We start from the raw sequence: 115,343 nt of genomic DNA on the forward strand, positions 1-115,343 counted from the left end.
TAATCATCAAATAAAATTATTAAACAGCAAATATGGAAGCGTTCAACATCAAGATTAATAGTGATATATACGGAGTAAGGCTTAAAAGTCAAAAACCTTTAAGGATTAATGTAATCCGTCAGCATGTCGGATACGAGATTGGCAGGGATTTCTTTGGTAAATGGTATGATAACTCACGCATGTCTGCTCTGGACGATGATATTATTGAAGAAATTGGTAATTCAGTAGAGGCCAGAGGTCTTTAGCAGCTTTTAGCTATTCCAGTCTTTTAAATATTCATCAACCATATAAGTATGATCGATAATAACAGAAAACTAAATAACTAATAAATATAGCATTCAATATTTTACATCTAATTATTTTAGCATTTGTGATTTTAATCTATATTTGCCTCAGACATTTATAATTTCATCGACATGTATAGAAGCATTGAAGATTTCATCAAGGACTGGACAGTAGAAGCGGAAGGAACTGCTAAAATTTTTTCCTCGATTACAGACAATACACTTAAAGAAAAGGTTCACCCTGATGTCCGTTCACTGGAACGTTTAGCCTGGCACCTGACTCAGACGATTACTGAAATGGGGCACCGCGCTGGCCTGTTTACATCAGATGAGCTGGAACATGTTCAGACACCTGATAATGCTTCGTCTTTGACAGATATCTACACAAAATATGCAAACCTGTTGGTTAAAGCTATTCGTTCAAAATACACAGACTCAGCACTATCAGACCAGGTTGAAATGTATGGAGAACAGTGGGAAAAAGGAAAAATATTGCGGGTTCTGATTGCGCATCAAACGCATCACCGCGGACAGATGACTGTAATTATGCGGATATTAGGTTTACCTGTTCAAGGCATTTATGGGCCATCGAAGGAAGAATGGTCGGAATTTGGAATGGTTGCTCCTGATTGAAAATGATGAACGAGTCAAACGAAACAATCACTCATCAGGGAAAAACATTTACTCAGATTGACTATTCAGAGAAGAAACTGCAAAATCGTGAATTCATAAACTGTGAATTTATTAACTGCAATTTTTCTAAAAGTGATTTGAGCTACAATGACTTTATGGATTGTCAATTCAAACAATGCAATTTTTCCTTAACCACTGTGGTAGGTACAGGCTTTAAAGACGCTACTTTTATCGGTTGCAAAATATTAGGTATTGATTTTTCAAAATGCAACAAGTTTTTGTTTTCCTTCCTTTTTGAACAAAGTCATCTGGATTATTCTACCTTTTTTGGTACAAAACTCAAAAAAACCAAGTTTATAGATTGCTCGCTCAAACAAACAGATTTTGAAGAAACTGATCTGACATCCAGTATATTTCATAATTGCGATCTTTCGGGGGCCAGTTTTGTTCGGTCCATTTTAGAAAAAGCAGATTTTCGAACTGCAAGAAATTTCAGTTTTGATCCGGCCGTGAATAAGGTTAAACAGGCAAAATTTTCAGCATTGAACCTTGCAGGATTACTATATCAGTTCAACCTTGATATTGATTATGATGGCTAATGATTATGCTATCCATAATAAAAAGCAATAGCTTTAAAAATAAAAAAGCAGAATAAACATGTTGTCTATTCTGCTTGCTTAAAGTACCCGAGAGCAGATTCGAACTGCCACGCCGTTGCCAGCACCAGCCCCTCAAGCTGGCGCGTCTACCAATTTCGCCACCCGGGTATATTAAGTGCAAATATAGATTTAATCTCTAAAGTTTATAATGATAATTTGAACTTTTACAACTTATTTTGTTCAAGCACCTATAAAGGATTCTGTACATAACAGATATTCAAGCCTATAACTGATCTCCGAATTTATAAGTATACAGTTAATCCATCATACGCCAGCCGGATGTTTTCTGGCAGAACTTTCTCTACTTCATTGTGCAGGCCGAGGTTATGACTGATATGTGTAAGGTAGGTTACTTCAGCATTAATCTTTTTCGCAAAAGTAACTGCTTCCTCCAGGTTAAAATGAGAAATATGATCTGCAATTTGCAAAGCATTAATCACCAGAATTTTTGTACCCTTAATTTTCTCTGCAGCTTCGTCAGAAATCGTTTTGGCATCGGTAATATAAGTGAAATCATTGATCCTGTAGCCTAGAATAGGAAGCTTATAATGCATAATTTCAATTGGTTCAATCAGGGTCTCTCCAATATTAAAGGAATGATCAGCAGAAATTTCATGTAAATTGATTTGCGGAAGTCCCGGGTACTGAATTTCAGAAAAAATATAGGAAAATTCCCGTCTTAATGCTTGTTCTACTCTGATCGTTGCATAAATGTCAATATTCTTTTTCAACAGGTAGTTAAAAGGCCTGATATCATCCAAACCAGCAATATGATCTTTATGCTCATGTGTATAAATGATTGCATCAAGATCCTTAACGCTAGCTCTGAGCATCTGATAACGAAAATCCGGACCACTGTCAATAACAATGGTTTTATCGTCTGTTTCCAGAAGAACAGAAGTTCTGAGGCGTTTATCCCTGTAGTCATCAGACAGGCAAACTTCACAGCCACAACTGATGACCGGAATTCCCTGTGAGGTACCTGTTCCTAAAAACGTTACCTTCATTATCTCAAATCAACTAACTCCACACCAGGATATTTTTTTGCATCAAAAATAAAGGTGCTTTCAGGCACTTTGACATTCGGCACAAAAGATTTAACGTTATAGGTATATTTATTTCCGTTCCTATCAAAAATTACCACATTAGAGATCTGTTTAGCCATTTTATCTATACTTAGCCTCACCTTAAAATAGGGCTTTTTAATATCGATTGGCGCCAGGTCAACCATTTGATAAACCTTCCCTCCCGATTTACTTTCGCCAGTATAAATAGATTTAAATCCTTTTTCGTACATCGTAAAAATACGGGCAGGATTGAGTGCATCACTTCCGTTATCTACATTAGAAACCTGCACCTCTTTATCTGCTTTAAGGTAACTCCACTGGCTTTTACCATCACTAATCAAATCTTTATCGTCCATGCTCATTTTATACTTATTTGCATTGGCCTTGACATATAGTGTACCTTTTTGGCTTTCTTTTACTTTAGCTTCAGGATTATCTATCGTAAAAACAAACTCTGCTTTTACTACGTCGTAGGATCTGTATTTTTTGCTTACTTCTGCTAAAATAGATTTAGCTTTGGCTTCTGGTTGCGCCTGTCCGGGAGTATAAATCCCCGAAATTAACATGAACAACAGGACTGTTATCTTTCTCATAAAAAAAATTTTACAGGCTTTGAACTACCTGATGAACTAATCGTTTAAGTTATTCAAGAATTGTTCCAAAGCATATTCATCGGGAATCAACACTTCCCTTGCTTTACTTCCTTCAAATGGACCAACCACTCCTGCTGCTTCGAGCTGATCTATAATCCGGCCAGCCCGGTTGTAACCAAGTTTCAGTTTACGTTGGATCAAAGAAGTAGAACCTTGCTGATGCATAACAATTAATCTGGCTGCATCTTCAAACATAGAGTCCCGGTCTGAAGCATCAAAATCCATTTTAGCGTTTTCAGCAGCTTCGTCTACATATTCCGGCAATTGGTATGCCTCTGGATAACCTCTTTGATTACCGATGAATTCAGAAATACGGTCTACTTCTGGTGTATCCACAAAAGCACATTGAAGCCTGATCAGATCGTTTCCTGTTGAAAGAAGCATATCCCCTCTACCAATCAGTTGATCTGCACCCCCGCTATCCAGAATCGTACGTGAATCGATTTTAGAAAGTACCCTAAAGGCAAGCCTCGCCGGGAAGTTGGCTTTAATAGTACCAGTTATAATATTAACTGACGGACGCTGCGTAGCCAAAACCAGGTGGATTCCCACCGCTCTCGCAAGCTGTGCCAATCTGGCAATCGGAGTTTCCACTTCTTTACCTGCGGTCATCATCAAATCCGCAAACTCATCCACAATCAATACAATGTATGGCAAGAATCTATGCAGGTTGTTTGGATTTAATTTGCGTTTAATAAATTTCTCGTTATACTCTTTCAAATTTCTAACCTGTGCATCTTTCAACAGGTCATACCGTTGATCCATTTCGATACAGAGAGAGTTCAGCGTATTAATTACTTTTTTAGTGTCTGTAATAATCGCATCAGCTTCACCTGGAAGTTTAGCCAAAAAGTGCCGTTCTATCTTATTAAACAGGGTTAACTCCACTTTCTTAGGGTCAACCAGTACAAACTTAAGCTGTGAAGGGTGCTTTTTATATAAAAGAGACACCAGAATGGAATTGATCCCTACAGATTTACCCTGACCAGTCGCCCCTGCAACAAGCAAGTGGGGCATTTTAGACAGATCACCTATATATACCTCATTTGAAATGGTTTTACCCATTGCTATCGGCAAATCCATAGTAGTTTGCTGGAACTTTTCTGTAGCCAGGATACTTCTCATAGAAACCATTTCAGGATGCATGTTTGGTACTTCAATACCAATAGTTCCCTTCCCGGGCATAGGCGCAATGATACGTATACCTAAGGCTGCAAGGCTTAAGGCGATGTCATCCTCCAGATTTTTAATTTTCGAAATCCTTACGCCTGGTGCAGGTATAATTTCGTAAAGTGTTACCGTTGGACCAATGGTTGCCTTGATCTTGTCAATCTCAATATTATAATGGTTCAGGGTTTCTACAATCTTGTTCTTATTCGCCTCCAGCTCTTCTGCATTAACGGAGATTTTATTGGAACCATAATTTTCCAGCAGATCCAGATGCGGATACTTATAACTGGCCAGATCCAATGTTGGGTCATAGTTACCAAACTGCTCCACCAATTCCTCAGATTTTTTCTCTTCTTCTGTTTTCTCTATAGTAAGCTCCGGCTCAGCTTTAGCCTCTTCTGCCACCACTTCCATTTCAAATAATTTATTGGGCTGTATAGCGGAAGGAGGTGATGTAGACGGGCTTGGAGAAAGTACGATTGGGGTATTAGATACCGGCAAGGCTACTGGAATAATTTCTTCTGGTTCCTCAGCCTTTCTTTCTTCAAACCGGTTTGGGTTTTGTACAATATTTTGTTCTTGTTTTTGCTGATTTGGAAAGCGGTCTCTTACCGGGAATTCAACTGGCTCAGATTTGATCTCATTTTCAAGCTCAACATGGTCCGGAACTTCAGGAACAAAATTCTTTTTCCGTTCCGGTAGTTTAAAGTCGATATTATAGGCAATAATAAGAATAGTTAAGGCCAGAAAGGCCACCAAACCACCTACTCCCGCCACTCCAATCTGTGCGACCAGCAATTTATTGGTCCAATAACCAAACTCACCTTCAATGTAGTGAGGAGCTTCTCCCATAAAGGAATGTGCAAAGCCCAGTGTTAAAGAGGTAAATAACAGGAAAAACAAGCTGTATCCAAGGGTTTTCTCCATTGGAAAAATCCTAACTTTGAACAGCAGTCGGTATCCAATTACAAAAAACACAAAAATGAACAGGAAAGAAGCCAATCCAAACCACTCATAAATAAACTGATGAGACAATAATGCTCCAAATTTACCCAACCAGTTTTGTACAACCGGGGTTACATTCAGGGCTTTGAGCTCATCAAAAGTTTTAAATAAATTATGCCATCCCCCATTCGCATCAATCACATAACTGTAATCGTCCTGCCATGTAAACAGGTAGGAAGTAAATGCGATAAGAAAATATAAAGACAGAATTACAAAGAATAATCCCAGAATTTTAATGACACGTTCATTATGAAAATCAAAACTGGGCATTCTTGTCTGAAATCGCTCCCTTTCCGGTTTGGCCGACCTTGCACCTTGTTTTTCCGCAGATTCGTTCTTGAATGAATTAGATTTAAATTGGTTTCCCCTTAGCGCCATTTTACTTTATTCGTATTAATCACCAGCAAATATAAAATATAAAAATTGTATGTATTGAGGATTGCAAGTACATCTATAATATATTTAAACATTACTGATCTGTTAGAGATTTTATACATCCCAGATTCTAAGTCTTATTTTTTTGATATAATGTCTTACATCCAGCACCAAGGCAGCAAGCACATAAAAGATGATTGGAAAACCTACCGCCAGAAAAGAGGAGTAGATAAAGAACAATCTGATCTTGCTGATGGATATATTCAGTTTATCGGCAAGGTAGGTACATACACCAAAACTTTGCTTTTCAAAAAAAGTAACCACTCGCTGAAACATGTCAATTCCTTTAGTTTTTATTCTGGTCATACAATTTAGACATTTTTTTTGATTGTGAGCGCTATTATTTAATCAAAAACGTATAAAAACCAGGAATCGGTATTGAATCAAAATATTTTATAAACTTCTGTAGCTTATACCAATCCGGCCTTCACAAGGATATCTTCCATTTCGCGTTGAAGTTTTTTTGCTTCCTCTCTTGCCTTTTCTGCAAAGTCCAGGCCCTTACCCGCATATATAATTCCGCGGGAGGAATTAACAAGTAGTCCACAAGTGGAATTTAATCCGAACTCACAAACGTCTGACAAACTTCCGCCTTGCGCACCCACTCCTGGAACCAGTAAAAAGTTATCTGGGGCAAGTCTTCTGATATTTTCGAATTCTTTTCCTCTGGTCGCACCAACTACATACATCAACTGTTCGGCATTTGCCCATTGTGAAGAAATCCGAATCACTTCTTCGTATAATTTCCCATCCGGTACTGGCTGGGTTTGGAAGTCACTATGAGATGGATTCGAAGTTAATGCCAGTAAGATCACCCATTTGTCCTGATATTCCAGAAAAGGGCCTACTGAATCTTTACCCATATAAGGCGCAACAGTAATCGAATCAAAGCTCATTCCTGATTTCTCCGCATTAAAAAAAGCATCTGCATACATTGCTGATGTATTTCCAATGTCTCCCCGTTTTGCATCAGCAATAGTAAAAATATTCTTCGGGATGTATTTCCAGGTCTCGATTAAACTTTCCCAACCCCTTAAACCCCGGGCCTCATAAAAAGCAGTATTGGGTTTATAAGCAACACAAAGATCTTGTGTTGCGTCAATGATCTGTTTGTTAAATTCCAGTACCGGGTCTTTATACTTAAGCAGATGTTCTGGAACTTGTTCAAGAACGGTATCTAGGCCTACACATAAAAAAGACCGTTTTTTCTGGATTTCCTCAAATAGCTGGGTTTTGTTCATCTGGTAAAATTTGTGCAAATATGTTAATTTTAAACAGGTATCAAGAAGGGATTTTTAAACTTTCTTGTAATTTATTTCTAAGATTTTCCTTTTTTTCTTGGAGATTAATTTACAAATACATACAATTGCAACATAATTCTCTAAAAGTTATCTGACCATTCCAGAAAATCTCAAACGTTTTGTTTCAAAATAACACTTACTCTTGCATTTTTTGCTTTGCTCAGTTGATAATTACTTTTAACAAAAATTCGCTACATACTACATAAATGTTTAACAAAACAGAATTAAATGAAAAACTCACCGCTGAATTGCGTGAGCTGGCAAAAGCTCAGGGCATCCTAAATGCTGATGAGTTACGTAAAGCCGAACTGGTAGAAATCATGGCTCAAATTACGAACCAGGATACTGCAACACTCTCACCTGGAACAGAAACCGTTCTGGAAAAAGTTGCTAAACCTAAACTAACTAAAGCTGCAGCAACTGGTGATAAACCAGTAAGAAAACGCACACGCATTCCAGCGAAGGATGAGAAAGATACGGCAGCTCCAAATAAAGCAACTTTATTTGACACACCCTCTGCAGAGCCATTGGAAAGTCTTCCTGAAGTACCTGCAGAAGAGCCAGCGGTAAAAATAACGGCACCTGCTGTACAGGCAACTGAAAACAAAAAAGTAACTGAAGCGCCAACTCCAGCTCCTGCTCCTGTACAAAACAATCCTGATCAGAAGAGGAACAAGCCTGACAACAGACCTAAAAACCCAAATGCCAACAATGCCAACAATGGCAATAGCGGGAACAATAACGGAAACAACAATAAACAACCGCAGAACGAAAACAGCTACTCGAATCTGGACTTCGATAATACCATTACCAATGAAGGTGTTCTTGAAATTATGCCCGATGGTTATGGCTTTCTAAGATCGGCTGATTACAACTACCTTTCTTCGCCTGATGATATTTATGTATCCCAGTCCCAGATCAAATTATTTGGATTAAAGACGGGAGATACTGTGAACGGAAGTATCCGTCCTCCTAAAGAAGGCGAGAAATATTTTCCGTTGGTTAAAGTAGAAACCATTAACGGTCGTTTACCGGCAGACGTGAGAGATCGTGTTCCATTTGATTACCTGACGCCGTTATTTCCTACAGAAAGATTAAATCTGTTTACAGAGACTAATAATTACTCTACGCGTATCATAGACTTGTTTACCCCAATTGGTAAAGGTCAGCGTGGTTTAATTGTGGCACAGCCTAAAACGGGTAAAACCAATTTACTGAAAGAAGTGGCCAACGCGATTGCGAAAAATCACCCCGAAGTTTATCTGATCATTCTTTTAATTGATGAACGCCCTGAAGAGGTTACAGATATGGCCAGAAGCGTAAGAGCAGAAGTTATTGCTTCTACTTTTGATGAGCCTGCAGAAAGACATGTTAAAATCGCCAACATTGTTTTAGACAAAGCTAAAAGATTGGTAGAATGTGGTCATGATGTAGTGATTCTGCTGGATTCAATTACCCGTCTGGCGAGAGCATACAATACAACAGCCCCTGCTTCAGGAAAGATTCTTTCCGGTGGTGTAGATGCTAATGCTTTACATAAACCAAAACGTTTCTTTGGTGCGGCGCGTAACATAGAAAAGGGTGGTTCATTGACGATACTTGCAACAGCTCTAACGGATACCGGTTCAAAAATGGATGAAGTGATCTTTGAAGAATTCAAAGGTACAGGTAATATGGAACTACAACTTGATCGTAAATTATCAAACAAACGTATATTCCCTGCAATTGATATTACAGCTTCAAGTACAAGAAGAGATGATCTGTTACATGACAGAGATACTCTGCAGCGTGTATGGATTTTAAGAAACCATTTGGCAGACATGAACTCTCAGGAAGCTATGGAATTTGTACAGGCACAAATAAAAGGCACAAAATCTAATGAAGAGTTTTTAATATCTATGAACAGCTAGATAATGAAGAAACACATTCCTAATGCGTTAACCTGCGCGAATCTTCTTTCCGGATGTATTGGGATTGTTTTTGCTTTTAAAGGCGAGTTTAACATCACGGCCTATGCGGTCTTAATGTCTGGAATTTTTGATTTCTTTGATGGGTTTTCTGCCAGGTTACTGCATGTAAAATCAAATATTGGTAAGGAACTGGACTCACTGGCTGATATGGTGAGTTTCGGTTTTCTTCCAGGAGTAGTCATGTTCCAGCTTTTAGCCCAGAGCGACTACTCTTCAACATATTTGCCTTATTTTGGTTTCATCATCACCATTTTTTCTGCGCTCAGGTTAGCAAAATTCAATATAGATACCAGACAAACGGAAGATTTTATTGGCTTAAACACACCAATGAATACTTTATTTATCGTTTCTCTTCCTTTTATTCAGAGAGACTATCCCGCATTGATCAATTCGACTTTGCTGCTTTTAGGTTTAACGCTACTCATGAGCGGCCTTCTGGTAAGTGAAATCAGGATTTTCTCCCTTAAATTTGGCTCACTGGACTGGGCAGGTAATAAAATAAAATTTATATTCCTGATCATTTCAGCAATCCTGATCGCATTTTTGAAATTTGCGGCTATACCGTTTGTACTCGTGCTGTATATTGCGACATCGATATTGCATTTTAAACGCAACAGTCCATCCGCAGAAAATCAAAGTTAAAGTCTTTTTTCCAATTCTGCCCTGGTCTGATCAAGCTGCCCATACAAAAGCTGAACAAATTCATTCACCTCATTAAACAGAGCGGGAATTTTATCCACCTCTTTTAGATCACGTGCACAATGTTCAATCATTTGCATGTGATCTTTTGCATCTTCCCGGCCCACATATACAAAAGTTGGTTTGATCTTGTGTGCAAATCCAGAAGCTTTTGTCCAATCCTCATCTCTCACTGCTTGCTCCAGATCTGCCATATATATGGGCGTTTGCTGCTTGAACATATCGATCATTTCGATCATAAATTCAGCACTGTCTCCAGACATGTCCTTCAGATAAGAAAGATCAAGCGGCAAGTTATTTTTTTCTAAGTCGATCATTAAACAAAACTAATAAATTATACTTTTATGACTGGCAGATTATCTGCCAAACTTTTTAATATCTCTGAAATTTCCACCCCTAAAACAGGATGCACTACATTTCCGGCTATTTCAGCCAGCGGCACCAACACAAATTTACGGTATTGCATTTGAGGGTGCGGAACCTGAAGCCGGTCGGGAATATCGATAATTTCATTGCCATACAGAATCAAGTCAATATCGATCAATCTTGCCCCCCATTTCTCATGCCTTATCCGCCCCAATTCTTTTTCAATTGACAGAATCTTTTCCAATACCTCCTCTGCAGAGAATCTGGTTTCTACTTCAACTGCAACATTTAGAAAAGAGGGTTGATCTTCTTTTCCCCAGGCTGCGGTTTCATAAAAAGAGGAAATCCCCTTTACTACTCCAACTTCTTTCTCAAGATAATCAATTGCATCCGTAATCAGCTGACGTCTCTCCCCTAAATTACTTCCGAGTAACAAATAAACAGTTCGTCTATCCAATAGCATATATGGCAACATTTTATAATACGCTCTAAAGTTAGGAAACATCTCGGAGCTTATTGCGTTTTGTAACCTGATGCTATTATAGGATTCCTATATTTACAAAATAATTGACCTTTAATATGAAAGATTTTTTCAAATATGTTTTTGCTACAGTTCTTGGTTTTGTGATTTCCATTGTCCTGATTAGCTTAGTTTTCGTGGCCATTGTAATAGGCATTGTCTCCTCGATAAGTGAAGACAAGAAGATTCCTGTAGAAAGCAATAGCGTTCTGTATTTAAATCTTGATCAAACCATTAAAGAACGTACCCTCAACAAACGTTTTGAATATCTTCCGGTAATTGGCTCTGGCGAAAAGAGCATTGGTTTCAATGATCTGATCAGAGGCATTAAAAAAGCAAAAACAGATGATAACATCAAATGCATTTATCTTAATGTAAGCGCTCCCGGAGCAGGAAAGGCTACACTTAAAGAGATTAGGGATGCACTGGTTGACTTCAAGTCCAGCAGAAAACAAATTATCGCCTACAGCGAAGTCTACTCACAGGACGCTTATTACCTTGCCTCCGCTGCCAGCAAAGTATATCTCAATCCTCAGGGGGCGCTGGAGTTTAAAGGTTTCAGTTCAGAACTGATGTTTTTTAAAGGTGCACTGGAGAAACTTGGTGTAGAGGCACAGATTATACGCGTTGGAAATTACAAAAGTGCTGTAGAGCCCTTTATTACAGATAAAATGAGTGATTACAACCGCCAGCAGGTTACGGCTTATGTAGGGGGCCTATACAACACCTTTCTGGAAGGAATAGCTCAAACCAGGAACATTCCAAAAGACAGTCTGTTTTCCTGGGCAAACAATTATAAGATCCAGCTTCCGCAGGATGCTTTAAATGCCAAAATGGTAGACGGATTGAAATACAAAGACGAAATCATTGCTGAACTTAAAACGCTGAGTGGAACAGAAAAAGGCAACAATATGCGTACGGTAACCATCAATGACTACGCAGAGAACCTAAGTCAGGATACACCTTCTGCCAAAGATAAAATTGCGGTTGTATATGCTAATGGGGATATCACCGGCGGTGAGGGCGACGACAATTCTATAGGCTCTGAAAGAATCTCAAGGGCCATCAGAAAAGCCAGAGAAGACAGCAGTATCAAGGCCATCGTTCTTAGAGTAAATTCGGGAGGAGGCAGTGCCCTCGCATCTGATGTGATCTGGAGAGAGATCATCCTTAGTAAAAAAGTAAAGCCTGTAATCGCTTCTTTTGGCGACGTTGCCGCTTCTGGGGGGTATTATATAGGTTGCGCGGCAGATTCAATCTTTGTCCAACCAAATACAATCACCGGCTCAATTGGTGTTTTTGGTATTATCCCTAATTTCCAAAATCTGTTGAACAATAAGCTGGGTATTACCTTTGATGGTGTTAAAACCGGAAAGTATGCAGATATTATGAGTGTAAATCGTCCTCTAACTTCAGGAGAACGTTTTATTATCCAAAATGATGTCAACCATGTCTACGACAGTTTCATTACCAGAGTAGCAGATGGACGTAAAAAGACAAAGGAATATATTAATTCTATTGGTGGCGGTCATGTCTGGGTTGGCACAGATGCTGTAAAAAACGGCCTTGCAGACAGGTTAGGAAGTTTTAACGACGCCCTTGTTGCCGCAGGAAAAAAAGCAAAATTAAAGGAATACCGCGTTGTTGAATATCCTGAAAAAATGGACCCTTTTAAATCACTGATTGAAAATACAACAGATAAGATCAAGGTTTATTATGCCAAACAGGAATTTGGAGACAATTACCTCCTATATCAGCAAATGAAAAAAGCCATCATCAATTCTGGCCTGCAGGCAAGAATGCCGTTTGAAATCAAAGTACAATAGTTCTTTTTGCTACTGTACTTTTCTCCATCCCGGATGGATAGTTAAATAAGTATTGCTTACAGATTCATTTTTAGGGTGAATGGTCATTGCTCTTGTAAAGTACTGGTCATTCGCCTTTTTTACATCAAAGGACAGGCCTTCCTCTTTGGAATCATATACATACAAGGTATCTTTCTTAGCGTCATCCACGTACATAGACACCTGCTTTAGGGAGGGTAATCCCTGAATAATATGTCCCAGATCTGCATTGTTCTGCAGACCATTCTTTGTTGCGTAACCTCCTGTATTAACCATTACCTGTTTCACGACCTTTGAAGACATTGCACTGTCTTTATAGGTAGAATAAATTGCCATTTCCCCATTGCCAGATCCGCTTTCACCATTTTTCAATTTCCAAATTGACCATGCCTTACCCATCGCGGCATCGCCATCATCTGGTTTACCAAGTAATTTAAACACTTCTTCCATATCTTGTCCGATACTTATTTTCCCCATCTGTCGCCCAGGCACAACCAATTGCAGGTCTCCTATCTTAGGTATCCCTGTTTCCTTTAATGCAGTTGTCGCCTGTTCCCTATCCGTTGAATCTTTCCGATCAACAGCTCTTTTATCAGAGTGGCTGCATCCCATATTCAGGGCAAGCAACCCGATACAAACCAGTTTTATGTTATTCATCAGCTTTATTTTTTTTTATAAGGAGAACAAAAAACTGTGCCACGATTGCTTAAACAAAAAACAAAGCTTTTTTTTAACTTAGCAGTCCATGGAAAACAAGACCATATCCCGTACTCTTCGTTTGCTTTCCCAACTGATGGAATTGCACAATGAGAACTCATTTAAGATCAAATCTGTAGCCAATGCTGCATTTAAAATAGATAAACTCCCTTTCGCAATCAAAGATAAAACCCTGGAAGAGATTGAAAAAATAGATGGTCTGGGCAAGAGCATTTCTTCGAAGGTCTGGGAACTGCTGAACAAAGGAACGATGACCGATTTGGACAATATTCTCCAGGAAACACCTGAAGGTATTGTTGATATGCTCGGTATTAAAGGCATCGGTCCAAAAAAAATTGTTGTAATCTGGAAAGATCTGGGCATAGAAACCATCGGAGAGCTGCATTACGCCTGCAACGAAAACCGTTTAATTGAAGCCAAAGGCTTCGGCTTAAAAACACAGGAAGAAATTAAAAAAGTGATTGAATTCAGCATGGCCGCACAGGGGAAATTCTTGTATGCGCGTGCCGAAGGATTGGTTAATAAGCTATTTGCTGATTTTGCGTTATGGTTGAACCAATTTAAGAATGAACCACTTCTGGGTATCGGAGGAGATTACCGCCGCTGCCTGGAGATTATAGAAGAGGTTCCCTTTTTGATTGGCTCAGATTCACCAGAAGAAGTTATAGATCAGCTGGTCAATTTTGACCCCCTGTCTTTTCTGGAGCAAACAGATGGTTCTTTTGTTGCAGATAGCCCTTTTGGTTTAAAGATAACGCTTAAGGTTACAGAAAGAGATTCATTCTACCTGGACTGGTTTATCTTAACCGGAAATGAGCAACATGTTACCGAAGTACTGAAACACGCAGGCCCGGGACCTTTTACCAGTGAACAATCTATTTATCAGAAAGCAGGATTAGCTTATGTAGAACCTGAACTGCGGGAAGGCTTAAATGAACTGGAACTGGCAAGAACAAATAAGCTGCCCCTCCTGCTCACAGGACAGGATCTTAAAGGAAGCCTGCACAACCACTCCACCTGGAGTGATGGTGTACATACACTGGAAGAAATGGCCTTGTTCTGCAAAGAAAACCTCAAACTGGAGTACCTGGGTATGTGCGACCATTCCAAATCGGCCTTTTATGCCAATGGACTAAATGAACAACGCGTTTATGCTCAACATCAGGAGATAGATGCCTTAAATCAAAAACTTGCCCCATTCAGAATATTCAAAGGTATCGAAAGTGACATCCTAAATGACGGCTCCCTGGACTACAGTGAAGAGATCCTTAAGACATTTGATTTTGTAGTGGCTTCCGTGCACAGCAATTTAAGAATGGATGAAGAGAAGGCTACAGCCAGATTAATCAAGGCTATTGAAAACCCGTACACGACAATCCTGGGACACCCAACCGGAAGGCTTCTTTTGAGTAGAAAAGGTTATCCTATAGATTATAAAAAAGTAATCGATGCCTGCGCCAATAATGGGGTAGTCATAGAAATCAACGCCAATCCGCTCCGTCTTGACCTGGACTGGCGCTGGCACAGGTATGCACTGGAAAGAGGCGTCTTGCTTTCCGTAAATCCAGATGCTCACCGCACAGAAGGTTTCCATGACATGCATTATGGTGTACTTGTTGGTAGAAAGGGTGGTTTAACTGCTGCTCAGTGCCTTAATGCCATGAGCCTTACAGAAATTTCAACTTTCTTTGAAACAAAGAAAAACAGCATATCCTCATCAAATCAGAAATAAAAGCGTTGAAAAAACCTGCAAAAATACTTGTGATCAGATTGAGTTCCATGGGAGACATCATATATACTACACCTGTAGTCCGATGTCTTAAAGAACAATTACCTGACTGTGAAGTTCATTTTCTGACTAAACCTGCTTTTCAGTACATCTATCAGAATAATCCATACCTCAGTAAACTCCATACATTAAAGCCAAAACTCTCCGATACGATTAAAGACATTAAAGCAGAAAAGTTTGACCTGATTGTAGACCTGCACAATAACCTCCGTACTTCTATAATCAAACTGTCTACCCATATCCCCTCCACAACATATAAGAAAGACAGGATCAACAAATGGCTTGCATTGAAATTCAAATGGAAGAAAATGATCTCCCAGAAACACCTGGTAGAGAGATATTTGGAGACCGTTAAATTTCTTGGTGTTCAAAACGACAACAAGCCCATTGATTACTACATATCCAAAGATTACCAGTTAAAAGATCTCCTTCCTCCATCTCATCAGGAAAAATATGTGGCCTTTGTAATCGGAGCAACCCACTTTACCAAACGTTTGCCAAATGATCAGATCATTAAAATCTGTGAAGGTATTGATTCACCCATTGTACTGCTTGGAGGACAGGATGTAAAAGAAAATGCAGACCTTATTCAAAATACTCTTGGAAATAAAATATACAATACCTGTGGACTAACCAATCTGGATCAATCTGTCTTTCTAGTGTCCAAGGCACATAAAGTCCTGGGGTTTGACACTGGTCTTACCCATATATCTGAAGCCTTTAACAAGCCCCTTGCCTCCATCTGGGGTGGTACGACCCCTGAACTTTTGGGTGTACAACCTTATAAAATCTCTGAGTCCTTTATTGCCGGAATTGAACTTTCCTGTAGACCCTGCTCAAAATTTGGTTTAGAAAAGTGCCCTCTCGGACATTTCAAATGTATGAAAGACCTGCCTGAAGCTCCAATTATTGACTTCATAAATAGTTAAACCTATGAACCTGACAAATAAAATAAACAGATGAAACAGCTTCTTTTAATAAGACACGGAAAATCAGACTGGAAAGACAGCCATATTACTTCAGATTTTGACCGGCCGCTCAATCATCGCGGACATAAAAATGCACCTGCAATGGCAGAAAAGATCCTAAAGAAAGGTCTGGTACCTCAACATCTGGTGAGCAGTCCGGCCATACGAGCATGGTCTACCGCAAAACACTTTGCAGAAGTATGGAATTTCAAAACTGAGGATCTTCAGACAGAAAGCTCTATATATGAAGCAAACCCAACTGCTTTACTGAAAATAGTGAATAGTTTTCCCAATGGTATTGACAGCATTGCAATGTTTGGACATAATCCGGGGTTTACAGATTTCGCAAATTATCTCGCTGATGCTGATCTGTACAATATTCCTACTGCTGGAGTTGTGGTACTCCGTTTCGATACCGACGACTGGGCAGAAATCGGATATCATACAGGCACCATGTTGTTATTTGATTTTCCTAAGAATACAGATGAACCGCATTGATAGTGGATCAAGAACAACATAGTATGCATGATTTAACAGCGGTTAAAACTTAAGATGTTTTACCGTTAGTCCATTATTAATCAATTGTTTTAGAGAATCAATTCCAATTTTCAAATGTGTTTCCACGTAATTTGAAGTAACTGAACTGTCACTCTCCGTTGTTTTAACTCCCTCAGGAATCATTGGCTGATCAGATACCAGCAGCAAAGCACCTGTAGGAATTTTGTTCGCAAAACCGGTTGTAAAAATAGTCGCTGTCTCCATATCTACAGCCATAGCGCGCAGGCTTTTCAAATATTTTTTGAAATTCTTATCATGCTCCCAAACTCTTCGGTTGGTGGTATAGCAGGTTCCTGTCCAATAATCACGTGAATGATCACGAATGGTCGTCGAAATTGCCTTCTGTAAAGCAAAAGAAGGAAGTGCGGGTACTTCGGCAGGTAAATAATCGTTAGAAGTCCCCTCTCCTCTTATCGCAGCAATTGGAAGGATAAGATCACCAAGTTGGTTTTTCTTCTTTAAACCGCCGCATTTACCTAAAAACAGAACTGCTTTAGGCATTATAGCTGTCAGCAGGTCCATCATAGTGGCTGCTAACGGACTTCCCATACCAAAATTGATAATGGTGATACCGTTTGCTGTAACACTTTGCATAGGTTTGTCCAGACCAACAATTGGGGCATTGTCATTCCACTCCGAAAACATCTGTAGGTATTTACTAAAATTGGTCAGTAGAATATACTGTCCAAATTCTTCCAATGGACGCCCGGTATATCTTGGAAGCCAGTTTCTCACAATGTCTTCTTTTGATTTTAAACCTGCTTTAACCGGAGATTCTACCTCTTTCGACTTTTTCACTTTTCCTGCAGCGTCGGCCGCTTTTTTTACATCTTTTTCTTCGTTCATATGTTTCTCCTTATTTATTAATTATTCCTATTATTCATAACACTATATCAAATCCGGGAGTCATTTCTGGAAATAACAAGTTAAAAAAAAATCCCCGTAAAAACGGGGATTAAATTCTTATGCAGCTTTTAACTTTTTAAAATCGGCTTTTTCAAATTTTTCCACCGCATAATCTAGTGTGATATTCAATTCCTTGACCCCTGGGTCAGAAGGAATATCAAACATAGCATCCAGCATAATGGCCTCGCAAATGGACCTTAATCCCCTAGCCCCCAACTTATATTCCATCGCCTTATCGACAATAAAATCCAAGACTTCATCTTCAAAAAGGAGTTTCACCCCTTCAAATTCAAACAACTTCACATATTGGCGAAGTAAAGAATTCTTAGGCTCTGTCAAGATATTTCTTAATGCTGCTTTATCCAGTGGATTTAAATGTGTTAAAACCGGTACACGCCCAATCAACTCAGGAATCAGACCAAAGGACTTCAAATCCTGAGGCGTAATGTACTTGTACAGATTTTTAAGGTCAAGATCTTCATCGTCCTTTTTCACCTTATATCCCACTGCCTGTGTGCGCAAACGATTGGCAATTTTACGTTCAATACCATCAAAAGCACCACCACAAATAAAAAGAATGTTATTCGTGTTCACCGGAATCATTTTCTGATCCGGGTGTTTACGTCCACCCTGAGGCGGCACATTCACAACAGTACCTTCCAGAATTTTAAGCAGGGCTTGCTGAACGCCCTCACCGGATACATCTCTGGTAATAGACGGATTATCGCTTTTACGGGCAACCTTATCCACCTCGTCAATGTAAACGATACCACGTTCTGCAGAAGCCACATCATAATCAGCAGCTTGCAACAAACGGGTCAGGATACTTTCGACATCTTCTCCAACATAACCGGCTTCTGTTAATACTGTAGCATCGCAAATGCAAAACGGCACATGCAATATTTTAGCTATAGTTTTTGCAAGTAAAGTTTTACCAGTACCAGTTTCGCCAACCAGCATGATATTTGATTTTTCAATCTCTACTTCATCCTCCTGGTTTACTTTCTGACTCAATCTTTTATAATGGTTATACACCGCTACAGAAAGCACCTTTTTTGCATCATCCTGACCAATTACATACTGATCAATATGTTGCTTAATTTCTAACGGCTTCAATAAGGTTACCGATGCATCCAGACCTTTTGATTTCTTACTGCCCAACTCCTGTACCAGCAACTGATTAGCCTGCGCCACACATTTATCACAGATAAAGGCATCGAGACCTTCAATAAGCATCAAAGTGTCCTGCTTGCCAGAACCACAAAAGGAGCAGCGGGATTCTTTATTTTGTTTAGCCATTTTATTATTTATTGTTTGAACCCAATACCTCATCAATCATTCCAAAGCTTTTCGCCTCTTCTGAAGTCATCCAGTAGTCACGATCTGAAGCTTTTTCCACCCACTCATAGCTTTGGCCAGAATGATTAGAGATAATATCATATAATTCTTTCTTCAATTTAAGCATTTCCCTCAGGTTGATCTCCATATCAGAAGCCACACCTTGCGCACCGCCTGACGGTTGGTGAATCATCACCCGGGAATGTTTCAATGCAGCACGCTTGCCTTTTGCACCAGCAACCAACAGAACTGCTCCCATAGAAGCCGCCATACCTGTACAAATTGTAGCCACATCCGGGGTAATGTATTGCATAGTATCATAGATACCTAAACCCGCATACACGGAACCACCTGGAGAGTTGATATAGATCTGTATATCTCTGTTACTGTCCGTAGACTGCAGGAACAACAGTTGTGCCTGAATAATATTTGCATTTCCATCATAGATGGCATCACCTAAAAAGATGATACGATCCATCATCAAGCGAGAAAAAACATCCATCTGAGCAACGTTTAACTGACGCTCCTCAATAATATAAGGTGTCATGCTCTTAGGAGAATTATTTGCCTGGCTGATGAAACGATCTACATTCAAACCGTTTATACGGTGATGTTTAACTGCGTATTTTCTAAATTCGTCTTTATCTATTTTCATGAGAATCTATTTTTTATCTTTTATATGCTTATCAATAGTAAACAAACTAATTTGCTAATTTATTATGGTATTGTAAAATTTGAACAGCTTTTATATACATAAGGCGGCCTTAAAAAAGCCGCCTTACGTTCATTTATAAAATTAGAGGATTCTCTTTCGAATTAAACCAACTCTACAAATTTATTATAAGCTATATCTTTTTGGTCTAAAGTAGCCGCAGATTTAATGTATTCAAATACTTTAATCGCTTTTACTTCTTCAAAGATGCGGTTCGCATTGTCTTTTTCCTTAAGGAAAGTCGCTGTATACTGAGCCAACTGATCTTCAGGCAGCGGACTTGGACTGTACATTCTGAACTGAGCATCTAAACGTTGTTTAGCTGTTTGGAAAACATCCTCGTATTTAATCTCAATGTTATTTTCCTTAATCAATTTGTTTTCAATTAAAGTCCATTTCAGATTTTTAGCAAAATCCTCATATCCTTCTGCCAACTCTTCGTCTGTCAATTTTTCGTTGGTTGCTTTCAACCATTTACGTAAAAATTCATCAGGCAATTCGATTTTAATGCTCTCGGTCAGTTTAGTATAGATATCATTTTGCAATTTGCGATCTGCATCTTGCTTAAACATACCTTCTACCTCTTCAGTAATCTTTGCAGTAAATCCAGCTTCGTCTGTTACCACACCTTCACCAAATATTTTATCAAAGAACTCTTGATTTAAATCTGCCTCCTCTAAACGGTTTACATTTTTAACCGTTGCTTTGAATTTAGAATTTAACTCTTTAGCATCCTCCTCGCTAATGTTTAATAATTTGGCAATTGCCCCATCATTCTTATCAAAAGCTTTCTGGATATCTAATTCAACAACATCATCCTTTTTCAGCCCGATTAAAGATTTATGAATCTTTTTATCTTTAACCAAATCCAAACGAATAGATCCTGTTGCGTTAATTCCACCTTCAAAAACTGAACCATCAGGAGAAAGTTGTGCTAATTCGGCATAAAGTACGTCATCATCTGCCGAAACTTCAGGGTTTGTCATTTTGCCATAGCTTCTGCGGATATTTTTTATACGTGAAGCCAGAGTTTCCTCATCTGCTTTTACATTGTATTCAGTAAACTTATCTTTAGAAGTAATGTTTACATCAACAGCAGGAGCAAGTCCCAGTTCATAATCAAATTCAAATTCGTCCGTATTGTCCCATTTGAATTCTTTAGTATCATCCATAACCGGCAAAGGCTGACCAAGGATCTCTACTTTGTTCTCTGTAAGATAATTATTTAAAGTTTCGCTTAGCAGATTATTGATTTCTTCAACAAGGATGCTTTTGCCATACATTTTTTTGATATGGGCTGCAGGCACCATTCCTTTACGGAAACCAGGAAGGTTTGCTTTCTTAGCCTGATCTTTGATGGCTTTATCAACCTTTTCAGTATAATCTTCAGGGGCAATCTTAATTTTTACGATTGCATTTAAATCGTTAATTTTTTCCTGTGTAATGTTCATTTTTCTGAATCAAATATTTTACCAATGTCCTTATATAAAAATTCCCCCGTGTTGCGGGGGAATTTCAATGTGCGGAAGAAGGGACTCGAACCCCCACGCCGTGAAGCGCCAGATCCTAAGTCTGGTGCGGCTACCAATTACGCCACTTCCGCAGTTAGGAGTTGTTTAGGACTGCAAAGATAGAGATTGTTTTTAAAAGTCAAAATGCTTTTTCAATTATTTTTAAAAAAACATCTGAGCTGGTTTAAATGCCCTAAAACACACTCCAGGCCGCAATAATATAGTCTTCTGACAAACAGATCAATACAAAAAAATCAAGTTAGATCCGAAGAAAAATTCCACCTTGGTGTTTTCCCGTAAATACTTTGGTAGATCTGTAATAATTTTGATTTTATATACTTAGGCCGGTCTTTAAACTTTCCATCATAAGTGACATACCAATGCACATGCAGCGCCTCAATGTCTTCTATCAGCATTTGTACCGGCCAGGAATTCTTCCTTCTGGTCTCATCAAAATGTAGTCCTTCCACCAAATTATCACGTAGACCATCACTGATGTGCTCTCCTCCTTCAACAGTGCCCAACAGATCAACCCCGCTTTTGCCAATATAAATCAGCTCAACCCGTCCCTTTTTTAAGGCATACACCAAAAAAACACCATACTGATCTGAAGGAGCATTACAGACCTCCTCAAGGCTATCCGTCACCTGATAAAAGAAATTACCCTGCTTTGTATATTTTTCTAATTCGTCGAACATTTTCCAAGCAAATAATCTCCAATATAATGATTCTGCTACAAAACAAAAAAATTCTAAAGCAAGTCATTAGCTAAATTGGCCAGCTCACTGCGTTCTCCTTTATCCAGGGCAATATGCGCATAGAGCGGATGTTCTTTAGCACTTTCAATCAGATAGGAAAGGCCATTGCTTTCTGCATCCAGATAAGGCGCATCAATTTGATATATATCTCCCGTAAACACAATTTTGGTATCCTCCCCTGCCCTGGAGATGATCGTTTTAATCTCATGTGGAGTTAAATTCTGGGCCTCATCTACAATGAAAAAGATTTTGGTCAATGTTCTCCCTCTGATATAAGCCAAGGGTGTAATTACTATTTTTTCAGTAGTTACAAATTCATCAATCCTGGCCTGCATTTTAGCGTCATCAGCATATTGCTCCTTTATAAACCTCAAACTATCCCATATAGGCGCCATATAAGGATCAATCTTTGATTTTGCATCGCCTGGCAAAAAGCCAATATCTTTATTACTTAGAGGTATAATTGGTCGGGTCACATAGATCTGCCTGTAATCTTTTCGCTGTTCCAATGCACATGCCATTGCAATCAATGTTTTACCTGTTCCTGCTTTCCCCTGCAGCGTCACTAATTTAACCTCGGGATCCAATAATGCATGCATTGCCAGAGCCTGTTCTTCATTCCTCGAAGAAATATTAAAGACCTTCCTTGAAGGAATAACAAAAAGCTGCTTCTTTGATGTTTGATAATAAGTCAGCAGTGTCTTTCTTTTATTTTTTAAGATATAAAAATGATTACCTCCGATAGCGGGTAAATCCAGGTCCTTGCCTTCCGCAGTTCCCGCAGACTTAAGTTGTGCAAAAAGATCATCAGGGAACCGGGTAATTGTAGTTTTCCCGGTGTATAATTCTTCCACATTTTTTATCTTTCCAGTTTCATAATCCTCAGCATTTAACGCAAGTGATTTAGCTTTAAGCCTAAGACAGATATCTTTAGAAACCAAAATCACCTTTTTGTCTGGAAATTCCTGCCGAAGCGCCAGCGCTGCATTCAATATCCGATGATCAAATTTACTCCCCCCAAATACCCTCTCGGCATCTATCTTCCCCACATGATGATCCATAACCACTTTAAAGCGCCCCCCTTTCCCGCCTTTTATTGCAATCCAATGGTTCATGATCTTATCACCTGAGGCCTGATCCATCAGCCGAATAAAACTTCTGGCCTCGGCATTCCTGGTTTCGTTACCATTTTTCATATTATCCAACTCCTCCAGTACCTGTATCGGGATAGCTACATCGTGTTCCTGAAAATTATTAAAGGCATTATGATCGTATAGGATAACAGAGGTATCCAGAACAAATATCTTTTTTTTTACTGGCGAAGAAGACTTGGGGATTTTACTCATAACTCCTAAAAATAAGGATTTTATGGCATTTCAGAAAAAAAAGAAACCGGAGTCCTCTTCGTTCGATTTGGGTTCTCCGGTTTCAGTCTTTAACAGCCTTAACTGTTAAAAACTTCAAATCTAAGTTACTCTTACTTTTCATGCTATATGGATTCTCACAAACCTTTTTTAACATGTCTATTGCTTTCTATGCTTACTCCTTAGAGTAGTTCATTTAAGCAACGTCCGTCTCTGATTCAGAATTTCACTATTATTTTTCAATTTTAGTTTCCTATCATCGTTTTCTCTGTCTCCTTTGAATTCGATAATTTCCGATCAATCGAAATGTCCAGAATCTTTTTGCCCGTAAGCTAAGTTTTTCTTTTTGGATCTATTTCTTCAGACAGTCAAAGTACTTCTTATTTGATATGATCTAATTTACAGCTATTTAGTATTAGAAGCAAGAAAAAACAATATATTTTATTCACAAGTTCTTAACAGAATTATCAACAAATGGAACATCTCTAATCTTCGTTGAACTCAATTAACATCCACTTTTTCAACAATTCAACACGTTGATGTCTGATCGTCATCCAAAAATAATAAGCCTATAGATGATGGAATTGCACCGGCGAAAAGAAAAAAGCAGGCTCAAAAAAACAGAGCCTGCCTCAAAATCTATATTTTTTAATCTTTACAATCTACCGGAGCAAAAACAAACCGGCCTTTATCGAAGTTAATTGGCTTTCCTTTAACAAAGTAAGATTTACCTAAACTGGTTTCGATCTGTCCTACCCCCATCACAAGTTTTCCGTCTTTTTTCAGGAAGGCCAATGGATTTTTATAGACCGTTGGATTACTTGTCCCAATTTTAAAAGTATAATCAACGAAAAGCGTATCTCCTTTAAAATTTCCTTCTACCAGACCATCATTTTTCCCCTTATCCAAATAATTGATCACCAGTTTACCAGCAATTTTTCCGGCACTTAGTGTCTTTATTTTTAAATCCGCTGTATCTTTTCCATCTATGGCCTGGAAGCAATCACTTTTTTTTAAGGAATCTGCTTTAGCAGCAGCATCCCCCTTTACTGAATTTTTAGTACCCTGGTTACAGCTAAACGCAAGAGGTACAGCGGCCAGCAACAACAGGTAATAAGCTGATTTTTTCATACATTGTTTGTTTAATAATGATCGGCACAATTGCCCATAAGTTCATTTATAAAAAGGATTACAAACTCACCTTATTTCCATAACAATTTAAAGTTAATTTTGTTAACAGCCCTACAAGACATTAAAGTATTGCTTTCAAGGTCAACGTTACTTCTGGTAACCAAGCCCCATATTATAGAGCAAAAAAGCCCATTTATCTGCTGTTTCTTCAATGGCTTTATCCGTTGGCTTACCAGCACCATGTCCCGCATTGGTCTGAATACTGATGAGTACCGGAGCATCCCCCCCTTGATCTTTTTGAATTGTGGCAGCAAACTTAAAAGAGTGTGCAGGCACCACCCTATCATCGTGATCGGCTGTACTAACCAATGTTGCAGGGTATTTTACCCCCGGTTTTAAAGCATGCACAGGAGAGTAGTGGTGTAAATATTCAAACATCTCTTTTGAATCCTCTGAAGTTCCATAATCAAAACTCCACCCGGCACCGGCGGTAAATTTATGATAACGCAACATGTCCATTACGCCAACCGCAGGAAGTGCAACTTTAAATAATTCAGGCCGTTGAGCCATGGTCGCACCAACCAGCAAACCCCCATTAGATCCGCCCATTATAGCCAGTTTATCTGATGAAGTATATTTACCTTTAATCAGATACTCGGCGGCCGCAATAAAATCATCAAACACATTTTGCTTCTGCATCTTTGTTCCTGCAAGATGCCATTTCTCTCCATACTCTCCACCGCCCCTGAGATTAGGAACTGCATAAACAGCACCTTGTTCCAGCAAAACCACCACGGATGTGCTGAATGCCGGTGTTAAACTGATATTGAAGCCCCCATAACCGTAAAGCAAAACTGGATTTTTCCCATTCAGGACCAATCCCCTTTTATACGTAATGATCATTGGAACCCTGGTGCCATCTTTAGAAGTAAAGAACACCTGTTTAGATTCATATTTTGAAGGATCAAAATCTACCCCTGGTTTCTTATAAACCTCAGATTTACCGGTAACTACCGAATATTTAAAAATAGTAGTCGGGTAAACATAGGAGGTAAACATATAGAACAATTCTTTTTCTTCCTTTTTACTACCAAAACCTGTTGCAGTACCGATTCCAGGCAGCTTGATCTCATGTTCAAGTCGACCATTCGCGTCATACTGTAATACCAGGGATACAGCATCTTTAATATAATTGGCAAATATTTTACCTCCTCCGGTAGAAGGATTCAATACATTTTCAGTCTCTTTGATTAAAGTTGCCCAATGCTCGGGTTTAGGATTCGACGCATCCACAGTAACGATTTTTCCATTTGGCGCATTTAAATTGGTATAGATATATAGTTTTGTTCCAATATTATCAATTATACTATGGTTCTGATCAAAGTTATCCACAACAGAAACAATTGGAGAATTCGGGACAGAAAGATCTCTGATATACAGTTCATTTCCAGAAGTTGAATTGGCCGCTGAAATGATTAGATAACGCTCATCCTCTGTTAAATCAGCACCAATATAACGTCTCGGGGTTTTATCACCCCCAAAAACCAGCTGATCTTGTTTTTGTGTTGTACCCAGCTGATGAAAATATAACTTATGATATTGGGTCAAACCAGACAATTGGCTGCCTTCCGCAGGCTTATCATAACTGCTATAGTAAAAACCATCGTTTCCTTGCCATGCAATACCAGAAAATTTCACATCAACCAGCGTATCCCCTACGATAGTTTTGTCAGATGCCTTCATGACTACCACTTTCGTCCAATCAGATCCACCTTCAGACAATTGATAAGCCAATAAACTCCCATCTTTGGAAAAACTAATACCAGCCAAAGAAGTAGTTGCATCTTTAGAGAAAGTATTTGGATCCAGAAAAACCTCTGCCTCCTCTCCCTCCTTTTGTCTGTAGAGAACGCTTTGATTCTGTAAACCACTATTTTTATAGAAGTAAGTATAAGCCCCCTTCTTAAACGGCTGGGAATACTTCTCATAATTCATGAGTTTGGTCAATCTTTGCTTGATATCATTTTTAAACGGAATCTGTGCCAGATAATCCCTGGTCACTTCGTTTTGAGCGGCTACCCAGGCTTTGGTCTCTGCAGACCGGTCATCTTCCAGCCAGCGGTACGGATCATCTACAACAGTTCCGAAATAAGTATCTTTTACATTATCTATCTTTGTCTCCGGGTATTTCATAAGGTTTTTTGAAGGCTTTTGCTGCGCCGTGGCAAAAATAGGAAATAGTATACTAAGAAGAAGGGCAGAATTTTGGAGTCGCTTCATCATGATTCAGTATTGGTTTTCCTAAGTTAAATAAAAAAGGCAACCCTTTTTCGGCTGCCTCTCTAATGCTTTTTAACAGATGATTTATTTTCCTCCTTCGTGAATATCTTGAAAATTGATCTTTTCCTTTCCATCTTCAAATCCGCAGAAGCGAACTTCTTTTTTAGGTTTAAGTACCAGATACAAACCCAAACCTATAAAAACAAAAGCTGTTGAATAAGAAGTCAGACTAACCATTATGATACTTTGCAGCGTATAAATGCCACCTATAATCACCAATACAACCCAACCACCAGCCCTGAAGTTTTTTCTATACCCGATCAGCAAACCTATCGCCAGCAGGATGGTATGCCAGCTCAACACCCAAAAAGGAATAGACACACCTATATTTCTGATCATATAGATTACGCCAATAATCAGCATGAATATCCCCAGGCCGAAATGACGATTTGTTTTGTTGTTGTTTATAGTTTCCATGATCTTTTTTTCTTCAAAACTACCCGAAAAAGTAAGGCCCATAAAGGTTAGACCAGTATACAAAGGGTAACTGTCGGTCAACGTCCAAAAACAAGCGGTAAACGATGACCTCTTTATTTCAGTGACTTTAGGTAGTTCATCATCAGCGGAACATCTGCCTCTGCCCAATCCTGCTCCGGCAGTTCTTCCGGCTTTAGCCAGTTGCAATTCTGGTGCACATTCATTTGAATTTCACCTCCGGTAATTGTACAAACAAAAGGAATTAGATGGATAGAAAAATCCGGATAACGATGTCGATGAGCCTCCATCCGTTTATGTATACAGATATCCAGATTTAATTCTTCTTTAATTTCCCTCACTAAACAATCTTCCGCACGCTCTCCGGCTTCAATTTTTCCACCAGGGAATTCAATCTTTAAAGGCAACAATTGATCTGCCGCCCGTTGGGCGACTAAGACACAGCCATCTTCTCTAACAATGATAGCACAACATACATCAATCATGTTGCAAGATAATGAACTCCATCTTTCCGCTAAGAAATTATTTGAACAAGACCACGTTTGTAAGCACTATGAACAATAATCTGTTGGATCCAATCGTACCTTGACATCTTAACTTTTCCTTCAAAGGGGCTATGAAACTGAAGCTCCTCTTTCAGTGATGCTTCTGGCAGGTCGCTTACGTAATGAAGCAGTGCCTCCGCCCGGGATACTAAGTTTGCAAAAATGGTTTCTGTATCTGTCAATTCCATTACAGAACCATCTGCAGAAACTATTTGTTGTATTCCCCTGTGAATGTCACTGAAATTGGAATTCAGTTTCTCCTTCCACAATTCGGCAGAAGTTTGATTTAAAGATTGAAGAAATTCCTGATTGGCCTTAACGTTAAAAGCACACAGTTCTTTGATTTGCATTTGTAGGTTCATAACAATAGCATTATTTGAAAACAAAGTAAAACAGACGAACTGACAACCCTATGTCAGGCTATTTTAAAAATGCAATAATTTGTTTTTATGTAGCAGACTACATATTATTGCAGGTAAATTATTCAACCCATGTCGTTACAAATTCAATCCCTTCGCAAAGACCACAATGCAGATCTTGCAAAGATCATCAGAACATCACTCGAAGAATTCAATGTCCCTAAAATAGGTACAGTATACTCAGATCCTACTACAGATGATCTATATTCGCTCTTCCAGCATAGTGGCTCTGCTTATTTTATTGCGGAAGAAAACGGCGTTCTGCTTGGTGGATGCGGGATTTATCCTACAGTGGGCTTACCAAAAGGATGTGCAGAACTGGTCAAATTGTATCTATCTTCTGCTTCCCGGGGCAAAGGCATAGGAAAACTCCTTCTGGAAGAATGCTTCAAATCTGCAAAAAAAATGGGCTACCATCAATTATACCTTGAATCTTTCCCCCAATTGGAAAAAGCAGTAAGTATGTATGTTAAAGCAGGCTTTACTCCCCTGGACCACGCCCTTGGAAATTCAGGGCATCATGCCTGCACCATCTGGATGATCAAAGATCTGGATTCCACTTTTCTATATTAAAGTGATTCTGTAATTTAGGAGCTTAATTAACTTAAATGAAAGACATATTCAGAAGATCAACATATGCCTGTATGTTATTTGTACTGGCAACCAGCAGCGTAATGGCACAAACAGAGGCTCAAACTCCGGCTAAAGCCGAGTCTGCTTACCGTGCTTCTGCAACCAAGATCAACGCCTTGGTACACACCAAGCTGGATGTTAGATTTGATTATTCCAAACGCTATTTATTCGGCAAAGAATGGCTAACCTTAAAACCTTATGCTTATTCTACAGATTCTTTAACACTTGATGCCAAAGGAATGGATATTAAAACCATCGCTTTGGTTAACGGTAAAGAGCTGCAAAAACTAAAGTATACCTATGATAGTGAACAACTGAAGATCCAGCTTGGTAAAGCTTATCCTGCTGGTCAGAACTATACCATATTTATAGAATATACTGCCAAGCCCGATGAGCTTAAAGCCAAAGGCAGTGCAGCGATTACAGATGCAAAAGGACTGTATTTCATCAATCCAGACAGTACCGTAAAAGGTAAACCTGTACAAATCTGGACTCAGGGAGAAACGGAATCTTCATCTGCGTGGTTTCCTACCATCGACAAACCGAATCAGAAAACTACCGCAGAGATCAGCATGACTGTTCCCGCCAAATATGTAACCCTATCCAACGGAAAACTGACTACCCAGATCAAAAACACCAATGGTACACGGACGGATACCTGGAAAATGGATCTTCCGCACTCTCCTTATCTGTTTATGATGGCTGTTGGAGATTTCAAAATCTACAAAGATAAATGGAAAGATAAAGAGGTCAACTATTATCTGGAGCCTGCCTATGCCCCTTTTGCAAAACAGATCTTTGGTTTGACACCTCAAATGATAGATTTTTATTCCAATACCTTAGGAATTGATTTCCCATGGAACAAATACAGCCAGATCGTAGTTCGTGACTACGTAAGCGGAGCTATGGAAAACACCTCAGCTACACTACATGGAGAATACGTTCAGCGTACACAACGTGAAATCCTGGACGACTATTACGGACAAGCAGAAAGTACCATTGCACACGAATTGTTCCACCAGTGGTTTGGTGACTATGTTACAGCAGAAAGCTGGAGTAACCTGACCGTTAATGAATCTTTTGCCAATTACAGTGAAGTCCTCTGGGCAGAACATAAATACGGTAAAGACGAAGGTGACGCTCACAATTACAAAGATATGGCCAATTACCTTGGCTCCAAGAATGATGCGCTAAAAAACCTGGTTCGTTTCCACTATGCAGATAAAGAAGAAGTCTTTGACCTGGTTTCTTATCAAAAAGGTGGTCGTATCCTGAACATGATGCGCAATTATCTTGGTGATAAGATATTTTTTAAAGGCTTGAACATCTATCTAAAACAAAATGCTTTTAAAAATGGAGAAGCACACCAGCTCCGTTTAGCTATGGAAGAAGCCAGCGGGCAGGATATGAATTGGTTCTTCAATCAATGGTATTTTAGTTCAGGGCACCCTTTGTTAACTATAGACTACGCATGGGATGAGGCTTCCAAAACAGAGAAAGTGACGCTGAAACAAACACAAGGCGGCACACCTTTCACCCTCCCTATGGCGGTTGAGGTTTACTCCGGTGGAGCAAAAAAGCGTTTTCAAATTACGATGAAAGATGCCGAGCAGACCTTTACCTTCCCGGCAACCGCAAAACCTGACCTGATCAACGTAGATGCAGACAAAGTTTTACTCGCCTTAAAAACAGATCATAAATCTCTGGGTGAATATGCATTCCAATATGCGCACGCTCCATTATATGCAGACAGATTAGAAGCCATTATTGCAGCAGATAAAAACAAGAAAGATCCAAATGCTGCTCAAATTCTGCTCTCGGCCTTAAATGACAAGTATTATGGTCTTCGCCTGGAAGCTCTGGAAGCTACTGACCTGAGTGATCCGGAAACCGCTAAAGCGGCATTACCCCTGATTCAAAAACTGGCTGCTTCAGATCCGAACACGCTGGTGCAGGCAGCAGCCATTAGCGCCATAGGAACCAGTGCCAACCCAGCAGATCTCCCTTTATTCAAAAAAGGCCTGCAGAGTCCTTCTTATGCCATCCAGGGTGCATCCCTTATGGCCTTGTCGCTGCAAAAATCTGACGAATCCCTCGCAGCAGCAAAGGACCTGGAGAAAGACAACAAGAAAGCACTGACGGAAGCGATTGTAAATGTCTATTCAAAATTTGGTTCAGAGAAAGAACTGCCCTTCATTACCGAAAAATTCACAGCGCTTGGTCCGCAGGAACAGGTACAGCTGATTCCCGGCTATATGAATATACTGGGTAAAGTGAATGACATTAATGAACTTAAAAAAGGAGTTGACGCTGTAAAAAGCATAGGGATAAAATATAAATCTTATGGAGCAAATACCTTTGTAAGCAACTTTTTAAACCAGCTTAAACAGAAAAAACAAGATCAAGCCAGTTTGTCTTATATAGATGCTGCATTAGCAGAACTTAAATAAACTACACATTGTTAGATCTTTAATAAGATGAGTAAAAAGGAGGGGTAAATCACCCTTCCTTGTTTTCATCCGCATATAATTATTAATGTTTTGTTTATTGTTTTCAGTTGTATTAATGAACTCGTAAACTCGGTTTGATTTTTAAAGGTTATGAAGCTATCATGGGCTACTAACAATTTATTTTTCACCAGTATTTATCTTTCTTTTTGGTGTTCAAGAGCTTACAAGTTCGGTTCATTTCGGTTTGTGTAGTGCTGCACGTGATGGTTTTATTATCTTTACGTTTACCCTTTTTAATATGACGCATAAAACAACCTTCCTTTTAGCCTTGTTGCTTACCGTTACGCTCTCTTGTAAAACCAAGAAAAAGCTGGTTCAGACACCTGCACAGCAAGTAGAAAATACCGCAAAAGATCCTGAGCTTGATAAGATCAAAAAAGATTTACCACAAGATCAAGTAGAACGCACAAATGCCGGTATTAAATTCACCTTCAGTTCTGAAATTTTATTTCCGACCAATTCCTCTTATCTCAGTGAAGATTCAAAGAAAAGGCTTGCTGATGTTGCAAAAGTGATCCAGGAAAAAAATAAAAGCAGAAAAATCCTTATTGAAGGACATTCCGATAAAACAGGTACTGCGGTATACAATCAGTGGCTATCAGAAAAACGTGCTGTTTCGGTAAAAACATACCTGGTCGGTCTTGGAATCAATGCCGAACGGATTAAAACAGCTGGACTTGGAGATACACAACCCATTGCCGACAACAAGACAAAAGAAGGCCGTTTAAAAAACCGCAGAGTAGAAATTACCTTGCTTAAAGGAATTTAATCTTTTTTGGGTTTTATAAACTCATCGGTAAAATGCGCTTTGCGCCTGGGCTGATTAAACTTTTCCGTATTGTAAATTTGTGAATTTCCTCTTGGAATAGACAAAGATTCCCATGCATTGGTACAAAGCATTTTTGCTAAGAAAACAATCTGGCCAATATGATATGGATAATGCGCCAGCTGCCTGTTAATGGCTTCTGTTACGGTATGCCCCATATTTCTGATATAGACAGTTTTGTCCAGGTCATCCGCTTTCAAAGGGCGAATTGCACTGAACAAACAATCCCAACCTTTTTGCCATTGCTCCAGAAGCTCCGTTTTATTAAAAGCCGGAGCTTCAAATTCTTCATCCCGGTTTCGCCAGGGCTTTTCACCGTCAGATGTCAGAAAATCAGTCCAGCGGGAAAGCATATTCCCACTCAGGTGTTTTACAATTAAGGCTATGCTATTGCTGTCTTCATTAAACTGCCAGAATAATTTATCTTCTGGCACTTGCGCAATGGCCTTATCCCCGATCAATTTGTAATATTCAAATTGTTTAATTACACTGTCTAAATAATCTGTCGCCATAGTTTAATATTTAAGAATAGAGCTCTTTTTGCAAATAAAAAAAGTACTCCACTGCTTTGACCAATCTGCTGCCATACCAGGAAAACATTTCTCCATCCACCAGCATCACCCTCGCCCCAGGTACCATCTCCCTCACCTCTTCCAGATGCTTTTCTTTAAAAGGATAGGGCTCAGAAGAAAGAAAAATAAGATCAGGTTCCAGCTCAGCCAGTTCACTTAGTCCAAATTCCGGGTAACGGGATATCTTCACCACATTCTGCAGCCCATTTCTCATTAAAATATCATTGATAAAGGTATTCTGGCCAGCAAACATATAAGGATCTTTCCAAATCAAATATGCAACTTTTTTATGAAGGTTGTTTTGCAAAGCCAGGACCTGCAGGTCCGTAAAACCAGCGTGAATCAAATGGTTCAAATAAGCCGCTTCCGGTTCCCTGTTCACCAGTTCTCCAATCTGCAAAATGGCATTCTTTGCACCCTCCAGATCATAAATATCACTCATCCACACTGGAAATTCCTCCATCAGTAATTCTATCTGACTTTGTTCATTCTCTTCTTTATTACCGATAATAAGGTCAGGTTTCAAGCTTCGGATCAACTCAATATTCAGCTTTTTAGTCCCTCCGATTTTGACTTTTTCTTTAAAGCGGTTCTCCGGATGAACACAAAACTTAGTCAAACCAATCACTTCATCACCCAATCCAAGGTCAAACAATAGTTCGGATTGAGAAGGCACAATAGAGACAATCTTTTTGGGAGGATACTCTATACTGATTTCTCTCCCCAACTGATCGGTAAAAGTTCTTTGCATACACAAAGATAGTTAACCAGCAGTACAAAACTATTACTCATATTTCAATGCATCTACCGGATTAGTCCTCGCAGCTTTATAGGTTTGCCAGCTTACGGTTAGAACAGCAATAAAAACGGTAATCAATGCTGTCAGCATAAAGATCCACCAGCTCAAGGGCGTTTGGACATCAAAATTCTGCAACCATTTTGCCATAATCATATAGGCCAATGGCAAGGAGATAAGGATAGAGATCAGTACCAATTTTACAAAATCTGAAGATAACATCGTCATCAATTCCTGCACAGATGCCCCCAGTACCTTTCGTATTCCAATTTCTTTGGTACGCTGTACCGCATTATAAGCCGAAAGCCCAAATAATCCCATACAAGAAATAAATATGGCTAAAAAACCAAACAAATTGGACAAACTGCTCAAAACGGACTCTTCTTTCAGTTTCGCAGCATTCAGGTTATCGATGAACCTAATATCTACCGGAAAGTCAGGATTGAGTTCTTTTAAAAGTGCAGCAATGATCTCTACACTTTCAGTCAGGCCCTTTTCAGGATTCAAATGCATAGTAATGGCATCGCTGATCCCGGTGGCATAAGCAATGACCATAGGTGCACCAAATTTACTCCGGTCTCCCCATACAAAATCTTCAAATACACCAACCACTGTCCTTTTTTGTCCTTGATAAAGTATGCTCGCCCCAAGCGGTTCTTTCAGGTTCATGACCTGAACCGCCTTTTTACTCAACAACAGGCCCAGGGTATCTGAAGCCATTTTACTGTTAAAATCTCTGCCAGACAACAGCCTGATGCCCATTGTCTTTGTAAAATCCGTTGTCGTGTAGATTTGGTCGAAATCAATTAGTTTATCTCCTGCAGACATGCCTTCCCATTCCAGACCACGAATACTGCTCTCCCGTTCTGTAATTCCATCTGAAGATTGCGTAACCGCTGTTACAGCCCCACTCGCCAGCAACCTGTTTTTCAATAAATCATACCGTTCATATAAGAGCCCCTCATGGGGAACTTCAATCAGGCCGTTTGACTGATAACCTAATGGTCTGTTTTTTATGAATTGAATTTGCTTATAGATCGTTAGGGTTACTACAATAAGTATAACGGCAAAACTAAACTGCAACACCACCAGAATTTGCCTCAAATTCAAGGCATAAATACCTGACGGCTGCACTTGCTTCTTTAAAGCTTGAACAGGATTAAAGTTTGCCAGGTAAAAGGCAGGATAGAAGCCCGCCATAAAAGCGGTTAACAATAACACGCCAGTCAAAATGAGCCAGCTCACAGGATCCAGATAATTAATCCGAATATTGATGTCCAGCAGATGATTAAACCAAGGCAAAAAGAGTTCCGCCAGCACGATGCTGATCACTATACTAATTACAATTAAAACGAATGATTCTAAAAGGAACTGGAAAACAAGCGAACGCTTTGATGCACCAACGCTTTTTTTAATTCCAACTTCTTTTGCTCTCTTTTGAGCATGTGCAGTATTCAGATTAATAAAATTGATACAGGCCAGAAGTAGAATACCTAGTGCAAGTGCCACAAAGATCCTCAGCTGTTGTATTTTTCCTCCACTGCTTTTTCCATTTACAAAATGACCATATAGGTGCAGTTTAGTCAGCGGGTATATAAAGACATCCTCTTTGGCAACAGGAAAATGCTGTTCAACAGTATGTTTTATTTTTAGATTCAATTGCTCTGCTACAGCACCCGGGTTTAATCTGAGAAGAGTGTTAAAACTATGATTTCCCCAATTGGGTTTTTCAGGCCATTGGTTTAAGGTTTCAAAAATCCTCCAGGGTACCAAGGCCTCGAAAGCATAAGTTACATTTTCCGGTAGGTCTTTAACCACGGCCGTTACTTTCAAATCCTTTTGATTCTCAAACTTCAAAGTCTTGTTCAAAACATCTGCAGTTCCAAATAAACGCCGGGCCGTACTTTCCGTAAGCACAATAGAGTTTGGTTGCGTTAATGCACTTTTTACATCCCCCCTAATGAACTGGTAGTTAAAAATATCAAGAAATGAAGGATCAGCATACCGGCTCTGTACCTTGATATTCTTTTGGCCATTTGCCAACAATCTTTTAAAGAGACTGGTCGTTCTCGCAATTTGAGCAATTTCCGGATACTCTTGCTTCAAAGTTTGGGCAAGTACATTCTGGGTCTGATCAATGGTCATTACTTTATGACCATTCAGGTCCTGCACATTGACCATCACCTGGTAAATACCTTTTGAATCTCTAAATTGCTTATCGAAGTTCCATTCATAAGAAACATACAAGATCAGGAGCAAGCAGGAAGCCAGACCAATAGAAAGGCCTGCAATATTGATGACAGAGGAAGACCTGTTCTTCCACAAACTCCTTAAAACAATCTTCAGATTTAACCTAAACATACATATACAATTGAGTTACCAGGTATTACTCATATTTCAATGCATCTACCGGATTTGCTTTTGCAGACTTATACGCCTGAAAACTAACAGTCAATAGTGCAATAAACAAAGTACCTATTGCAGCAATACCAATGATCCACCAGCTGATCGTGGTATGAAACTCAAATTTCATCAACCACTTTCCCATCAGATAATAGCCCAGAGGAATTGCAATAACAACAGAAATAAAGATCATCTTCATAAACGACAAAGAGAGCAATTGCATAAGATTCAGCATGGAAGCCCCCAGCACTTTACGAACGCCAAATTCCTTCGTTCTTTGCTCCGCGCTATAAGCTGCCAGGCCAAACAATCCCAGACAGGAAACAAAAATGGACAGCCCACCAAAAAGATTCGACAAAATTCCCAAGGTATTTTCCGCCTGTAATTTATTGGCATAAAGTTCATTCACCAGCTTTACTTCTACCGGATAAGCTGGATTAATATTTTTAGTAACGGTCTTTATCAGATCTATATTCTGACTTAAACCGTTTGCAGGATTCAAACGCATCGTAATCACACCATTCCAGTCTTTACTATAAGCCACCACCATAGGCCGGTCACTGTAAAACGGCGAACCCCAAATAAAATCTTTAAATACTCCAATAACAGTAGCATTCTGTCCATGATATTTTACATTTGTTCCCAGCGGATCCTTTAAATTCATGATTTTCACAGCAGAACTGCTCAGCAAAACCCCTGCCGTATCCGAAGCATGATTTCTGGAAAAATCACGACCCTGAATTAACTTTATTCCGTTGGTTTGAATAAAATTATATGTCGTAGCAATTTGATTAAAGACAATTTGTTTGTCTTGATCGGCCATACCAGGCCATTCAAAATTCCAGAAATTAGATCCCTCATTAGAGATACTCATGGAAGACTGGCACATAGAAGTTACTGCACCTGATTTCACCAAATTTGTTCTTAACAATTCATATTTACCTTGTAAAAGGCCATCCTGAGGCATTTCAACCAGCAAATTCGTATCATAGCCCAGGGGACGGTTCTTGATAAAAGAAAGCTGCCTATAAATCACAAGAGTAGCAATAATCAGCAACAGGGCAAAACAAAACTGCCCTACCACCAACACTTGCCGCAAACTCATTGGAACAGCCTTTGCCCTGGTCGCTTTCTTCTTCAGGGTCTGAATAGGATCAAATGAAGATAAATAAAGAGCAGGATAACTCCCGGACAACATCCCCGTAACAAGTACAATAAGCAAAATCCATAGCCAGTAGCCCCCAGCAAGTCCGGAAACACTTAATTGGATATGCAGCAGGTTATTAAACGTCGGAAGCAACAATTCTACCATCGCAATGGCAGCTACTACACCAATCAATGTAAGCAGCATGGCTTCTAAAAAGAATTGAGCAATCAATGAAGCCCTGCCAGCTCCTATTGTCTTTTTAATCCCCACTTCTTTCGCTCTTTTTTCTGATTTGGCAGTAGCCATATTCATAAAATTGACGCAAGCGATCAATAAAATACCCAAGGCCAATCCCGCAAAAAGATAAATACGCTCTACATCTCCTCCTCTCCCTTTTCCATTTTCAAATTTTCCGTACAGATGTTTTTCTGACAGCGCATATAAGAAAGATTCCGCATGGGTATCTTTTTGATGCAATTCCATCATCCCTTTCATCTTTAAATTGACAAGATTCAGATCTGCATTCTTGTCTAATTTAACCAATGTCTGCCAATTAAAATTCGTCCAGCTCGGATCCTTCACCCAATCAAACAATGTTTCATAAAATGACCAGGGCATTAAAAAATCAAACCTATTAGAAGTATTGGAAGGAAGATCTTTGATCACACCGCTCACCTTCAAATCCTTCTTGTCGTCATAACGAACAGACTGGTTAAGGGCATCACCATTTGGAAACAGAAGTTTAGCCATTCTTTCTGTAAGGACAACCGATCCTGGATCATTCAAGGCAGTACCCGGATTACCGGCAATAAACTCATAATTATAGATCTTCAAAAGATCAGGATCTGCAAACTTGGCTTCTTTTTTAAAACTGCTCGGTCCATTTGCAATCAATGACTGCCCACCATACCCCAACCTGCTTATGGCCTCTACCCCTGGGATTTCCTCTTTGATTGCCCCGGCAATGACATTGCCAGTCACATCTCCGGTACTGGTGATCTTTCCGTTAGCATCTTTAAAATTGGTCATCACCTGGTAAACCTGTCCCGCTTCTTTAAAGTGTTTATCAAAGTTCCACTCATAAGAAACATACAACAGCAACATCAAGCAGGAAGCCAGGCCGATTGCCAAACCGATAACATTGATGAAAGAAGCTGTTTTATTTCTCCAGAGATTCCGGAAGGCTATTTTTAGGTTAAGTTTAAACATACCTTGAAATTAATCCATATTGATCCTATACCGTTGTTGCCACGTCTTCCTTGATCACCCCATCCAGCAAATGCAAGATGCGAGACCCATAAGCGGCATTGATTTCAGAGTGCGTCACCTGTACAATTGTAATCCCCTCTTCCTCATTCAATTTTTTAAATAAGTCCATAATCTGCAAGGCCTGAGCAGATTGTAAATTCCCTGTAGGCTCATCTGCCAAAATAATAGAAGGTTGAGCCACCAGGGCCCGTGCAATGCCAACCAGCTGCTGCTGGCCTCCAGACAATTGATTTGGAAAAAGATCTTTTTTTGCTACCATATTAAAACGATCCAGTACATCGGCTACCCTGCTCTTACGCTCTGAACCACCTATCTTCTTATAGAGCAGGGGTGCTTCAATATTTTCAGCCACGGTCATTTCATCAATCAGGTGATAGGCCTGGAATACAAAGCCAATATGGTTTCTATACAATTCAATCCGCTTGCGTTCATTTAAAGAAGTAATATTTTCTCCCATAAACTCATAATCTCCATAAGTAGAATCTTCCAGCATCCCCAGAATATTCAGTAAAGTAGACTTTCCTGCTCCTGAGGGCCCCATGATACTGACAAACTCGCCTTCCTTAATTGAAGTGGTTACATGTCGGAGTATATAGCTCTTTACCCCTTTGTTTGCGTAATACTTTTCTATATTCTTTAATTCTATCATTTTCCGTGTCATTAATTACTTATCTTGTTTACCAACGATGTGCCAAGAGCAAAAAGAGGCCTGTATTCAAAAATAAGACTATTTTATCGAATAAGGCTGTTCATTATCGGACATCAAAGCGTTCAGTCCTGAACAGCTCTAACCAGTATTAGAAAAACACATCCATTTCTACTGAAGCATAATACCTTGGCCGTTGTTTTAAGGAAAATACCGGTCCATACCGAACTTTAAGTGGCAAAAGGTACATGGCAGGGATTCTTAGCCAGGATGGCATGTTATAATAGTTGATATTGAATAAAGATCCCAGATGAATTCCAAGGGAAGGCGCAAAAATTACATCTGTACTTCCCTGTTCAAAACGTAATCCGGTTTCCAGGTAACTGTACAAGCCTAGAAAACGCTTGTTGTTAAACCAGTAATCAAAATTACTTCTCCATCCCCCACTGATTTGGGAGCTCAATTCATGATTACCCTCACGATTTTTTGTGAGCTGGTAAGAAAGCGTATAACCATGCCAGTAATCCAGCATTCCCTTTTTATCTCCATTGGCGTTGTATTCATATCTTTTACTAAAATTAACCGCATTTAGTCTGAGTTCAAAGCCCGTTACCGGTCTCGATATTTCCGTAATACCACTGAACACAAAAGAATTACCTACCCGGCTCCGGATAAAATTACGATAATACAGCAATTGATTGGCTTCCTGCATCTGATGCGTTAACACGACATTTTTTACCATCAGGCCCCGCAGCTCTGAATGATAGGGAATAGGAACCAGGCTCAATGAAGAAATGTGCTCAATCAAATATAAAGCTTGACTATCTTTCAGATCAGGTATCCTATCCAAAAACCCTCCTTTATTCTCCAAAATAAAAGAAGTATTAAAAGCATCCATCAAATCCTGTAAAGAAGCCTGAACTGCAGTGATAATACGTTCGCCATCCGGGCTTTTTTCTTCAAACTGACCATCTCCATAAGCTTTCCAGATCTCCCCTTTTCTGTTGACTACCCTTGTACCATGTTCAGAATAAAAATCATGAAGCGCTTTATTATTGGTAAACGACGCCAATACAGTCCTGTTTACCACCAGATGCCCCGACGAAAAGGAATCTTCCAGAAAATGATCCGCAAACCCATTTAAGAACAAAGCAGCCTGTAACAAGTCCGAAGCTCCATTTTGGTCACCAAGCCTGGCCATTTTACCGCTTTGTTCTGCCGTATTGATCGCAATCAAATGTAAACTTACATACATCTTTATGGCATTTGTAGAAGAAAGGCTCCTAACCAGCGCTGATAAATAGGCCCTGTCACATGCCTGTCTGATCTTTTCTTTATCAAAGCCTTTCAACTGATCTGTAAATGATTTCCCATAGGCATAAAAGTGCGACAAATTCACCGCAGCAGTTAAAGCATAATTAAGGTCTATACCAACCAGGGCAGCATCTGGCGCAGCCTTTAATCCTTTATCTATATATTCCTGATGCAGCGCTATAATTTTTTGAAGAACAGAGCCAGGGTCCTTCAATTGTGCTTCAAGAAGCACAGGATCACTTTGATGATCACCCGCTAAGCCATTGAGCATTCCATAACTTGTAGGGTAAATTGTTGAAGCAGATAACCGCGGAAAAACATACATAGATGACTGACTCAAAACGAGTTTATCCATATATCCTAATAATGTAGCAGACCCCTCATTGGCTTTCAAATTTTTGATGATCCGCATAAAGGCCTGATCACCGATAATCTTATGTTCACCGTAAACAAATCCAAAAGCCAGATTACAGGACAGAACACCTAATAAACTGAATACACAAACCTTCAGCCACCTAACTACATATTCAGGCTTCACCATCACCAGGATCTCCAGGCATAGGCAGATGGTCAATACAAACACCGAGAAAAGAAAATAGCACGCAGGTTTAAATTTAATTTGCATAGATTGTAGAACTTATTTCTAAGTTAAGTTCTGTTGCAAATTTCAGTCTGGAGTTTAGACAAAAGCCATTTAATTTTAGACCAAAAAGGAATTTATCTTTTATCCTTCACAAAAGTTTCAAAGAAAAAATTACGGTAATTGTTACCAATAGGAATTTCCTGCTCTCCAATATAGATATTATTGTTATCAAAAACTTTAATATAGGTTGTATTTACAATATAAGATTTACTGACTCTTATGAACAGTTCCGGTGGAAGTTTCTGATGAATTGCTTTAAGATTCATTGCAGTCATCAGTTTTTGATCTGAAAGATGAAGAATAACATAATCTTTAAGCCCCTCTATAAAAAGAAGATTCTTAAAATCTACCTTAACAAATTGCCGGTCAGCCCGAACAAATAGAAAGGCCTGAGAACCAAATTCAATAGAAGTATCATTCTTTTCCTGCAACAGTAAATTAAAATAACTTAAAGCTTTCGAAATGGCTTTTTGAAACCTTTCCGGATGGATCGGTTTAACCAGGTAATCTATGGCATCTACCTCATAACTTTCCAATGCATATTCCACATGAGCAGTGATAAAAATAACCATCGTTGTTTTCCCTAGCGATCGGGCAAAGTCTATTCCATTTATCCCCGGCATCCGGATATCCAGAAACACCAGATCTACCGGGTTCAACAGCAAATAAGATCCCGCCGCGGCGGCATTATTAAAACAACCGGCCAGTTTCATTTCCGGGTAGGCCCGTAGCAGTAGTTGTATCCCTTCTCTGGCCAAAGGCTCATCATCAACAATTACACACTTCATAAATTTAAAGTTAAACAAACATGGTAACGATCTGCATAATCCGCAATCATCAAATGATGTCTACCTGGATAAAGCAACTCCAAACGCCGTTTAACATTTGGCAAACCTAATCCCCCCGATACCCCTTCTTCCATCCGTCCCAATGGTTTAGGGTTCATACATTCAAAAATCAACACCCCCTTGGAAAGCCTGAACCTCAGATGAACATAAGCCCCATTTACAGATTGGATATTGTGTTTTATCGCATTTTCAACAAAAGGGATAAATAACAGAGGTGCCAGAAGAACCTGCTCATCTGTTCCCTCTTGCCGCACCTCAAACTCAAAATAATCTCTGCGCGTCTTTTCTAAAGACAAAAAATGAACCAGGAATAAAATCTCTGCACTCAGCAATACCTCTTGTCTGCTGCTGTCGTATAACTGATATCTCAACAAATCGGATAACTTCACCAAAATCTGACTCGCTTTTTCCGGATCGGTTTGTATCAATACCTGACTATTGTTCAGCATATTGAACAAAAAGTGTGGATTGACCTGACTCTTTAATAGATCCAGTTCAGTATGCATGCGGATATTCTCTAATTGCATGATCCGGTAATTGTCCCGTATCCAGCGTTGAAAGAGTTTCAGAGCAGTAGTAGCCGCACATAAAACACCCAGCATAATGGTGATCGCCATAAAGTCTCCCCAGAAATTATCGTCCGTGGGTATGGGCTCATCCGGCTTAATCCTTAATGTAGGAAGCCAGGTTTTCAGGAAGGTAAAAAAAGCAAAAGAAAGGAGGATAATCGTAAAAACCCATACAGCATACCATACATACCGTCCTTTAAATAAAAATACAGGAACAAGGATATATATGTTAATAGAAATCAATACAACCGCAATCAGAAAACCACCCATTTTGAGCAGCATAAAGGTCTGATCAGAAAACTCGTGCTTCGTATTTTCACCCATGAGTAAAAACGTCAGAAAGCCGAAGAGAAGGATACGTCTGTAAACTTTAAACTTTGAATCAACAACAAAACGCAGGAATGGTTCCTTTTCAGAAATTACAGGCATGGAGTCCAGAGGTATATTCATTATTTCTCAGCGCTATACCTAAAGATAAGTACCCGCAAGCCTACCGAACTATAATTTAGACCAACTGCCATAAAAATTAGACAAATACCCCAAGTCGGACAAGTATCTCATCCCCGGATTCATTCATATTTCAATGCATCAACAGGGTTCGTCCTGGCAGCTTTATAAGAACGTAAGCTCACCGTAATCAATGTAATGCCCATTGAAATCAGCATTGCGATAGCAAAAGGCCAGATACTTAGGTCGATTCTATAGGTATAACCCGAGAGCCACCTGCTGATCAAAACATAAGCCAGCGGCCATGCCACCAGGTTTGCAATAAAAACCATAAGCAGGAAGGATCCATTCAGCATTTTAATCAGCTCCAGCGTCGTAGCACCTAATACTTTTCTGATCGCTACCTCCCGGGTTCTTTGTGAAGCAATGAAAGAGATCAAGCCAAACAAACCAATGAATGAAATAAAAATGATGACCACCGCAAATACCCTAAACAATATTCCCATTACCTGTTCACTCTTATAATAATTCCCGATCACATCATCCATAAATGTATAACCATAAACATCTTCAGGAAATGTTGCATTCCAGATTTTCTCTATTGCCGGCATAGCAGTCATCATATTCTTGGTTTCCAATTTAACAGCAATCATGCTGACATGCTTTTTGGAAGAAAAAATAGCAATAGGCGAAATGGCTTCTTTCAGTGTCAGATTGTTAAAATCTTTCGTTACGCCAACAATTGGAGACCTGGCCCTGCCCCCTATTTTTATCATTTTTCCCAGAGCGTCTTCGGGATTAGCCAGGTTCATTTTTTTAAGCAAGGTTTCATTGATCACATATTCTGCTATCGTATCATTTTTAGATAAGCCCCTGCCTGCAATAAGTTTCAGGTCAAATGTTTTAAAATAATCCTGGTCTGCAGGCTTCGTATTCACCTGAAAATCTTCATCCTTATCATTCCGGTAGGTAATACTGGTAAAGTTGTTGTCGTCTGAAGATGGAGAAGTCATGCAAAAACTGGCATTCAATACACCAGGCAGCTTTATGATCTTTTCTTTAAGGCCATCGAACTTCTGCAAACTCAAACTATCAGCAGGAACATCGATCAGTGCAACAGACTTGGAATTAAAACCAAGTGGCTTTTCCCGCATGTATTTCATTTGCGCCAGAACCACCAGAGTTCCGATGACAAGGATGATGGTAATCGAAAACTGGACCACCACAAGCGCTTTACGAAGCCCTAATCCGCCTGAATTGGCCGAACTTATTTTATTTTTAATGGCCAATACAGGACTAAAGCCAGACATCACCATGGCCGGATAAAACCCAGCCAGAAAGCCCACCAATACCACAAGACCTGCGAGGAAAACAAAGACAACAGGATGCTCGAGAAGGCTAAAAGAAATACGCTCCTTAAACAAAGAAGCCATCCCCGGCAGAGCAAGTTCTGTAAGTGCACAAGCTAAAACCAGTGCGATAAGAGTTATAGTGAATGTTTCTGTTAAGAACTGCGTAATGAGCTGCCGCCTTAAACTACCCATTACCTTACGCACCCCTACCTCTTTAGACCTGCTGATGGCCTGTGCTGTTTCCAGATTGATGAAATTGATGCAGGCCGTAATCAGTAAAAATAAACCAATAACTATCAGGCCCAGAATCTGGCTCTTCGGCATCAGCTTACCCGCAAAATTTCCATAATGACCATCGTAGTGAATTTCAGACAGCGGCTGAAAGAAATGTTGTGTCCTTGTCCGGTCTTCTTCATCATAATATTTTTCTATAAATTTTCTCATCCCTGCCTTAAGATCTGCAGGATGTATGCCCTCCTTTAACAGAACATAACATTCAGTTCCCGAAGAAACATTTCCCCAGTTTTTATCATCATGCTTGTTATAAGTCAGATAAGAAACTGCAATTTTTACCGGATTGCTGGTATTCTCCAGAATATTTTCAAAAACCCCGGTTACTTTCAGATCCTTTTTATTCTGATAATTAATGGTCTGCCCTACAGCTTTACGCCAGTCACCAAAATATTTGGTGGCCATTTCTTCAGACAATGCCACCGTATTTGGAGAGGACAATGCCTCCTGCGGATTCCCTTGAAGCCATTTATAATCAAATATTTTAAAGAATTGTGGTTCCACATAAAACAACGTAACTGCTTCTTTAATCTTTTCGCGACCCGAATCATCTTTAACCCGGACAATTCCTCCACCTCTCTGCAACGGAGCTACCTGCTCCATTTGAGCAAAATCATTACGTAATGCCGGCATCAATGGTATAGGTACGCCTCTCTGGTATTCTTCTCCATCAGCGTATTTCCAATAAGAAACCACCCTGAAAATACGGTCTTTATACTTAAATTGCTGATCAAAACTCATCTGATACCTTATAAAAATAAAGATCAGAATACAACTGGCCATCCCAATAGATAAGCCTGCAATATTAATCAGAGTATATCCTTTATATTTCCACAGATTACGCAATGCAATCTTTAAATTCAATTTAAACATATAAATCAGTTTTAAGGATTATTCATATTTCAATGCATCAACCGGACTCATTTTAACAACTTTTCCAGCTTGTATAGTAACGGTCAATAAGGTCAGCGTGAAAGATATAATTCCAGCAATCAGGAATGGTAAAAAAGGCATATCTATTCGATAAGCAAACATGTTCAGCCACTGATGGGCCAGCAGATACACTAGTGGCCACGCGATCAGATTAGCGATCAATACAATCCAGATGAAAAAAACATTCAGTAACTTAAACATTTGCAAATCAGTAGCACCAAGTATCTTTCTTATCGATATTTCTTTAATCCTGTTGTTCGTTGTAAAAGCAGAAAAAGCAAATAAGCCCAGCACCGCAATGAAAATGGTCAATATGGCCGCAAAGAAAAACACAGATTGCAACTGTTCCTGTTTTTTAAATAACCGGCCATATAATTCGTCCAGGAATTCATACCTAAAATCTTCCCCATCAAGTTTATTAATATCTAACCACTGAGATTTTAATGCAGCAAGAACAGAAGCCATTCTATTTTGATCTATATTAACCATGATCTTTACTTTTCTGTTATTACATGGATTCTTTATCGCATATATAGTTGGTTCAACAGCCTTTTCAAATCCCTGCGCCTTAAGATCCTTAATGACACCAACAATCTTATAATCCATATCGCAACCGCGAATTGTTTTGCCAACCGGACTGGCAAGCCCATATCTGGCCGCTGCAGTTTCATTGAGGATTGCAGAATTAATACTATCTGCATTAAAATCACGAGAGAAAAAACGCCCCTCTTTAAGTTTGATATTAAGCGTTTCAAAATAATCAAAATCAACATCCAGGAAATCAATAGATAACTCTCTGTTGTTCAACTTATACCTACTGTTTCCTGGCTTAGATCCATCAGGGATATCAGATGCTACGGTTACAGCATTAACTCCAGGTATTTTTAGAATCTTGTTTCTAGCCAGATCAAAATCTGCTGGTTTATTATAGTACTGCGTATTTTTAACATAGACCACCTGATTTGTTTTGAAGCCCGTATCCTCAGCACGCATATACTTCAACTGATCATTTACAATTAATAATCCCACAATAAAAATGATTGCAATACTGAACTGTCCAGCCAATAGCGTGTTCCTTAACCAAAATGTTTTATAACTGGTCTGCAGATCCCCTTTAAGTACAGAAGCAGGCCTATACCCGGAAAGTACAAATGCAGGGTAAATACCCGATATAATTGTAACGACTACTAAAATCAACGGCAATTGCCACAAAAGAACGGTACCACTTTTCAAAAGTGTTAATGGAATCTGAAACAAATTGTTAAAAACAGGTAGTAGTACTTCAGCCAAAATAACACCCAGTATCATCGCCAATAGGCATTGCATGAAGATCTCCGTCAGGAACTGAAAGATAAGATCAAACCGGTAAGCACCCATCACTTTTTTCAGACCAACTTCCTTTGCTCTTTTATTGGCCTGTGCAATCGTTAAATTGGTAAAATTAATGCATGCAATCGCCATGATCAAGATGCTCAGCCAGAAAAGTGCAATCACAATACTGTAATTGGTATCCGTACCAGCCATGGGTTTTAAATGCAGGTTCTTTAAAGGGTCAAGAAAGATAATCGTCCGTCCGGCTATTCTTGGATCTGCGGTAGAAACACCAGATTTGATCAATTCTTTTTTATACAACAGATCTATTTTTTGTTGAAGGGCAGTAATATCTGTCCCTTTTCTGACCTGTATATAAGTCTGAAAATTATTAGTACCGTAATCCTGATCACCAAAGCTAATGTCCCTCCCTAAAGCGAGGAAGTCAAATTTAAGATTTGAGTGCTCATCTGACCTATTGATTATCCCCTTGATTTCCCCAGTCTGCCCGGCTTTTTTAGGCCCAATGCGAACCAACTTAGGAAAACTGACCTTTTCATTTGGGAACAATTCCTTTAGAAACAGATCGGGTAAATACGCTTCGAGCAGCATGCTTTTCGTCTCTATTAGCCTCTTATCCGGCCGGATCTCAAACATCTTAGCCGTTTCTAAGTCCAATTGTAATGCCTTATTCGAATAAACCCTTCCCCGCTCGGTAACCACAGGAAACTCAAACCAGGTATTTCTTGCCCTTCCGGCTGCTTCAACTTCCCCTAAATTATCTTTGATCAGTTTAGAAAGTGGCGCTGGTGTATAATCTGTTTTAGAATCCGGCAAACTTCTTCCAACCAAATAGATCCGATCATAATTCGGCAGATTTTTATCATAGCTCGTCTCGTAAGTCACATATAAAACCACGACGATAAAAGCCGCCAGCGCAATAGCAAGACCTCCAATATTTATGGTTGTATAAACCCTGTTTTTCCACAGATTCCGCAAAGCGATTTTAAGGTTCAGTCTAAACATATGATGTTCATTTAAGATTAGTTATTCATATTTCAAGGCATCAACTGGATTGGCTTTCGCAACCTTAACAGACTGTACACTCACCGTTAAAACAGCAATAAGAAAGGAAAGTACAACAGCACCGGCAAAAGGCAAAACAGAAATTGCAACTCTAAAACTGTAGGCAGATAACCAACGGTTGATCAGAATATAAGCAAGCGGAAAAGCGATCAGATTTGCCAGAGTAACCAATTTAATAAAATCTTTATTCAGCAGGGTCAGGATATTCGCCGTACTTGCACCTAAAACTTTACGGATGCTGATCTCTTTTTCTCTTTGCTCAGCTGTAAATAAAGCAAGCCCCAGCAGTCCCAGACAAGAGATAAAGATCGCAAAGCCCCCGAACCAATTGGACAGATACCCTAAAACCTTTTCTTCCTGAAGTTTATTATCAAAGTCATCTGCAACATATTTACTGTCCACAGGAAATTTAGGGTTTAACTTCTTAACAATTTCATCAATCTTAGCCATAGAAGAGTTGACATTCTGCCCTGGATTTAACCTGGCGATCATATGACTGTAACTGGATTTTGGATGATAAAGGACCAATGGACCAACATTTTGATAAGGAGATTCCATCACAAAATCTTTAACAACACCAACGATTGTAATAGGTGTACCTCCCCAGTCGATTACCGTTCCCACAGGATTTTTTAGTCCCATGATTTTTACAGCCGTCTCATTAACCATCACATTTACCGTATCCGTAAATTGAGGAGAGAACTCTCTGCCCGCGATAAGCTCAGTCCCCAGGGTTTCTGTAAAATCATCTCCAGCACCGCGATAATTAATCAAAGTTAATGCTTTGGGGTCTTTACCCGGCCAGCTGAAATCATACGTGGTATTTCCGCCCTGATTTAAACTTTGACTAAAATAAGTTACCGAACTCACTGCGCCAGATTTTAGGAGCTGTTCTTTAGCAAGATTCATTTTACCCTTGTCCACAAGACTTCCCTGCAAGGGTATTTCAAGAAGTCCATTTCTATTGTAACCAATAGGCCTGTTCTTAATGAAGGTCAACTGTTGATAAATTACCCCTGTACATATAATTAAGCAGGCAGCAAACACAAACTGAAATACAACCAGTACCTTCCTGATCGGAAGCGATGCTCCCCCGGCTCCTCTAAAACCTTTCAGTACCTTAACAGGCTCAAAAGAAGACAGGTAAAATGCAGGATAACTGCCCGCAATAAAACCGGTCAGTAAAGTTAAACCGATCAGAACCGACCAGAATGCCCAGCTGTCATAACTGATCCTAAGCTGAAGGTCCAGCAATCCATTAAAATAAGGCAATGCCAGTTCCAGTAAAATAAATGCGATAACCATAGCCATGCAGGAAAGCAATACAGATTCCAGTATAAACTGACCAATTAATCCTTTTCTGGACGAGCCAATGGCTTTACGCACCCCCACTTCCCTTGCCCTTCTTTCCGATCTCGCAGTAGAAAGGTTCATAAAATTCACACAGCCAATCAGCAGAATAGAGAAAGCCAGAACAAGGAATATTTTAAGCTGATCTATTTTCCCACCTGCAGGTTTTCCGTTTTCAAAATGATCGTACAAATGCCACTTAGACAAGGGCTGTAATAAACCTTCGTTTTCAGAACCTTGCCAGTTATGTTTATAAATATCCTGTATAAAACTTCTTGCAGATTCCTCATAACGATTGTTTTTCAGCTGCAACAGGGTCAAACAATAGTTATTTCCCCAGGTCGATGCTTTTACCCAAGGGTTAAGCTTTTCATTCAGAGACCAGGGCATCAGAAAATCAAACTGAAGGGTAGAATTCTTCGGCACATTCTCCACAACACCTTCCACGCTCAAAGGCTCTGCATTTTTGAATTTCACGATCTTACCGATAGGATCAGCAAGTCCAAATAGCTTTTTTGCAAGCGATTCTGTCAATACTACAGAATTCACATTAAGGAGCAGTTTCTCCCGGTTCCCTTTGATCAACTTATAATCCAGTATCTTAAGAAATGACGGATCTGCAAAGACACCAGACTGCTTAAAATTCTCCTCCCGGTAACTGATCAGTTCATTGGCCGGATAAGTAGCATGACTTGCATAAGCAGCACCGGGTAATTTCTTTTCAATCTCCGTCTTCATAACACTGGGTGTAAAACCATAGCTAATCGTTTTGCCACCACTTTTAGAATTCAGATAAACAACATAGGTCTTTTCATAATCCTTAAATTGTTTGTCATAGTCCCATTCATAAGCCACATACAACAGCAACAACATGCAACTGGCCAGCCCAATAGCCAAACCTCCAATATTAATAAGCGTATATCCTTTATGTCTCCATAAGCTACGCAATGCTATTCTAAGGTTCAGTTTAAACATATCTTTTGAATGAGGTATTATTCATATTTAAGTGCATCCACCGGGTTAGATTTTACAACTTTCACTGACTGCATACTTACAGTAAGTAGCGCTATCATTAGAGAGAGCCCAATAGCAATGGCAAATGGAAGAATGGAGATCGTAATCCTGAACTCATAACCAGACAACCATTTATTAATAATAACATAGGCCAATGGAAAGGCAACTAAATTGGCGATCACCACGAGCTTAATAAAATCTTTATTCAGTAATGCTACAATATTTATGGTACTGGCACCCAAAATTTTACGGATACTGATCTCTTTCTTTCTTTGTTCTGCGATGAACAAGGAAAGCCCCAGTAAACCCAAACAAGAAATGAAAACTGAAAAGCCGCCAAACCAATTAGATAAAGTACCCAACAACTGTTCACTCTGAAACTTATCCTCAAAATCATCATTTACAAATCGCCTTTCTACAGGAAAATCCGGATTTATCTTTTTAAAAATCTCATCAATTTTCCCAATAGAACTGCTTATATTCTCGCCAGGGTTCAACCGGACAATAATAGAGCTTACCCTTCCCATCTGGTAAAATATAGCCATGGGATCAACTTTTTTATAGGGTGATTCTGTAACAAAATCCTCCATTACCCCAATTATGGTATAAGGTTTATTCGCATATCTGATCGTTGCCCCTACAGGTTGTTTTAACCCCATCGTTTTTACCGCAGCTTCATTTACAAGAATAGATGTCGAATCTGCAAACTGACGCGAAAAATCTCTTCCCGCCAGAATTTTCGTCCCTGTCGTTTTACTAAAATCATATCCCGAATACCGATCATTAATCAAGATCATCTCGTTCGGATTTTTACCAGGCCAGCTGAAATCAGTTGTATTATTCGCGAGTTCATTTAATGGCTGACTAAAATAGGTTACATCGGTAACGGCTCCGGATTTAAGGAGCTGCTCTCTCACCAGCAACAATTGGGACTGCGTTTGTAAATTTCCCTGGATGGGAATTTCCATCAGCCCTATCCTATTGTATCCAATAGGCTTATTTTTCACGTAATTCAACTGCAAATAAATCACTGAAGTACAAATAATCAAACAGGATGCAAATACAAATTGAAAAACCACCAATACCTTTCGGATAGAAAATGAGGAATTTCCGGTCTTGTTTAAGCCTTTTAACACCTTTACCGCTTCAAAAGAAGAAAGATAAAATGCAGGATAACTTCCCGCAATAAAACCCGTTAACAGTGATAAACCCAATAGCGTACTCCAAAACCGCCAGTCATTATAAGCGATGGCCAGATGAATATGGAGCAGACCATTAAAATACGGCAAAACCAATTCAATCAGCATAAATGCCACTCCCATACCTATAACGGCGAGAAGCATAGACTCCAGCATAAACTGTCCGATTAAAGATTTTCTGGAAGAACCTATAGCCTTACGCACCCCCACCTCTCTCGATCTTTTTTCAGATCTGGCTGTAGAAAGGTTCATAAAATTTACACAGGCAATCAACAAAATACAAAATGCCAAAACCAGAAAAATCCGGAGTTGCTCAATCTTACCACCTATAGGTTTTCCGTTTTCGAATTTATCATATAAATGCAACTTTTCCAGTGGCTGCAAAAAGGCTTCACTGGTAGAAACTTTTCTGTTTCGCTTATAGATTCCCTTCATTTCCCGGCTTACCTGATCAAAAAAACTGTTATCCTTTAACTGTATAATAGTCAAACCATTATTGGATTTCCAGTTCAGTTCTTTTAGCCATGGATTTTGCCTTTCTTTCAAAGCCCAGGGCAGTAAATAGTCAAAACGAAAACTGTTGTTTTGAGGAATGTCTTCAATAATACCTTCTACTTTTAAACCATCCTTATCTCCTAACTTCACCGTTTTATTGATGGGATCTTCGTTACCAAATAAACTCTTTGCCAGGGTCTCCGTTAAGATTACGGTATTGATGTCCTTTAAAGCACCAGCAGCACTTCCCCTAATAAATTTGTAATCCAATATTTTCAGGAAGGAAGGCTCGGCAAACAAAGCCATCTTTTTAAAGTTATTATGTTTATAACCGATCAATATATTTTCCGGGTAAGTGGAATGAGACGAATAAGCCACACCAGCTATTTTATCCCTGATTTCCTTCGCCATCGGCACTGGTGTCCATGGCCAGCTTGAAATTTCACCGTTGGCATCCATATTATGGTATACCACGTAAGTTTTTTCATAGTTACTGAATTGCTTATCGTAGCCCCACTCATAAGCAACATAAAGCAACAGTACCATACAACTCGCAATACCAATGGCTAAACCACCTATATTAATTGCCGTGAAGGCCTTGTTTTTCCATAAGTTCCGCAAAGCGATTTTCAAATTCAGTTTAAACATATACTCCTTCGTTAAGCATTATTCATATTTAAGTGCATCCACCGGATTCGCTTTTGCCACTTTAAACGACTGTATGCTTACGGTGAGTAGGGCGATCAACACTGACAACAGAAAGGCCACTGCAAAAGGAAGAACAGATATACCAATCCTGAAGTCGTAACCAGAAAGCCATTTATTCACAATCACATAACCCAGCGGAAAAGCAATCAAGTTTGCAATAAGAACTAGTTTAATAAAATCAGCATTAAGCAAAATCAGGATATTAAGGGAATCTGCCCCAAGCACTTTTCGTATACTGATCTCTCTTTTCCGCTGCTCAGCCATATACAGAGCCAGGCCCAGTAACCCCAAACAGGAAATAAATATAGCAAAGCCTCCAAACCAGTTCGATATCGTACCCAAAAGTTTTTCATTCTGGAATTTCATTTCAAAATCCTCATTTACAAAATGCTTATCTACAGGATACTCGGGGTTCAATGTCTTGATTTTATCTTCAATAAACTGAACGGCTTTACTCAGGTTCTGATCTGGCGACACCCTGATCAGCATCGCCGATCCAATATATTTAGTGTGAGACATGATCAGCGCACTGGTTTTTTGATAAGGAGATTCAAACACATAATCCTTCACCACACCAATAACAGTCACCGGAGTATCGTCCCAGGTAATCTTCGCTCCTACCGGCTCCTTTATCCCCATAATTTTAGCCAATGTTTCATTGATAATCACACTAGTCGAATCCGCATGGCTTATAGAAAAATCCCGTCCGGCAGTCAACTCCATTCCTGCTGTTTTGATCATATCATACCCTGTATTCCGATAGTTCACTAATATTCTTTCTTCCGGATTCTTTCCCGGCCATGACACACCATAGCCGTTGTTCCCCCCACCTGTAATCGTTCTCGAAGAATAACTCACTCCACTTGCATACCCGGATTTCAGCAACTCGTCTTTAAGCACCTGAAATTTACCCGGATCCTTCAGGTTCCCTTGTACCGGAATCTCAATCAGATTGTTCTTATCATAGCCAATAGGCTTGTCCTTAATATAATTAAGTTGCTGATAAATAACAGTAATACAAATGATCAGGCAAGCGGCAAATACAAACTGAAAGACCACCAGGAATTTCCGTATAGATAAAGAAGAATTTCCAGGTAAAGTAAAGCCTTTTAAAACCTTTATCGGATCAAAAGAAGAAAGATAAAAAGCAGGATAGCTACCCGCAATAACCCCGGTAAACAAGGCCAGCAAAAGCAGAACCGTCCAGAACTGCCAGGAACTGTATTCAATCGCAAGAGTTATTCCAAGCAGGCCGTTAAAATAAGGTAATGCAATTTCCAGCAAAATAAAGGCGAATACCATACTAATTAAAGAAAGTAATACAGACTCCATCAAAAACTGACGGATCAGATCCTTCCGTGAAGAACCGATAGCCTTACGTACCCCAACTTCCTTAGACCTCTTTTCAGACCTGGCTGTAGATAAGTTCATAAAATTCACACAGGCAATAAGTAGTATACAGAAAGCCAGCATAAAAAAAATCTGCAACTGCTGTATCTTTCCACCTACAGATTTTCCGCCTTCAAAAGTGCTGTACAAATGCCACTTGGATAAAGGATGAAGAAAAGGTTCGCCGTTACTGCCTTTTTCTTTGGCCTTAATCATACCATGGATCTGGGTATTGGCTTTATCAAAAAAGCTGTTATCTTTTAGCTGAACAAAGGTCGTACAAAAGTTACTGCCCCATATATTTCCCTTTGCCCAGGGATTGATTTTTTCAAACATGGTCCAGCTGAGCAAATAATCGAAACTGATACTGCAGTTTTTTGGTGCATCAGCCACCACGCCTTCCACCTTTAAAACCTCTGTATTGTCCAGTTTAATAGTTTTATTAACCGGGTCTTCATTTCCAAACAATGCCTTAGCCATAGACTGAGAAAGCACCACCCCATCCGGATTTTTCAGCAGTGTAGCCGGATTTCCTTTCAGCACCTTGAAGTCAAATATTTTAAAAAAATCTGACTCCGTAAACAAAGCCGTCTTTTTAAAACTATTCCGGTTATAGGTCAGCAATCTTTCATCAGGATAAGACACATGAACCGCATGCTCTACACCTGGAATCTCTGCTTTAACCGCCTCAGCCAGTACTCCAGGAGTAGCATTAAAGCTAAGAATCGTTCCATTCGCAGTTTGGTTATTATAGGTCACATAAGTAGTCTTGTAATTGGAAAACTGTTTGTCATAGCCCCATTCATAAGCCACATAAAGCAACAACAACATACAGCTGGCCAATCCAATGGCCAGACCGCCCACATTGATCAGGGTATATCCCTTATGCCTCCAAAGGTTTCGTAAAGCAATTTTCAGATTCAGTTTAAACATAGTTCCAGGTTTTATTACTCGTATTTTAAAGTGTCAACAGGTGATTTTCTAATCGTTGTTAGTGCTTTCAATGAAACCGTAAGAATGGTAAGTACCAGACAAATGAGCATTGCCCAAAAGAATGGCCAGTACGAAAAAGATATCCTGTAATAAAAAGTACTGAGCCATTTATTGATCAGTAAGCAAGCAATTGGCCATATGATCACATTCGCGATGAGAACCATAATCACAAAATTTTTATTCATCAGCGCTAGCAGGTCATCTAAAGACGCTCCCAGCACTTTACGGATTGCAATTTCTTTCGTCCTTTGTTCAAGTTCAAAATAAACCATACCGAATAGGCCAATACAGCATAAAAATATAGCAATACCTGCAAAAATGATAAATGTTGATCCGAGACGGATTTCTGAAAGGTAAAGCTTTTCCAGGTATTGATCCAGGAATTGAAATTCTGGAACAATATCTGGAAAATGTTTTCGCCATAATGCCTCAATTGCCACACGTGTCCCCGGCAAATCGGTTGTATTCATTTTGATATATGCATATCCAGAAGTGGTATATGGTTGCAGATGCAGCACCACAGGGGTAACCTTACTATGGAGCGACATCCCATTAAAATCGTTGATTATACCAATTACTTTTCCTTGTAAACCACTGGATGAAATTAATGTATCAATAGTATTGATATGCAGCTTTTTCGCTGCTGTTTCATTTATTAGTATTGGACTCCTCAATTCAAGTCCCGTTCTTTGCTCCTGACTAAGGTTCTTACTTTCAGAATTATAAAACATCAACTCTGAAGACAAAGCTTCAGAAAAAGATCTACCTTTCAGCACTTTAATATCCAAAGTTCTGATAAAATCCACATCACTCATTACCATATCCACTTCATATTTAGTAGTGTCTCCCTTACTTGTCCACGAGGATGTTCCCCCATAAGAAACACCAGGATTAAACGAAGACATACTCAACGATTTAACACCCTTTTCTTTCTTTAACTCTTCTTTAAATCCAATAAGCCTATTGTCAAGGATATTAAATGAAGAAACCAGTAAATGATCTTTATCAAAACCAAGATTCTTATTACTGATGTATTTTAGCTGACTATAGATGGCTAAAGTGCATACAATAAGTAATGCACTGATGGAGAATTGAAATACAACCAGAAATTTCTTAAAACCTCCTTTACCAGGAATATGACCAGTATAACCTTTTAGAGTATGAGCTGGCATCATTTTGGAAAGAACAATAGCCGGATAAAATGCGGCTACGAAACCGGAAAGCAGAATAATCAAAATGGATATGCAGATCATCCTGAGGTTAAAGACCTCAGAAAAAGTAATGGTGATCCCAAGTTTATCTCCTAACAGGGGTACCAGATCTATCGTAATAAGAAAAACCACAAAAGTAGCAACAATAAAATAAATATAGCTTTCGCTCAGGAACTGAACTTTCAGTTGTTGAATAGATGCTCCAAGTACTTTTTTGACACCTATTTCTTTACTTCTTCTTAAGGATGCCGCAACAGTAAGGTTAATGAAGTTAACAATGGCGATCAACAAAATAAGAAACGCAACAATAGAAAAAATATAAATATATTTAATATCACTGTTTGGCTCCAGTTCAGCAGACGTATGAGAATGTAAATGTATGTCAGTGAGGGGTATTAATTTAAGGGTTACTTTTTCTGGAAATTGATATTTCTTATAAAGGTTCTTCATTTTTGCCAATACAGTCTCAGGGGAGGCTCCCTTTTTCAGCATGATGTATTGCGGAACTGAGGTATACCCTTTCCAATTTAATATCTCGGTCAGGTCAGATTTCACTAGTATGTCTCCATGGAAATGAGATGCCTCTGGAATATCCCCAATAATACCACTTATAAGATACGGAGCAGTGTTTTGACCTAAAGAAATGGTTTTACCTATCGCAGATTGCCCAGAAAATGCCTGTTTGGCAAAAGTAGCAGAAACCAACACTTCTTTAGGATTTTTTAAAGCCTTTGCATTATCCACTCCCTCTAATAAAGGAACCGTAAAGAGGCTAAAAAAAGCTGATGTAGTCCTTACAATCTTTACATGAAATGTATTTCTACCGACCAGTATAGGTACCTCATAAATACTCAAATACGTTCCATTCTCTACTTCAGGGATTTCCTGCTTTAACATTTCGACCATTCCTGAAGGCAGATGAATGGTTTCATTAACCCCATTAGTCTCTGCAACATGCAGTCTATAAATATGATCAGCATTGATGTTCTGCTTGTCATAAGACAATTCAAACAGAACATAGGCAACCAAAAGAACCACACTGGCCAAACCAGCTATAAGACCCAACAATTTAATTGAAGCAGTAAGCCTGGTTTTCCATATGTTGCGAAATGCTATTTTGAGGTTAATCCTAAACATAATATTTGTTTCAAATCAATTCTTCAGTACGTCCTTTATTGATTTTTTCAGAGATCACATGGCCATCTTTCAAGTTGATGATCCGGTTGGAAAAACTCGCATCATGCGAAGAGTGGGTCACCATCACAATCGTAGTTCCCGTTTCATTTAATTCACATAAAAGTTCCATCACCTCATTACCATGAGAACTGTCCAGATTACCGGTAGGCTCATCCGCCAGCACCAGTTTTGGTTTGGTTACCAGAGCTCTGGCTACCGCCACACGTTGCTGTTGCCCCCCGGAAAGCTGTTGTGGAAAGTGACCGCTCCGGTTCACAATATTCATTCTTTCGATGATCTCATTAACCAATCTCTTACGCTCTGCAGCTGGAATCTTATTATAAATAAGAGGCAGCTCAATATTTTCAAAAACCGTAAGCTCATCGATCAGGTTGAAATTCTGAAAAACAAAGCCCATATGTTTCTTCCTGAAATTAGAACGTTCGCGGTCATTCAGCTTTAGCAACTCTGTTTCCATAAACTTGTAACTTCCGCTTTCTGGTTTATCCAGTAACCCCATTACATTTAACAAAGTAGATTTACCGCAGCCCGATGGTCCCATGATAGAAACGAATTCCCCTTCTTTAACATGCAGGTTGATTCCGTTTAATGCAGTCGTTTCAATTTCTTCAGTTTTATAAACTTTTTCGAGGTTTTCAATTCTTATCATAGCTTTCGTTTAATAGCGTTTTGAGATAAAGCAGTATTCAGCACTGTATTTTTATTTATTAATTTGAATAATATCGTATTGATTATATTGATCGTAAGAAGAAGTAATCACCTCCTCGTCCTTTTGCAAGCCTTCCATAACTTCGTAATATTTAAAATTCTTACGGCCCACTTTTATATTTCTTTTGGTCGCCTGTCCATCTTTGACCACAAACACCCAACTGCCCCCTGTGCTTTGAAAGAACTGTCCTTGCGCCAGCAACAAAGATTTACTGTTGTCAGATAAGGTAAGCTTTATCTGTAAAGATAAGCCTCTTCTCAATTCATCCGGCGATTTACCTTCAAATACCAATTCTATCTGGAATTGTCCGGCAGTTACTTCCGGAATCACTTTCCTTACAGAAAGCCCGTAGGTCTTTTCGTCAAATTCACAAGTTGCCTTCTGGCCTTCCTTTACCCGGTTAATGTAATACTGGTCTACACCAGCCTGTAACTTGTACCCCTGCATCACATCAATCTTTCCTAACATTTCATTGGAGTTATAGGATTTTCCAATCACAGGATCATAAGAAGACAACTTTCCGGCCACGGGTGCTTTAATGGTCATATTTTCAATATTCTGCCGAATGGTTTCCAAACTCTCGTTCATTCTCGTCACTGAAACATCAATTTGCTTCAACTGCATCACCCGACTTTGATTTTCCTGTTTTATAGCCTGTTTCAGAATATCTTTCCGCCCCATATAGTACTCATAGTCCTGGCTGGAAGCACTGAATTCTTCTCTGGTGATGATCTTTTTAGCATACAAAATACTATCTGTTTTATATTTTCTCGTAGCCGATCTTAAACTGTTTTCAATCACCATCATGTCCTGGCTCATCACCCGCTGGTTCTGCTCCAGATCCAGTCTTACCTTCCGCAATTGATTGATCTGTTCGGTAATGCTGGTTTCACTGCTGGTGTAATTGGAAAGCGCGTTGGGATTTGCTATCCTCAACAAGGGCGTTCCCTTTACCACAGAGGCACCATTTTCGGTAAAGATCTCCGCTACAGTTCCACCTTCAGAAGAACTTACGATCACCGAAGTTAAAGGTACCACACTCGCATTTAATAAGGCAACATCTTCAAAATCACCGTAAATAACCTTACTGATTGTAATTTTATCCGCATCTGCTTTATATACCTTATGCAACGACAAACTGTACCCATAAGCCACCAGGCCTAAAAATACAAGGCCGCCAACCATCATCAGTATCGTTTTTTTATTGAATCTCTTTTTCTCTATTTTCTTATCCATGTTGATCTATCACCTTATTGTCCGGAGAATAGCCAAGGGTATGCCAAAGCAAAAAACAATAATTATAACACTAATTATCAAGAAGTTAAAATCAATACTACCGCACAACTGTTCATAAGCGGACAGTTATTGTACATCATCGAACACTTTATGTATTTTTGATCACATTAAACCAAAATTTAACCTAATTAATTTCCTGAAAATGATAGATGCCAATGTTTTAGTGATCGATGATGATGATGACATTCTGCTCAGCGCCAAGCTTTTTCTGAAGCAGCATTTTAAACAAGTGATCATCTGTAAATCACCTAAAGAAATTAATGTACTGCTGAGCCGCAACGAAATCGATATCATTCTGCTCGACATGAACTACCAGAAAGGCGCAAGCGATGGCCGGGAAGGCTTATACTGGCTGGAGCATATTCTCTCTATAGACAAAGACTATGTCGTGATCTTAATGACCGCCTATGGGAATGTGGAACTGGCGGTTCAGGCCATAAAAAAAGGAGCTACAGATTTTATCCTCAAACCCTGGGAAAACGATAAGCTTTTTGCAACCCTGTCTTCCGCATCCAGGTTAAGGCAATCCACCAAAAAAGTTAAAAAACTCGAGAAGATCCACAGCTCCATGCAAAAAGACATGGCGCGTGCTTTTGAGCATATAGTAGGCAACTCGGAACCCGTGAAGAGACTTCAGGGTACGCTGGTTAAGGTAGCGCCAACAGATGCCAATGTACTCATCCTTGGAGAAAATGGAACTGGAAAACAAGTGTTTGCCTATGAACTGCATAAACACTCCTTGCGTAAAAACAACATTTTTATGCACGTAGACCTGGGCTCTTTGAATGAAAACCTTTTTGAGAGTGAACTTTTTGGTTATGCCAAAGGCGCTTTTACAGATGCTAAAGAAGATAAGCCAGGACGTTTTGAACTGGCCGAGGGTGGTACTATTTTTCTTGATGAAATTGGTAACCTGACCTTACCCCTGCAAGCCAAACTCTTGAGTGTGATTCAAAACAGAACGGTAAACCGGCTTGGAGAAAGTAAGGAAAGAAAGATCAATGTGCGGTTGATTACCGCCACCAATATGCCTTTAAATGAAATGGTCAGCAAAGGTACTTTCCGCCAGGATTTATTATTCAGGATCAATACCGTAGAACTGGTCTTGCCGCCACTTTCCCATCGTGGAGATGATATTTTGCTGCTGGCCGAACATTTTCTGCAGAGTTTCAATGTAAAATACCACAAGAACCTTAAGAAATTTGATACCAAAGCAGAACAGATGCTGTTGAGTTACCAGTGGCCGGGAAATGTACGCGAACTGCAACATGTCATTGAAAGAGCGGTCATCATGTCTGACGGTCTGCACATCAGTACAGACGATCTGCAGCTCAGCCCGCAGAAATTTGGAGGTGCCCCGGTGATGCAAACCGATATGGCCCTGGAAGACATGGAGAAACTGATGGTCCAAAAAGCCATAGACAAGCATAAAGGCAATATCTCCAGAGCAGCATCAGAATTGGGACTAACCCGCGCAGCATTATACAGACGCATAGAAAAATTCGACCTGTAATGTTTAAAAGCTTCACCTTCCAGCTGCTTATCCGGTTATTGTTTATCAATATGCTGGCCATCCTTCTGGTTTACCTTATCAGGAATACAGAACTCTGGTTTACCATTTCAGGTATTGGCCTTATTCTCCTGACCAGCATCATTTCCCTTTACTATTACATTAACCAAATGAGGGAAGACATTAAGCGCTTCATTCTGGCGGTTAAGATGCAGGACAACACCATTAACTTTAAGAATAAAGTGACCAGGGGCAGTTTTCCGGAGCTGTATGAATCTTTCAACGATATCATTAAAATCCATAAAGACATCCACCTGGAAAAGGATTCCATGTTCCAGCTGATTAAAACCATCCTGGAGCAAGTTCCAGTTGGTGTTATTGTCGTTAAAGACAAGGAAATAGATACGGTCCAATCGGAAATTGTTTTCTTTAATATGGCTGCTACAAATTTGCTCCAGGTACCTGCCTATAAATACTGGCACCGTTTAAAGAAACACCTGCCTTTCTTCGCAACAGAAATCAACAACATTAAAGAAGGTGGCAAAAAGTTTATAGAACTGAAGATACAGGACAAGCTGACACAACTGTCTACAGAAGTGATTCCCTTAAACTTGTACCATACAGATTATATCATTATCTGCTTCCAGAACATTAAAGACGAGATAGAGCAGAAAGAAGCCGAAGCCTGGAACAGGCTTATCGGTGTAATTTCCCATGAAATTCTGAATTCCATAACCCCCATCAGTTCCTTATCAGATACGGTGCACCGCATGGTAGCCAATAAAGAAACTTTAGATGCTGAAGATCTGGAAGATCTGAAACCCGCATTACAAACCATAAAAAGAAGATCCGAAGGACTTCTTGATTTCGTTAAAGATTACCGCTTAATTGCAGAATTACCTACCCCTGACCTGCAGAGCCATACCATTGGCGAAATCCTTCAACACATTAAAGTTTTGATGCAGCCTTTTGCTTCCGGCAAGAATATCCAGCTCAAAATTGAACAAACCTCTTCGAAAATAACGATCAAACTAGATCTTAAGCTGATAGAACAAGCCTTAATTAACCTGGTGACCAATAGTATTCATGCTGTTGAAGGCTGTGAACTTCCGGTGATTGAAATCAATTACCGTCTAGAACAGAACCGGCTTTTCCTGGATGTATCAGATAATGGTAAAGGTGTAGATCCCGAACTGATCGATAAAATATTTGTACCCTTCTTTACCACGAGGAAAAATGGTTCGGGTATTGGATTAACCATTACCCGAAACATTATGAAAATGCACCAGGGAAGTTTGGAAGTCAATTCCATTCCTTACGAAAGAACTGTTTTCTCCCTGGTGTTTAAATATCAATAATTAAATTTTAGTGCCATTAGGGATAATTGCGCCCTTTTTTATGACTACAATACCATCCTTAACAGCATAAGTACCAAAATCACCATTTGCAAGATGCGCACCACCTATAATCTGCACATCGTTACCGATCTTGCAGTTTTTATCCAGGATGGCATTGGAAATCACACATCTTTCACCAATACCAATCAATGGATGGCCACGATCGGTTTCCTCCTGGATCTCTTCCAGGGTCTGGTACCGGTCACTACCCATAATATAGGCATGTTCTACTTTAGTTCCCTTTCCTATACGGGAACGGATGCCAATTACAGTATGTCTAATATCATCTGCCTGCAGGATACACCCCTCGGCAATCACGGCCTTATCCAATGTTGTTCCTAAAATTTTAGACGGCGGAAGCATCCGCGGACGGGTAAAGATACTGTGCTGACTGTCGAACAAATTAAACTTGGGAATATCATCTGTCAGACCAAGATTGGCCTCAAAGAAAGAAGATATATTACCAATATCTGTCCAATAGCCCTCATATTGAAAACTCAATACCCGGTGTTCTTCAATCACGCGAGGAATAATCTCCTTTCCAAAATCTTTCTCATCCGGATTTTCCGCAAAAATCTTAATCAGCAAGTCCTTATTAAAGATATAAATACCCATAGAAGCAAGGAAATCTCTTCCTTCTGCATGCATTGCCTCGCCGGTATCCGAAGACCAGTCTTTCAATAATTCCGCAGCCGGTTTTTCGATAAAAGAAGTAATAATATTCTCTTCATTGGCTTTCAATATCCCAAAATCTGTTGCATCTTTTGCATTTACCGGAATCGTTGCCAGGGAAATCTCCGCCTCACTTTTAATGTGCGCTTCCAGCATTTCGTTAAAGTCCATCTGGTACAACTGGTCTCCCGAAAGGATCAGCACATATTCAAACTCATGGTTCAGCAAATGATGCATGGTTTGCCTTACCGCATCAGCCGTACCCTGGAACCAGGTTGGGTTCTCCGGTGTTTGCTCAGCAGCCAGAATGTCTACAAAAGCATCACTGAAATGACTGAAATGATAGGTATTCTTAATATGCTTGTTTAAAGATGCCGAATTAAACTGTGTCAGTACAAACATGCGGTGTATGCCCGAATTTAAACAATTTGATATAGGAATATCAACTAAACGGTACTTACCGGCAATAGGCACCGCTGGTTTAGAGCGGGTTTGGGTAAGCGGAGACAAGCGGGAACCCTGGCCACCGCCAAGGATAACACCCAAAACTTTTTCGGTCATAACTCTTAATTTTACATTTGGTATAAATCTATATATTGTTGTGCAGCCCTATCCCAGGAGTGATCCAGCTGCATCATGTATTTTCGGATCTCTTTCATCCTTGTTTTCTCCTTATAAAGCTCATAGGCTCTTCCTATGGCATGGCCTACATCCCAGATACTGGTCTGGTCATGACATATGCCAAAACCACCATCTCCAATATCAATAACGGTATCCTTTAACCCTCCAATTCTTCTCACCACAGGTACGGTACCATACCGCAAGGCATACATTTGGTTTAATCCACAAGGTTCTACTCTGGAAGGCATTAACAGAAAGTCTGCACCCGCATAGATCTGGTGAGACAATTGTTCATTATACCCTATATAGGCATTATAATTCTTTGGAAATAAATTTTTCAAATGCATTAATCTTCCTTCTACTTGCGGATCGCCAGAACCTAAAACCAATATATTAACCTCTCCTTCAAAATGATTTAAAGCATTGTAAAAAATATCAGGAAGCAAATCTGCCCCCTTTTCTCCAACCAGCCTGCCAATAAAAGTATACAGGGGTTTTGTAGGATTCAAGCCAAAAACATCACAAAGCGCCGCTTTGTTTGCCATTTTTCCACTTTCTGCAGTTTTTATAGTAAAATTCTTATTCAACATGGGATCTTTTGCCGGATCCCAGACTTCATTATCAATGCCATTGAGTATGCCTGCTGATTTCCCGCGTTCCTGAGCAAGCAATTCTTCAAGACCATTGGCATTGTAACGGATCTCCTCCAAATAACTTGGTGATACAGTAGTTATCCTCCAGGCACATTTAATGGCAGCTGCAAGTGGATTGATCGCACCTTTCCAGTCCAGCTGACCTGATTTCCAGGTATCAAATGCGGGTATATAATGAAGCTTGTCCCATCCGAATTGTCCCTGGTATTGTGCATTGTGAATAGTCAATACGCTGGGTACCCTGCTGAGTTTCCTGTAGCGGACGCAGTGTGACATCATAAAAGGAATTAAACCTGTATGATGATCATGGCAGTGCACCACATCCGGCTGGTGCTCCCATTGTTCTATCCAGTCCAGAATGGCAATCTGAAAGGCAAGAAAACGTTCCGTATCATCTTCGTAACCATAAACCTGAGGGCGGTCTGTTAGCCCCGCAATATGGACAAGAAAAAGGTCAAATCCGAGTTTATTGGTCTTCTCTCTGAATATCCGTACCGTAAAATCACGGAAGCCCAGTTTGCCCCAGCCATCATACACCACTTCAAATTCATTTTCCTGCATAAACCGGGTTTCATAAGCCGGCATCACTACTTTTGCAAAATGCCCAAGCTTATTCTGATATTTGGGTAAAGCACCAACCACATCTCCCAATCCCCCTACTTTTGCAACGGGATAACACTCGGCACTTACATGTATAATCTCCATAATTTAACGGTTTCAAAAACTATCTCAAATTAGGGATTAGAATACGTAAAGCAAATATTTAGGCTAAAATAATTTTGTTTTGCCCGATTTGATCTAATTTCGAAAATAGACCATCTGAAAGTAGGTGGAGTTTTACGAAGAAGTAAAGATCAGATCGTCAGAAAAAAACAAAAATTATAGTCGTTTAGAAAAAAAAGGAAGTGAATTATGTCGGAAAATTCTGTACAGCTGCTTCAAGACTAACGATATCAAGCGGCTGAAGAAGCCGCAGATCTCTGAGGTCTTTCCGCAGCGTACGAAAATTTTCCGTAGCAAATCGCAGAGGAAGGAGGTGACCGGGTACTTTGCTTATTGAAGTTCTACGGGGTATGTGTTTTTTCCATTACTCCAGGTTCCGGTCAACTTTCCATTAGAAGGCAAAGAAAGCTGAAAAGTGGCAGGCGAATTATTTTCCTTACCGTCCATATTGTCTTCTTTCATTTTTAATTGTCCTTTCTCCATACTGCATCTGAGGTTGATCTCCTTTCCAACCTTGTCATAATAATAGGAGGCATAAATCCGGTCTTTGTAAATACGATCTATCACTAAAGTAATCGCATATTGATGATTGATCTTTCCAGTATAAAGCCCTTCACGAAAACCTTTTGCAATAGCTGGAGTACAGTTCGCATTTTTGGTGAGTAAAAGGCATTTACCATAAGCGTTCAGATAGGGTTCAAGAGACTTTATGCTTAAGCGGTTATTATAAACATCCGCTTTGTCTTCCAGGGCCTGGAAATAATGTTGCCCTGAACAAGACCTCCTGATGAGCAGCAATCCCTCCTTTTGGAATTTTAGATCATCGTCATTAACCTCATCCCCCTCCATATCGCTGAGACATTCGGAATAGGTCGTGTAAACAACTTTATTTTCTCCGGTAATATCTTTCAGCGTTTTGAGATAAGTCCCCAACCGCTTCTTACGATTAGAAACCACCATTTTATTCATAGCCTCGTATCCGGCATCCGTTAGCAGATCTCTGAATTTGATCAGTTTCCCGCTAGACGCATCAAAATTATAGACGTGTCCATATTCATTGAGTGAAGCCGAACTGTATTCTCCGTTCACCTCCACCGAAAAGATCTGGCTGGTATTGTTCAGAACGGTATACCTCAACCCGGTTACCCCCTGATTGGAGCCAGCAGCCGGCCTTATAGATTCAAAAGGGCTTTGCTTATACTTACCAGGAAGACTGTGCAGTTCAGCCCCATGTAAAAAAGTATTGATTTGCTTTTCAGCGAATGTTTTCCCAGTTAAAAGGAAAAAATCCAGATCTTCTTCACTAAATTTTTTAAGCTTAAAATGCTGCGCCTGAACGGACACAGAAAGCGTCAGAAACGCCAATACAATCCCCACTCTTTGTAGATAGATGTTCAAATTCATGTTGTTTTTCTTAGGTCAACAAAGATTAGAAATTTCTCTGGCTTAAGGGAGGTGATTGTTCGGAAAATTCTGTACAGCTGCTTCAAGACTAACGATATCCGGCGGCTGAAGGAGCCGCAGATCTCTGAGGTCTTTCCGCAGCGTACGAGAATTTTCCGTAGCAAGTTGCAGAGGAGGGTGGTGACAGGTAAGACGTATCAACTTCTATGCGCCCAGCCCGGACTCTCCCCCCAGCTAAGCGCCATAAAAAAAAATCAATATTACTCAGAGGAGACCTCAGCTTTCGAAGCAGGCCGCAAAGCGGCGCGCAGAAAGCGTAGTCTCCGAAGAGTATATTGATTTTTTATTTAATAGCTTACATTTCTAAACATCAATGCAGCCACGGTCAGATTTGTCCTGCTGTCCACCAATATCGCCGCTCCGTTTGCCTTATTCTCGGTATACAAGTCAAAAGGTAACTCATCGGCTGTTTTCAAAACCACACGTCCAATATCATTCAGCTTAAAATCATGCGCATCCTGTTTTTCAAGCGTATTGATATCCACTTTATACACAATCTCCCTGATCTTACATTTAGTAATCTTACTATTGTGCTGCAACAAATACGTAATACTGTCATCCAGCGGACGCGCATCCATCCAGCACAAATCAGCTTCAATCACCTGCGAACTCTGTGGCAAATGATCAGAATTCACCAATACATCACCCCTGCTGATGTCAATATTATCTTTCAGGTGAATTGTAACCGACTGTCCCGCAAAAGCCTCTACAGGTCTTTGATCAAAGATCTCTATCCGGTCAATCACAGAACTATGCCCCGAAGGCAACACCGTTACCTTATCATTGACGTTAAATGAACCACTTAGAATACGACCTGCATAACCACGGTAATCATGTAACTCGTCTGTTTGTGGCCGGATCACCCACTGTACCGGCATCCTGGCCAGGTTGTAAGGCAGCGCATCTTCCACATCCACACTCTCCAGAAAATGCAGTAAACTCCTGCCCTGATACCATTGCATATGCTCAGACTCATTGACTACATTATCCCCTTTCAAGGCGCTGACCGGAATGAAGGTCACCTCCTTTAGGTTAAGTTCAGCCGCTAAAGCTTTATATTTTTCGGTGATCGCATGAAATACAGTTTCACTGTAGCCCACCATATCCATTTTGTTTAAGCAGACCACTACATGTTCTATCCCCAGCAAAGAAACCAGGTAAGAATGCCTGATGGTTTGTTCCACCACACCATTACGGGCATCAATCAGGATAATGGCCAGTTTCGCCGTCGAAGCACCAGTAACCATATTTCTGGTATACTGGATATGACCAGGGGTATCAGCGATAATAAACTTACGTTTTTCCGTCTGGAAATATTTATAAGCGACATCAATGGTAATACCCTGTTCCCGCTCTGCCCTCAAACCATCTGTTAAAATGGCCAGATCAATTGTACCGTCATCATTTTTACGGTTACTGGCCTGTAATGCCTCCAGCTGGTCAGCCAGGATGGAATCTGTATCATATAACAAGCGGCCAATCAAGGTACTTTTACCATCATCAACACTACCTGCGGTAAAAAATTTCAATATATTCATTAAAAATATCCTCCTTTCTTACGGTCTTCCATAGCGGCTTCCGATACTTTATCGTCCATTCTGGCACCACGTTCACTAATTTTAGACGCACTGATTTCGGCAATAATGTCATCCAGTTCGGTCGCCTCTGAACTTACCGCAGCAGTACAACTCATATCACCTACTGTACGGAAACGCACTTTTTTGCGTTCTACTATATCCTCCTCATCCATATTTAAAAAAGGAGAAGCCGCCATCAACTGGCCATTTCTGGTAATACAATCTCTTTCATGGGCAAAATAAATAGAAGGCAATTCCATTTTCTCTCTCTTAATGTAATTCCACACATCAAGCTCTGTCCAATTGCTGATCGGAAAAACCCTTACATTCTCCCCCTTATGGATCCGGCCGTTGTAAATGTTCCAAAGTTCCGGGCGCTGGCGCTTTGGATCCCACTGCCCAAACTCATCCCTGACAGAAAAAATACGTTCTTTTGCCCTTGCTTTTTCTTCATCTCTTCTCGCTCCGCCAATACAGGCATCAAAACCATATTTAGCAATGGTATCCAGTAAAGTCACGGTTTGCAAAGCATTTCTGCTGGCATTTTTTCCTGTCTGTTCAATCGCTTTCCCCTCATCAATAGATTCCTGTACATAACCCACAATCAGTTTTTCACCGATTCTTTCAATCATCTGATCACGAAAAGTGATGGTTTCTTCAAAATTATGGCCTGTATCTATATGAACCAGTGGAAAAGGAAATTTTCCAGGCCGGAATGCCTTTTCTGCCAGACGAACCAGCGTAATAGAATCCTTGCCTCCGGAAAATAACAAAGCTGGTTTTTCAAACTGACCTGCTACCTCACGTAAGATGTGAATGGCCTCCGCTTCCAGCTCATCTAAATAATCTAAATTAACCTTACTCATATCTTATTTCTTATTGTTGAGTGGCATGTAAACCACATTCTTTTTTTGACTGATCTTCCCACCACCATCTTCCGGCGCGGAAATCTTCTCCTTCTCTCACTGCACGGGTACAAGGTGCACAGCCAATGCTGGGGAAACCTTTATCGTGCAAGGTATTGTATACCACATTATTTTCTTTAATATAGGCCTTTACTTCATCCAATGTCCAGTTGAACACCGGATGAAATTTTAACAGCTGATTGCCTTCGTCCCATTCAATATTGCTCATATCGTGGCGGTTCAGAGACTGCTCGGCCCTGATTCCGGTTACCCAGATTTTTTTACCGTTTAAGGCCCGCTTTAAGGGCTCTATTTTGCGGATGTGACAGCATTCTTTCCGGTTTTCTACAGATTCATAAAAGCTGCTTGGCCCTTTCTGATCAACCATAGCCTGCAAAGATTCCGCTTGTGGAAAGTAAGCGTGAATTTTCTTTTTATAAATCTCCAGGGTACGGTTCCAGACATAATAAGTTTCCGGAAACAATCTCCCGGTTTCCAGTGTAAACACCTCGATTGGAATATCATTTCTGAAAATCAAGTCGGTAATCACCTGATCTTCCCAACCAAAGCTGGTAGAAAAGGTAATTTCTCCGGGATATTTCTGTGCAAAATACTGAAGTGACGCTACCGGGTCCAGGCCCTGTATATCTTTCGCTATATCTGCTAAATACGTATTCATTGTCTTAAAACAATTTTAAAATAAAACCAAAGATGCTGCGCAGACTCACCAGGATCACAATAATCCCTACGGCCACCATAATGGTTTTCACCGAGATCTTATTGGATACCCTTGCTGCAATAGGTGCTGCCAAAGCACTGCCAATAACCAGGCCTGCAACCGCTTCCCAGTGGGCACCGTTCAACATCGTTAAAAAAGTTAAAGAACTCATCGAAGCTATAAAAAAACGGGTAATTTTCACCGTTCCTAAAGAAAATCTTGGATTTCTGCCTCCGGCGATTAAGCTGGACAAAACAATAGAGCCCCAGCCCCCTCCGCCTACCGCATCAATAAAGCCACCAAACAGCCCTAATAAAGAGATTTTTTTGATCTTTCCTTTTGCAGTTGGTTTGCCGGCTTTATAGGCTTTGGATAAAATCACCCCTCCCAGAATTAAAGTATAAATGGAAACCAGCGGTTTGGTGTACTGGCTGTAATGTTCCAGTGAAGACAATAGATAAGCCCCGGCAACCGCGCCCAGAATACCAGGAATGATCAGCAAACGGAACAATTTCCAGTTTACGTTACCCATTCTATAATGCATCCAGCCCGCAATTCCATTACTCAGGATCTCCGACAAATGGACCGCCATACTGGCCGATGCAGGTGGAATACCCATAGCAAGAGAAAAAGAAGTAGAGGTTACCCCATACGACATGCCTATAGCACCATCAATCATCGCAAAAACAAATCCGCCCAGTAAAAACCAGTAGAATACAGGATTCAGGTTGAGCAGGAAAGCTTGAAACTCTGGTTCTTTATGCCAAAAAACAGCAATGACCACAGAGATCGACAATACAATGGTAATCCAGACCAGCCATTTAAAGTTCAGTCTCATCGCCCTGCTTTTCTGATCTTCGACCAGTAAAGAGGTGACTTTATTGAGCTTCTTAACCTTATCTGTAAAATCGCCTTCTAGTTTATTTCTGAGTTCCTGCATCTGTTGAAGAGTTATATTTAATTCGTCGGGTAAACCATCATTTAAAGTTTCTTTCAGTCTTTTGGCAATCGTAGGCGATTTTCCATTGGTGGATATCGCAATTTTCAAGTCTCCTTTTTTAACTATGGAGCCGAGGTAAAAATCACACAACTCGGGTTTGTCTGCAAAATTGGCCAGAATCTTACGTTCCTTGGCTGCTGCACGGATCTGATCGTTTAAATCTGCATTGTTGGTGGCAGCAATAACCAGTTCAGCGGCATCCAGATCCTCAAGTTCAAAGGCCCTCTGGCTAAGACTTACATTTGGAAATTTTGCGGCCAGTTCTTTCAATTGCGGCAAGATTTCTAATGCAACCAAGCTGATCTTTGCCGAAGGGCTATTGTTCAGTAATGCAGATAATTTTTCTAATCCGACCGGCCCTCCGCCAACCACCAGGGTATGTAAAGTATCTAGCTTAATAAAAACGGGAAATAACTGGTTGCCTTCCAAATTGTCTGTTGCTTAGAGTTCTTCTTTTAATGCTTTGTAAAAATCTTTGATGGGCTGGAAAGAAGGATGTAAAGAAACTACCTCTCCAAAAACGAGTAAGGCTGGTGCTTTGATCCCTTTTTCCAAAACAATTTCTTCAATGGTATCTACAATTCCGATCGCCAGTTTTTCCTCTTCAGTGGAACCACTTTGAATGGCCGCTACAGGAAGCTTGTTTTTTCCTTCATTCTGGAAAAGTTTTACAATTTCTTTCAGTTTACCCAATCCCATCAGCACCACGACAGTCGCTTTCGTCCTTGCAGCTTCATAAAGGTCGTTGGAAATGGCACCCGATGCTGTTGTACCAGTTACCACCCAAAAGCTTTCACTTAAGCCCCTGTGGGTTACCGGGATTTGCTGAAGCCCTGGAACAGAAATGGAGCTGGAAAGACCAGGGATAACCTGTACCGGAATGCTGTATCCGGCCGCATAATCCAGTTCTTCATAGCCTCTTCCAAAAACAAAGGGATCTCCGCCTTTCAAACGCACCACATGCCCGTAATTCAAGGCATAGTCCACCATCAGTTTATTGATCTTATCCTGAGATAAGGAGTGCTCTCCTGATCTTTTACCAACATAAATCCGTATCGCATCTGCATGTCCGTAATCCAGGATCGCTTCGTCTACCAAAGCATCGTAAAGGATCACATCTGCTGATTTCAAAGCATTAGCCCCTTTCATCGTGATCAGTTCCGGATCTCCCGGACCTGCACCAACTAAAGTGATTCTGGGTTCTTTGAACCCTGTTTTTTGTGTAATCATTATTGAAACGCCCCCTCTCTTTTTGCTTTCATTTCCAGATAGAACCTTTCTGCAGCCTCCAGGTAGGAGGTTGCAAATTGTTCAGTCGGTTCATTCTTATTGATTTGCAGTACCAGATCACTGAAACTGCCGTTTAGTTGTACTTCTCCGCTGTCTATATAATTGGCATCAAACTCACGGATTACTCCGGCTTGTGTACTGCTGTTGACACCTTTATCCAGTAACAAAGCTTTTGCGGTATTGACTAAAACACTGTAGGTATGATAGATGGCATCTGCCCAGGCACCTGCCTCATAAGATCTTCTTGCCCAGCCCAGTTTTTCTTCCCCCTCTAATAACAGGGTCGCAACCAGGTCGATCACTACACCGGCACATTCGCCTACACCAATCGCAGTTTCAAAAGTTTCTTCATGCCCCCAGTCTACATATTCCTCGTCTTTCAGATTGGTCAGATCAGCCAATGGTTTCAGTAACTGATAAAAATGATCCTTGGTCAAACGATCGTAATACTGATGAAAAGTTTCTCCTTCTTCCGCATTACCGTGATAATCATCCAGCACTACTCTTAAAACAGAGGTTGCTCTTTTTGATGGAACTTTGATCACACGCTCTGATACCCGGCCTTCACCGTCTCCTACTGTTCCACCACCCAACATCACCTGAACGGCAGGCACTACTTTGCCGTTGGCTTTAACTGAACTGCCATGAAAACCAATATGCGCCAGGCCATGCTGACCACAGGAATTCATACAGCCACTGATTTTCACTTTGATGTCTTTATCATAGATTAAATGCGGGTATTCTTCATACACCAGTTCTTCCAGTGTAGCTGCGAGCGACATACTGTTGGAAATACCCAGGTTACAGGTATCCGTTCCGGGGCAGGTGGTAATGTCTGCAATACTGTCAAAACCTGGAGCAGCAAAGCCCAGTGCATTTAACTTTTCAAACAAAACCGGCAAAGCCGCCTTGCGTACAAATTTCAGCAGCAGGCCTTGATTCTGTGTAATGCGAATCTCGTCGGCAACATAAGGTTGTATGGCAGCTACAAGTTCTCTGGCCATGAAGGTACGGATATCTCCTATCCTTACTTTAATATAGACGCCGTAAAAACCTGTTTGTTTTTGCTCAAACACGTTGGTGGCCAGCCAATGCTGATAAGCTGGTGTACCTTCTGCTTCTGTTGCTTCAACCTCTAAAACTGGTGGAGGTTCAGGCAATGGAACGGTATTCAGGTCAATTTTAAAACTTTTGGATTTATTGGCTGTACGTTCTTCATCTACCAGTCTTAATACCTCATCCAGTCCAAGCTTTTGAACCAGATATTTTAAACGTGCTTTATTCCGGTTATTTCGTTCTCCATAACGATCAAATACACGCAATACAGATTCTGTATAAGGAATGATCTGATCTTCTGGAAGAAACTCATGTACCGGATGGGCTAAAAATGGTTGTGCCCCTAAACCTCCTGCAAACAAGACCTTAAACCCGCGTTCTCCTTTTTCATTGATCTTTGGAATAAAACCCAGATCATGAATATAGCTGAATGCTGTATCTTTCTCTGTAGAAGAAAAGGAAATTTTGATTTTCCGGCCCATTTCCTGGCAAATCGGATTTCTCAGGAAATAAGAAAATACAGCATGTGCATAGGGTGAAACATCAAAAGGTTCTTCCGGATTAATGCCAGAATCTGGTGAAGAGGTTACATTTCTAACGGTATTTCCACAAGCCTCACGCAAGGTAATATCATCTCTTTCCAGTTGGTCCCAGAGCTCTGGTGTTCTGTCCAGGCTCACATAATGCATTTGGATATCCTGCCTTGTGGTCAAATGCAGGTTGCCGCTACCGTATTCATCGGCTACATCAGCTATTTTAAGCAGTTGCCTGAAAGTGACTTTACCAAAAGGCAGCTTAATGCGGATCATTTGCACCCCAGGTTGTCTCTGGCCATAAATCCCTCTGGCCAGGCGGAGGCTCCTGAATTTTTCATCATGGATAAGACCTTCCCTGAAGAGACGGATCTTTTTTTCAAGATCAATGATATCCTGCTCTACGACAGGATTTTCAAGTTCTGTTCTAAAACTTTGCATGTTTATTCTAAGTTTTTGATTAAAAAAAAACTTCCCCGTTGGTTAGACCGAAGAAGTTCTTATATATTTTACCCCATAACAGTCTTAAGCTCTGCGCTTACAACACAGGAACATCATATCATTTTTAATCATGGTTGTTTTGTTCATAGTACAAATATATAAAGTATATAGAATATATAGTCTTTGTAGGTGAAATTATTTTATATATTTTTCAGAAAAGGCTATAAACCTATCATACAGGCTACTGTATAACAAGAAAGCCTTCCGAATTTTACAATAGAAAAACAGGGCAGCACCTAGCTTTGGAAAAACTTATGAAAATAAAGCAGCTGATAAGTGATGGCATTGGACCAGTAATCCCAGTTGTGGCTGCCCGGGCGGATAATAAAATCATGAGGAATATTATTATAGAGCAGCTTCTCATGAAATTTCAGGTTAACCTGGTAAAAGAAATCGTCTTTTCCACAATCAATGATAAGAGACAGTTGATGTTTACTGAGCAGGGGCAGCATCTCGGTTACACTGTTTGCGGTCCATCGTTCCGGGTATTGAGCATAGGTACCCAAACGTTTAGAGATGTTCCAGTTGTCGGGGAAAGGTCGCAGGTCAAGGCCTCCACTCATGCTTCCGGCAGCACCAAAAATATCCTGATGCTTAATCGCCAGGGAAAGCGCGCCATGTCCGCCCATACTCAGTCCGGTAATGGCCCTGCCTTTCGGGGAGGCTATTGTTTTATAATGCTGATCCATCCAGCCCACCAATTCAGAGCTCACATAGGTTTCATATTTCCAGCTGGAGTCTTCCGGGCTGTCCAGGTACCAGCTAGACACATTTCCGTCCGCACAAACCACGATCATTTGATATTGATCAGCAACATCTTTAATGGCAGGAATATTCTTGATATAATCCTTATAACTTCCTCCGTGTCCATGCAAAAGATACACCACAGGAAAATGGGATTGAACTTCATACCCATCCGGCAAGACGACTACGGCTTTGATATTTTTCTTCATCGAGGGACTATAGGTGAGTACGGTATCTACCTTTGCCGCCCACAGGGATGTCGTTAAAAAAATCAGCAATAATGTTCCAAAGAGTCTGTTCATAGCAAGGTTCGGTTTATTTTGGTTAAGATATAAAATAGCTTCAAATTTTAGAAAAAAAGCATCAACTCCCTGCATTAAAGGATATTCACTACCTATTTTAGAAATTACATTCTTTTTTAGGTTATTAATTTTTTTTCGTAAAAATAAATAACACATTTAAAAGGAACTAATCCTTTTCATCATGAATTTTAGAGTAAAAACTACTGTATTCGCCTTAACGGTGATCATTTTTGGGGAAACCGGTTGCAGGAAAATCACACCTTCAGAGGAAAAGCCAATCGTCACTCCTCCTGTAAATAGCAGTCAGCTATTTATTCCGGTGAAACTGGAATCCAGCCAGCAACTGATACAGCTGAAATATCTTGAAAACTCGAACCTGCTTCTTACTGTAGAAGACAATACGGGTAGAAAAGAGCTGATCAAATACAATAAAAACAAATTGGCCTCCGGCTTTGAAATCTATGAAAACAATCAGCTTGTTTATTCATCTGATTATTTCCGGGATGCCGGTGGCAGGGTAAATACCATTAACCAGTTTAAAGTAAACGGCCCGGCATTTACCCCTACCGGTCATCTATCGATCGGATATGATTCTGATAACCGGATCGCACAAGTCAATACTTTTGATCTGCACGATCAACTAACGGAACACAAGATCTATACTTATGATCAGCAGGGCCATCTGATCCATTTCGAAACGGAAAAGCCCGCTCTTAAATCCGAGACCAGTATTTGCAATTATGACCAAAAAAAAGGGCTCTGCGATGCGGTCCCTAATGCGCTCTTGTTTACTATAGAAAGCAGGTACAAGTTCCTTTTCTACTCGGTTACAGGCAATTTATTAAGCAAAACTGCTATATCCACCGAGAAAGGCTATACCTGCAGCTATGAATACAATTCGCAAAGCCAACCCTCTAAACTAAATCTATTGGAAGGCAGCCTGAAGACCACCTTTACCCTGACCTACAAAACCCTCCCCTGATTTATAAGTTTACAAAAGCTGTTGGAAGACCTGCAGACTTGACGCTCGCCACACTCTTTCCTGCATTTGTCTTTACCCGGATAATGGCGCGGCCATTATAAAGCTGAACTTTTCTGGAACCGGTTGATGTGCCCTGATCCTGGATCAGACTGCCATCGCCGGTCAAAGAGAATTCCACCAGGTTCATTGCGTCCAGACAAAGTATGCCTTTTGAATCGAATGCTTTAACCTCCAGCGTGGCTATTCCGTCCTGTTCTCCTGCTTTTTGCAGCACGAGTTTGGTTGGCTTAGACCATTTATCACTTTGATATTCCTGTTCAATCTGATCAGTCACTGTTGTTTTTCCTTTTTTCGCAACCACCTTAAAGGTATATTTTCCTTTCACCATGGGCACCTGCCAGCGCAAACCTGCAGCCGGAAAATTCTGGCTGTTGCGCTTTTTCACACCGTAACTTTTGCCATTCACAAATAACTCCGCCTCATCACAGTTGGAATAGACTTTAACCATTTTTTCTTCTCCTTCCTCTCCCCACCGCACCGGCCAGCTGTGGCCATAAATATGTGCCATAGGCTGGGTTGTCCAGTAAGACTGGAAAACATAGAACGCTTCCTTCTTTGTGAAATCCCTTTCTATAACCCCCTTCTGATTGACATAAGGAACCGGGTTTTCCGGCCTCACCGGGGTTGAGAAATCCTTAAACGGCCAGTAAGCTGCACCACTTAACCAGGGCATGGTTTCCTGTTCTTTCAAATGCCAGTCGATCAGGTTACTGATATAGCTTTCGCTCCAATCGCCATCTTTGGATACCCTTGCCGCACCACCATAAAGGGAGGCATCTCCGGCACGTTCATCTGCTCCGCCACCAGTTTTAATTTTACTTAAGGCATTGTCGGGGTTCTCCGAATGTCTTCTGGCATGGCTGTCTCCTCCCCATTCCACATGCAAAAAATGATCTACTTTATTAAATTCTTCTTCACTAACGGCTTTATATTCCGTGTAATTCCCCCGGTACCAGCCTGCCCAGATGGAGGGAGAATATACATCCACTATATCCCTGCAGAAATCACACCTGCGGATGGCTGTTTTTCTGGAAGGGTCCAACTGGTGTGAAAGATCGTTGAGTTCTTTCATAAAAGCTCTGATTTTCTGCTGATCAAACTCAGGAAAATCACCCGGCCAGTCGTTCTCATTTCCCATTCCCCAGATAATAATGGAGGGGTGGTTGTAATGCTGTTCTACCATATGGGTCAGCATCCTTTTGGCCTGGTCCTGATAGATCTGTCCGCCCAAACCTCCTCTGCACCATGGAATTTCTTCCCAGACCATGATCCCCAGGCTATCGCACAGGTTGAGTACGATTCTCGATTGCTGATAATGACCCAGGCGGATAAAATTTACACCCATTTCCTTCATCATCTTGATTTCCGTCCGGATCATATCTTCGGTCATGGCGGCTGCAACATCAGCATGATCTTCATGGCGGTGCGTTCCGCGCAGAAGCAATCGCTTACCGTTCAGCATGAAAGGTCCTTTTTTCACAAACTCAAAATTCCGGAAACCTATCTTTTCCTCCTTTTTCACCGTTTCTCCCCTGGCGGTTATACTTAAGTTTACCGTATACAGTTGAGGGACATCAGGCGACCAGAGTTTCGGCGATTTGACCTGGATACTGCTCAGCAAAGAATCGCTTTTAAACGTATTCAACTGCTTGCTAAAATTATAAACTACCTTTCCTGAAGGATCGCTCACACTGATCTTGACCATTGCCGAAGCGATCTGATCAGGATTGTATAATCTGGCTTTAACATCCAATTTACCGCTCCCCCCTTTTGCACCTACCTCTGTATGGGCAAACAGTTTATCCACAGATAAGGCCGGTGTATATACCAGGTTTACATATCTGTAAAGACCTCCATATACATTAAAATCTGACAAATTCGAAGGAATCATTTCCAGGTCTCTGGAATTGTCACACCGGATGATCAGGGGAACCTTACCTTTAAACTGGGCCTGAAATTCAGGTCTTTTTTTAAATGCATCGACAGCCTCGGTCAGATCAGCAGTCCATTCATCATAGCCTCCCGTATGTTCGGCTACTTTAGTGGTATAGAGATATACTTTTGTTTTCTGGCCGGCACCTTCAAAATGAAGCAGGGTCCGCCCTTTTGCATAAGGATTATTCACATCCAGCATGATGCGGTACCAGCCAGGTCCCTGATAGTAATTTACATCGGGATCTACGGCATCATGTGCATTAAAACAATGTGGCAGATTTACTTTTTGCCAAACAGGAACACTTTCCGGATTGCCCTCTTTAACGGGCCTTACAGCTTCCCAAATCCCCCCCAGATCTCCTTTAAGGTATTCCCAGTTCTGGATGAGCCGTTTGGAGGATTGCGCATGAAGTAACGGACTGCACAGGATCAGTAAGATCAAAAGTAAATTTCTCTTCAACATATCTCAAAGTTAACCAAAGCGCTACCTTAACACTCTGCAAAATTGGCAAAAGATTCAATTTTTTCAACCTACCTTTAGGGAATTAAAAATATTTTATGGATTCCATTCCAATATAATGCCGCTTTGTTCCTAAATTACAAAGGTTATTTGCGAAAAGAGAGTTATGCACAGCTGCCACTGAAATGGGATTAAAAATTGTAAAATTTATTTTTTTTGGAAACTACTTTGTTGGCCTGCTTGCTCTCGCGTTAACCACAGAATCTACCCTTCAGCTTAAACTGCCTTTCAACTCTTTGTGGTACTATATCCTGATTTCCCTGGTACCCGTGGTGTACTACACCTATGCCTACATGGGCGTCAATAAGTTTTCTTCTGGCCTTAATCCAAGATCAAAATGGTATTCAGAGCATCAGTTTACTGTTAAATGGAGTCAGTTGATCCTGGGCTCAGCCAGTATATTGATCTTCCTGTATTTGTTTTTCCATAACTTTTATGCAATTTTTCATCTTCCGGTCATTTACTGGATCGTTGTATCTATCCTGCTCCTGGCAGCAATATTGTATTATGGCCTGCTTCCTTCTTACTTTTTCAACCTCAATTTAAGAAACACGGGCTGGTTGAAGCCTTTTGTGATTGGTTTTGTCTGGGCCTGCACAGTCAATATTATACCGCTGGTGGTGCTTAGAATTGAAACAGGCATCAATGGAGCCGAAGGTATTTTCTGGATATGGCTGTTCATAAAGAACTGGATGTTCTGTACGGTTAACGCCATTATGTTTGATATGAAAGATTATGCAATTGACGCCAACAGGGAACTGAAAACCTTTACCGTTAGAATGGGCCTGAGGAAAACCATTTTTAATGTATTGATTCCTTTGTTGCTGATCGGAATGCTTTCATTGTGCATTTTTGCATATCTCAAACACTTCCTGCTGATCAGTGTGGTCTTAAACCTTGTTCCCTTTGTACTGACCACAATTGTAGCTTATTCCATGAACAAGCGAAAAAATATCCTCTTTTACCTGATCGTCATTGATGGATTGATTTTAGTGAAGGCCTGCTGTGGAATAGCAGGCGTATTAATCCGGTAAAACCATTTTTGCGCAGTATTGTTATGTAAAAACTATGGAACCATTTGATATCCAGATCGACATTTCAGGAAACATCAGCACATTGCTGGTTTTTCCAGACCCTTATGAGCCCATCTATGAGGTTTATGAAGACAAAAACCGCCTTGGTGTGGTTTATAAAGACACCGAGAACAACAACTGCTGGTGTTCTGATGAGCCCATTCCAATGGAAATCATTAATCTGATCGGCAAACAGATCGACGCTTATGAGGCCCCTGCAGAAGGCGTTTAGCCGAAAACAGATTTCGCTTTTTGAATGGCTTTCTCCAGATCAATCCCTTTACCCAATACGCCTTTAAACAAGTCTCCTTTTACTTTCAACCGGTCTGCTGTGTTGAAAATCGTAAAATCCTGCATTTTTAAACCAGACTTTACTTCGTCCCAGTGCAGCGGCATAGATACCGTGGCACCTGGTTTAGGGCGAAGAGAATAGGGACCAGCGATAGTTGCTCCCGGCCTGTTTTGCAAAAAATCCAGATACATCTTTCCTTTTCGGTTAGCCACCATTCTTTCCAGACTGGTATATTCCGGAATCTGTTTATGAACCAGATTCACAATGATCCGGGCAAACATCTGACTCTGATCGTAAGTGTATCTGGCCCCTAGTGGAATATAAATATGCATACCGGTTGATCCTGATGTTTTACAGAAAGAAGGCACATCGATAACATCCAGTACCTTTTTCACCTCGAGCGCCGCGGCAATGACCTGATCAAACGTGTTCTTATCTGGATCGAGATCTATGACACAGTAATCGGGCTGATCCGGAGATTCTACCCGGCTGAACCAGGGATTCATTTCAATACAACCCAGAGAGGCCATCCACAATAATGTTGCCTCATCGGCACCAACCAGATACTCTTTTTCTTCTCCTTCACTGGTGGTATAAGGAAAGGTCTTAGCCCATTCTGGTGCCGTATTGGTCACATCTTTCTGGTAAAATCCTTTTCCATGAATTCCTCCTGGAAAGCGGTTCAGTGACATGGGCCGGTCTTTCAGATAGGGTAAAATATATTCGGCAACCTGGTAATAATAATTAAACAGGTCGCGTTTGCTCACCTTATCTTCGGGCCAGTAGAGTTTGCTCAAATGGGTGAACTTCAATTCATGCCCGCAAACCTTTCGAACCTGTGTTTCATCTTTGGGGTTCAACAGTGTTTTTCTTCCTTTATCTTTAGGCGGTATTATGGCCTCCTGATGCCGTTCTGCAGCTTCTTTTTTCACAATCTTTTCTGTCTTTTCCAAAATATCTTCTTTCGGCGCAGCTGTTTCCCGCAGCACCTCTTTTGCTTTCTTGTCTATACGCATCCCTTTAAAAGAGGGGTGCCGGAATACGCCATCAGCCGTTACTTCTGAAAAAGCAACCTCACAAACCAGTTCCGGCTTGAGCCAGATGGCTTTGGCTTTTGGAGGATTTGGCCTGAACCTGGAAGGTTTATTCACATCCGGAATTTCTTCAAAAGGGCTTTTATCTGTAATTAAGGGCTTAAATTCAGCCATCATTTCCTTTTGTACCTGATCGTTAAACCCTGTACCCACCTTCCCCGCGTATTGAAGTTTTCCATTTTCATAAACACCCAGCAACAAGGAGCTGAAGGCTTTAGGGGTGTCGGCATTCTTCGTGTAACCCGCAATCACCACTTCCTGCCTTTTATGCACCTTAATTTTGACCCACTCCTTTGAACGGTAGTTATAAGAATAGGTGCTGTCTTTTTTCTTTGCAATAATTCCTTCGAGCCCCATTCGCTCTGCAGCCGCATAAAAATCTATACCACTGGCATTAAACACCTTGCTTAAACGCACCCGGTCATCCTGTTGTGGCAAGACAGCCTTCAAAATATCCTGGCGCTTATACAAAGGCAGTTCTCTCAGGTCTTTACCCTCATACCACAACAGATCAAACACATAATAAACCAGTTCTCCGTCAGCTTCACTTCTCCAGTTCTGAAGATCTCCAAAATTAGAAACCCCTTTATCATTTAAAACCAAAACCTCACCATCCAATACGGCATTGATCTTCCAGCCCTCCAGTAACTCATGGATCGGGTAAAATTTATCATTAAAACTTTTCTTATTTCTGGATAGGAGTTCCACTTTCCCGTTATTCAGATAAGCCAGAGCACGGTATCCATCCCATTTTACCTCATATTGCCAATCAGGATCATCAAAGGGCCCATCGACAAGGGTAGCCAGCATGGGTTTCTGGGGGCTGGGAAATTTCATTTTTGCTGCTTTTTTTAGCAGTGCTTTTATATCGGTTTGATTGCTGTGCCAAACCTTGTCGCTGCTCTTCTCCACCTGGGCAATGGTTTTATTGGAAAGTACGGATTTATCTTCTTTAGTGATGTCTTTCACCGATGCATAATCGTCATTATGTTTGATCAGCAGCCAGCTGTTCTCGGCCATCCCATGTGTTTTTACCAGGGCGAATTCGCCTTGTAACTTTTCTCCATAAAGCTTAAATTTCAATGAACCAGCTTCCAGCTGTTTGAGCAAAAACTTCTCCTGGGCTTTCTTTCCTTTAATTTCTTCTATAGGCTCATAGGTACCCTGGTCCCATACAATGACCGTTCCCCCGCCATACTCCCCTTTTGGAATCAATCCTTCAAAATTCCGGTAATCAAAGGGATGGTCTTCTACCATCATGGCCAGGCGTTTGGTCTTGGGGTCTGTAGAAGGGCCCTTGGGAACCGCCCAACTTTTCAGTACACCATCCATTTCCAGCCTGAAGTCATAGTGAAGCCGGCTGGCATCATGTTTCTGAATAACAAATAAAAGCTTTTCCTTGTCCTTGCTTTTTCCTGATTCAGGCTCTTTTGTTTTACTAAAATCGCGCTTGGCGCTGTATTTTTCCAGACTCATATCCCTGTAGGTTTGACTGCAGGGTTAACAATCCAAAAAATGATATGGTTTAGAATTTAATAAAAAGCAGGCTATTAAGCCCTTAAACGATTACTTCACTGGGTAAGATTCCGAAATAACGTTTAAAAGCCTCTGTTAAATGGCTCTGATGGTTAAATCCAACGGCCGCAGCCACCTGGCCAATACTTTTCCGCTCCTCCAGGATCAGCCTCCTGGCTTCCTCCATCCTTAAACGGGTCACATAACCATAAATGGTCGTCCCGTAATACTCTTTAAAACCCTTTTTCAACTTAAATTCATTCAGCGTTACCTGTTTGGACAACTCAATAATGGTTGGCGGATATTGGTAGGTGGCATCCAGGACATCCCGGGCATGTTCAATTTTTTTGAGGTCATTCTGCTTGATCAGATACTTGTCTACTTCTGCCCACGACTGCATCTGTTCCAGCTGCAACATCAGCAGCTCCAATATCTTGGCCTCTGTATGCAATCTTTTCAGTTCGCCGGTTCTTTTACATTCACAGATATCGTTGATCACCCGCTTCATTTCCGATGTAACAGAGAGGTCTTTGGCCGCAAAAGAGCTGTACTTCCCTTTAAGGATTTCTTTTACAAACGCTGAATGCAGCAGGGAGTGCTGATCTATCAAATGAAAATAATATTGTTTGGACATCACCAGCAAAAAATATTTATACTCCAGCTCCGGCATCATTGGATACTTTCCCTTTAAGGAGGGAATATATCGGATGTTGTGCCGGCTGCCCGTTCTTCTGCTGTTTTTGGGCGTATTCTTTTCCATGGACGAAGAAGATCCGTAGAAAATAAACTGGGAGGTAATGGCCTCACCCTCTACTTCTGAAATGACCTTAACGTGTTCATTAAACTGCATGGTAGAATGCACAAGAAATAAACCGCCGGCACTGAGCTGATAGTTAACGAGCTTTTCTGCCGGTAAGCTTTTAATGTTTACCTGCTTCTCGGATAGAGGCGTATGCGCAATGTAGAGTTCCGGAATTTCTTCTATAAACAGCCATTCATCTGATCCTTCTATTTTCGATTTGATTTTCATCTTTAATATTTATTTGCGCATCAGCTGATAAACTTCATTCATATAAATAGCCTCATCTATCGCAATTTTAAATTCTTCAAACTCGTCTTCCTCAAAAGCGAAGCAGATGTCATGATTGGGCGTATTCAACACAATGCGCTCTTCTCCATTAGGAAAGGGCAAGCTATTGTCTTCAAAAGGCAAGCTGTTCACCACTTCCCTAAAGGAGAGGAGGGCCTCTTCTGTAAAATTCAGCAGTAAATTATTATGCCATAAGTAATATACCCCACAGCCAGTGCAGCTGCTCAATACCGTGTTTCCCCTGCTGCTTAATACCCTTGTCTTACACATATTATTCTGTTTTTATAAGTTTCATTTCCTGTTTGATCATGCCTGAAAAAGATGGACTATTGCCAGACAACATTTGTACCCTGGGCCTCAAACCATTTCCTGGTTTGACAACACTGGCTTGCCGGCTGTTCAGCCCCGATTCAGTTTGTCCGATATCCTGTAATGCAGCCTGCAGACAGGATTCCTGCTGGTCTCCAAAATTATGTGTCACATCATCCTCGACAAGAACATCGGGAATAAAGCCATCAAAATAATCACTGTTTCCTTGTGCATTTTTGATCAAAAAACCTGCTGTATACAGGTTATACTGATCTATTCTGACACCGAAAAACCCAACCGGTTTTCCATAGCTCCGACTACCGATCAGTTTAACTTTAAAATAAGGCTTTAAAATATTGATCAGCATTTCACTGGCAGAGGCCGTTTCATTACCAATTAAAAAATAGAGGTTTTGGAGCGTCTGCAGGCTTCCGGCTTTAGCAAAATGATAGGTATTCCCTGTTACAGAAAAGTCTACATCCGCATAAGTTGCCCTTCGCCCGTTTAAATAGACCTCTTGTCCGTTTCCATCAAAATAAAGCTGGTTTTTCAAGATAGCTGCCTTTCCCTCTTGCATCAGGCTGTTGTACTGTTCACTGCACATCACTTTATTATTCAACGCATTTGTTGCCAGCAAATTGGCCAAATACCTGGCGGTTTCCACATAGCCCCCATGATTGTAACGAAGATCTATGATCATCGTTTCTATATGGCCACCAGCTGCAAAATCTGTAAAGGTTTTGTTTAATCCCTCCTTCGAGCTACTGAGCGGCGTAAACTGACGATAGACAAGATAAGCAACAGCTTTGTTTGCTACGCGAAGTATTTGCGCCTCTAAAACCGGATCACTATTATAGGAAGCCTTTTGAAGCTCGACTATTAAAGATAATCCATCTTGCCTAAGCAGGTCCAGCGTCAGAGAGGTTCCGTCCAAGCCAGCCAGTAAACTTGCAGAAGATGCCGATGTTCCGTTCACAAATCTGACCTGATCTCCCCTTTTTATACCCGCCATGGCCGCCGGAGAATTGGGATATACCAGTTTCACATAGAATTCCTCTCCAAACGAAGCGAACTCCAGCCCGAAATCATCACCATTTCCCTCCTTATCCAGGCTTGCGACAAAACCTCTGTTCCCTGTATAAAGATCAATAAAAGAATATTTAGGTACTCCGGGCAATACACCCTTTTCAAAGGGGAAACCTGTTAAAGTATTGATCTTATACTGACTAATGGCGTATAATGCCGCTTTAAAATTCTGAAGATCTGTTGCACCAGCAGTAAACTGTCGCGGACTGAACGCGGCGTAATCCGGCAAGGCATCATTCCATAAATAAGTTTGCCTGGCATACAGATAAATGGAGTCGAGCGTAAAGGCCGTTCTGCTGCCTGATGTTGGTGAAACCGGAGGCTCAGTTTCTACAACAGAAGGCTTCTTACAGGCGAATACCCCTGTAAGAAGCAACAAAAAGAGACCTTTATGCCTTGCCTTCACCATCCTGTTTTAAATCTTCACCTCCTCAAAAACTTCTGCAAAGCGGCTAAAAGTCTCATTGGCTGCATCCACGGCTAGTTTTACCTGTTCCGCATTCGTGGCCTGCGCATTTAAAACCGCCACAAAACTCCCCCATTTTTGGCCAGTCGCTTCCCCGTACCCAGAGAAAAAAGATACACCTTTAGTAATTCCACCTTTTTCGAGCATTTTCACAATGATGCTCCCACCCATAATAGAGCCCTCCATCACATATAATGCGCCAAGAGCCTCTAAATGATTGGTAATTTCCGGAAGGTTTATCGTTACCGGGTCATTGATCTGACCACCAAGTTCTTCTATATCCTTTTTCAGGTAAGAAGAATTTCGTCTGTCTTTGTAGTCAGGCAGCAATTCTTCTGTAATATAAGGCGCAATAGCTTGCTCTACCTGGCTGAAATAGGTGTAAAAATGGTTCAGGAAATCAGCATAATCTTCATTGCTCCTGATGGCCTTCAATTTTTGTACGACTTGTTTTTCTAAACTTAAATGCGATTCTTTTGTCGCTTCTTTGATCGTTGTACTTAGCATATCTTAATTTATTGTTTATAGTCTAAACTGGGATTGATATAAATTATTATTCTGTAATGATAATAGGAGAAATTGATCTTGGAGAATAAACCGCGCCACTTGTACCTGTTGCATTATGATCATAATAAACTAAAGGCAGGTAAAACTCGCCTGTAGAGTGTTCTGCTGGTATATCAACCAGGAGCCCCTGACCATCGGCAGAAACACTGACAATGTCTAATAAATTAGCACCGTCCAATGAAATCAGGGTAATCGTATTACCGGAAAGATTACGGAATGGTAAAGTAACTCTTGTACCTCTTTTGGCCCTTATCGGTTGGGCACTGGCGTTAAAGATATATGGAGGTGCAAAATCTGCTTGATCAATCGTAATAAAATCTGCTTTACTGGTGATAGACTTATCGCCGGTCACAATTTTTAATTTGTATTTGCCTGGCGCAGGAAGAGGAGTTTGATCGTAGGTATCTACAAAAAGATTTAACGCTGTTCTTCCGAGATCAACAATCATCAGCCTTACTTCCCGACCATTCCCATCCACCAGATAAGCCTTTGTTTTTTCCAGATCCGGAATAAGGTAGTTTACTTTACCATTTAAGTTGATCTGGTCGTATTGGTGAGTAGTTAACGGACTTTCATCATTCAGTTGAGGCGGAGCCTGATTGTTCACCACCTTCAATTTGTACACTAATGAAGTCCCGTTCTGTGCAGTTACCGTATAGCTCAAACCGTCTTTAAGCGCTACTTTTTTGCCTGATGCAGGAGAAATCCTGGCCCGTTCCGAAACTTCTATTACGGGTGATATAGAATCAGGGACACTGGTATTTCCAGGCCAGTACAGCGTCAGGGTTTGCTGATCTACCGCTACACTTAACTTGTGTCCGTTTTCGTCTGACACGGTGAACGATTTGATATCTGCAAAAGGATAGTCTATTTCATGGGTCGTTTTCTTACAGGAAGACCAGAACAGGCCTGCTGTTATCATTGCCGGGAGCGCGATAGTTGTTATTCGTTTCATTTCAGGTATAATTAAGGCAGTACAGTGATCTTAACAGGATATTTTAAAGCAGCTGTTTTACTATAGAATCTAACTTTTACCATGTAAATTCCAGATTCCAGACCTGGAGCAGCGGTATAGGAAAGCAGGTAATCCATACGGAGTGCAGTGGCCGATAATTTTGCACCACGGTTGTTATCAATTACATATGTTTTTTGATTCTGATCTGTTAAAGTAATTTTCAGGAGCTGCCGGTCAAGTTCCGCATTACCCGAAGGAATATCTCCCGACCAGTTGATGGTCAGATAATCATTTTTAAATTTATGGTCAAAAGTGAGTTCAGTCAGATCGGTTGCACTGGCACTGATCTCCTCCAGTTTGAAATCACCTTGTTGAACTTCAATGATCAGTTTGTAGGTTGCCTTGCTGCCATCCTTTCCGGTTACGGTATATTCTACTGTTTTTCCCTGATCAAATACATCCAGTAAATTCTCTACAAGTACGCCACTTGCCGGATTGATACTGGCGCCTTCTGAAACCTTAATCGTAGGCTGGAGAACAGTTAAATATAAATAATAAGGCAAATACAATTTAATGGTTTTCTCCGCATCATTCACTACACCTACCAGCGGATCTCCAGATACATTCGTAACCTGGTAAGACAGGATCCTGTTTTGCGCCTGAGCCGGTGGTTCAATGGTTTCCGTTTTTTTACAAGAGATGACCAGCATACTTATAACCAGGCTGGATGCGATTTTTAGTAATTGTTTAAATTTCATTTATATGGACATTAATGGTATTCATAACTGCCGGAAATTTAATTCCCGGCAGTTGATGCTGTTCAATCAAATAATTATGTATGTATAGAATGCTTACAACAATCTTTGGTAGTCAAGACTGTAGAAAGGATAATTGGTCGCATACGGTGTGCCTGCAGGCGTAGCATTGTAATAAATGCTGTTGATCCTTACTTTATAATTTGCACCGCCCGTTGTTTTTGAAATCAATATAATGGTACGGTTAGCCACAGCAGTAACTTGATGGTTACTGATCACATAATTGTACCACCCAATTGTGGTTCCGGTGTTGTATCCGATCACTCCGCCGGTTAACGCTGTTTTTGACGTAGATCCACTAACGGATCCAAAGGCAACATCAGTGTAATAAAGGTCAAACTTAGCACTGTTCACTACAAAATCGCCAGTAGCTGAACCCTGGAATTTAAAATCATAAGTACTTGAATTTCCTCCATCACTGTTTACTATACTATAATAATATGTACTGGCTTTTGAAGCCCATTTCGTCGTATCCGTTAAATCAGCAACGGTTCCCTGGTGGAAATTACGTACATTATATACCCCTGATACCAAAGCGATGGTTCCTTTTGTAGTGGCCTCTGTAAAAGCAGTTGGTGTACTGGTAACAGGCGAAACGGCAAGGCCATTAGCTGTGCTAAGTTTTGCATCAGCTGGTGCAGTAGAATTTTCTTTTTTGCATGAAGCAAGGACACTTAATGTCACAACGGCAATTGCCAGGGTTTTGATGTTAAAATTTTTCATTTTTAATGGATTTTCGCCACCTTTGCTCTTTATCAGCAAGCTGGCTGGTAAATAAAATTTGTTTAGTGCAGGAAATAGATAAGCCTATGCTACCGCTGATTTGCGTTTGAGGTGAGCTGTAGTACTATTTATTTTCTGCATTTGTTGTTTGTAGGATGATATAATTATTGAATTGAACACGATTTGATTAAACCTTTACTTGATGTTAAGGTCCTTTGAACCATTCTTCTGAATAGCGAATTTAAAACTGATGAAACCGGGCTTATTACTCCTGGTCGGATTCTCAGGAGCATCTTTGTACAAGCTATAAATCACTACTTTGGCGTAATTTCCTTTTGCTGTACGCACCAGTATTGGACGAGGCAAAGCATAAGCAATATGCTGTTTAGTGTCCCCAGGTGCATCGGGAAACAATTCTCCGTAGAAGTCGTACCAGGCCCAACCGTCTTCACTTCCCTGAAAATGATCCAGTTGTACAAAACCATTGGTTAAATACTGGTCATCGCTTACGGCTGTAGTCACGGCATTAAAGGCCTGGTCAAAAAGATTCCTTGTTGGGATGCTTTTGATTTTCTTATTGGCCTTATCATAATATTGTGCATCTATAGCTTCATTCTGAACCAGATACAATCCGCCCTTACCGGGCCCGCCGTAGCCAACGGAATACTGAGCAACGCCATTATTTGCGGATAAACTGCTGTTATAGGTGCCCAGGAAAGCAATATCCCAGTTCGCCGTTTGCCGCTCGGCTTCAGGAACAATTCTGTTGGTTTCCAGGCTATAATAGAATGTCTTTGCTGTACTGTTTCCGTTGGTAGCTGTATCCAGGCTAATATTAACAACCGTATAAATGCCCGTCGTCACTTCTTTAGCGGGCTCTCCTGTTCCTGGTTTTTCTTCCGGAGCCGGCTCACTCCCTTTTGAACAGCTCAGCACCAATAATGGGAGTCCAAGAGCCAGATACAAGAATTTGTTTGTTTTCAATTTCATATATGATCAGATTATTCGTTCGTTTTTAAATTTCTGCTGCCATCTTCCTGTACAAAATACCGGAAGGTAAAATAGGGTGCAGGCCAGTGCAGATCAGAAACTACTGCCGGATTTCCCTTGTAAATATTCAGCAATTCCAGTTTCGCATATTTACCCTCGGCAGTGAGCAATATGAATGTTCTGTTTTTTACCGGAATAGAAATATGCGTCTTCAGGTCGTAGAAGTACCAGCCTGCATTGTAAGGCTGTGGATATTTGTCCCAACCCACAAAACTGAGGTTGTTATTTTTCATCTCTTCTGCAGAAGGGGCCTCCGCCACCAGTTTATAAGGTAAGTTTACAGAGATGATCATTCCTTTTCCAGGCCCTCCATATCCGGGGCTTTTCCCGTCCGTTCCATTATTGATCACCACCATAGAATTATAGACACCCGTAAAGCCAATGTCCCAGTTCAGTGTCCTGGCATTCCCCACTGTATCGGTTATTTTCTCCTTCTTTTTAAAATTAAAATACCAGTCTTTAAAAGGTCGTTTCACCTTTCCATCAATCCCATCTGCCATAGAAGCCCCAATATCGCCTTCCAGATCATTGATTACCATACTCTTTCCATCCTCCAGATCTGGCCGGTCTTCTTTTTTAGTGCATGCAGTAAAAATGCTGCCCATCACCAGTATTGCAGCTATCAGCGTTGTATTTCTCATGGCCTACCTGTTGGTTTATCAGTTATATGTTTAAAAAGTCTCCAGCTTAGGCCCAATACAATTGCTCTGCCCTGTTGCGCAGGCATGAGCTGATCTCTGTAATCCATGATGTTATCTACCGAGAACTGCAACTGAAGATGCTTTTGATAAAGCGTTTTCTGTACAGCCCCGCTCAGCAGGAAAAAAGAGCGAACGAAAGTATCGTAAGGGTCCAGAAAATTATTTGCCCTGTTGGCTTCCATAAATCCGTATTTACTCCTGTAATTCACCCTGAAAGATCCCGACCAGCCCGTTTTCTCCTCAGCGTAAGTGAATTTAATATTGGCCATATGCCGGGATCTGTTGTTCATTCCTACGTAATCCTTTCGGGTAGACCTTCTCATATCATACAATGCTGGATCATAAACCAGGGCATAAGGTCCGGTACCCGCTTTAATGGAGTCGACCACCCCTTTATCTACAGCATACAACAGCTGATAGCCAGCAGATATGTTCAAAGATTTACGGAGGGTCCAGTTTAATCCGATCTCCGTACCCGCCATATAGGCCCGGGCAATATTCATATAGGAATACACCTGCTGACCGTTTGTTTTGAGGGCAACCTGTTCAGAATTAATAAAATTCCGGAGGTCATTATAAAACACATTCACATCCAGTTTAACTGAACCCAAAGGTGAATAAGTAAAGCCTCCGCTATAAGAAACCGAACGCTCCGGCTTCAGGTTGCCGATCTGTTTGGCAATAGGAAAAACATTCGTGATCTGTCCTGCATCTTTAAGGATCTGAATCTCCCGCCAGAATTCTTCAGCACCAAGCACGGTATAACCCGTCTGCACATTGGTGAATACCAGATAAAGCTGTTGGAAATTCGGTGTCTTAAAGCCAGTACCTACTGCGGCTTTCAGCACCAGGTTCTTCATCGCCTGGTAACGCAATCCTGCACTTGGATTTAACTTTGCCCCATACTTATCATGATCATCATAACGGGCTCCTCCGATAAACGAAAGCCGTTTGGACAATTGCCAGTCTACCTGGCCATAAGTAAAGTAATTGGCCATACTCTTCGATCCCCGATACGCATTATTATCTAACAATTCATAAGCACCACCCGCCCCCGCAGTCAGTTCTATACCAGGCGATAATACCCGGGTACCCTGCACTTCGAAACGGTGCAGATATTGTTCAAACTGATTGCCAGGAATCAAACCTCCACTGTTCAGTTCTGTGATGTTCTGATTGGTCTGGTAACGGGTCAGATAGTATTGTGTTTTTAGTTTTGTGCCGTTATTAAAATTGGTATTGAGCGCAACTGAACCATTCAAATCATACTCATCAAGTACATCTTTACTCGGCATTACACCATAGGAAACTTCATTTACAGAATGCCTGGCGGTATAACGCCCGTTAAAGTTTAAACTGCTTTTATCAGTTAGTAAATACCGGCCGCGTCCCTGTAAGGCATAACTATCAAAAGGAGGTGCAGTTTTACCCTCTTTCAGATAGGGATTGGAATTGAAACCGTCGGTCCTGTAATAATTACCAGAGAAATAAACAGTCCCTTTTTTACCTGCAAAGGGCGTCTCGCCTTCCAGCGTTGCGTCGATCATATTGAAACTACCATAGCGCAAAGCAGCCATTCCCTGAGGCTCCGTAATATTTTTACGGGTAACAATATTAATGACCCCTGCGAGAGCCTCACTACCAAATAAACAGGAAGAAGCCCCTTTAATGATCTCTATCCTTTCAATATTTGATACCGTAATTCTGGACAAATCGAAATTTCCGTTATTCCGGCCAACCATAGGTTGTCCGTCAATCATAATCATGGTATAACCGCTGTCAAAACCCTGCATCTGTAAACCAACAGCCCTGCTTCCTGAACCAATATCACTCACGATGGCCAGACCAGTCTGTTCTTTCAAAACTTCGTCCAATCTCCGGCTGCCTATCATTTCTATTTCTTTACGGGTAATCACCTGACTTGGCATTGCTGTCTTCATCATGTCAATTAAATTATCCGGATTATGATGTGCTCCTGCAATCTTCACTTCATCAAGTTCTTTATTGCCGGGCTTTAACCTGATTATTATTGATTTATTTTTCCCGGCTTCTACCTCTATCTCCTCACGATAACCTTCATATCCAATTGCAGTCACCCTGAGTGTGTAGGCACCCGCATAAAGATGCTCCAGGGTAAATTTTCCTTTCGCATCGCTAAGCGCCGTTTTATGATCAGGGTCTACTGTAATAGCTATACCCCGTAAAGGAACTCCTGCCTCATTGATAACGATTCCGCTTAGTTTGCCTTTTACATCCGCTGCATGGAGTGCGCATGACACAGCAGCCAGCAACAACAGCAATCGGTATTTTATAGGGACGAGTTTAGGCATTAATATAGTTATTTTTAATCAGTCTAAATAAGACTACAAATATGATTACATTTGCCAATAATCAAGCAACGCCAGCGGGATTTTTTTTAACTATTTCGGGATTGCATTAACGGATTCGGGATTAATCGAGCATAAAACGAAGACTAAAACAAAAAAATCCTGCAAACAGAAAAGAACTTAAACAATTATAAACAAAGTACTTAAATACAAAAACAATGATAAAAATCCGCTCTACATCAGCTTTTTCAATACGTATACCGATTGCGGTAATCTCCCTGAAATTATTTGGAATCATTTTAATTAAGACTTCCTTTGCACATGAATTCATTGCAAAATCTTTAAAAATGACCAAAATTTCTCTCCTCTTTTTCCTCATAACGCTTGGTATTACAGCCATAGCTCAGCCTCCAAAACGCATCATCACTTTAAGCGGGGCACTTACTGAAACAGTTGATGCATTGGGTTCAGGCGCAAAAATTGTAGCTGTGGATGTGACCAGCATCTATCCTGCTTATATCAATAAATTACCCAGAGTAAGCCAAACCAGAAGTGTCTCTACCGAATCCTTGCTTTCCTTTTCCCCGGATCTTATCCTTGCCCCTGAAGGCACCATCAACAAGGCTACTGAATTTCAATTAAAATCTGCGGGAATCAAGGTGATCACCATTGTACAGGAATATTCTGCCAATGGGGCAACCAAATTCATACGACAGGTTTCCTCGGCCATCGGAACTCAGACCAAAGGAGAAGAATTAGCTGTACAAACAGAACAGAACCTGAAAAAAGCATCCGACGCGGTAAAGAAAAACCCCAAAAGACCAAAGGTCCTGTTCATATATGCCCGGGGCACAGGTGTAATGATGGTTGCCGGAAAAGACACCAGTATAGATGCCATCATCAGGCTGGCCGGTGGCAGGAATGCAGCAGAAGGCTTTTCTAAATTCAAACCTTATACAACAGAAGCGCTGATCAATGCAAATCCAGATCTGATCCTCCTGTTTGACTTTGGCTATAAAAGTTTAGGAGGAATGAACAGCATCCTGAAAATGCCGGGTGTAGGTTTGACCAACGCAGGAAAAAACAAGCGAATTGTAGAAATGGATGGAGAATTACTGGTCAATTTTTCTTCCCGTTTACCTCAGGCCATTATCCAGTTAAACAGCAAATGGTAAGAAAGAGACTGTTCTTGTATATTTTCCTGGTTGCAGCCCTTTTTATTGCAGCTGCTTTTTCCATGAGCCTTGGTGCGGTAAAGATCCCGGTAAAGGAAATTTTCCTGATCCTTGGTCAAAAAATCGGCTTATTTACGCAGTATACCGTCTCCGCAAGATTTGAAGATGTACTTCATATCGTGCGTATTCCCAGAGTACTACTGGGTTTGCTGGTGGGAGCTGCCCTTGGAATTTCAGGTACAGCCATCCAGGGGATTTTCAGAAATCCGCTTGCTGAACCCAGTTTAATTGGTGTATCCGCAGGTGCATCCCTCCTGGCTGTCCTCATTATCGTTATGGAGATTTCCCTGTTTGCAGGTCTCAGCAATTTACTGGGCTATTATCTTCTTGTTTTTGGCGCATTTGCAGGCGCAGGCCTTGCGGCTGTTCTTGTTTATCAAATTTCCAGAACAGAGGGAAAATCAAATGTGGCCACCATGCTTCTGGCTGGTATTGCCATCAATGCCCTGGCTGGTGCCCTCACCGGATTGATTACTTTTGCTGCAGATGACCAGCAACTGAGGAACATCACGTTCTGGATGCTGGGTAGTTTGGCGGGTGCAACCTGGGAAACAGTCGTATCCATCCTGCCCTTTATCCTCATTCCTCTTGCGCTTTTACCCCGCATGGGCAAAGCACTCAATACCTTTGCCCTGGGTGAAGTTCAGGCCAGTCAACTCGGTCTAAAAGTCAATTCCGTAAAACGCAGCATTGTGATCCTGGCTACTATGGCAGTGGGTGCATCTGTCGCCGTTTCAGGCATCATTGGTTTTGTCGGTTTACTGGTTCCACATACGATAAGACTTATTATTGGCGTTGATCATAAACATGTATTGCCCGCATCGGCACTACTGGGCGCATTGATGTTGACTCTTGCGGATTTATTATGCAGAACACTCCTTGCTCCGGTTGAGCTCCCAATTGGGGTAATTACTGCCCTGCTCGGTACACCTTTGTTCCTGTATATATTAATTAAAGACAAAAAGAAATTCGCCTTATAATATGTTGACCGCGAAAACCATAACCTACCAAATTGGCCAAAGGATCTTACTTAAGGATATTTCCTTCAGTGTCCGTCCAGGAGAGTTGCTGGTGATATTAGGGGCCAATGGTGCCGGAAAATCCACTTTACTTCGAAACCTGAGCGGAGAGCTGAAACCGCTGAAAGGCAGCATTCAGTTACAAGGTAAACCGATCATCAATTACTCTACTAAAGAACTGGCCATACTGCGGGCAGTAATGAACCAACAAAACATTGTCAGTCTGCCTTTTTCAGTGGCAGAAATTGTGATGATGGGGCGTTATCCGCACTATAAAAGTCATCCTGAAGAGAAAGACCTTCAGATTGTTAAAGAAGTTACCCGCCTCACCGGCATCTCCGATATGGCAGAGCGGTCTTATTCAACACTTTCCGGAGGAGAACAGCAAAGGGTGCAACTGGCACGTGTTCTTGCCCAGGTATGGGATGTCCCAAACGCCCTTTTGCTCATGGACGAACCCGTAGCAAGCCTGGACATCCAATATCAGCAACAGACACTTGCTATTGCAAAAGACCTTACCAGAAGAGGATTTATGGTGATTAGTGTGCTGCACGACATCAATCTGGCCGCCCAATATGCAGACCGGATCCTCATGCTCAAAAATGGCAGAAAATGGTACGATGGAAGTGCTGCTGAAGTTTTAACAGCCAAGAATATTTACGAGATCTTCGAAATAGATTCAGATGTCTATACCAATCCACGTACGCTCAAACATTTTTTCATTCCCAAAGATGTACACCTTAACTCTATACCATGACAACAAATGAAACCACCAACCAGGAAAAGAAACATCCGCTATTTAAATGGCTAAAAAAAATAGGCTTATGGGGCTTTCTCTTTTTTCTTTTGAAAGGGATTGTATGGCTTGTTCTCGGCTATTGGGTAATCAAATAAGGCCTTATAAGATATTCTTCTTACAAGGCCTTAGAGTCGGCAAAATGCCAGTCAATTATTCTGCAATCAGCAGCAGACCTTTCCCTTTTTCAATCTTTACCGGTTGCCCTGAAGTGTAACTTGCAGCATGCTGGAATTTATCAATTTCCGGGGCATGGAGTTTAACCTTTGCCGGATCAATTCCCAGCTTGGCCCAGTCTACCTGTAAGTTTACCTCCAGATCCCTGTCTGCCCAGCTGGCCAGGGCAATCATAGACTTTCCTTTGTTTTTATAAACAGTCGCCAGCACCATAGGTTCACCTGTCTTTACCGGACAATTGTCGCTCCAGTAGCCAATCATTTCCGATCCTTTTAAACCAAAATCACTCCAGGCTTTCCAAAGCGGTTTAGGGTCACTTCCCTCAGACCATCCCAGCCTGCTGGTCATGCCATAGATCATTCCCCTCCATGGATTTCCATCATCCTGAAGCATCTCTCCCATCAGACCAAAAGGAATCCCGCTTACTTCCGTTAAAAAGAAATCAGGATTGTTTTTTTGATAGTCGAAATATTCTCCAAACCATAAACGGTTCAAATAAGGAAAATGCTCCATGTATAAAATAGCACTGTTATTAAATCCGTCACTTTTATTATACTGATTTGCCGAGTGTAAATCAACAATACCCGGATGCCCGTTTGCGGTCAGCACCCTTTTGATCCTTTTCATCGTAATCCGGTCAAAGGCCACATCGTCCAGGTAAATTCCATCAATACCCACATTGTTCACCAGCCAGTTCATGCCCTCCACATAATAGTTATGCCAGCGGTTCATTCCACTATTGATAATAGCCGCATCTTTAATTTCAGGTACAAACCAGGCGGCAATATAATTGCTGTCCAGGTGCTCCTGTAACCAGCTAAAACCTCCCCCTGGTCCGGGAGAATAAACTTCGGTCCCTAAACTGCGTAAAGCAGGCAATTCGTAAGCATGATTCGAAAGCTCCCGCACCGTATTGTAAATCTTAACCTTTAATCCCTTTGAATGCGCCTCATCAATATAGGTTTTCATTTTTTTAGACTCTATAAAAGGATAATTGATCCAGGGATTGATCGGCGTCGCATGATGAATATTTACCACAGTAGCACCTGTCTCCTTGATCGTGCTGAGGTCATTGTATTTATGATAAAAACGGTTGTCCCACTGAAAATCGGTATTGATCAAATGGAAAGGTGTGATCAACAGGTTGAAATTATAATACAGAGTTTCTCCCTTTTTCATAGACCTGCTTCCGGTATAATTGTCAGACAACACAGATTTACCCTTCAGGTTGATTTGTATACCACCCTTGTTTTCATTTCCCCAGGAAGCGGGCAACAACAAAGGTTTCTGCAAATAGAAATTGGTATTCAGCGGACGGCTGTATTTCTCATCCCGGAGGTTATAATACAAACCCGCATTTACCGCCCCTATCCAGGCGGCATCTTGATTTTTATGCGCTACATCCCATTTCCATTTCACCGTATCTGGTCTAAGCCCCCCCTTTTCTCCAAGGCCCATTAAATACTTTGCAGCCCCCTTGTCAAAAGGAATATGAAAATTTATATTGTTGAAATCTATATCTCTAAGCGCAGTTACTTTAACAACATAATGTACATATCCATCAAATTCCAGACTACCCTCTATATTCATTTGCACATTTTCAGAAGTATTAACTGCAGTCCATTTTACCGTTCCAGCTTCTTTACTGATGAACTTAAAATCTGATGCCTTGAACTTCTCTTCCTTCTTATCATCAGTATGAAAATGAAAATGAATAGGCTCTGCAAGGATATTATGCGCAGTTTCCGAATAACCCGTCATCTCACTGTTGAAAAAGGTTTGGATCTGTTTAGGAAACCCATCTTCATTGACTTCCAGTTTTCTGCCCAGCAAGGATATCGTATTCCCCTGTACAGTTAGCGGAGTATAAGGCGCAACGACGGTATTGCCCTGAGCCATGGTTGAATTTAGCCAGGTCAAACGGGTTTGTTTATTCGGTTCATTTACACCGTGATCTTTACTTTCCTGAGCGGTAACCGTGATCTGCACCTGTACCGCCTGTGGCTTTTGCCCCTCCGCTGTCAACCTGAAGATCCCTTTATAAACACCAGCAGCCTGGCCCTGCGGAATATTGATCGTACACCACATCGCCTGGACCTTTCCATTGGAAAGGTCTACATTTTTCAGCAGGGGCTTCGCATCGTAGGTAGTTCCCTTTGTATTGATACAGTTCATTACACCCGCAGCAATAGACTGACCTGTCGCGCTTTTCAAATCTGCAAAACGGACTTGTATATTTTTTAAGTCTTTCAGTGCATAAACACCCAGTTGTAAGGCATAATTTTCCCCCTTATCTGCCACACCGGTAAAAGAATTCTTATTCTTCTTTTCTATCCAGCGAAGAGGCAAGTCATTTTCCATCTTAACAGGGAACATCCGGTCTTCCGGAAACACCACAAATGCTTTACCACTGTTTTGTTTCTTTAAAACTTCTGTTTCCTGTTGAGTGGCAATCACTTCCATAGGGAAAAAACTATTGAAAGCATTGACAGACTGGATCTCCATGGCCTTTGCGTTCAGGGGTACCGAAGCCGCCTTTGATAACCAGGCCTCATCTGTCGCCTTTACCGGTTTCAGGTATACCCCTTTAGGATAATTATCCCGGCCTTCATTTTTATAAGGCATATAGTAGATAAAGTAATCACCAGAACCTTTGGCTGCATCAAACCAGATTTCACCATGTTCACGGTTCACATTTCTCACCAGTACATTCGGAATTCTAAGCCCACCTGCATCGGTCACAAAGATTGCTTTCTGTTGTGGGTTCTGGTCTCTTCTTCTCCAGTCCACCTTTACATGTGCAATACCCGGCTGACCATTATAGTGCACCAACACCCGGTGATTCCCGAGGGAATCAGCATTCCAGCCATCACTAGAACTGGTATATTTCAAAGTTTGCGCCTGAAGTCCGGCACCGGTCAACAGCATACATACGGTTAAAAAAGTTAATTTCATTTGGATTATATTCTTCCTTTAAAAGTAAGAATGTTTTAGAAGAATTTAAGCCCTTATTCCAGCTTTCATTTGATTTGTTACAATAACAACAGGTTTAAAGCACTTTTAGTTTCAGATAACTCGGATGAGCAGAGGACGTAAAAACCTTATGCGTCTCTGCTTTAAAATCAGTATCCTGCGCTTTCATGATGTCCTGAAACTGCTGTGTATTCCGGTCAATCAAAGGGAACCAGGTGCTTTGAAGCTGAACCATGATCCTGTGTCCCTTTTTAAACGTGTGCAATACATCCTGCAGTTCAAAACTCACCCTGCTCACCTTTCCAGGGGTAAAGGCACGGGGACGGTCAAAACCTCTTCTGAATTTACCCCGCATGGCCTCACTTCGCACCATTTGCTGATACCCGGCCATCAGCACATCTTTTGCCGTCCATTTGTTATTTTGAGCAGAATCCGGATACACATCGATCACTTTGACCACCCAATCCGCATCTGTGCCTGTGGTAGAAACCCGCAGATGCGCCCAGATACCACCCGAAAGCGTCAGGTCGTCCGTTAAAACATCGGTCTGGTAAGTCAACACATCCGGCATAACCGAGGTAAAACGCTGGTCTGCAACCATATACTCCCGGTCCATATCCATCGTCTTACGGTTGATAAAGGGAACAGGTTTATTGGGATCTGAAACAAATTCATTAAAACTATCCTCCTTTCCGGAAGGTGCTGTAAAAGACAATTTACCACCCGGCCAGAAATATAAGTTCTTTTCCACTGCAGATTCCGGCGGCCAGGTGTTGTAATTTTTCCATTGGTTCTCACCGGTTTGAAAAACAGATACTTTTGGGAGGTCCAATGGGGTACCTTTCAAGTAATGGCTAAAGAAGGCGAACTCAATTTTTTCCCGGTAAAAAGGCGCTGTTGCTGCACCAAAATCAACATCACCCAAATGGTCACCATCTCCCCTGGCCCATCCACCATGTACCCAGGGACCCATTGCAAAATAAACAGGCGTATTGGGATTTCTTTTCTGAAGAACTTTATAAGTATGAATGGCCCCATACAGATCTTCCGCATCATACCATCCCCCTGTCACTAATGTTGGCGTCTTAATATCGTGCAGATGCTGCAAAACATTCCGGTCTTCCCAGTGCTGGTCATAGTTCGGATGATCCATCATTTCATTCCAAAGTCTTATCGTGTCCTGGTAATATTTCAGGTTTGAATTGCGCATAGCCCCCATTTTCAGGAAGAAATCATAACCATCATTTGTTCCCGGATCGAATCCCTTTCCACTTCGCTGCGTAGGTTTGTCATCCTGCCGGTTGGTAAAATAAGGGTAAAAACCAAAGTTAGCGACCAGCATAAATGCACCATTATGAAAAGCATCATCCCGGTAAAGATTGGCAATAGGCGCCTGAGGAGAAGCAGCTGCCAGCGCCGGATGGCGACTCAACAGTGCAGTTGTGGTATAAAAGCCCGGATAGGAAATACCCCATACACCAACCTTCCCATTATTATTCGGAATATTTTTGAGCAACCAGTCAATGGTATCATAGGTATCGGTACCTTCATCTACATCTTTGTTTGTTTTATGTTCTTCCAGTTCAGGTGTCATCTCCTCATAAACCCCTTCACTCATCCAGCGTCCGCGTACATCCTGGTAAACAAAAATATAGCCATCCTGTACAAACAGCGGGGAAGGCCCAAGGCTCGCCTTGTACTGATCCGGACCATATGGACCCACACTATAACAAGTCCTGTCCATCATGAAAGGATAAGCTACAGACTGGTCTTTAGGCACATAAACTGAGGTAAACAACTTCTTACCATCCCTCATCGGAATCTGATATTCATATTTCAGATAATTCGCTTTAATATAGGCAGCATCCGAAGGTGCATTCTGAGCAAAAGACTTCAAGCCAAAGACACAGAGCAGAACAAGAAAGAAAGATTTCATCAGGTAGAATTTAATAGGCGAATATAATTATTCTTCACGAGCTCTTCGGCACCTCTTTATGTCAATAATCTGACTTTTCGGCTTGTCTTCTTCAGCCCTCCTTGCTGTAACTTTACAGCCATCTGATCATTGCAAAAATATAACCCCGATATAATGGCTTTACTGAAAGATCTCTACTGCCCCGTTTTCTATAATCAACTCAGCAACAGCCTTTCCAGAATACTACCAGAATTTGATCCGCAGTTATTCTTAAAGCACATCTACACCGATGACTTTCAGAAGATGGAATTAAAACAACGCATGCGCCATACCACCAATGCGATCCATGAATTTCTACCTTCCACAGATTTCCCAAGAGCAGCACATTACCTTACCCAACTGGTCGGACAATTTAAAAAAGACGGCATCGCAGGCGACCTTGTCTTTATATTTCTGCCAGATTATATCGAATGCCATGGCCTGGAACACTTTCAGGCTTCTGTAGAAGCCATGGAACAGATCACCCAATTTGTGAGCTGCGAATTTGCCGTACGCCCCTTTCTATTAAAATACGGAATACAAATGATGGAGCAGATGCAGCGCTGGTCCTTGCATGAAAACCATAAAGTAAGAAGACTGGCTACAGAAGGTTGCCGTCCAAGATTACCCTGGGCTATTGCCGTACCCCAGCTGAAGCAAAATCCAAGCGCGATATTACCCATCCTGGAAAACCTCAAAAATGACCCTTCAGACTTTGTACGTAAAAGCGTAGCCAATAATCTCAATGATATTTCTAAAGACCACCCCGAGGTGGTCCTGGATATTGCCAGTCGCTGGAAAGGCTTCAGCAAAGAGACCGATGCCATCATCAAACATGGCTGCCGGACCCTGCTCAAACAAGGGCATTCCAAAATACTCCAACATTATACGCTCGACAGCAAAGACATTGACTGTACCGATTTTAAAATCCTGACACCTGAAGTAAAAATTGGAGACCATCTTGAATTCAGTTTCCAGCTCAGGAACAAATCCAGATCTGCAAAAACCATTCGGCTGGAATATGCCCTTTATTATAAAAGACAAAGCGGAAAAGCGTCCCGTAAAGTTTTTAAGATCAGTGAAAAAATTTACCCGCCTTCTGAAAGCACAATAGTCAACCGGAAACAAAGTTTCAAACTCATTACCACCCGCAAATTTTATGCAGGCATCCATCAGCTCTCCGTCATTGTCAACGGAACAGAGAAAGACCGTCTGAATTTTAACCTGTTGTAGATATTTGCTCCCGCTGTTCCTGCTGTCGGTCTTTTACAGAGCCATCCTCACTGACCCCAAGTTTCCAGTAAGCATAAGCATAGAGTTCGTCTCTTTCCCAGCCCTTATCCTTGCGCAGAAAATCCCGGATATTCTTTACTGCCATAAATTCAGCGGCCACATATCCAAAACGGGTAGTCAAATGATCCTCGGGTATGACCGTATGCTTAACCGCATCAGAAAGCAATGTTCCTGTTCCCGGATGCTCATTGTATAACCAATTAATCTGTATGCCTTCAGGAGCGATCAAATGCTGCAGATCTTCTTTATCCTGAACTTCTATATGAGCAATTCCTCTGGCCTCTGCCGGCAAGCTTTCTAAAATGGCGGCCAATACCGGAATACCAGTTCCATCTGCCACCAGGAGATACCAGTCGGCCTTTGGATAGAGTGTACTCTTTTTGTCCTTCATGGCCACACCCAGTACATCACCCGGTTTAGCAGCAATTGCCCATGCAGAAGCCGGTCCGCTATCACCATGCGCTACAAAATCGATCACCATTTCCTTCTTTTCCAAATCAAAAGCCCGGTGTGTGTAAGTCCGGACAAAAGGTCTTACCTTCTCAGGTGGATGAATCCATTCATTTGTCTGCACATCATAAGCCGGAAAATGCACCTGATCTATACCAGCAGGAGGAATAAAGATTTTGTTATTTACACCAATAGTGGTGTCTTTAAATTGAAGAAGATCCTCACCAGTCAGGGTAATCCGGATATAATGTGGCGTAACGTATTCTTTATCTTTTACAAAAAGTACAGCCTGAATAATAGATGGTTTATTTTCTTTTTCACTCATAAGGATTGAACCTTTCCCATCCCATGCAAAAATTTCAGAAGGGAAACTGAGACAAATATACACTATATAGAATCATTCTAAACAATATATTTGTTTATGATATTATCCTGACATTCCAGATACCACGGCCCTTTGCAAATATATTTTGCTAATTTTGCAATTCAGGAAACTCATTAAACCATGAAAATAGCCCTTAACCATAAGAGTCCGGTTCCACTTCACATCCAGGCAGAAGAATTACTGCGTAGAATGATCAAAGAGCCCGAATTTCAGAATGGTAAACTACTTCCAAATGAGGTTGATCTGGCCAACCAGCTTGCCATATCCCGTACAACTTTGCGCCAGGCACTCAACAAACTGGTCTATGAGGGGCTGTTAATTCGTAAAAAAGGAGTTGGGACTAAAGTAGCAGACGCTTTGATCAGCTCAAAATCAACCAACTGGCTGAGTTTTTCTCAGGAAATGAAAGCGCGGGGAATCCCAATCAAAAACTTTGAACTTCACATCAGCTGGATCTTTCCGGATGAGATACTGGCCAATTTCTTTAACATAAAAACTGACCAGAAGATATTAAAGCTGGAACGATTGAGAGGTCGCCCTGAAGGACCGTTTGTTTATTTCGTTTCTTATTTCCATCCGCGCACCGGATTAACGGGCGAAGAAGATTTCAAAAGACCACTCTATGACATCCTCGAAGCGGATTACAATATCATTACAGAATTGTCCAAAGAAGAAATCAGTGCAAAAGCTGCAGATAAATTTATCGCTGCAAAACTGGAAACCGAACCCGGAAGCCCAATCTTATTCCGCAAACGTTTCGTTTATGATCAGGCAGATCGCCCGATAGAATATAATCTGGGTTATTACCGTGCAGACAGTTTTGTATATACAGTAGAAAGCAGAAGGGGCTAAACCAAAGCCCCCTTTATTATTTCACGGCTTTAGCTTCCAGTTCCGTAATCGCAGTCCACAGTACACCTGCTTCTCCTCTAAAGCTGGCAGAACCCTGAGGCCGGTTATCTGGTGTATACCATTCAAAAAATCCTTTATTTTTAACTACACGATCCAGCATTGGCTTCATCGCTTCGCAGGCCTCATTCAGCAGGTTATAACGGATGAGCTGGGAAACCATTCTTCCCCCAAACCAAGTCCAGTCGCCCCCGTTCTGATAAGAATAGGGCCCCATGCCCTGATTTTTAAAAAAGCCTTTAGGATATACCGGATAAATGGTTAAACCTATCGTTGCCGCATGGGCCTGCTTCACATTTTCCTGCATTTTATGATAGGCTGTCTTAACCTCCTCTTTACTTAAGAGTCCCGCCTCGATAGCAACGGCTGTCCCACCCTGGTAATAAATCTCCGACTCCTTAAACGAAGACGGGAAAGGCGAACCGTTCAAATAAATATGAGGAATAAACTTCTGTGCTTTTTGATCCCAAAGGTATTTACGGATATTGACTGAAAGGCTATTCTGAACACCTGTCCAGTACTTCCGGGCCGCAGGAGTCAGACTAGCCATATTCAAAAAATCCTTTACAGCAATCACAAACATCGCATTATCATAAATGTCAATGCTCCGGTGAGAATTTGAATCCAAAACCACACCCCAGCTGTGCTCTGGTTGTACATCACCCCAATCTACCGTTGTAGCTCCCCATACCAGTCCGTATTTTTTCACAAAGCGCTGCTTAAGCAAAAACTCCATCGCCTGCTCCAGTCGTTTTTGAACAGATAGCCCTGCTACCGTATCTGTTAAAATGCTTTTGTCACCTGTTCCTCTTATATATTTAGCCACAGCCTGAACCAAAGAAGTCTCCTGATCAGTCTCTACTGTATTCTTATGCCCTGCGTATTCCGGGGCAAGTTTAGAATGATAAAAGTCATAAGAAACACCTGCCTTTTTAACCGGTATATAACCATCCAGAATTCCGCCATCCGGCTGCTGAAACTGAAAAAATGTAATCAAATGCTTCTTGATCTGCTCCTTGTCATTGACTTTACAGGCCACAGTAATAAACGTATTCAGATCCCTGATCCAAACCTCTCCATAGCCATCGCCGGCAGTAAAACCTTTTTTAATCAGTTGTTCTGCCATTCCCTTTACGGTATCTGCCAAAGGCTGGATAGATCTGATTTCCCCGGCAGCACCTTGCTGCGCAGAACACGTCCCCAAAAGGATGAACATTGCAAAGTTCACAAACAATATCTTCTTCATTGGCCTATTTTTTTAAAGTGATGAAGCGATCATGTGCTACCCAATTCTATTCCTATCGGTTTGTGTACATGATGGTTTCAGTATCCACTACTTTGTATATACATAGTTACCTATTAATTTAATATGAACAAAATAATTTATAGACTACAACAGATAACAGCGCTAATAAAAACAGAACCAGCACTAAAAAACCTATATTAGTAGCATCTGATACAGAACCTATGGTCAACAATTACGATAGAATTGCAAAGTATTATGATTTTTTAAGCCGCACTGTCTTTTTTAAAGCGCAGGTCAATGCGCAGACCGAACAACTTCCTTTTATTCCCCAAGAAAGCAAGATCCTGATCGTTGGAGGAGGAACCGGCTGGATCCTCAGCAAAATTGCAGAACTCCAGCCAAAAGGACTCCGCATCACCTATATAGAAATCTCCTCAGAAATGATTGCACTGGCCAGGAAAAGAGATGTTAAAGAAAACAGCATTGAACTGATCAATAGCTCGATAGAAGATTACCATAACCAAAAAAAATTTGATGTCATCCTAACTGCATTTTTATTTGACAATTTCAGCCGCGAGAAAGCAGAACTGGTATTCCATAAACTTCACAACTCACTTAAAGCAGAGGGTTTATGGCTATTTTCTGATTTTTCTTATCAGCCTAAAATTGGGAAAATATGGCAGTACATGATGCTGAAAATCATGTACTTCTTTTTTAGAATGATCTCTAACGTAGAGGCCCGCGAACTCCCGGATATCGGAGTTTACTTTAAAAAGAATAAGTATAAAAAGATGTTCAGGAAGCGGTACTATAGGAATTTTATCAAAGCGACGGTATACCAAAAAACCAGCCTTTAAATAAAAAACCAGGCAATCCTACCTGGTTTTTTGTCAAACAAAACAAAACTTAGATCTAACCAAACATCTAATATTTTAAGCAGAGGACCTGCTTTGTGCCACTCACTTGTGACAATTTCTTATTATCAAATGATCCCCTGATCATTACAATGCAAATATAAAATAAAATCTACTAATTTAATAGAGTATTATTTATTTTTATATTTAATTTAAAGAACGACCATTAACGGTATCTATTTAATAACAAAACAAACAAAAAATTACAAATACCATTAAATAATCAAAAAAAGGCTAGGATAAAACGCCCAGAGGAGAAGATCCGTACCACTTTTTAAATCTTAAATACATTCCTGTAGGATGTTTATTATCTTTGGATATGGGTATCAATTTAAAACAACTTGCCGCTGAACTTAAACTCTCCACCTCCACTGTATCGCGTGCACTTCATGACAGCCATGAAATCAGCACAGAAACCAAACAACGGGTGAGAGAAATGGCTGAAAAATTAAGTTACCAGCCCAACCCCTATGCCAGCAGCCTGCGAAAACAAAAAAGCAAGACCATTGCACTCGTCATTCCTGAAATAGACAATAATTTTTTTACGCTCGCCATCAACGGCATTGAAGAAATAGCCCAAAAGAAAAACTACCATGTGTTGATCTATCTGACCCATGAAGACATTAACAAAGAAATTGCCATTGCCAAACACCTGTTGAGTGGCCGCGTAGACGGTATCCTGATCTCTGTCACCAGTCAGACTGCAGAAATTGAACACTTGACCACGCTGTACAGCACAGGCATTCCAATTGTTTTCTTTGACCGCATCTGCGACCAGATCGATACGGCAAAAATTACGACAGATGATTACGACAGCGGGTATAAAGCGACGCATCATCTGATCGAGGCCGGATGTAAAAATATCGCTTACCTCCAAGTATCCGAAACCCTGTCCATCAGTAAAAAAAGATTTGCAGGATTTAAGGAAGCCCTGCAGAAAAATAATATCCCCTTGCAAACTGACCTTGTGCTCACCTGTGCAGACAGTAATGAAAGCAATTATCAGCAGATCAAAAACCTTCTTCTTTCCAAAAACCGACCTGATGGCATCTTTGCTTCAGTAGAAAAACTGGCCATTACCACTTATGAAGTCTGCAATGAACTCGGTATCAAAATACCTGATCAGGTCAAGGTGATCAGCTTTTCCAATCTGGCTACAGCACCATTACTCAACCCTTCCCTGAGTACCATCACCCAACCCGCATTTGATATTGGCAAAAAAGCAGCAGAAGTTATGTTCAATATTATAGAACACCGGGCAATAGAAGAAGCTACAGAAACAACCATTCTAAAATCCAGCCTGATCAGCAGGGATTCCACTAAATAAAAGAGGGTACCTGTTCGGTACCCTCTTTCAAAATATACATGCAGCTCTTCCTAAAATATAAATTTCGTACTTAGAAAATTAGAACTGTTGCTGTCAATGATCTCATTGATCAGCTGCTTATTGCTGTCATTCAGTTTAGTAGCCACCAAAGAACGAATAGAAAAAGACCTCAAGGCATCTACGACAGACAAAGTACCTTCCGCACTGTCCTTTCTGCCCGTAAAAGGAAAGACATCCGGCCCGCGCTGGCATTGGCAATTGATGTTCACCCGGCTCACCTGGTTCACCAAAGGATCAATCAATGCAGCTACCTCCTCTTCATCATTACTGAAAATACTCACCTGCTGCCCATGTGTAGATTCAATCAGATACTCTATGGTTTCTTCCAGATCATGGAAAGGTACCACAGGAATAACCGGACCAAATTGCTCTTCTGTATACAACTTCATATCCTTATTGACCGGATAAACAATAGCCGGATATACAAAAGACTCGACGGCAGTTCCACCATTTTCATTCACTACCCTTGCACCATGAGCAACCGCATCCTCTATACATTCTTTCAGATAAGCCGGTTTTTGCGGCTCAGGAAGCGGCGTTAAAGCCACACCTTCTACCCATGGCATTCCATATTTCAGCCCGGCAACCGCCTCAGATAATTGCTTTAAAAATTCATCTGCCAGTGAAGCATGAATAAAAATAATCTTTAAGGCTGTACAGCGCTGTCCATTAAAAGACAAGGAACCCAAAACCGTTTCCTGTACGGCCAGTTTAAGATCTGCTTTAGCCGTAATGATCGCTGCATTTTTTGCATCCAATCCAAGAATAGCCCGGAGCCTGTTGATTTTTGGATGCAGCTTTTTAAGTTCATTGGCCACTTTACTCGAACCAATCAAAGTCAGTACGTTGATCTTGCCAGATTTCATCAAGCCAGGGATGATCTTGTTCCCCCTGCCATAAATCGTATTCACCACCCCTTTTGGAAAACAATCCCGAAAGGCTTCCAGTAAAGGATAATGTAAAAGTGTACCATGTTTAGGTGGTTTAAACAACAAGGTATTCCCCATAATCAATGCAGGAATCAATGTTGTAAAAGTTTCATTCAGGGGGTAATTAAATGGCCCCATACAAAGTACCACGCCCAGAGGCGACCTCCTGATCTGGGCCACAATTCCCTGTTCAATACTGAAGCGGGATGACTGACGGTCCAGATCCTTTAAAGCATCAATGGTCGCATGGATGTATTCTACTGTCCGGTCAAATTCTTTAACCGAATCTGCATAAGACTTACCAATCTCCCACATCAGCAATTTCACCACTTCGCTCTTCTTTTCAAGAATCCGGTTGGTAAACTTTTCTACATGAGAAATCCGGCCGGCCACACTCATGGTCGGCCATTCCCCTCTCCCATTGTCGTAGGCAGCTACAGCCGCATCCAGGGCTTCCATAGCCTCTTTTTCATCACATAAAGGATACGTTCCGATCACTTTAGGTTTCAGACCATCCGGGCCTTTAATACAAACAGGAGAAACCACTGTATGTACTTCTCCTGCCCAGGGATGCAGGGCACCGTTACTCAGGTACTCCCGCTGATGCAATTCGCCTTCCAGACGAAATGCTTCAGGGATTTCATGCTCCGCTACAAAAATAGTGCGCAGCTGATCTTCAAAATTCATTAGTTTTAGGTTATGATTGTTTAAATGATTAGGCTATAAATTCGTAATTGGTCTGTACTTAGGCACTAAAGATTTCATAACGATCCAGGCCACCAGGTAAGCCAGGGCACAAATCGCAAACATAATGGTATAGCCGGTCTGAATATGACCAAGTCCCTTATAATAATCAAACAGACCACCCCCCAGTTTAGACATAAATACACCGCCCAAACCACCAGCCATACCACCAATTCCAATCACAGAACCCACAGATTTTTTAGGGAACATATCTGAAACCGTTGTAAAAATATTTGCAGACCAGGCCTGATGTGCCGAAGCGCCAATCCCGATCAACACCACCGGAAGCCACACACTGATATGTCCCAGTGGCTGGGCAAGCAGCACCAGCAATGGAAACAAGGCGATAATAAACATCGCTTTCATCCGTCCGTCATAAGGCGCATAGCCTTTCTTCATAAAATACATCGGGAACCAGCCACCGCCAATACTTCCAATCATCGTCATGCTGTACAACACCGCTAAAGGGATCATAATGGCTGTATCATCCATCCCATACTGCACCTTCAAGTAAGACGGCAGCCAGAATAAAAAGAACCACCACACCCCATCGGTCATAAACTTACCGAAAGTAAATGCCCAGGTTTGTTTGTATTTCAACAATTTAAACCAGGAAACCTTTTCCGCATCCGCTTCAGAAGCAGAAGGGACAATTGTATCCGCATCCGGATCACAAAGAATATACTCCAGCTCGGCCTTAGACAAGCGCTTTTGCTTTTCCGGTTTTTCGTAAAAGATGAACCAGAAGATGAGCCATAAAAAGCCAACTGCACCAATCACCAAAAAGGCCGATTCCCAACCCCAGTTGTGCGCAATCCAGGGCACGGTAAGCGGCGCCAGAATAGCCCCGACATTAGCACCCGAATTGAAGATCCCCGTAGCCAGGGAACGCTCCTTTTTAGGAAAATATTCTGCAGTTGCTTTAATCGCCGCCGGAAAGTTTCCAGACTCTCCGAAACCCAGAACAGCCCTTGAAAAAATAAAGCCCAGAACAGAAACAGAAACACCCGAAATACCAATGATTCCCAGCAGCGATACCAAACCATGCCCAACAGGAATAGCTTTAGCATGTAAAATAGCCCCCAAAGACCAAACAATTAAAGCTACAGCATAGCCCCACTTTGTACCCAACCTGTCTACAATCCTTCCCGCAAAAAGCATAGAAACGGCATAGACCAGCTGAAAGGCCGCGGTGATATTGGCATAATCGGTATTTGTCCAGTTAAATTCCGCTTCCAGCTTGGTATGCAGCAGGCTGAGAACCTGTCTGTCAAGATAGTTTACCGTAGTTGCAAAAAACAACAGGGCACAGATCGTCCAACGGTAGCGGCTCATTTTAGTATCGTTCATTATATTTGGTTTAGGTTGATTGTCTTTTTCTCGTTATCTCGTTTGTTGGACCATGTCTAATGTCTTTTTAGTCAATTCAGCCAGCTGCTCGTAATTTTTATTTTCCAGGATCTCCCGGCTGATCAGTTTACTTCCCATCCCCACTGCACAAACGCCGGATTTAAACCATTTGGTCATATTTCCCTCTTCAATTTCTACACCCCCGGTTGGAATAAACAACTGTCCCGGAAAAAGCTCCTTCACTGAAACCAGGTAAGACGGCCCCAGCAAATTGGCAGGGAAAAGCTTGATCAGGCCCGCTTTATGCTGATAAGCCACATTGATCTCCGTTGGAGAAAAGCAGCCCGGAACCCATAGCAATCCGGCATCATGCGCCAGTTGACCGACTTCCGGATCCACCACCGGACAAACCAGAAAATGAGCACCTGCCTCCAGAAAAGCCTTTGCTTCTGCTGTTGTTTTTATGGTTCCAATTCCCAGGTGCAAATCGGGCATTTCTTTCTCTACAGCAGGAATCAGAAAACGGAAATTTTCCAGGGCCTCTTTACCTCTGTTTGTATATTCCAGGACACGAATACCAGAACGATAGAGCGTCCGGATTACGTCCAGGCTCACCTCAGCATTTTCATAAAAGAACAGCGGCAACAATCCCTGATCTGTAATGGCTTTTAAAGAACTTTCTTTAGTTTTCATCTCTATTTCATTATTGGTCATGAAACGACCAGTTCATACATTTTCACTTTTTCTTCAATCTCTGCAGGCTTAAGGCTGGTCGCATCACTCTCTATAAACAACTTAGAAAATGCTGCAGCCGTAGCGAAGTCCAGGACCTCCTGCGCAGGCTTATCCAGGAAAAATCCACGAATTAAACCTGCCATGTAGCAGTCACCACTCCCCACCTTATCCACAATCTGTTCCGCAAAATATTCTTTCGATACCTTTAACGACCCCTCGCTAAATAAGGTGCTGTAATACCTGACCCCCGCACCCGCATCAAAACGAAAGGTATTCGCTACCGCTTTACATGCAGGATAAGCCGCCATGATTGCTTTTGAACTCTGTTCCGATTGCAGCAGGTATATCGCTTTCTGATCTGCTTCCACTACCCCCTCATTAACCGGGATACCCAGCATTTTTTCGGCCGCCCAGACATTCCCCATTACCACATCACAATATTTCACCAGTCCAGGCAATACTTCTACAGGCTCCTTACCATATTTCCAAAGCTTAGCCCTATAGTTCAAATCGATAGAAATTTTTATATTCCTGGCAGACGCTTCTTTTAGAACCTCTTCACAAAGATCTGCAGTTGTTTGGCTTAAAGCCGGGCAAATGGCACTAAAATGAAACCAGGTTACACCAGACAGCACCTCATCCCAGTTCACCTGGCCAACCGGCAAGGTGGCAAAAGAAGAATGCGCCCTGTCATAGATCACTCCGGCATTTTTCATATCCTTCCCCTTATGGAGGTAATACAATCCAACCCTTTCCCCATGGTATTGAATCGGGCTTGTATCAATTCCAAGCCCCTGCACATAACCCACCAATTGTTCACTCAAGGAGTTTTCGGGCAAAGCGGTGAGATAAGCCGAAGGCAGTTCCCATAAAGCCAGGGCCGTGGCCACATTCAGCTCCGCCCCGCCCACATAGAAAGGCAGAACATTATCCTTCAGCCAGTTTCCTTCTACGTCCGGACAGATGCGCAACAGCAGTTCACCAAAGTTCAGAATCTTTCTCATACTAAAAATTGAAGTAGTTTTTTGCGTTAAAATAGCAAATATCTTTAACTACTTTACCCAGCCAGTCCATATCTTCTGGTAATTCCCCATTTTCAACATCCTCACCCAGCAAATTACACAGCAGCCTTCTGAAATATTCATGTCTCGGATAAGAAAGGAAACTTCTTGAATCCGTCAGCATACCAATAAAACGGCTCAGCAATCCCATATTAGACAAGGCATTGATCTGACGGATCATCCCATCTTTCTGATCCAGGAACCACCAGGCAGATCCAAACTGAACCTTACCCGCGACAGAACCATCGTTAAAATTCCCAATCATGGTCGCCATCAGCTCGTTATCTGCAGGGTTCAGGTTGTACAAAATGGTTTTAGCCAGCTGATCACCAGAATCCAGTCGGTTTAAGAACTTCGACAAGGCAGGCCCCTGCTGAAAATCTCCGATAGAATCCCAGCCTGTATCCGGACCAAGTGCCCCCAGTAAACGCGAATTGTTATTCCTCAAAGCACCAAGATGGTATTGCTGTACCCAGTTTTTCTCCTTATCCCATACCGCAAAATGATACAGCATGGCCGATTTAAACTGAAGAACCTGTTGTTCGTCCAAAGTCTTACCACCAACGATCAGGTCAAAAATAAGGGTGATCTCCTCATCCGTATAGGCTTCAGCGTACATCTGCTCCAAGCCATGGTCAGAAATGGTACAGCCCTGGGCAGCAAAATAATCATGCCTGCTTTTTAAAGCACCCAGATACGTATTAAAATCCGTTATAGTCAAACCGCAAACCTGTTCCAGCTGGCCAATATAGCTCACCAAAGCGGGCAGATCATCAACATTCATGGCTTTATCCGGACGGAAAGCAGGCAAAATCTTAATTTCAAAACCATCTGCCTTCAACTGTTTGTGATAAGCCAGATCATCCACCGGATCATCAGTGGTTGCCACAACAGACACCTTCATTTTACGCAGCAGGTTCTTTACAGAATACTCTGGCGTCTGCAGTTTAGCTGTACATTCATTGTAGATCTTTTTCGCCGTTGCCGGAGAAAGGATATCGTATACATCAAAATAACGCTGAAGTTCCAGGTGCGTCCATTGATACAAAGGATTGCGCAGGGTATAAGGCACCGTTTCCGCCCATTTCTCAAACTTCTCCCAATCGCTCTTGTTTCCTGTAATATACTCCTCTGCAATTCCATTGGCCCTCATGGCCCGCCACTTATAATGATCGCCGTACAACCAAACCTGCGTCAGATTTTCAAAATTACGGTCTTCCGCAATCTGATCTGGCGGAAGATGGCAATGGTAATCAATCACCGGCATGTCTTTGGCAAAGTCATGATACAATGCCTGGGCCGTCTTATTCCGTAATAAAAAGTTCTCGTCTATAAATTTTTTCACGTGGTTCTTCCTTTTTAAGATCGCTATTAAACACCTCCAAAAACAGAGAAGCCACCATCCACACAAATCATTGCCCCAGTTACAAATTTAGAAGCATCACTCAACAGCCAAACCAAAGCGCCTTTCAATTCATCCGGATCACCGAAACGTTTAAAAGGTGTTTGTTTAATCACCAAACCACCACGGTCCGTATACCCACCCTCAGGTTTAGTTAATAAGTTACGGTTCTGTTCTGTCAGGAAAAAACCAGGTGCAATCGCATTCATTCTGATTTTATCGCCATACCTGTTGGCCATCTCCACTGCAAACCACTGGTTGTAGTAATCTACTCCAGCTTTCCCCATATTGTAACCCAATACTTTTGTAATCGCCCTTTTGGAATTCATAGAAGAAATATTCACAATACTTCCTTTACCTGTAGCTGCAATAGCCTCCCCAAAAATCTGCGTAGGAATAATCGTTCCCCAAAGGTTCAGGTCCATTACCTTTTTCATCCCGGCCAGGTCCATATCAAAAATATCCTGCTCAGGCGCCAAAACGCCTTCAGGCTGATTACCGCCGGCCGCATTGACCAGGCCGTCTATCTTGCCAAACCTTTCCAGTACCAGGGCCTTCGCTGCCTTCAGCTCCTTTTCATTCATCACATCGGCAACCAGGGCTATGGCCTGCCCACCCGCAGCATTGATCGCATCGGCACGTTCCTGTGCCACCTGAGCATTTCTGCCCAGAATACCTACAGAAGCACCCGCTTCTACCACCGCATTTACAAAAGCACCGCCTAAAATTCCGGTACCGCCGGTCACTACAATGACCTTATCTTTTAAAGAAAATGAATTGTCCATTAACGTATATCTTGAATTGCAACAGGGTCCATATCCGCATAATCCAGGTTTTCACCACCCATACCCCAAATAAAACTGTAATTTTTTGTACCACTTCCCGAATGGATACTCCATGGCGGAGACACCACCGCCTGATGATTCGCCATTAAAATATGCCGGGTCTCCTGAGGTTCGCCCATCAGGTGCAATACCCGCTGATCTTCTTCTACATCAAAATAGAAATAAGCTTCCATTCTCCGGTCATGTACATGCGCAGGCATGGTATTCCATACACTGCCATTGGCCAGAATGGTTAAGCCCATCACCAATTGGCAACTCTGAATACCGTCTTTATGAATATAACGGATAATCCTTCTTTCGTTAGCCGTATCCAAACTGCCCAATACTGCCGAAAAAGCATCTGCCCTGGCCAGCAAAGTCGTTTCATAAGTTTTATGTGCCGGTGTAGACAATAAATAATACACGGCCGGATTGGCTGCATCAATACTCTCAAAGCGTACCTTTCCGGTGCCTTTGCCTAGGTAAAGGGCATCAAGTTTATCCAGGTTATAACTTAGCCCATCCGCCTCGATACGGCCTGCACCACCAACATTAATAACCCCAAGTTCCCTTCTTTCCAGAAAATACTCCGAACGAAGATGAGCATAGTTGCCCAATTCAACACCTTCAGTAACCGGATATGCCAAACCAACCATCATCCGGTCATAATGCGTATACACAAAATTCACTTTGTTTTCTGCCTTCAGGTCAGCCAGTAAAAAGCGTTCCCTGATCTTTTCCGTACCGTATGATTTAAAATCATCCGGATGTACCGCATGTAATACTTTTATATCCTCCATCTGTATATCAATTTTAATCTTTTAATCATTCATTTATAAAGATACCCCTCTTTTTCCAGGAGATAAAATCCTCCTCTCTGTACTGAACAGCATCATAGGTTCTTGAAAGCAGATAAAGCCACCTGGATCCCATTCTCGGTAATCAGGTCATAATAATTGCCCACCGCTGCAATGAAACCAGGTAACTGACTCAAGTCTGTTCCCCAAAAAGCAGTATCCCTCAATACCCCTTCAGCATAAGCCTTTTCAGATAAAGATTCCAGTTGATTGGTAAAATAAG

The 115,343-nt window shown here is 41.1% G+C and carries 94 protein-coding genes and 2 tRNA genes (1 of these 96 cut by a window edge); 25 read left to right on the forward strand and 71 right to left on the reverse strand.

The genetic code is table 11. From position 1 onward, the window contains the following. Positions 1-32 precede the first annotated feature (32 nt). The 3 genes from R2S08_RS10365 to R2S08_RS10375 all read left to right on the forward strand — a co-directional run bounded on the left by R2S08_RS10365 (position 33) and on the right by R2S08_RS10375 (position 1,516). Positions 33-245 carry a hypothetical protein gene (locus R2S08_RS10365; protein WP_316835113.1) on the forward strand — a complete coding sequence of 71 codons (213 nt, stop codon included), beginning with the start codon at positions 33-35 and terminating at the stop codon, positions 243-245. Positions 246-416: 171 nt separating this feature from the next. Next, entirely contained in the window at positions 417-917 is a 501-nt protein-coding gene (locus R2S08_RS10370; RefSeq protein ID WP_316835114.1) for a DinB family protein, read from the forward strand. A gap of 5 nt (positions 918-922) precedes the next feature. Continuing rightward, positions 923-1,516: a pentapeptide repeat-containing protein gene (locus R2S08_RS10375; RefSeq protein ID WP_316835324.1), complete on the forward strand. Its 594-nt coding sequence runs from the start codon at positions 923-925 to the stop codon at positions 1,514-1,516. A gap of 84 nt (positions 1,517-1,600) precedes the next feature. On the opposite strand, the gene R2S08_RS10380 is transcribed toward R2S08_RS10375, so the two are convergent. The 6 genes from R2S08_RS10380 to pyrF form a co-directional block, all read right to left on the reverse strand. Next, a tRNA-Leu gene (locus tag R2S08_RS10380) sits at positions 1,601-1,684 on the reverse strand. 134 nt (positions 1,685-1,818) lie between these two features. Continuing rightward, positions 1,819-2,583: an MBL fold metallo-hydrolase gene (locus R2S08_RS10385; protein WP_316835115.1), complete on the reverse strand. Its 765-nt coding sequence runs from the start codon at positions 2,581-2,583 to the stop codon at positions 1,819-1,821. Continuing rightward, a complete protein-coding gene (locus tag R2S08_RS10390; RefSeq protein WP_316835116.1) occupies positions 2,583-3,236 on the reverse strand; it encodes an outer membrane lipoprotein carrier protein LolA in 654 nt (217 codons plus the stop codon). Before R2S08_RS10390 ends, R2S08_RS10385 begins: the two co-directional genes overlap by 1 nt. 36 nt (positions 3,237-3,272) lie before the next feature. Next, on the reverse strand, positions 3,273-5,849 hold the full coding sequence (locus R2S08_RS10395; protein ID WP_316835117.1) for an FtsK/SpoIIIE family DNA translocase: 2,577 nt from the start codon (positions 5,847-5,849) through the stop codon (positions 3,273-3,275). A 111-nt stretch (positions 5,850-5,960) separates the two neighbouring features. Next, positions 5,961-6,182: a PspC domain-containing protein gene (locus tag R2S08_RS10400; protein WP_108553784.1), complete on the reverse strand. Its 222-nt coding sequence runs from the start codon at positions 6,180-6,182 to the stop codon at positions 5,961-5,963. A 134-nt stretch (positions 6,183-6,316) separates the two neighbouring features. Beyond that, complete coding sequence (gene pyrF, locus R2S08_RS10405; protein WP_316835118.1) at positions 6,317-7,147, reverse strand: orotidine-5'-phosphate decarboxylase; 831 nt, start codon at positions 7,145-7,147, stop codon at positions 6,317-6,319. 266 nt (positions 7,148-7,413) lie between these two features. Between pyrF and rho the strand changes: the two genes are divergently transcribed. Together rho and pssA are read left to right on the forward strand one after the other, a co-directional pair. Further along, positions 7,414-9,117 (forward strand): transcription termination factor Rho, encoded by a 1,704-nt coding sequence (rho, locus tag R2S08_RS10410; RefSeq protein ID WP_316835119.1) that lies wholly within the window; start codon positions 7,414-7,416, stop codon positions 9,115-9,117. A 3-nt stretch (positions 9,118-9,120) separates the two neighbouring features. Then, a complete protein-coding gene (gene pssA, locus R2S08_RS10415) occupies positions 9,121-9,819 on the forward strand; it encodes a CDP-diacylglycerol--serine O-phosphatidyltransferase (RefSeq protein ID WP_316835120.1) in 699 nt (232 codons plus the stop codon). Here pssA and R2S08_RS10420 read toward each other — a convergent pair. Continuing rightward, a complete protein-coding gene (locus R2S08_RS10420; RefSeq protein WP_316835121.1) occupies positions 9,816-10,193 on the reverse strand; it encodes an Hpt domain-containing protein in 378 nt (125 codons plus the stop codon). The two genes, pssA and R2S08_RS10420, sit on opposite strands and share 4 nt — an antisense overlap. A 17-nt stretch (positions 10,194-10,210) precedes the next feature. Then, positions 10,211-10,705, reverse strand: a complete 495-nt coding sequence (folK, locus tag R2S08_RS10425) for a 2-amino-4-hydroxy-6-hydroxymethyldihydropteridine diphosphokinase (protein WP_316835122.1) — start codon at positions 10,703-10,705, stop codon at positions 10,211-10,213. 116 nt (positions 10,706-10,821) lie between these two features. Between folK and sppA the strand changes: the two genes are divergently transcribed. Next, positions 10,822-12,588 carry a signal peptide peptidase SppA gene (sppA, locus tag R2S08_RS10430; protein WP_316835123.1) on the forward strand — a complete coding sequence of 589 codons (1,767 nt, stop codon included), beginning with the start codon at positions 10,822-10,824 and terminating at the stop codon, positions 12,586-12,588. A 9-nt stretch (positions 12,589-12,597) separates the two neighbouring features. Here sppA and R2S08_RS10435 read toward each other — a convergent pair whose 3' ends face one another. Then, positions 12,598-13,263 carry a hypothetical protein gene (locus R2S08_RS10435; RefSeq protein WP_316835124.1) on the reverse strand — a complete coding sequence of 222 codons (666 nt, stop codon included), beginning with the start codon at positions 13,261-13,263 and terminating at the stop codon, positions 12,598-12,600. A gap of 88 nt (positions 13,264-13,351) precedes the next feature. Between R2S08_RS10435 and R2S08_RS10440 the strand changes: the two genes are divergently transcribed. From R2S08_RS10440 to R2S08_RS10450, 3 genes are read left to right on the forward strand one after another with little or no spacing between them, the layout of a single operon-like run. After that, positions 13,352-15,055, forward strand: coding sequence for a helix-hairpin-helix domain-containing protein (locus tag R2S08_RS10440; protein WP_316835125.1), 1,704 nt, complete (start codon positions 13,352-13,354; stop codon positions 15,053-15,055). A gap of 47 nt (positions 15,056-15,102) precedes the next feature. Then, positions 15,103-16,041 carry a glycosyltransferase family 9 protein gene (locus R2S08_RS10445; protein WP_316835126.1) on the forward strand — a complete coding sequence of 313 codons (939 nt, stop codon included), beginning with the start codon at positions 15,103-15,105 and terminating at the stop codon, positions 16,039-16,041. A 30-nt stretch (positions 16,042-16,071) separates the two neighbouring features. After that, positions 16,072-16,578, forward strand: a complete 507-nt coding sequence (locus tag R2S08_RS10450; RefSeq protein WP_316835127.1) for a SixA phosphatase family protein — start codon at positions 16,072-16,074, stop codon at positions 16,576-16,578. A 42-nt stretch (positions 16,579-16,620) separates the two neighbouring features. On the opposite strand, the gene R2S08_RS10455 is transcribed toward R2S08_RS10450, so the two are convergent. The 12 genes from R2S08_RS10455 to R2S08_RS10510 all read right to left on the reverse strand — a co-directional run bounded on the left by R2S08_RS10455 (position 16,621) and on the right by R2S08_RS10510 (position 28,040). Further along, positions 16,621-17,484 (reverse strand): AMP nucleosidase, encoded by an 864-nt coding sequence (locus R2S08_RS10455; RefSeq protein WP_316835128.1) that lies wholly within the window; start codon positions 17,482-17,484, stop codon positions 16,621-16,623. Positions 17,485-17,601: 117 nt separating this feature from the next. Beyond that, positions 17,602-18,843, reverse strand: a complete 1,242-nt coding sequence (clpX, locus tag R2S08_RS10460) for an ATP-dependent Clp protease ATP-binding subunit ClpX (RefSeq protein ID WP_316835129.1) — start codon at positions 18,841-18,843, stop codon at positions 17,602-17,604. A gap of 4 nt (positions 18,844-18,847) precedes the next feature. Beyond that, positions 18,848-19,537 (reverse strand): ATP-dependent Clp endopeptidase proteolytic subunit ClpP, encoded by a 690-nt coding sequence (gene clpP, locus R2S08_RS10465; RefSeq protein WP_108550468.1) that lies wholly within the window; start codon positions 19,535-19,537, stop codon positions 18,848-18,850. 161 nt (positions 19,538-19,698) lie between these two features. Continuing rightward, positions 19,699-21,045: a trigger factor gene (tig, locus tag R2S08_RS10470; protein ID WP_316835130.1), complete on the reverse strand. Its 1,347-nt coding sequence runs from the start codon at positions 21,043-21,045 to the stop codon at positions 19,699-19,701. A 70-nt stretch (positions 21,046-21,115) separates the two neighbouring features. Then, positions 21,116-21,197, reverse strand: a tRNA-Leu gene (locus R2S08_RS10475). Between the two features lie 162 nt (positions 21,198-21,359). After that, a complete protein-coding gene (locus R2S08_RS10480) occupies positions 21,360-21,803 on the reverse strand; it encodes a hypothetical protein (protein ID WP_316835131.1) in 444 nt (147 codons plus the stop codon). A gap of 53 nt (positions 21,804-21,856) precedes the next feature. Next, positions 21,857-23,209, reverse strand: coding sequence for a PhoH family protein (locus R2S08_RS10485; protein ID WP_316835132.1), 1,353 nt, complete (start codon positions 23,207-23,209; stop codon positions 21,857-21,859). A 666-nt stretch (positions 23,210-23,875) separates the two neighbouring features. Beyond that, complete coding sequence (locus R2S08_RS10490; protein WP_316835133.1) at positions 23,876-24,358, reverse strand: hypothetical protein; 483 nt, start codon at positions 24,356-24,358, stop codon at positions 23,876-23,878. 147 nt (positions 24,359-24,505) lie between these two features. Then, positions 24,506-26,641 (reverse strand): prolyl oligopeptidase family serine peptidase, encoded by a 2,136-nt coding sequence (locus R2S08_RS10495; protein ID WP_316835134.1) that lies wholly within the window; start codon positions 26,639-26,641, stop codon positions 24,506-24,508. Between the two features lie 81 nt (positions 26,642-26,722). Next, positions 26,723-27,157 carry a LiaF transmembrane domain-containing protein gene (locus R2S08_RS10500; protein WP_316835135.1) on the reverse strand — a complete coding sequence of 145 codons (435 nt, stop codon included), beginning with the start codon at positions 27,155-27,157 and terminating at the stop codon, positions 26,723-26,725. A 71-nt stretch (positions 27,158-27,228) separates the two neighbouring features. Beyond that, positions 27,229-27,618, reverse strand: coding sequence for a (deoxy)nucleoside triphosphate pyrophosphohydrolase (locus R2S08_RS10505; RefSeq protein ID WP_316835136.1), 390 nt, complete (start codon positions 27,616-27,618; stop codon positions 27,229-27,231). 29 nt (positions 27,619-27,647) lie between these two features. Then, complete coding sequence (locus R2S08_RS10510) at positions 27,648-28,040, reverse strand: hypothetical protein (protein ID WP_316835137.1); 393 nt, start codon at positions 28,038-28,040, stop codon at positions 27,648-27,650. A gap of 129 nt (positions 28,041-28,169) precedes the next feature. Here R2S08_RS10510 and R2S08_RS10515 point away from each other — a divergent pair, with 129 nt between their 5' ends. The 3 genes from R2S08_RS10515 (at position 28,170) to R2S08_RS10525 (ending at position 32,009) form a co-directional block, all read left to right on the forward strand. Beyond that, on the forward strand, positions 28,170-28,670 hold the full coding sequence (locus R2S08_RS10515) for a GNAT family N-acetyltransferase (RefSeq protein WP_316835138.1): 501 nt from the start codon (positions 28,170-28,172) through the stop codon (positions 28,668-28,670). Positions 28,671-28,705: 35 nt separating this feature from the next. Further along, positions 28,706-31,180, forward strand: coding sequence for a M1 family aminopeptidase (locus R2S08_RS10520; RefSeq protein ID WP_316835139.1), 2,475 nt, complete (start codon positions 28,706-28,708; stop codon positions 31,178-31,180). A 298-nt stretch (positions 31,181-31,478) separates the two neighbouring features. After that, a complete protein-coding gene (locus R2S08_RS10525) occupies positions 31,479-32,009 on the forward strand; it encodes an OmpA family protein (RefSeq protein WP_316835140.1) in 531 nt (176 codons plus the stop codon). On the opposite strand, the gene R2S08_RS10530 is transcribed toward R2S08_RS10525, so the two are convergent. The 16 genes from R2S08_RS10530 to R2S08_RS10605 all read right to left on the reverse strand — a co-directional run bounded on the left by R2S08_RS10530 (position 32,006) and on the right by R2S08_RS10605 (position 59,194). Next, positions 32,006-32,578, reverse strand: coding sequence for a DUF1572 domain-containing protein (locus tag R2S08_RS10530; protein ID WP_316835141.1), 573 nt, complete (start codon positions 32,576-32,578; stop codon positions 32,006-32,008). The genes R2S08_RS10525 and R2S08_RS10530 overlap by 4 nt on opposite strands. Before the next feature lie 10 nt (positions 32,579-32,588). Continuing rightward, entirely contained in the window at positions 32,589-33,389 is an 801-nt protein-coding gene (locus tag R2S08_RS10535) for a helical backbone metal receptor (protein WP_316835142.1), read from the reverse strand. Between the two features lie 33 nt (positions 33,390-33,422). After that, a complete protein-coding gene (locus R2S08_RS10540) occupies positions 33,423-35,795 on the reverse strand; it encodes an ABC transporter permease (protein WP_316835143.1) in 2,373 nt (790 codons plus the stop codon). Positions 35,796-35,820: 25 nt separating this feature from the next. Further along, a complete protein-coding gene (locus R2S08_RS10545) occupies positions 35,821-38,193 on the reverse strand; it encodes an ABC transporter permease (RefSeq protein ID WP_316835144.1) in 2,373 nt (790 codons plus the stop codon). Positions 38,194-38,218: 25 nt separating this feature from the next. Further along, complete coding sequence (locus tag R2S08_RS10550; RefSeq protein ID WP_316835145.1) at positions 38,219-38,902, reverse strand: ABC transporter ATP-binding protein; 684 nt, start codon at positions 38,900-38,902, stop codon at positions 38,219-38,221. Between the two features lie 148 nt (positions 38,903-39,050). Further along, entirely contained in the window at positions 39,051-40,838 is a 1,788-nt protein-coding gene (locus R2S08_RS10555) for a hypothetical protein (protein ID WP_316835146.1), read from the reverse strand. Between the two features lie 92 nt (positions 40,839-40,930). Continuing rightward, the gene (locus tag R2S08_RS10560) at positions 40,931-41,644 is read right to left on the reverse strand and encodes a LytTR family DNA-binding domain-containing protein (RefSeq protein ID WP_316835147.1); all 714 of its coding nucleotides are present in this window, start codon (positions 41,642-41,644) and stop codon (positions 40,931-40,933) included. Next, positions 41,641-42,702: a sensor histidine kinase gene (locus tag R2S08_RS10565; RefSeq protein ID WP_316835148.1), complete on the reverse strand. Its 1,062-nt coding sequence runs from the start codon at positions 42,700-42,702 to the stop codon at positions 41,641-41,643. The genes R2S08_RS10560 and R2S08_RS10565 overlap by 4 nt, the downstream gene beginning before the upstream one ends. A 140-nt stretch (positions 42,703-42,842) precedes the next feature. After that, positions 42,843-45,236, reverse strand: a complete 2,394-nt coding sequence (locus R2S08_RS10570; protein ID WP_316835149.1) for an ABC transporter permease — start codon at positions 45,234-45,236, stop codon at positions 42,843-42,845. Positions 45,237-45,254: 18 nt separating this feature from the next. Continuing rightward, on the reverse strand, positions 45,255-47,633 hold the full coding sequence (locus R2S08_RS10575) for an ABC transporter permease (RefSeq protein ID WP_316835150.1): 2,379 nt from the start codon (positions 47,631-47,633) through the stop codon (positions 45,255-45,257). Between the two features lie 21 nt (positions 47,634-47,654). Next, positions 47,655-50,018 carry an ABC transporter permease gene (locus tag R2S08_RS10580; protein WP_316835151.1) on the reverse strand — a complete coding sequence of 788 codons (2,364 nt, stop codon included), beginning with the start codon at positions 50,016-50,018 and terminating at the stop codon, positions 47,655-47,657. A gap of 17 nt (positions 50,019-50,035) precedes the next feature. Then, positions 50,036-52,399, reverse strand: a complete 2,364-nt coding sequence (locus R2S08_RS10585; protein ID WP_316835152.1) for an ABC transporter permease — start codon at positions 52,397-52,399, stop codon at positions 50,036-50,038. 18 nt (positions 52,400-52,417) lie between these two features. Beyond that, entirely contained in the window at positions 52,418-54,781 is a 2,364-nt protein-coding gene (locus tag R2S08_RS10590) for an ABC transporter permease (RefSeq protein WP_316835153.1), read from the reverse strand. A gap of 14 nt (positions 54,782-54,795) precedes the next feature. Further along, positions 54,796-57,189: an ABC transporter permease gene (locus R2S08_RS10595; protein ID WP_316835154.1), complete on the reverse strand. Its 2,394-nt coding sequence runs from the start codon at positions 57,187-57,189 to the stop codon at positions 54,796-54,798. A 10-nt stretch (positions 57,190-57,199) separates the two neighbouring features. Further along, a complete protein-coding gene (locus R2S08_RS10600) occupies positions 57,200-57,898 on the reverse strand; it encodes an ABC transporter ATP-binding protein (RefSeq protein WP_133780560.1) in 699 nt (232 codons plus the stop codon). Positions 57,899-57,949: 51 nt separating this feature from the next. Further along, positions 57,950-59,194, reverse strand: coding sequence for an efflux RND transporter periplasmic adaptor subunit (locus R2S08_RS10605; RefSeq protein ID WP_316835155.1), 1,245 nt, complete (start codon positions 59,192-59,194; stop codon positions 57,950-57,952). A 202-nt stretch (positions 59,195-59,396) separates the two neighbouring features. Between R2S08_RS10605 and R2S08_RS10610 the strand changes: the two genes are divergently transcribed. After that, positions 59,397-60,767 carry a sigma-54 dependent transcriptional regulator gene (locus tag R2S08_RS10610; protein WP_316835156.1) on the forward strand — a complete coding sequence of 457 codons (1,371 nt, stop codon included), beginning with the start codon at positions 59,397-59,399 and terminating at the stop codon, positions 60,765-60,767. Next, positions 60,767-62,122 carry a sensor histidine kinase gene (locus tag R2S08_RS10615; RefSeq protein WP_316835157.1) on the forward strand — a complete coding sequence of 452 codons (1,356 nt, stop codon included), beginning with the start codon at positions 60,767-60,769 and terminating at the stop codon, positions 62,120-62,122. The genes R2S08_RS10610 and R2S08_RS10615 overlap by 1 nt, the downstream gene beginning before the upstream one ends. Here R2S08_RS10615 and R2S08_RS10620 read toward each other — a convergent pair whose 3' ends face one another. From R2S08_RS10620 to R2S08_RS10665, 10 genes are all read right to left on the reverse strand, one after another. Continuing rightward, a complete protein-coding gene (locus R2S08_RS10620; RefSeq protein ID WP_133780564.1) occupies positions 62,123-63,394 on the reverse strand; it encodes a glucose-1-phosphate adenylyltransferase in 1,272 nt (423 codons plus the stop codon). It abuts the gene before it with no gap. An 11-nt stretch (positions 63,395-63,405) separates the two neighbouring features. After that, positions 63,406-64,812, reverse strand: a complete 1,407-nt coding sequence (locus R2S08_RS10625) for a glycogen synthase (RefSeq protein ID WP_316835158.1) — start codon at positions 64,810-64,812, stop codon at positions 63,406-63,408. A gap of 348 nt (positions 64,813-65,160) precedes the next feature. Continuing rightward, the gene (locus tag R2S08_RS10630; protein WP_316835159.1) at positions 65,161-66,234 is read right to left on the reverse strand and encodes a hypothetical protein; all 1,074 of its coding nucleotides are present in this window, start codon (positions 66,232-66,234) and stop codon (positions 65,161-65,163) included. Between the two features lie 347 nt (positions 66,235-66,581). After that, entirely contained in the window at positions 66,582-67,832 is a 1,251-nt protein-coding gene (locus R2S08_RS10635) for a sulfate adenylyltransferase subunit 1 (protein WP_133780567.1), read from the reverse strand. Beyond that, on the reverse strand, positions 67,832-68,737 hold the full coding sequence (gene cysD / locus R2S08_RS10640) for a sulfate adenylyltransferase subunit CysD (protein ID WP_316835160.1): 906 nt from the start codon (positions 68,735-68,737) through the stop codon (positions 67,832-67,834). The genes R2S08_RS10635 and cysD overlap by 1 nt, the downstream gene beginning before the upstream one ends. 10 nt (positions 68,738-68,747) lie before the next feature. Further along, a complete protein-coding gene (locus R2S08_RS10645; protein WP_316835161.1) occupies positions 68,748-69,455 on the reverse strand; it encodes a phosphoadenylyl-sulfate reductase in 708 nt (235 codons plus the stop codon). 4 nt (positions 69,456-69,459) lie between these two features. Then, entirely contained in the window at positions 69,460-70,923 is a 1,464-nt protein-coding gene (locus R2S08_RS10650) for a TSUP family transporter (protein ID WP_316835162.1), read from the reverse strand. Between the two features lie 12 nt (positions 70,924-70,935). Next, positions 70,936-71,724 (reverse strand): uroporphyrinogen-III C-methyltransferase, encoded by a 789-nt coding sequence (gene cobA, locus R2S08_RS10655; RefSeq protein ID WP_108550015.1) that lies wholly within the window; start codon positions 71,722-71,724, stop codon positions 70,936-70,938. Beyond that, a complete protein-coding gene (locus tag R2S08_RS10660; RefSeq protein WP_316835163.1) occupies positions 71,724-73,814 on the reverse strand; it encodes a nitrite reductase in 2,091 nt (696 codons plus the stop codon). The genes cobA and R2S08_RS10660 overlap by 1 nt, the downstream gene beginning before the upstream one ends. 296 nt (positions 73,815-74,110) lie before the next feature. Next, complete coding sequence (locus R2S08_RS10665) at positions 74,111-74,920, reverse strand: alpha/beta hydrolase family protein (protein WP_316835164.1); 810 nt, start codon at positions 74,918-74,920, stop codon at positions 74,111-74,113. A gap of 181 nt (positions 74,921-75,101) precedes the next feature. Between R2S08_RS10665 and R2S08_RS10670 the strand changes: the two genes are divergently transcribed. Beyond that, positions 75,102-75,902 (forward strand): hypothetical protein, encoded by an 801-nt coding sequence (locus tag R2S08_RS10670; RefSeq protein ID WP_316835165.1) that lies wholly within the window; start codon positions 75,102-75,104, stop codon positions 75,900-75,902. A gap of 1 nt (position 75,903) precedes the next feature. Here R2S08_RS10670 and R2S08_RS10675 read toward each other — a convergent pair whose 3' ends face one another. Then, a complete protein-coding gene (locus R2S08_RS10675; protein ID WP_316835166.1) occupies positions 75,904-78,360 on the reverse strand; it encodes a glycoside hydrolase family 2 TIM barrel-domain containing protein in 2,457 nt (818 codons plus the stop codon). 182 nt (positions 78,361-78,542) lie between these two features. On the opposite strand from R2S08_RS10675, the gene R2S08_RS10680 reads away from it, so the two are divergent. Continuing rightward, on the forward strand, positions 78,543-79,451 hold the full coding sequence (locus R2S08_RS10680; protein WP_316835167.1) for a hypothetical protein: 909 nt from the start codon (positions 78,543-78,545) through the stop codon (positions 79,449-79,451). Between the two features lie 34 nt (positions 79,452-79,485). After that, positions 79,486-79,722: a hypothetical protein gene (locus R2S08_RS10685; RefSeq protein ID WP_316835168.1), complete on the forward strand. Its 237-nt coding sequence runs from the start codon at positions 79,486-79,488 to the stop codon at positions 79,720-79,722. On the opposite strand, the gene ligD is transcribed toward R2S08_RS10685, so the two are convergent. The 11 genes from ligD to R2S08_RS10740 form a co-directional block, all read right to left on the reverse strand. Beyond that, a complete protein-coding gene (ligD, locus tag R2S08_RS10690; RefSeq protein WP_316835169.1) occupies positions 79,719-82,352 on the reverse strand; it encodes a DNA ligase D in 2,634 nt (877 codons plus the stop codon). The genes R2S08_RS10685 and ligD overlap by 4 nt on opposite strands. 82 nt (positions 82,353-82,434) lie before the next feature. Continuing rightward, entirely contained in the window at positions 82,435-83,421 is a 987-nt protein-coding gene (locus tag R2S08_RS10695) for an AraC family transcriptional regulator (protein ID WP_316835170.1), read from the reverse strand. A 9-nt stretch (positions 83,422-83,430) separates the two neighbouring features. After that, positions 83,431-83,751, reverse strand: a complete 321-nt coding sequence (locus R2S08_RS10700; protein ID WP_316835171.1) for a DUF6686 family protein — start codon at positions 83,749-83,751, stop codon at positions 83,431-83,433. Between the two features lies 1 nt (position 83,752). Beyond that, positions 83,753-85,285, reverse strand: coding sequence for a S41 family peptidase (locus tag R2S08_RS10705; protein ID WP_316835172.1), 1,533 nt, complete (start codon positions 85,283-85,285; stop codon positions 83,753-83,755). 6 nt (positions 85,286-85,291) lie between these two features. Continuing rightward, on the reverse strand, positions 85,292-85,849 hold the full coding sequence (locus R2S08_RS10710; RefSeq protein WP_316835173.1) for a biliverdin-producing heme oxygenase: 558 nt from the start codon (positions 85,847-85,849) through the stop codon (positions 85,292-85,294). A gap of 46 nt (positions 85,850-85,895) precedes the next feature. Continuing rightward, on the reverse strand, positions 85,896-86,864 hold the full coding sequence (locus tag R2S08_RS10715; RefSeq protein WP_316835174.1) for a hypothetical protein: 969 nt from the start codon (positions 86,862-86,864) through the stop codon (positions 85,896-85,898). A gap of 11 nt (positions 86,865-86,875) precedes the next feature. Continuing rightward, a complete protein-coding gene (locus R2S08_RS10720) occupies positions 86,876-87,622 on the reverse strand; it encodes a hypothetical protein (protein WP_316835175.1) in 747 nt (248 codons plus the stop codon). 93 nt (positions 87,623-87,715) lie between these two features. Then, positions 87,716-88,402 carry a hypothetical protein gene (locus R2S08_RS10725; RefSeq protein WP_316835176.1) on the reverse strand — a complete coding sequence of 229 codons (687 nt, stop codon included), beginning with the start codon at positions 88,400-88,402 and terminating at the stop codon, positions 87,716-87,718. Positions 88,403-88,597: 195 nt separating this feature from the next. Continuing rightward, entirely contained in the window at positions 88,598-89,392 is a 795-nt protein-coding gene (locus tag R2S08_RS10730) for an HmuY family protein (protein WP_316835177.1), read from the reverse strand. An 11-nt stretch (positions 89,393-89,403) separates the two neighbouring features. Continuing rightward, positions 89,404-90,093: an HmuY family protein gene (locus R2S08_RS10735; protein WP_316835178.1), complete on the reverse strand. Its 690-nt coding sequence runs from the start codon at positions 90,091-90,093 to the stop codon at positions 89,404-89,406. Next, positions 90,090-92,483, reverse strand: coding sequence for a TonB-dependent receptor (locus tag R2S08_RS10740; protein WP_316835179.1), 2,394 nt, complete (start codon positions 92,481-92,483; stop codon positions 90,090-90,092). The genes R2S08_RS10735 and R2S08_RS10740 overlap by 4 nt, the downstream gene beginning before the upstream one ends. A gap of 215 nt (positions 92,484-92,698) precedes the next feature. Between R2S08_RS10740 and R2S08_RS10745 the strand changes: the two genes are divergently transcribed. From R2S08_RS10745 to R2S08_RS10760, 4 genes are read left to right on the forward strand one after another with little or no spacing between them, the layout of a single operon-like run. Beyond that, entirely contained in the window at positions 92,699-93,655 is a 957-nt protein-coding gene (locus R2S08_RS10745) for a helical backbone metal receptor (protein ID WP_316835180.1), read from the forward strand. After that, on the forward strand, positions 93,649-94,695 hold the full coding sequence (locus R2S08_RS10750) for an iron ABC transporter permease (RefSeq protein WP_316835181.1): 1,047 nt from the start codon (positions 93,649-93,651) through the stop codon (positions 94,693-94,695). The genes R2S08_RS10745 and R2S08_RS10750 overlap by 7 nt, the downstream gene beginning before the upstream one ends. A gap of 1 nt (position 94,696) precedes the next feature. Continuing rightward, entirely contained in the window at positions 94,697-95,491 is a 795-nt protein-coding gene (locus tag R2S08_RS10755) for a heme ABC transporter ATP-binding protein (protein ID WP_316835182.1), read from the forward strand. Then, entirely contained in the window at positions 95,488-95,628 is a 141-nt protein-coding gene (locus R2S08_RS10760; protein ID WP_316835183.1) for an alanyl-tRNA synthetase, read from the forward strand. Before R2S08_RS10755 ends, R2S08_RS10760 begins: the two co-directional genes overlap by 4 nt. Positions 95,629-95,683: 55 nt before the next feature. Here R2S08_RS10760 and R2S08_RS10765 read toward each other — a convergent pair whose 3' ends face one another. Then, the gene (locus R2S08_RS10765; protein ID WP_316835184.1) at positions 95,684-98,662 is read right to left on the reverse strand and encodes a glycoside hydrolase domain-containing protein; all 2,979 of its coding nucleotides are present in this window, start codon (positions 98,660-98,662) and stop codon (positions 95,684-95,686) included. A 94-nt stretch (positions 98,663-98,756) separates the two neighbouring features. After that, the gene (locus R2S08_RS10770; RefSeq protein WP_316835185.1) at positions 98,757-100,616 is read right to left on the reverse strand and encodes a CocE/NonD family hydrolase; all 1,860 of its coding nucleotides are present in this window, start codon (positions 100,614-100,616) and stop codon (positions 98,757-98,759) included. A 153-nt stretch (positions 100,617-100,769) separates the two neighbouring features. Between R2S08_RS10770 and R2S08_RS10775 the strand changes: the two genes are divergently transcribed. Next, positions 100,770-101,867 (forward strand): DNA alkylation repair protein, encoded by a 1,098-nt coding sequence (locus R2S08_RS10775; RefSeq protein ID WP_316835186.1) that lies wholly within the window; start codon positions 100,770-100,772, stop codon positions 101,865-101,867. On the opposite strand, the gene R2S08_RS10780 is transcribed toward R2S08_RS10775, so the two are convergent. Continuing rightward, entirely contained in the window at positions 101,854-102,702 is an 849-nt protein-coding gene (locus R2S08_RS10780) for a siderophore-interacting protein (protein ID WP_316835187.1), read from the reverse strand. The two genes, R2S08_RS10775 and R2S08_RS10780, sit on opposite strands and share 14 nt — an antisense overlap. Before the next feature lie 180 nt (positions 102,703-102,882). Between R2S08_RS10780 and R2S08_RS10785 the strand changes: the two genes are divergently transcribed. After that, positions 102,883-103,614 (forward strand): GntR family transcriptional regulator, encoded by a 732-nt coding sequence (locus tag R2S08_RS10785; RefSeq protein WP_316835188.1) that lies wholly within the window; start codon positions 102,883-102,885, stop codon positions 103,612-103,614. A 16-nt stretch (positions 103,615-103,630) separates the two neighbouring features. On the opposite strand, the gene R2S08_RS10790 is transcribed toward R2S08_RS10785, so the two are convergent. Further along, positions 103,631-104,917 (reverse strand): GH36-type glycosyl hydrolase domain-containing protein, encoded by a 1,287-nt coding sequence (locus R2S08_RS10790; protein ID WP_316835189.1) that lies wholly within the window; start codon positions 104,915-104,917, stop codon positions 103,631-103,633. Between the two features lie 221 nt (positions 104,918-105,138). On the opposite strand from R2S08_RS10790, the gene R2S08_RS10795 reads away from it, so the two are divergent. Together R2S08_RS10795 and R2S08_RS10800 are read left to right on the forward strand one after the other, a co-directional pair. After that, on the forward strand, positions 105,139-105,774 hold the full coding sequence (locus tag R2S08_RS10795) for a class I SAM-dependent methyltransferase (RefSeq protein WP_316835190.1): 636 nt from the start codon (positions 105,139-105,141) through the stop codon (positions 105,772-105,774). Between the two features lie 376 nt (positions 105,775-106,150). Next, complete coding sequence (locus tag R2S08_RS10800) at positions 106,151-107,158, forward strand: LacI family DNA-binding transcriptional regulator (RefSeq protein ID WP_316835191.1); 1,008 nt, start codon at positions 106,151-106,153, stop codon at positions 107,156-107,158. A 50-nt stretch (positions 107,159-107,208) separates the two neighbouring features. Here the strand turns inward: R2S08_RS10800 and R2S08_RS10805 are convergent, their stop codons facing one another. The 8 genes from R2S08_RS10805 to R2S08_RS10840 form a co-directional block, all read right to left on the reverse strand. Next, a complete protein-coding gene (locus tag R2S08_RS10805) occupies positions 107,209-108,834 on the reverse strand; it encodes an NADP-dependent glyceraldehyde-3-phosphate dehydrogenase (RefSeq protein ID WP_316835192.1) in 1,626 nt (541 codons plus the stop codon). A 33-nt stretch (positions 108,835-108,867) separates the two neighbouring features. Then, positions 108,868-110,241, reverse strand: coding sequence for an MFS transporter (locus tag R2S08_RS10810; protein ID WP_316835193.1), 1,374 nt, complete (start codon positions 110,239-110,241; stop codon positions 108,868-108,870). A gap of 33 nt (positions 110,242-110,274) precedes the next feature. Further along, on the reverse strand, positions 110,275-110,934 hold the full coding sequence (locus R2S08_RS10815) for a bifunctional 4-hydroxy-2-oxoglutarate aldolase/2-dehydro-3-deoxy-phosphogluconate aldolase (protein ID WP_316835194.1): 660 nt from the start codon (positions 110,932-110,934) through the stop codon (positions 110,275-110,277). A 17-nt stretch (positions 110,935-110,951) separates the two neighbouring features. Further along, positions 110,952-111,980, reverse strand: a complete 1,029-nt coding sequence (locus R2S08_RS10820; protein ID WP_316835195.1) for a sugar kinase — start codon at positions 111,978-111,980, stop codon at positions 110,952-110,954. Position 111,981: 1 nt separating this feature from the next. Continuing rightward, a complete protein-coding gene (uxaC, locus tag R2S08_RS10825) occupies positions 111,982-113,382 on the reverse strand; it encodes a glucuronate isomerase (RefSeq protein WP_316835196.1) in 1,401 nt (466 codons plus the stop codon). A gap of 26 nt (positions 113,383-113,408) precedes the next feature. Then, positions 113,409-114,224 (reverse strand): SDR family oxidoreductase, encoded by an 816-nt coding sequence (locus tag R2S08_RS10830; protein ID WP_199075501.1) that lies wholly within the window; start codon positions 114,222-114,224, stop codon positions 113,409-113,411. Beyond that, positions 114,224-115,063, reverse strand: a complete 840-nt coding sequence (kduI, locus tag R2S08_RS10835) for a 5-dehydro-4-deoxy-D-glucuronate isomerase (RefSeq protein WP_316835197.1) — start codon at positions 115,061-115,063, stop codon at positions 114,224-114,226. Before kduI ends, R2S08_RS10830 begins: the two co-directional genes overlap by 1 nt. 92 nt (positions 115,064-115,155) lie before the next feature. Further along, positions 115,156-115,343, reverse strand: partial view of a tagaturonate reductase gene (locus tag R2S08_RS10840; RefSeq protein WP_316835198.1) — the 3' end only. 1,264 nt of this gene lie beyond the right edge of the window; only the last 188 of its 1,452 coding nucleotides appear in the window; the start codon falls outside the window, past its right edge; the stop codon is at positions 115,156-115,158.

This window comes from Pedobacter nutrimenti, from assembly GCF_032678445.1.
GTDB lineage: Bacteria > Bacteroidota > Bacteroidia > Sphingobacteriales > Sphingobacteriaceae > Pedobacter > Pedobacter nutrimenti_A.

What these genes read in the sequence shown, in the direction of transcription:
- R2S08_RS10365 (WP_316835113.1), top strand. Translation starts at nt 33, where the DNA reads ATGGAAGCGTTCAACATCAAGATTAATAGTGATATATACGGAGTAAGG.
- R2S08_RS10370 (WP_316835114.1), top strand. Translation starts at nt 417, where the DNA reads ATGTATAGAAGCATTGAAGATTTCATCAAGGACTGGACAGTAGAAGCG.
- R2S08_RS10375 (WP_316835324.1), top strand. Translation starts at nt 923, where the DNA reads ATGAACGAGTCAAACGAAACAATCACTCATCAGGGAAAAACATTTACT.
- R2S08_RS10385 (WP_316835115.1), bottom strand. Translation starts at nt 2,583, where the DNA reads ATGAAGGTAACGTTTTTAGGAACAGGTACCTCACAGGGAATTCCGGTC.
- R2S08_RS10390 (WP_316835116.1), bottom strand. Translation starts at nt 3,236, where the DNA reads ATGAGAAAGATAACAGTCCTGTTGTTCATGTTAATTTCGGGGATTTAT.
- R2S08_RS10395 (WP_316835117.1), bottom strand. Translation starts at nt 5,849, where the DNA reads ATGGCGCTAAGGGGAAACCAATTTAAATCTAATTCATTCAAGAACGAA.
- R2S08_RS10400 (WP_108553784.1), bottom strand. Translation starts at nt 6,182, where the DNA reads ATGTTTCAGCGAGTGGTTACTTTTTTTGAAAAGCAAAGTTTTGGTGTA.
- pyrF (WP_316835118.1), bottom strand. Translation starts at nt 7,147, where the DNA reads ATGAACAAAACCCAGCTATTTGAGGAAATCCAGAAAAAACGGTCTTTT.
- rho (WP_316835119.1), top strand. Translation starts at nt 7,414, where the DNA reads ATGTTTAACAAAACAGAATTAAATGAAAAACTCACCGCTGAATTGCGT.
- pssA (WP_316835120.1), top strand. Translation starts at nt 9,121, where the DNA reads ATGAAGAAACACATTCCTAATGCGTTAACCTGCGCGAATCTTCTTTCC.
- R2S08_RS10420 (WP_316835121.1), bottom strand. Translation starts at nt 10,193, where the DNA reads ATGATCGACTTAGAAAAAAATAACTTGCCGCTTGATCTTTCTTATCTG.
- folK (WP_316835122.1), bottom strand. Translation starts at nt 10,705, where the DNA reads ATGCTATTGGATAGACGAACTGTTTATTTGTTACTCGGAAGTAATTTA.
- sppA (WP_316835123.1), top strand. Translation starts at nt 10,822, where the DNA reads ATGAAAGATTTTTTCAAATATGTTTTTGCTACAGTTCTTGGTTTTGTG.
- R2S08_RS10435 (WP_316835124.1), bottom strand. Translation starts at nt 13,263, where the DNA reads ATGAATAACATAAAACTGGTTTGTATCGGGTTGCTTGCCCTGAATATG.
- R2S08_RS10440 (WP_316835125.1), top strand. Translation starts at nt 13,352, where the DNA reads ATGGAAAACAAGACCATATCCCGTACTCTTCGTTTGCTTTCCCAACTG.
- R2S08_RS10445 (WP_316835126.1), top strand. Translation starts at nt 15,103, where the DNA reads ATGGGAGACATCATATATACTACACCTGTAGTCCGATGTCTTAAAGAA.
- R2S08_RS10450 (WP_316835127.1), top strand. Translation starts at nt 16,072, where the DNA reads ATGAAACAGCTTCTTTTAATAAGACACGGAAAATCAGACTGGAAAGAC.
- R2S08_RS10455 (WP_316835128.1), bottom strand. Translation starts at nt 17,484, where the DNA reads ATGAACGAAGAAAAAGATGTAAAAAAAGCGGCCGACGCTGCAGGAAAA.
- clpX (WP_316835129.1), bottom strand. Translation starts at nt 18,843, where the DNA reads ATGGCTAAACAAAATAAAGAATCCCGCTGCTCCTTTTGTGGTTCTGGC.
- clpP (WP_108550468.1), bottom strand. Translation starts at nt 19,537, where the DNA reads ATGAAAATAGATAAAGACGAATTTAGAAAATACGCAGTTAAACATCAC.
- tig (WP_316835130.1), bottom strand. Translation starts at nt 21,045, where the DNA reads ATGAACATTACACAGGAAAAAATTAACGATTTAAATGCAATCGTAAAA.
- R2S08_RS10480 (WP_316835131.1), bottom strand. Translation starts at nt 21,803, where the DNA reads ATGTTCGACGAATTAGAAAAATATACAAAGCAGGGTAATTTCTTTTAT.
- R2S08_RS10485 (WP_316835132.1), bottom strand. Translation starts at nt 23,209, where the DNA reads ATGAGTAAAATCCCCAAGTCTTCTTCGCCAGTAAAAAAAAAGATATTT.
- R2S08_RS10490 (WP_316835133.1), bottom strand. Translation starts at nt 24,358, where the DNA reads ATGAAAAAATCAGCTTATTACCTGTTGTTGCTGGCCGCTGTACCTCTT.
- R2S08_RS10495 (WP_316835134.1), bottom strand. Translation starts at nt 26,641, where the DNA reads ATGATGAAGCGACTCCAAAATTCTGCCCTTCTTCTTAGTATACTATTT.
- R2S08_RS10500 (WP_316835135.1), bottom strand. Translation starts at nt 27,157, where the DNA reads ATGGGCCTTACTTTTTCGGGTAGTTTTGAAGAAAAAAAGATCATGGAA.
- R2S08_RS10505 (WP_316835136.1), bottom strand. Translation starts at nt 27,618, where the DNA reads ATGATTGATGTATGTTGTGCTATCATTGTTAGAGAAGATGGCTGTGTC.
- R2S08_RS10510 (WP_316835137.1), bottom strand. Translation starts at nt 28,040, where the DNA reads ATGAACCTACAAATGCAAATCAAAGAACTGTGTGCTTTTAACGTTAAG.
- R2S08_RS10515 (WP_316835138.1), top strand. Translation starts at nt 28,170, where the DNA reads ATGTCGTTACAAATTCAATCCCTTCGCAAAGACCACAATGCAGATCTT.
- R2S08_RS10520 (WP_316835139.1), top strand. Translation starts at nt 28,706, where the DNA reads ATGAAAGACATATTCAGAAGATCAACATATGCCTGTATGTTATTTGTA.
- R2S08_RS10525 (WP_316835140.1), top strand. Translation starts at nt 31,479, where the DNA reads ATGACGCATAAAACAACCTTCCTTTTAGCCTTGTTGCTTACCGTTACG.
- R2S08_RS10530 (WP_316835141.1), bottom strand. Translation starts at nt 32,578, where the DNA reads ATGGCGACAGATTATTTAGACAGTGTAATTAAACAATTTGAATATTAC.
- R2S08_RS10535 (WP_316835142.1), bottom strand. Translation starts at nt 33,389, where the DNA reads ATGCAAAGAACTTTTACCGATCAGTTGGGGAGAGAAATCAGTATAGAG.
- R2S08_RS10540 (WP_316835143.1), bottom strand. Translation starts at nt 35,795, where the DNA reads ATGTTTAGGTTAAATCTGAAGATTGTTTTAAGGAGTTTGTGGAAGAAC.
- R2S08_RS10545 (WP_316835144.1), bottom strand. Translation starts at nt 38,193, where the DNA reads ATGTTTAAACTTAACCTAAAAATAGCCTTCCGGAATCTCTGGAGAAAT.
- R2S08_RS10550 (WP_316835145.1), bottom strand. Translation starts at nt 38,902, where the DNA reads ATGATAGAATTAAAGAATATAGAAAAGTATTACGCAAACAAAGGGGTA.
- R2S08_RS10555 (WP_316835146.1), bottom strand. Translation starts at nt 40,838, where the DNA reads ATGCAAATTAAATTTAAACCTGCGTGCTATTTTCTTTTCTCGGTGTTT.
- R2S08_RS10560 (WP_316835147.1), bottom strand. Translation starts at nt 41,644, where the DNA reads ATGAAGTGTGTAATTGTTGATGATGAGCCTTTGGCCAGAGAAGGGATA.
- R2S08_RS10565 (WP_316835148.1), bottom strand. Translation starts at nt 42,702, where the DNA reads ATGCCTGTAATTTCTGAAAAGGAACCATTCCTGCGTTTTGTTGTTGAT.
- R2S08_RS10570 (WP_316835149.1), bottom strand. Translation starts at nt 45,236, where the DNA reads ATGTTTAAATTGAATTTAAAGATTGCATTGCGTAATCTGTGGAAATAT.
- R2S08_RS10575 (WP_316835150.1), bottom strand. Translation starts at nt 47,633, where the DNA reads ATGTTTAGACTGAACCTTAAAATCGCTTTGCGGAATCTGTGGAAAAAC.
- R2S08_RS10580 (WP_316835151.1), bottom strand. Translation starts at nt 50,018, where the DNA reads ATGTTTAAACTGAACCTTAGAATAGCATTGCGTAGCTTATGGAGACAT.
- R2S08_RS10585 (WP_316835152.1), bottom strand. Translation starts at nt 52,399, where the DNA reads ATGTTTAAACTGAATTTGAAAATCGCTTTGCGGAACTTATGGAAAAAC.
- R2S08_RS10590 (WP_316835153.1), bottom strand. Translation starts at nt 54,781, where the DNA reads ATGTTTAAACTGAATCTGAAAATTGCTTTACGAAACCTTTGGAGGCAT.
- R2S08_RS10595 (WP_316835154.1), bottom strand. Translation starts at nt 57,189, where the DNA reads ATGTTTAGGATTAACCTCAAAATAGCATTTCGCAACATATGGAAAACC.
- R2S08_RS10600 (WP_133780560.1), bottom strand. Translation starts at nt 57,898, where the DNA reads ATGATAAGAATTGAAAACCTCGAAAAAGTTTATAAAACTGAAGAAATT.
- R2S08_RS10605 (WP_316835155.1), bottom strand. Translation starts at nt 59,194, where the DNA reads ATGGATAAGAAAATAGAGAAAAAGAGATTCAATAAAAAAACGATACTG.
- R2S08_RS10610 (WP_316835156.1), top strand. Translation starts at nt 59,397, where the DNA reads ATGATAGATGCCAATGTTTTAGTGATCGATGATGATGATGACATTCTG.
- R2S08_RS10615 (WP_316835157.1), top strand. Translation starts at nt 60,767, where the DNA reads ATGTTTAAAAGCTTCACCTTCCAGCTGCTTATCCGGTTATTGTTTATC.
- R2S08_RS10620 (WP_133780564.1), bottom strand. Translation starts at nt 63,394, where the DNA reads ATGACCGAAAAAGTTTTGGGTGTTATCCTTGGCGGTGGCCAGGGTTCC.
- R2S08_RS10625 (WP_316835158.1), bottom strand. Translation starts at nt 64,812, where the DNA reads ATGGAGATTATACATGTAAGTGCCGAGTGTTATCCCGTTGCAAAAGTA.
- R2S08_RS10630 (WP_316835159.1), bottom strand. Translation starts at nt 66,234, where the DNA reads ATGAATTTGAACATCTATCTACAAAGAGTGGGGATTGTATTGGCGTTT.
- R2S08_RS10635 (WP_133780567.1), bottom strand. Translation starts at nt 67,832, where the DNA reads ATGAATATATTGAAATTTTTTACCGCAGGTAGTGTTGATGATGGTAAA.
- cysD (WP_316835160.1), bottom strand. Translation starts at nt 68,737, where the DNA reads ATGAGTAAGGTTAATTTAGATTATTTAGATGAGCTGGAAGCGGAGGCC.
- R2S08_RS10645 (WP_316835161.1), bottom strand. Translation starts at nt 69,455, where the DNA reads ATGAATACGTATTTAGCAGATATAGCGAAAGATATACAGGGCCTGGAC.
- cobA (WP_108550015.1), bottom strand. Translation starts at nt 71,724, where the DNA reads ATGATTACACAAAAAACAGGGTTCAAAGAACCCAGAATCACTTTAGTT.
- R2S08_RS10660 (WP_316835163.1), bottom strand. Translation starts at nt 73,814, where the DNA reads ATGCAAAGTTTTAGAACAGAACTTGAAAATCCTGTCGTAGAGCAGGAT.
- R2S08_RS10665 (WP_316835164.1), bottom strand. Translation starts at nt 74,920, where the DNA reads ATGAACAGACTCTTTGGAACATTATTGCTGATTTTTTTAACGACATCC.
- R2S08_RS10670 (WP_316835165.1), top strand. Translation starts at nt 75,102, where the DNA reads ATGAATTTTAGAGTAAAAACTACTGTATTCGCCTTAACGGTGATCATT.
- R2S08_RS10675 (WP_316835166.1), bottom strand. Translation starts at nt 78,360, where the DNA reads ATGTTGAAGAGAAATTTACTTTTGATCTTACTGATCCTGTGCAGTCCG.
- R2S08_RS10680 (WP_316835167.1), top strand. Translation starts at nt 78,543, where the DNA reads ATGGGATTAAAAATTGTAAAATTTATTTTTTTTGGAAACTACTTTGTT.
- R2S08_RS10685 (WP_316835168.1), top strand. Translation starts at nt 79,486, where the DNA reads ATGGAACCATTTGATATCCAGATCGACATTTCAGGAAACATCAGCACA.
- ligD (WP_316835169.1), bottom strand. Translation starts at nt 82,352, where the DNA reads ATGAGTCTGGAAAAATACAGCGCCAAGCGCGATTTTAGTAAAACAAAA.
- R2S08_RS10695 (WP_316835170.1), bottom strand. Translation starts at nt 83,421, where the DNA reads ATGAAAATCAAATCGAAAATAGAAGGATCAGATGAATGGCTGTTTATA.
- R2S08_RS10700 (WP_316835171.1), bottom strand. Translation starts at nt 83,751, where the DNA reads ATGTGTAAGACAAGGGTATTAAGCAGCAGGGGAAACACGGTATTGAGC.
- R2S08_RS10705 (WP_316835172.1), bottom strand. Translation starts at nt 85,285, where the DNA reads ATGGTGAAGGCAAGGCATAAAGGTCTCTTTTTGTTGCTTCTTACAGGG.
- R2S08_RS10710 (WP_316835173.1), bottom strand. Translation starts at nt 85,849, where the DNA reads ATGCTAAGTACAACGATCAAAGAAGCGACAAAAGAATCGCATTTAAGT.
- R2S08_RS10715 (WP_316835174.1), bottom strand. Translation starts at nt 86,864, where the DNA reads ATGAAACGAATAACAACTATCGCGCTCCCGGCAATGATAACAGCAGGC.
- R2S08_RS10720 (WP_316835175.1), bottom strand. Translation starts at nt 87,622, where the DNA reads ATGAAATTTAAACAATTACTAAAAATCGCATCCAGCCTGGTTATAAGT.
- R2S08_RS10725 (WP_316835176.1), bottom strand. Translation starts at nt 88,402, where the DNA reads ATGAAAAATTTTAACATCAAAACCCTGGCAATTGCCGTTGTGACATTA.
- R2S08_RS10730 (WP_316835177.1), bottom strand. Translation starts at nt 89,392, where the DNA reads ATGAAATTGAAAACAAACAAATTCTTGTATCTGGCTCTTGGACTCCCA.
- R2S08_RS10735 (WP_316835178.1), bottom strand. Translation starts at nt 90,093, where the DNA reads ATGAGAAATACAACGCTGATAGCTGCAATACTGGTGATGGGCAGCATT.
- R2S08_RS10740 (WP_316835179.1), bottom strand. Translation starts at nt 92,483, where the DNA reads ATGCCTAAACTCGTCCCTATAAAATACCGATTGCTGTTGTTGCTGGCT.
- R2S08_RS10745 (WP_316835180.1), top strand. Translation starts at nt 92,699, where the DNA reads ATGATAAAAATCCGCTCTACATCAGCTTTTTCAATACGTATACCGATT.
- R2S08_RS10750 (WP_316835181.1), top strand. Translation starts at nt 93,649, where the DNA reads ATGGTAAGAAAGAGACTGTTCTTGTATATTTTCCTGGTTGCAGCCCTT.
- R2S08_RS10755 (WP_316835182.1), top strand. Translation starts at nt 94,697, where the DNA reads ATGTTGACCGCGAAAACCATAACCTACCAAATTGGCCAAAGGATCTTA.
- R2S08_RS10760 (WP_316835183.1), top strand. Translation starts at nt 95,488, where the DNA reads ATGACAACAAATGAAACCACCAACCAGGAAAAGAAACATCCGCTATTT.
- R2S08_RS10765 (WP_316835184.1), bottom strand. Translation starts at nt 98,662, where the DNA reads ATGAAATTAACTTTTTTAACCGTATGTATGCTGTTGACCGGTGCCGGA.
- R2S08_RS10770 (WP_316835185.1), bottom strand. Translation starts at nt 100,616, where the DNA reads ATGAAATCTTTCTTTCTTGTTCTGCTCTGTGTCTTTGGCTTGAAGTCT.
- R2S08_RS10775 (WP_316835186.1), top strand. Translation starts at nt 100,770, where the DNA reads ATGGCTTTACTGAAAGATCTCTACTGCCCCGTTTTCTATAATCAACTC.
- R2S08_RS10780 (WP_316835187.1), bottom strand. Translation starts at nt 102,702, where the DNA reads ATGAGTGAAAAAGAAAATAAACCATCTATTATTCAGGCTGTACTTTTT.
- R2S08_RS10785 (WP_316835188.1), top strand. Translation starts at nt 102,883, where the DNA reads ATGAAAATAGCCCTTAACCATAAGAGTCCGGTTCCACTTCACATCCAG.
- R2S08_RS10790 (WP_316835189.1), bottom strand. Translation starts at nt 104,917, where the DNA reads ATGAAGAAGATATTGTTTGTGAACTTTGCAATGTTCATCCTTTTGGGG.
- R2S08_RS10795 (WP_316835190.1), top strand. Translation starts at nt 105,139, where the DNA reads ATGGTCAACAATTACGATAGAATTGCAAAGTATTATGATTTTTTAAGC.
- R2S08_RS10800 (WP_316835191.1), top strand. Translation starts at nt 106,151, where the DNA reads ATGGGTATCAATTTAAAACAACTTGCCGCTGAACTTAAACTCTCCACC.
- R2S08_RS10805 (WP_316835192.1), bottom strand. Translation starts at nt 108,834, where the DNA reads ATGAATTTTGAAGATCAGCTGCGCACTATTTTTGTAGCGGAGCATGAA.
- R2S08_RS10810 (WP_316835193.1), bottom strand. Translation starts at nt 110,241, where the DNA reads ATGAACGATACTAAAATGAGCCGCTACCGTTGGACGATCTGTGCCCTG.
- R2S08_RS10815 (WP_316835194.1), bottom strand. Translation starts at nt 110,934, where the DNA reads ATGAAAACTAAAGAAAGTTCTTTAAAAGCCATTACAGATCAGGGATTG.
- R2S08_RS10820 (WP_316835195.1), bottom strand. Translation starts at nt 111,980, where the DNA reads ATGAGAAAGATTCTGAACTTTGGTGAACTGCTGTTGCGCATCTGTCCG.
- R2S08_RS10830 (WP_199075501.1), bottom strand. Translation starts at nt 114,224, where the DNA reads ATGGACAATTCATTTTCTTTAAAAGATAAGGTCATTGTAGTGACCGGC.
- kduI (WP_316835197.1), bottom strand. Translation starts at nt 115,063, where the DNA reads ATGGAGGATATAAAAGTATTACATGCGGTACATCCGGATGATTTTAAA.